The sequence below is a fragment of the Amycolatopsis sp. NPDC005003 genome (assembly GCF_053600695.1).
In genome coordinates, this window is sequence record NZ_JBSGAI010000001.1 from 280,280 (window position 1) to 392,280 (window position 112,001).

118 protein-coding genes and 1 tRNA gene (2 of these 119 running past the window's edge) are annotated in these 112,001 nt (G+C 71.3%); 49 read left to right on the plus strand and 70 right to left on the minus strand.

Going from position 1 to position 112,001, the window contains the following annotated elements; all coding sequences use genetic code 11:
• The 7 genes from dhaK to nucS all read right to left on the minus strand — a co-directional run.
• A protein-coding gene (gene dhaK, locus ACWED2_RS01355; RefSeq protein WP_449688433.1) for a dihydroxyacetone kinase subunit DhaK crosses the window boundary here: on the minus strand, positions 1-904 show its 5' portion. 98 nt of this gene lie to the left of the window's left edge; the window shows 904 of its 1,002 coding nt (coding positions 1-904); it begins with the start codon at positions 902-904; its stop codon lies off the left edge, out of view.
• A gap of 67 nt (positions 905-971) precedes the next feature.
• Positions 972-1,964, minus strand: coding sequence for a DUF3558 domain-containing protein (locus ACWED2_RS01360; protein WP_449688434.1), 993 nt, complete (start codon positions 1,962-1,964; stop codon positions 972-974).
• Positions 1,965-2,011: 47 nt separating this feature from the next.
• Positions 2,012-2,296, minus strand: a complete 285-nt coding sequence (locus tag ACWED2_RS01365; RefSeq protein ID WP_449688435.1) for a hypothetical protein — start codon at positions 2,294-2,296, stop codon at positions 2,012-2,014.
• 9 nt (positions 2,297-2,305) lie between these two features.
• A complete protein-coding gene (locus tag ACWED2_RS01370) occupies positions 2,306-4,003 on the minus strand; it encodes a sodium:solute symporter family protein (RefSeq protein ID WP_449688436.1) in 1,698 nt (565 codons plus the stop codon).
• Positions 4,004-4,201: 198 nt separating this feature from the next.
• On the minus strand, positions 4,202-4,978 hold the full coding sequence (locus ACWED2_RS01375; RefSeq protein WP_449688437.1) for a hypothetical protein: 777 nt from the start codon (positions 4,976-4,978) through the stop codon (positions 4,202-4,204).
• 384 nt (positions 4,979-5,362) lie between these two features.
• Positions 5,363-5,569: a DUF1653 domain-containing protein gene (locus tag ACWED2_RS01380; RefSeq protein WP_449688438.1), complete on the minus strand. Its 207-nt coding sequence runs from the start codon at positions 5,567-5,569 to the stop codon at positions 5,363-5,365.
• A 1-nt stretch (position 5,570) separates the two neighbouring features.
• Complete coding sequence (gene nucS, locus ACWED2_RS01385) at positions 5,571-6,230, minus strand: endonuclease NucS (RefSeq protein WP_167384890.1); 660 nt, start codon at positions 6,228-6,230, stop codon at positions 5,571-5,573.
• Between the two features lie 37 nt (positions 6,231-6,267).
• Between nucS and ACWED2_RS01390 the strand changes: the two genes are divergently transcribed.
• A complete protein-coding gene (locus ACWED2_RS01390; RefSeq protein WP_449688439.1) occupies positions 6,268-6,813 on the plus strand; it encodes an NUDIX domain-containing protein in 546 nt (181 codons plus the stop codon).
• Here the strand turns inward: ACWED2_RS01390 and ACWED2_RS01395 are convergent, their stop codons facing one another.
• Together ACWED2_RS01395 and ACWED2_RS01400 are read right to left on the minus strand one after the other, a co-directional pair.
• The gene (locus ACWED2_RS01395; protein WP_449688440.1) at positions 6,814-7,587 is read right to left on the minus strand and encodes an enoyl-CoA hydratase-related protein; all 774 of its coding nucleotides are present in this window, start codon (positions 7,585-7,587) and stop codon (positions 6,814-6,816) included.
• Positions 7,584-8,552 carry a GlxA family transcriptional regulator gene (locus ACWED2_RS01400; protein WP_449688441.1) on the minus strand — a complete coding sequence of 323 codons (969 nt, stop codon included), beginning with the start codon at positions 8,550-8,552 and terminating at the stop codon, positions 7,584-7,586. Before ACWED2_RS01400 ends, ACWED2_RS01395 begins: the two co-directional genes overlap by 4 nt.
• 72 nt (positions 8,553-8,624) lie before the next feature.
• Here ACWED2_RS01400 and ACWED2_RS01405 point away from each other — a divergent pair, with 72 nt between their 5' ends.
• Entirely contained in the window at positions 8,625-9,185 is a 561-nt protein-coding gene (locus tag ACWED2_RS01405; protein WP_449688442.1) for a cysteine hydrolase family protein, read from the plus strand.
• Here ACWED2_RS01405 and ACWED2_RS01410 read toward each other — a convergent pair.
• The 4 genes from ACWED2_RS01410 to ACWED2_RS01425 all read right to left on the minus strand — a co-directional run bounded on the left by ACWED2_RS01410 (position 9,178) and on the right by ACWED2_RS01425 (position 12,908).
• The gene (locus ACWED2_RS01410) at positions 9,178-11,193 is read right to left on the minus strand and encodes a protein meaA (RefSeq protein ID WP_449688443.1); all 2,016 of its coding nucleotides are present in this window, start codon (positions 11,191-11,193) and stop codon (positions 9,178-9,180) included. The genes ACWED2_RS01405 and ACWED2_RS01410 overlap by 8 nt on opposite strands.
• Before the next feature lie 85 nt (positions 11,194-11,278).
• Positions 11,279-11,806 (minus strand): hypothetical protein, encoded by a 528-nt coding sequence (locus tag ACWED2_RS01415; RefSeq protein WP_449688444.1) that lies wholly within the window; start codon positions 11,804-11,806, stop codon positions 11,279-11,281.
• Positions 11,807-11,864: 58 nt separating this feature from the next.
• Positions 11,865-12,368 (minus strand): PH domain-containing protein, encoded by a 504-nt coding sequence (locus tag ACWED2_RS01420; protein ID WP_449688445.1) that lies wholly within the window; start codon positions 12,366-12,368, stop codon positions 11,865-11,867.
• A 9-nt stretch (positions 12,369-12,377) separates the two neighbouring features.
• Positions 12,378-12,908 carry a hypothetical protein gene (locus ACWED2_RS01425; RefSeq protein ID WP_449688446.1) on the minus strand — a complete coding sequence of 177 codons (531 nt, stop codon included), beginning with the start codon at positions 12,906-12,908 and terminating at the stop codon, positions 12,378-12,380.
• 78 nt (positions 12,909-12,986) lie between these two features.
• Between ACWED2_RS01425 and ACWED2_RS01430 the strand changes: the two genes are divergently transcribed.
• Both ACWED2_RS01430 and ACWED2_RS01435 read left to right on the plus strand, forming a co-directional pair.
• Positions 12,987-13,613, plus strand: coding sequence for a LysE family translocator (locus ACWED2_RS01430; RefSeq protein WP_449688447.1), 627 nt, complete (start codon positions 12,987-12,989; stop codon positions 13,611-13,613).
• Entirely contained in the window at positions 13,613-14,236 is a 624-nt protein-coding gene (locus tag ACWED2_RS01435; RefSeq protein WP_449688448.1) for a LysE family translocator, read from the plus strand. Before ACWED2_RS01430 ends, ACWED2_RS01435 begins: the two co-directional genes overlap by 1 nt.
• On the opposite strand, the gene ACWED2_RS01440 is transcribed toward ACWED2_RS01435, so the two are convergent.
• The 3 genes from ACWED2_RS01440 to ACWED2_RS01450 are packed head-to-tail and all read right to left on the minus strand — an operon-like array spanning position 14,233 to position 16,665.
• The gene (locus ACWED2_RS01440) at positions 14,233-15,438 is read right to left on the minus strand and encodes an alpha/beta hydrolase family protein (protein WP_449688449.1); all 1,206 of its coding nucleotides are present in this window, start codon (positions 15,436-15,438) and stop codon (positions 14,233-14,235) included. The genes ACWED2_RS01435 and ACWED2_RS01440 overlap by 4 nt on opposite strands.
• Positions 15,435-16,253 carry an NAD(P)H-binding protein gene (locus tag ACWED2_RS01445; protein WP_449688450.1) on the minus strand — a complete coding sequence of 273 codons (819 nt, stop codon included), beginning with the start codon at positions 16,251-16,253 and terminating at the stop codon, positions 15,435-15,437. Before ACWED2_RS01445 ends, ACWED2_RS01440 begins: the two co-directional genes overlap by 4 nt.
• A complete protein-coding gene (locus ACWED2_RS01450) occupies positions 16,246-16,665 on the minus strand; it encodes a nuclear transport factor 2 family protein (RefSeq protein ID WP_449688451.1) in 420 nt (139 codons plus the stop codon). The genes ACWED2_RS01445 and ACWED2_RS01450 overlap by 8 nt, the downstream gene beginning before the upstream one ends.
• Positions 16,666-16,763: 98 nt before the next feature.
• Between ACWED2_RS01450 and ACWED2_RS01455 the strand changes: the two genes are divergently transcribed.
• A complete protein-coding gene (locus tag ACWED2_RS01455; protein ID WP_449688452.1) occupies positions 16,764-17,357 on the plus strand; it encodes a TetR/AcrR family transcriptional regulator in 594 nt (197 codons plus the stop codon).
• 1 nt (position 17,358) lies between these two features.
• On the opposite strand, the gene murA is transcribed toward ACWED2_RS01455, so the two are convergent.
• Positions 17,359-18,633, minus strand: a complete 1,275-nt coding sequence (gene murA, locus ACWED2_RS01460; protein ID WP_310967046.1) for a UDP-N-acetylglucosamine 1-carboxyvinyltransferase — start codon at positions 18,631-18,633, stop codon at positions 17,359-17,361.
• A 61-nt stretch (positions 18,634-18,694) separates the two neighbouring features.
• On the opposite strand from murA, the gene ACWED2_RS01465 reads away from it, so the two are divergent.
• Entirely contained in the window at positions 18,695-19,267 is a 573-nt protein-coding gene (locus tag ACWED2_RS01465) for a cob(I)yrinic acid a,c-diamide adenosyltransferase (protein ID WP_449688453.1), read from the plus strand.
• Here the strand turns inward: ACWED2_RS01465 and aroA are convergent.
• From aroA to ACWED2_RS01535, 14 genes are all read right to left on the minus strand, one after another.
• Positions 19,264-20,502, minus strand: coding sequence for a 3-phosphoshikimate 1-carboxyvinyltransferase (gene aroA, locus ACWED2_RS01470; RefSeq protein ID WP_449688454.1), 1,239 nt, complete (start codon positions 20,500-20,502; stop codon positions 19,264-19,266). The two genes, ACWED2_RS01465 and aroA, sit on opposite strands and share 4 nt — an antisense overlap.
• Positions 20,503-20,511: 9 nt before the next feature.
• Positions 20,512-20,832 carry a putative quinol monooxygenase gene (locus ACWED2_RS01475; RefSeq protein WP_449688455.1) on the minus strand — a complete coding sequence of 107 codons (321 nt, stop codon included), beginning with the start codon at positions 20,830-20,832 and terminating at the stop codon, positions 20,512-20,514.
• Between the two features lie 67 nt (positions 20,833-20,899).
• Positions 20,900-21,334, minus strand: a complete 435-nt coding sequence (locus ACWED2_RS01480; RefSeq protein WP_003102655.1) for a DUF2550 domain-containing protein — start codon at positions 21,332-21,334, stop codon at positions 20,900-20,902.
• A gap of 25 nt (positions 21,335-21,359) precedes the next feature.
• The gene (locus tag ACWED2_RS01485; protein ID WP_013229521.1) at positions 21,360-21,725 is read right to left on the minus strand and encodes a F0F1 ATP synthase subunit epsilon; all 366 of its coding nucleotides are present in this window, start codon (positions 21,723-21,725) and stop codon (positions 21,360-21,362) included.
• A gap of 113 nt (positions 21,726-21,838) precedes the next feature.
• The gene (gene atpD / locus ACWED2_RS01490; protein ID WP_086840690.1) at positions 21,839-23,266 is read right to left on the minus strand and encodes a F0F1 ATP synthase subunit beta; all 1,428 of its coding nucleotides are present in this window, start codon (positions 23,264-23,266) and stop codon (positions 21,839-21,841) included.
• Complete coding sequence (locus ACWED2_RS01495) at positions 23,266-24,204, minus strand: F0F1 ATP synthase subunit gamma (RefSeq protein ID WP_449688456.1); 939 nt, start codon at positions 24,202-24,204, stop codon at positions 23,266-23,268. Before ACWED2_RS01495 ends, atpD begins: the two co-directional genes overlap by 1 nt.
• An 11-nt stretch (positions 24,205-24,215) precedes the next feature.
• A complete protein-coding gene (gene atpA, locus ACWED2_RS01500) occupies positions 24,216-25,853 on the minus strand; it encodes a F0F1 ATP synthase subunit alpha (RefSeq protein ID WP_449688457.1) in 1,638 nt (545 codons plus the stop codon).
• Between the two features lie 59 nt (positions 25,854-25,912).
• Complete coding sequence (locus ACWED2_RS01505; RefSeq protein ID WP_449688458.1) at positions 25,913-26,740, minus strand: F0F1 ATP synthase subunit delta; 828 nt, start codon at positions 26,738-26,740, stop codon at positions 25,913-25,915.
• A gap of 25 nt (positions 26,741-26,765) precedes the next feature.
• Positions 26,766-27,317, minus strand: a complete 552-nt coding sequence (locus ACWED2_RS01510) for a F0F1 ATP synthase subunit B (protein WP_449688459.1) — start codon at positions 27,315-27,317, stop codon at positions 26,766-26,768.
• 29 nt (positions 27,318-27,346) lie between these two features.
• Positions 27,347-27,604, minus strand: coding sequence for an ATP F0F1 synthase subunit C (locus tag ACWED2_RS01515; RefSeq protein ID WP_449688460.1), 258 nt, complete (start codon positions 27,602-27,604; stop codon positions 27,347-27,349).
• A 55-nt stretch (positions 27,605-27,659) separates the two neighbouring features.
• Positions 27,660-28,445 carry a F0F1 ATP synthase subunit A gene (gene atpB, locus ACWED2_RS01520; protein WP_449688461.1) on the minus strand — a complete coding sequence of 262 codons (786 nt, stop codon included), beginning with the start codon at positions 28,443-28,445 and terminating at the stop codon, positions 27,660-27,662.
• 543 nt (positions 28,446-28,988) lie between these two features.
• Complete coding sequence (locus ACWED2_RS01525; protein ID WP_449688462.1) at positions 28,989-29,432, minus strand: hypothetical protein; 444 nt, start codon at positions 29,430-29,432, stop codon at positions 28,989-28,991.
• A 47-nt stretch (positions 29,433-29,479) separates the two neighbouring features.
• Positions 29,480-30,637, minus strand: coding sequence for a glycosyltransferase family 4 protein (locus ACWED2_RS01530; RefSeq protein ID WP_449688463.1), 1,158 nt, complete (start codon positions 30,635-30,637; stop codon positions 29,480-29,482).
• A gap of 74 nt (positions 30,638-30,711) precedes the next feature.
• Entirely contained in the window at positions 30,712-31,362 is a 651-nt protein-coding gene (locus tag ACWED2_RS01535; RefSeq protein ID WP_091317420.1) for an L-threonylcarbamoyladenylate synthase, read from the minus strand.
• A gap of 648 nt (positions 31,363-32,010) precedes the next feature.
• On the opposite strand from ACWED2_RS01535, the gene ACWED2_RS01540 reads away from it, so the two are divergent.
• The gene (locus tag ACWED2_RS01540; protein WP_449688464.1) at positions 32,011-33,984 is read left to right on the plus strand and encodes a M6 family metalloprotease domain-containing protein; all 1,974 of its coding nucleotides are present in this window, start codon (positions 32,011-32,013) and stop codon (positions 33,982-33,984) included.
• A 496-nt stretch (positions 33,985-34,480) separates the two neighbouring features.
• On the opposite strand, the gene prmC is transcribed toward ACWED2_RS01540, so the two are convergent.
• Positions 34,481-35,347 (minus strand): peptide chain release factor N(5)-glutamine methyltransferase, encoded by an 867-nt coding sequence (gene prmC / locus ACWED2_RS01545; RefSeq protein WP_191316922.1) that lies wholly within the window; start codon positions 35,345-35,347, stop codon positions 34,481-34,483.
• 204 nt (positions 35,348-35,551) lie between these two features.
• On the opposite strand from prmC, the gene ACWED2_RS01550 reads away from it, so the two are divergent.
• The 4 genes from ACWED2_RS01550 to ACWED2_RS01565 all read left to right on the plus strand — a co-directional run bounded on the left by ACWED2_RS01550 (position 35,552) and on the right by ACWED2_RS01565 (position 39,135).
• Complete coding sequence (locus tag ACWED2_RS01550) at positions 35,552-36,310, plus strand: LLM class flavin-dependent oxidoreductase (protein ID WP_449688465.1); 759 nt, start codon at positions 35,552-35,554, stop codon at positions 36,308-36,310.
• A gap of 119 nt (positions 36,311-36,429) precedes the next feature.
• Positions 36,430-37,434, plus strand: coding sequence for a glycosyltransferase family 2 protein (locus ACWED2_RS01555; RefSeq protein WP_449688466.1), 1,005 nt, complete (start codon positions 36,430-36,432; stop codon positions 37,432-37,434).
• Positions 37,431-37,877, plus strand: a complete 447-nt coding sequence (locus ACWED2_RS01560) for a GtrA family protein (protein ID WP_449688467.1) — start codon at positions 37,431-37,433, stop codon at positions 37,875-37,877. Before ACWED2_RS01555 ends, ACWED2_RS01560 begins: the two co-directional genes overlap by 4 nt.
• A complete protein-coding gene (locus ACWED2_RS01565) occupies positions 37,870-39,135 on the plus strand; it encodes a mannosyltransferase family protein (protein ID WP_449688468.1) in 1,266 nt (421 codons plus the stop codon). The genes ACWED2_RS01560 and ACWED2_RS01565 overlap by 8 nt, the downstream gene beginning before the upstream one ends.
• A gap of 16 nt (positions 39,136-39,151) precedes the next feature.
• Here the strand turns inward: ACWED2_RS01565 and prfA are convergent, their stop codons facing one another.
• The 8 genes from prfA to argS form a co-directional block, all read right to left on the minus strand.
• Positions 39,152-40,222: a peptide chain release factor 1 gene (gene prfA / locus ACWED2_RS01570; RefSeq protein ID WP_449688469.1), complete on the minus strand. Its 1,071-nt coding sequence runs from the start codon at positions 40,220-40,222 to the stop codon at positions 39,152-39,154.
• 78 nt (positions 40,223-40,300) lie between these two features.
• Positions 40,301-40,531 (minus strand): 50S ribosomal protein L31, encoded by a 231-nt coding sequence (gene rpmE / locus ACWED2_RS01575; RefSeq protein ID WP_086840656.1) that lies wholly within the window; start codon positions 40,529-40,531, stop codon positions 40,301-40,303.
• A gap of 182 nt (positions 40,532-40,713) precedes the next feature.
• The gene (rho, locus tag ACWED2_RS01580) at positions 40,714-42,693 is read right to left on the minus strand and encodes a transcription termination factor Rho (protein WP_449688470.1); all 1,980 of its coding nucleotides are present in this window, start codon (positions 42,691-42,693) and stop codon (positions 40,714-40,716) included.
• 410 nt (positions 42,694-43,103) lie between these two features.
• Entirely contained in the window at positions 43,104-43,988 is an 885-nt protein-coding gene (gene thrB, locus ACWED2_RS01585; RefSeq protein ID WP_449688471.1) for a homoserine kinase, read from the minus strand.
• Positions 43,985-45,046 (minus strand): threonine synthase, encoded by a 1,062-nt coding sequence (gene thrC / locus ACWED2_RS01590; protein ID WP_449688472.1) that lies wholly within the window; start codon positions 45,044-45,046, stop codon positions 43,985-43,987. Before thrC ends, thrB begins: the two co-directional genes overlap by 4 nt.
• A 76-nt stretch (positions 45,047-45,122) precedes the next feature.
• Positions 45,123-46,436 carry a homoserine dehydrogenase gene (locus ACWED2_RS01595; RefSeq protein WP_449688473.1) on the minus strand — a complete coding sequence of 438 codons (1,314 nt, stop codon included), beginning with the start codon at positions 46,434-46,436 and terminating at the stop codon, positions 45,123-45,125.
• A gap of 5 nt (positions 46,437-46,441) precedes the next feature.
• A complete protein-coding gene (lysA, locus tag ACWED2_RS01600; RefSeq protein ID WP_449688474.1) occupies positions 46,442-47,872 on the minus strand; it encodes a diaminopimelate decarboxylase in 1,431 nt (476 codons plus the stop codon).
• A 3-nt stretch (positions 47,873-47,875) separates the two neighbouring features.
• Entirely contained in the window at positions 47,876-49,540 is a 1,665-nt protein-coding gene (argS, locus tag ACWED2_RS01605; protein WP_449688475.1) for an arginine--tRNA ligase, read from the minus strand.
• Between the two features lie 196 nt (positions 49,541-49,736).
• On the opposite strand from argS, the gene ACWED2_RS01610 reads away from it, so the two are divergent.
• Together ACWED2_RS01610 and ACWED2_RS01615 are read left to right on the plus strand one after the other, a co-directional pair.
• Positions 49,737-50,546 carry a DUF3105 domain-containing protein gene (locus ACWED2_RS01610; RefSeq protein WP_449688476.1) on the plus strand — a complete coding sequence of 270 codons (810 nt, stop codon included), beginning with the start codon at positions 49,737-49,739 and terminating at the stop codon, positions 50,544-50,546.
• Entirely contained in the window at positions 50,546-51,265 is a 720-nt protein-coding gene (locus tag ACWED2_RS01615) for a DUF305 domain-containing protein (RefSeq protein WP_449688639.1), read from the plus strand. The genes ACWED2_RS01610 and ACWED2_RS01615 overlap by 1 nt, the downstream gene beginning before the upstream one ends.
• Here the strand turns inward: ACWED2_RS01615 and ACWED2_RS01620 are convergent.
• The 3 genes from ACWED2_RS01620 to ACWED2_RS01630 form a co-directional block, all read right to left on the minus strand.
• Positions 51,262-51,591, minus strand: a complete 330-nt coding sequence (locus tag ACWED2_RS01620; RefSeq protein ID WP_449688477.1) for an RIP homotypic interaction motif-containing protein — start codon at positions 51,589-51,591, stop codon at positions 51,262-51,264. The genes ACWED2_RS01615 and ACWED2_RS01620 overlap by 4 nt on opposite strands.
• Positions 51,588-52,508 carry a cation diffusion facilitator family transporter gene (locus tag ACWED2_RS01625; RefSeq protein ID WP_449688478.1) on the minus strand — a complete coding sequence of 307 codons (921 nt, stop codon included), beginning with the start codon at positions 52,506-52,508 and terminating at the stop codon, positions 51,588-51,590. Before ACWED2_RS01625 ends, ACWED2_RS01620 begins: the two co-directional genes overlap by 4 nt.
• Positions 52,509-52,661: 153 nt before the next feature.
• Complete coding sequence (locus ACWED2_RS01630; RefSeq protein WP_449688479.1) at positions 52,662-53,081, minus strand: MarR family winged helix-turn-helix transcriptional regulator; 420 nt, start codon at positions 53,079-53,081, stop codon at positions 52,662-52,664.
• 105 nt (positions 53,082-53,186) lie between these two features.
• On the opposite strand from ACWED2_RS01630, the gene ACWED2_RS01635 reads away from it, so the two are divergent.
• Positions 53,187-54,023, plus strand: a complete 837-nt coding sequence (locus ACWED2_RS01635; RefSeq protein WP_449688480.1) for an SDR family oxidoreductase — start codon at positions 53,187-53,189, stop codon at positions 54,021-54,023.
• Here the strand turns inward: ACWED2_RS01635 and ACWED2_RS01640 are convergent.
• Positions 54,020-55,120 (minus strand): epoxide hydrolase family protein, encoded by a 1,101-nt coding sequence (locus tag ACWED2_RS01640; RefSeq protein WP_449688481.1) that lies wholly within the window; start codon positions 55,118-55,120, stop codon positions 54,020-54,022. The two genes, ACWED2_RS01635 and ACWED2_RS01640, sit on opposite strands and share 4 nt — an antisense overlap.
• Positions 55,121-55,270: 150 nt before the next feature.
• Here ACWED2_RS01640 and ACWED2_RS01645 point away from each other — a divergent pair.
• Both ACWED2_RS01645 and ACWED2_RS01650 read left to right on the plus strand, forming a co-directional pair.
• Positions 55,271-55,343: transfer RNA gene (locus tag ACWED2_RS01645), tRNA-Arg, on the plus strand.
• Positions 55,344-55,539: 196 nt separating this feature from the next.
• On the plus strand, positions 55,540-55,854 hold the full coding sequence (locus ACWED2_RS01650; protein WP_449688482.1) for a hypothetical protein: 315 nt from the start codon (positions 55,540-55,542) through the stop codon (positions 55,852-55,854).
• 41 nt (positions 55,855-55,895) lie between these two features.
• On the opposite strand, the gene ACWED2_RS01655 is transcribed toward ACWED2_RS01650, so the two are convergent.
• From ACWED2_RS01655 to ACWED2_RS01695, 9 genes are all read right to left on the minus strand, one after another.
• Complete coding sequence (locus tag ACWED2_RS01655) at positions 55,896-56,315, minus strand: hypothetical protein (RefSeq protein WP_449688483.1); 420 nt, start codon at positions 56,313-56,315, stop codon at positions 55,896-55,898.
• Positions 56,312-56,602 (minus strand): hypothetical protein, encoded by a 291-nt coding sequence (locus ACWED2_RS01660; RefSeq protein ID WP_449688484.1) that lies wholly within the window; start codon positions 56,600-56,602, stop codon positions 56,312-56,314. Before ACWED2_RS01660 ends, ACWED2_RS01655 begins: the two co-directional genes overlap by 4 nt.
• Positions 56,603-57,288: 686 nt before the next feature.
• The gene (locus tag ACWED2_RS01665; RefSeq protein ID WP_449688485.1) at positions 57,289-57,486 is read right to left on the minus strand and encodes a ferredoxin; all 198 of its coding nucleotides are present in this window, start codon (positions 57,484-57,486) and stop codon (positions 57,289-57,291) included.
• A 13-nt stretch (positions 57,487-57,499) separates the two neighbouring features.
• Positions 57,500-58,684 carry a cytochrome P450 gene (locus ACWED2_RS01670; protein WP_449688486.1) on the minus strand — a complete coding sequence of 395 codons (1,185 nt, stop codon included), beginning with the start codon at positions 58,682-58,684 and terminating at the stop codon, positions 57,500-57,502.
• Between the two features lie 12 nt (positions 58,685-58,696).
• Complete coding sequence (gene mhpA / locus ACWED2_RS01675; RefSeq protein WP_449688640.1) at positions 58,697-60,148, minus strand: bifunctional 3-(3-hydroxy-phenyl)propionate/3-hydroxycinnamic acid hydroxylase MhpA; 1,452 nt, start codon at positions 60,146-60,148, stop codon at positions 58,697-58,699.
• 2 nt (positions 60,149-60,150) lie between these two features.
• On the minus strand, positions 60,151-60,495 hold the full coding sequence (locus ACWED2_RS01680) for a DoxX family protein (RefSeq protein ID WP_449688487.1): 345 nt from the start codon (positions 60,493-60,495) through the stop codon (positions 60,151-60,153).
• Positions 60,489-62,363, minus strand: coding sequence for an acyl-CoA synthetase (locus ACWED2_RS01685; protein WP_449688488.1), 1,875 nt, complete (start codon positions 62,361-62,363; stop codon positions 60,489-60,491). The genes ACWED2_RS01680 and ACWED2_RS01685 overlap by 7 nt, the downstream gene beginning before the upstream one ends.
• Complete coding sequence (locus tag ACWED2_RS01690) at positions 62,360-63,289, minus strand: fumarylacetoacetate hydrolase family protein (RefSeq protein WP_449688489.1); 930 nt, start codon at positions 63,287-63,289, stop codon at positions 62,360-62,362. The genes ACWED2_RS01685 and ACWED2_RS01690 overlap by 4 nt, the downstream gene beginning before the upstream one ends.
• Before the next feature lie 73 nt (positions 63,290-63,362).
• Positions 63,363-64,487 (minus strand): VOC family protein, encoded by a 1,125-nt coding sequence (locus ACWED2_RS01695; RefSeq protein WP_449688490.1) that lies wholly within the window; start codon positions 64,485-64,487, stop codon positions 63,363-63,365.
• 136 nt (positions 64,488-64,623) lie between these two features.
• Between ACWED2_RS01695 and ACWED2_RS01700 the strand changes: the two genes are divergently transcribed.
• The 20 genes from ACWED2_RS01700 (at position 64,624) to ACWED2_RS01795 (ending at position 82,844) form a co-directional block, all read left to right on the plus strand.
• Positions 64,624-65,280, plus strand: coding sequence for a TetR/AcrR family transcriptional regulator (locus ACWED2_RS01700; RefSeq protein WP_449688491.1), 657 nt, complete (start codon positions 64,624-64,626; stop codon positions 65,278-65,280).
• A 205-nt stretch (positions 65,281-65,485) separates the two neighbouring features.
• Entirely contained in the window at positions 65,486-65,827 is a 342-nt protein-coding gene (locus ACWED2_RS01705; protein ID WP_449688492.1) for an NADH-quinone oxidoreductase subunit A, read from the plus strand.
• On the plus strand, positions 65,818-66,855 hold the full coding sequence (locus ACWED2_RS01710; protein WP_449688493.1) for a hypothetical protein: 1,038 nt from the start codon (positions 65,818-65,820) through the stop codon (positions 66,853-66,855). The genes ACWED2_RS01705 and ACWED2_RS01710 overlap by 10 nt, the downstream gene beginning before the upstream one ends.
• Entirely contained in the window at positions 66,848-67,774 is a 927-nt protein-coding gene (locus ACWED2_RS01715) for a complex I subunit 1 family protein (protein WP_449688494.1), read from the plus strand. Before ACWED2_RS01710 ends, ACWED2_RS01715 begins: the two co-directional genes overlap by 8 nt.
• Positions 67,775-67,787: 13 nt before the next feature.
• The gene (locus tag ACWED2_RS01720) at positions 67,788-68,351 is read left to right on the plus strand and encodes an NADH-quinone oxidoreductase subunit J (protein ID WP_449688495.1); all 564 of its coding nucleotides are present in this window, start codon (positions 67,788-67,790) and stop codon (positions 68,349-68,351) included.
• On the plus strand, positions 68,348-68,653 hold the full coding sequence (gene nuoK / locus ACWED2_RS01725) for an NADH-quinone oxidoreductase subunit NuoK (protein ID WP_160695714.1): 306 nt from the start codon (positions 68,348-68,350) through the stop codon (positions 68,651-68,653). The genes ACWED2_RS01720 and nuoK overlap by 4 nt, the downstream gene beginning before the upstream one ends.
• A gap of 4 nt (positions 68,654-68,657) precedes the next feature.
• On the plus strand, positions 68,658-70,475 hold the full coding sequence (locus ACWED2_RS01730) for an NADH-quinone oxidoreductase subunit 5 family protein (protein WP_449688496.1): 1,818 nt from the start codon (positions 68,658-68,660) through the stop codon (positions 70,473-70,475).
• A gap of 17 nt (positions 70,476-70,492) precedes the next feature.
• Positions 70,493-71,971: a complex I subunit 4 family protein gene (locus tag ACWED2_RS01735; protein ID WP_449688497.1), complete on the plus strand. Its 1,479-nt coding sequence runs from the start codon at positions 70,493-70,495 to the stop codon at positions 71,969-71,971.
• A 16-nt stretch (positions 71,972-71,987) separates the two neighbouring features.
• Positions 71,988-73,400, plus strand: a complete 1,413-nt coding sequence (locus ACWED2_RS01740; protein ID WP_449688498.1) for an NADH-quinone oxidoreductase subunit N — start codon at positions 71,988-71,990, stop codon at positions 73,398-73,400.
• 56 nt (positions 73,401-73,456) lie between these two features.
• On the plus strand, positions 73,457-74,998 hold the full coding sequence (locus ACWED2_RS01745) for a multicopper oxidase family protein (RefSeq protein WP_449688499.1): 1,542 nt from the start codon (positions 73,457-73,459) through the stop codon (positions 74,996-74,998).
• 222 nt (positions 74,999-75,220) lie between these two features.
• Positions 75,221-75,580 carry a hypothetical protein gene (locus ACWED2_RS01750; RefSeq protein ID WP_449688500.1) on the plus strand — a complete coding sequence of 120 codons (360 nt, stop codon included), beginning with the start codon at positions 75,221-75,223 and terminating at the stop codon, positions 75,578-75,580.
• 70 nt (positions 75,581-75,650) lie between these two features.
• Positions 75,651-76,757 carry a PLP-dependent cysteine synthase family protein gene (locus tag ACWED2_RS01755; protein ID WP_449688501.1) on the plus strand — a complete coding sequence of 369 codons (1,107 nt, stop codon included), beginning with the start codon at positions 75,651-75,653 and terminating at the stop codon, positions 76,755-76,757.
• Entirely contained in the window at positions 76,754-77,998 is a 1,245-nt protein-coding gene (locus ACWED2_RS01760; protein ID WP_449688502.1) for an MFS transporter, read from the plus strand. The genes ACWED2_RS01755 and ACWED2_RS01760 overlap by 4 nt, the downstream gene beginning before the upstream one ends.
• 45 nt (positions 77,999-78,043) lie before the next feature.
• Positions 78,044-78,424 (plus strand): DUF6153 family protein, encoded by a 381-nt coding sequence (locus ACWED2_RS01765; protein ID WP_449688503.1) that lies wholly within the window; start codon positions 78,044-78,046, stop codon positions 78,422-78,424.
• 61 nt (positions 78,425-78,485) lie between these two features.
• Entirely contained in the window at positions 78,486-79,097 is a 612-nt protein-coding gene (locus ACWED2_RS01770; protein ID WP_449688504.1) for a DUF305 domain-containing protein, read from the plus strand.
• A 141-nt stretch (positions 79,098-79,238) separates the two neighbouring features.
• Positions 79,239-79,631 (plus strand): DUF6153 family protein, encoded by a 393-nt coding sequence (locus ACWED2_RS01775; RefSeq protein WP_449688505.1) that lies wholly within the window; start codon positions 79,239-79,241, stop codon positions 79,629-79,631.
• Between the two features lie 63 nt (positions 79,632-79,694).
• Positions 79,695-80,321, plus strand: a complete 627-nt coding sequence (locus tag ACWED2_RS01780) for a DUF305 domain-containing protein (protein WP_449688506.1) — start codon at positions 79,695-79,697, stop codon at positions 80,319-80,321.
• 135 nt (positions 80,322-80,456) lie between these two features.
• On the plus strand, positions 80,457-81,512 hold the full coding sequence (locus tag ACWED2_RS01785) for an NlpC/P60 family protein (protein ID WP_449688507.1): 1,056 nt from the start codon (positions 80,457-80,459) through the stop codon (positions 81,510-81,512).
• A 37-nt stretch (positions 81,513-81,549) separates the two neighbouring features.
• Positions 81,550-81,912, plus strand: coding sequence for a BlaI/MecI/CopY family transcriptional regulator (locus tag ACWED2_RS01790; protein ID WP_449688508.1), 363 nt, complete (start codon positions 81,550-81,552; stop codon positions 81,910-81,912).
• Positions 81,909-82,844 carry a M56 family metallopeptidase gene (locus ACWED2_RS01795; RefSeq protein WP_449688509.1) on the plus strand — a complete coding sequence of 312 codons (936 nt, stop codon included), beginning with the start codon at positions 81,909-81,911 and terminating at the stop codon, positions 82,842-82,844. Before ACWED2_RS01790 ends, ACWED2_RS01795 begins: the two co-directional genes overlap by 4 nt.
• A 39-nt stretch (positions 82,845-82,883) precedes the next feature.
• On the opposite strand, the gene ACWED2_RS01800 is transcribed toward ACWED2_RS01795, so the two are convergent.
• From ACWED2_RS01800 to ACWED2_RS01825, 6 genes are all read right to left on the minus strand, one after another.
• Positions 82,884-85,121: a heavy metal translocating P-type ATPase gene (locus ACWED2_RS01800; RefSeq protein ID WP_449688510.1), complete on the minus strand. Its 2,238-nt coding sequence runs from the start codon at positions 85,119-85,121 to the stop codon at positions 82,884-82,886.
• A complete protein-coding gene (locus ACWED2_RS01805; RefSeq protein WP_449688511.1) occupies positions 85,118-86,020 on the minus strand; it encodes a hypothetical protein in 903 nt (300 codons plus the stop codon). Before ACWED2_RS01805 ends, ACWED2_RS01800 begins: the two co-directional genes overlap by 4 nt.
• Positions 86,021-86,055: 35 nt before the next feature.
• The gene (locus ACWED2_RS01810) at positions 86,056-86,262 is read right to left on the minus strand and encodes a heavy-metal-associated domain-containing protein (protein ID WP_449688512.1); all 207 of its coding nucleotides are present in this window, start codon (positions 86,260-86,262) and stop codon (positions 86,056-86,058) included.
• 385 nt (positions 86,263-86,647) lie between these two features.
• On the minus strand, positions 86,648-87,667 hold the full coding sequence (locus tag ACWED2_RS01815; protein WP_449688513.1) for an alpha/beta hydrolase family protein: 1,020 nt from the start codon (positions 87,665-87,667) through the stop codon (positions 86,648-86,650).
• Between the two features lie 13 nt (positions 87,668-87,680).
• Positions 87,681-88,031, minus strand: a complete 351-nt coding sequence (locus tag ACWED2_RS01820) for a hypothetical protein (protein WP_449688514.1) — start codon at positions 88,029-88,031, stop codon at positions 87,681-87,683.
• 13 nt (positions 88,032-88,044) lie between these two features.
• The gene (locus ACWED2_RS01825) at positions 88,045-88,545 is read right to left on the minus strand and encodes a TetR/AcrR family transcriptional regulator (protein WP_449688515.1); all 501 of its coding nucleotides are present in this window, start codon (positions 88,543-88,545) and stop codon (positions 88,045-88,047) included.
• A gap of 224 nt (positions 88,546-88,769) precedes the next feature.
• On the opposite strand from ACWED2_RS01825, the gene ACWED2_RS01830 reads away from it, so the two are divergent.
• Both ACWED2_RS01830 and ACWED2_RS01835 read left to right on the plus strand, forming a co-directional pair.
• Positions 88,770-89,930: a right-handed parallel beta-helix repeat-containing protein gene (locus ACWED2_RS01830; protein ID WP_449688516.1), complete on the plus strand. Its 1,161-nt coding sequence runs from the start codon at positions 88,770-88,772 to the stop codon at positions 89,928-89,930.
• A gap of 123 nt (positions 89,931-90,053) precedes the next feature.
• The gene (locus ACWED2_RS01835) at positions 90,054-90,329 is read left to right on the plus strand and encodes a YggT family protein (RefSeq protein WP_449688517.1); all 276 of its coding nucleotides are present in this window, start codon (positions 90,054-90,056) and stop codon (positions 90,327-90,329) included.
• Here the strand turns inward: ACWED2_RS01835 and ACWED2_RS01840 are convergent.
• Positions 90,326-90,985, minus strand: a complete 660-nt coding sequence (locus tag ACWED2_RS01840; RefSeq protein ID WP_449688518.1) for a TetR/AcrR family transcriptional regulator — start codon at positions 90,983-90,985, stop codon at positions 90,326-90,328. The two genes, ACWED2_RS01835 and ACWED2_RS01840, sit on opposite strands and share 4 nt — an antisense overlap.
• A gap of 115 nt (positions 90,986-91,100) precedes the next feature.
• Here ACWED2_RS01840 and ACWED2_RS01845 point away from each other — a divergent pair, with 115 nt between their 5' ends.
• Both ACWED2_RS01845 and ACWED2_RS01850 read left to right on the plus strand, forming a co-directional pair.
• Positions 91,101-92,336 carry an FAD-dependent monooxygenase gene (locus ACWED2_RS01845; protein ID WP_449688519.1) on the plus strand — a complete coding sequence of 412 codons (1,236 nt, stop codon included), beginning with the start codon at positions 91,101-91,103 and terminating at the stop codon, positions 92,334-92,336.
• Positions 92,337-92,340: 4 nt separating this feature from the next.
• Entirely contained in the window at positions 92,341-93,312 is a 972-nt protein-coding gene (locus ACWED2_RS01850; RefSeq protein WP_449688520.1) for an MCE family protein, read from the plus strand.
• Here the strand turns inward: ACWED2_RS01850 and ACWED2_RS01855 are convergent, their stop codons facing one another.
• Both ACWED2_RS01855 and ACWED2_RS01860 read right to left on the minus strand, forming a co-directional pair.
• Entirely contained in the window at positions 93,313-94,044 is a 732-nt protein-coding gene (locus tag ACWED2_RS01855; protein ID WP_449688521.1) for a class I SAM-dependent methyltransferase, read from the minus strand.
• Positions 94,041-94,961 carry a proteasome assembly chaperone family protein gene (locus ACWED2_RS01860; protein WP_449688522.1) on the minus strand — a complete coding sequence of 307 codons (921 nt, stop codon included), beginning with the start codon at positions 94,959-94,961 and terminating at the stop codon, positions 94,041-94,043. Before ACWED2_RS01860 ends, ACWED2_RS01855 begins: the two co-directional genes overlap by 4 nt.
• A 175-nt stretch (positions 94,962-95,136) precedes the next feature.
• Here ACWED2_RS01860 and ACWED2_RS01865 point away from each other — a divergent pair, with 175 nt between their 5' ends.
• The 7 genes from ACWED2_RS01865 (at position 95,137) to ACWED2_RS01895 (ending at position 100,152) form a co-directional block, all read left to right on the plus strand.
• The gene (locus tag ACWED2_RS01865; protein ID WP_449688523.1) at positions 95,137-95,646 is read left to right on the plus strand and encodes a PH domain-containing protein; all 510 of its coding nucleotides are present in this window, start codon (positions 95,137-95,139) and stop codon (positions 95,644-95,646) included.
• 71 nt (positions 95,647-95,717) lie between these two features.
• Positions 95,718-97,181, plus strand: coding sequence for a PH domain-containing protein (locus ACWED2_RS01870; protein ID WP_449688641.1), 1,464 nt, complete (start codon positions 95,718-95,720; stop codon positions 97,179-97,181).
• A gap of 76 nt (positions 97,182-97,257) precedes the next feature.
• Positions 97,258-97,953, plus strand: a complete 696-nt coding sequence (locus ACWED2_RS01875) for a family 16 glycoside hydrolase (protein ID WP_449688524.1) — start codon at positions 97,258-97,260, stop codon at positions 97,951-97,953.
• Between the two features lie 132 nt (positions 97,954-98,085).
• The gene (locus ACWED2_RS01880; RefSeq protein ID WP_449688525.1) at positions 98,086-98,871 is read left to right on the plus strand and encodes an IclR family transcriptional regulator; all 786 of its coding nucleotides are present in this window, start codon (positions 98,086-98,088) and stop codon (positions 98,869-98,871) included.
• Between the two features lie 31 nt (positions 98,872-98,902).
• Positions 98,903-99,406, plus strand: coding sequence for a GNAT family N-acetyltransferase (locus ACWED2_RS01885; protein WP_449688526.1), 504 nt, complete (start codon positions 98,903-98,905; stop codon positions 99,404-99,406).
• Positions 99,407-99,538: 132 nt separating this feature from the next.
• Positions 99,539-99,736 carry a hypothetical protein gene (locus ACWED2_RS01890; RefSeq protein WP_004561810.1) on the plus strand — a complete coding sequence of 66 codons (198 nt, stop codon included), beginning with the start codon at positions 99,539-99,541 and terminating at the stop codon, positions 99,734-99,736.
• Entirely contained in the window at positions 99,736-100,152 is a 417-nt protein-coding gene (locus tag ACWED2_RS01895) for a VOC family protein (protein ID WP_449688642.1), read from the plus strand. The genes ACWED2_RS01890 and ACWED2_RS01895 overlap by 1 nt, the downstream gene beginning before the upstream one ends.
• A gap of 99 nt (positions 100,153-100,251) precedes the next feature.
• Here the strand turns inward: ACWED2_RS01895 and ACWED2_RS01900 are convergent, their stop codons facing one another.
• Positions 100,252-101,520, minus strand: a complete 1,269-nt coding sequence (locus ACWED2_RS01900; protein WP_449688527.1) for an aminotransferase family protein — start codon at positions 101,518-101,520, stop codon at positions 100,252-100,254.
• Between the two features lie 35 nt (positions 101,521-101,555).
• Positions 101,556-102,737: a CaiB/BaiF CoA transferase family protein gene (locus ACWED2_RS01905; protein WP_449688528.1), complete on the minus strand. Its 1,182-nt coding sequence runs from the start codon at positions 102,735-102,737 to the stop codon at positions 101,556-101,558.
• Between the two features lie 160 nt (positions 102,738-102,897).
• Between ACWED2_RS01905 and ACWED2_RS01910 the strand changes: the two genes are divergently transcribed.
• Complete coding sequence (locus ACWED2_RS01910) at positions 102,898-104,817, plus strand: NPCBM/NEW2 domain-containing protein (protein ID WP_449688529.1); 1,920 nt, start codon at positions 102,898-102,900, stop codon at positions 104,815-104,817.
• Here the strand turns inward: ACWED2_RS01910 and ACWED2_RS01915 are convergent.
• Positions 104,807-105,793 (minus strand): DUF5937 family protein, encoded by a 987-nt coding sequence (locus ACWED2_RS01915; RefSeq protein ID WP_449688530.1) that lies wholly within the window; start codon positions 105,791-105,793, stop codon positions 104,807-104,809. The two genes, ACWED2_RS01910 and ACWED2_RS01915, sit on opposite strands and share 11 nt — an antisense overlap.
• 85 nt (positions 105,794-105,878) lie before the next feature.
• On the opposite strand from ACWED2_RS01915, the gene ACWED2_RS01920 reads away from it, so the two are divergent.
• Positions 105,879-106,112 carry a hypothetical protein gene (locus ACWED2_RS01920; RefSeq protein WP_449688531.1) on the plus strand — a complete coding sequence of 78 codons (234 nt, stop codon included), beginning with the start codon at positions 105,879-105,881 and terminating at the stop codon, positions 106,110-106,112.
• On the opposite strand, the gene ACWED2_RS01925 is transcribed toward ACWED2_RS01920, so the two are convergent.
• The 5 genes in view from ACWED2_RS01925 to ACWED2_RS01945 are tightly spaced (at most 4 nt apart) and all read right to left on the minus strand, a layout consistent with a single transcriptional unit that may run on beyond the window.
• On the minus strand, positions 106,081-106,779 hold the full coding sequence (locus ACWED2_RS01925; RefSeq protein WP_449688532.1) for a GntR family transcriptional regulator: 699 nt from the start codon (positions 106,777-106,779) through the stop codon (positions 106,081-106,083). The two genes, ACWED2_RS01920 and ACWED2_RS01925, sit on opposite strands and share 32 nt — an antisense overlap.
• Positions 106,780-106,783: 4 nt before the next feature.
• Complete coding sequence (locus ACWED2_RS01930; protein WP_449688533.1) at positions 106,784-107,569, minus strand: SDR family NAD(P)-dependent oxidoreductase; 786 nt, start codon at positions 107,567-107,569, stop codon at positions 106,784-106,786.
• Between the two features lie 2 nt (positions 107,570-107,571).
• Complete coding sequence (locus tag ACWED2_RS01935) at positions 107,572-109,272, minus strand: hydantoinase B/oxoprolinase family protein (RefSeq protein ID WP_449688534.1); 1,701 nt, start codon at positions 109,270-109,272, stop codon at positions 107,572-107,574.
• Positions 109,269-111,287 (minus strand): hydantoinase/oxoprolinase family protein, encoded by a 2,019-nt coding sequence (locus ACWED2_RS01940; RefSeq protein ID WP_449688535.1) that lies wholly within the window; start codon positions 111,285-111,287, stop codon positions 109,269-109,271. Before ACWED2_RS01940 ends, ACWED2_RS01935 begins: the two co-directional genes overlap by 4 nt.
• Positions 111,284-112,001: the end of a thiamine pyrophosphate-binding protein gene (locus ACWED2_RS01945; protein ID WP_449688643.1), read on the minus strand. It continues 878 nt past the right edge of the window; 718 of the gene's 1,596 nt are visible here — the last part of the coding sequence; its start codon lies off the right edge, out of view; the stop codon is at positions 111,284-111,286. Before ACWED2_RS01945 ends, ACWED2_RS01940 begins: the two co-directional genes overlap by 4 nt.

Consider the following 112,001-nt stretch of genomic DNA (forward strand, 5'->3'; position numbering starts at 1 on the left):
TCTCGAGGCTGGTGATGTACGGCCCGACCAGCCGGCGCTCGACCAGGATCCCCCGGTCGGCCAGCAGCCGCTCGGCGATGCCGTGGGCCAGGTAGAGCTCGACGAGCGGGGTGCCGCCCATCGAGTTGGTGAACAGCAGCACGCGGTCGCCCGAGGCGAACGGCAGGTCCGAAACGACCGCCTCGACCATCCGCGCCACCAGCGCGTCGGCCGGCTCGGCCGGGATCCGCTCGCGGCCGGGCTCGCCGTGGATGCCGATGCCGAACTCGATCTCGTTGTCGTCGAGGTCGAAGCTGGGGGTGCCGGCGTGCGGCACGGTCGGCGCGGTGAGCGCGACGCCGATCGACCGGACCTGGCCGATCACCTTCTGCGCCAGCTCGGTCACGGCGTCGAGCGAGTCGCCGCGCTCGGCGGCGGCGCCGGTGATCTTCTCCAGCAGCACCGTGCCGCCGACCCCGCGCCGGCCCGCGGTGTACGTCGAGTCCTTGACCGCGACGTCGTCGTCGATCACGACGCTGCGCACCTCGAGGCCCTCGGCGGCGGCCAGCTCGGCGGCCGTCTCGAAGTTCAGCACGTCGCCGGTGTAGTTCTTCACGATGAGCAGCGCGCCCGCTTCGCCGGTGGTCGCGGTGACCGCCGCCTGCACCGCGTCCGGCGTCGGCGAGGTGAACACCGCGCCGGGCACCGCCGCGGCGAGCATGCCGTGGCCGACGAAGCCGCCGTGCAGCGGTTCGTGCCCGGACCCGCCGCCGGAGATGACGGCGACCTTGCCCGCGACCGGCGCGTCGGCTCTGATCACGACGTCCGGTTCGTACTGGACACGAAGGACGTCGGCGTGCGCGGCGGCGAGCCCCCGCAGCGACTCGGCGACCACGTTCGCCGGATCGTTGATGATCTTCTTCACGGCAGCCTCCGACACATCGGCGGGTGGGGTGCCCCCTTCCTACCTCTCCGCGCGGCCCGCCGCCAGATCAAGGTTTGGGGAGCTTGGTGACCACGTTCTTCGCGATGGTCACCGCCTTGCCGCACGGGTCGGTGTCGTTGTCGGCATAGCCCTCGTAGTCCACCTGGGCCAGTTCGACGTCGTCGCCCTGCCACGGCCGGTGCTGCCACTCGACCCGGCACCGCGCCGAACCGCCGGTCTGCTGCTTCTGGAAGCCGGTCACGCCGTTGCCGAGGTCCACCTTGGAGTTGCCGTCGCCGGCGAGCGGGGGCAGGCCCGGCCGGAACCCGACCGTCACCGACGGGCCCCGGTCCTTCCACTCGCACGCGTGCAGGCCCGAGGGCGCGGGTTTCCCGGACGGCACGGCGGCGGTCACCGCCGCGGTGTCGGCCATCGCGCACGGATCGGCGGTCAGCACGGTGCCGGACGGCGTCGAGTACTTCTCCGGCGAGTTGTGCAGTTTCTGGACGACGGCCTCGGCGAACGTCTGCCCGGGACGGCAGGGGTCACCCGCGTAGGTGACCGTCACCTCGAGGCCGGTGTCCGGGTTCAGCGCCGTCATCGCGGCGACCGTGCAGTCGGTGTCGCCGGTCTTGTTCACGCGCAGCGGCAGCCCGCCGGCCACCCCGGTCGTCTTGTCGGCCCGCGGCACCACCGTGCTGCCGATCTCGAGCTCGAGCCGGATCACCTTGCCGCCGGGGTCCTTCACCTTGTTGCTGCAGGTGTCGAAGGCGATCGACGACGGCGCCGGGTCGTCCTCGACCGTGCCGAGGCCGAGGGCGCCGAGGGCGGCCTTGGTCAGGAACTGGCACGGCTGGATCGTGCGGAGCACGCCGGCCGCGACGGCGGGGTCGGTGATCGGGCCGTCGGCGACCTGGCCGGAGCCGGCCGCCGCGGGCACCGTCGTCCGGGCGAAGTTGGACTTGCCGAGGTCCGGCCCGCACGCCGTCAGCGGCAGCGCGAGCGCGGTGACCAGCAGGAACAGCTTCGGAAGACGGCGGCGCCGAGCGTCTGGGAACACGCGATGCACGGTAGCGGCACCCTCGCGCCGCTGTCCGGACAACCCGGCTATTCGCCCGCCGTGGCCGGTGTGTCGTCGCTCTCGGTCCCGGCCGGCACGACGAGCGGGCGCACCTTGGCCCAGATGACGAACAGCGCGGCGACCACCAGCATGCCGATGCCGGCCCACAGGTTGATGTTCACGCCGGCGGCCTTCGCGATCTCCTCGTCGGTCGTGAAGCCGATGCCCATGACGGTGAGGATGACGCCGTAGACGCCGATCAGCAGGGCGATGATCAGCCGGATGTCGAAGGCGCCTGCCTTGTGTGCGCGCGGCTGCGACTCGGTAGCCATTCCGACCTCCTAGAAGATGGCGTTCAGGGCGATGGTCAGGACCAGCACGATGCCCGCGAGCAGGCCCGGCTTGCGGTACCAGCCCGCGTTCTCGCCGGTGTCGTCGTGCTTCAGCGAATCCCGCGGGGTCAGCGAGTAGACGAGCCCGACCAGTTCCTCGTCCGGCTTCGGCCTGGTCGCCAGCGACACCACCACGCTGGCGACGATGTCGACGACGAACGCGGTCCCGGCGGCGACGAAGCTGATGCCCTGCCCGGTGAGGCCCAGCACCCCGGCCTGGGAAAGGCCCCAGACGGTGATCGCGGACGCCGTACCGAGCACCAGGCCCACCCAGCCGGCGTGCGGGGTCATCCGCTTCCAGAACATGCCCAGGATGAACGTCGCGAACAGCGGCGCGTTGAAGAAGGAGAACAGGTCCTGCAGGTAGTTCAGGATGTTGCCGGAGTTCGACGCGATGAACGCGGTGCCGATCGCGAGGATCGTGCCGGCCGACGTCACGATACGGCCGAGGTTCAGGTAGTAGTGGTCCGGCTTGTCCTTCTTCACGTACGTCTGCCAGATGTCGTACGTGAAGACGGTGTTGAACGAGCTCAGGTTCGCGGCCATGCCGGCCATGAACGAGGCCAGCAGGCCCGCGATGGCGATGCCGAGCATGCCGTTGGGCAGCAGGTCGCGCATCAGCAGCAGGAGCGCGTTGTTGAAGGTGACGCCGCTCTCGGCCTTGCCGCCGTCGAGCAGCACCTGCTTGTCCTTGACGTACTCGGACACGGTGACCGCGGCGATCATGCCGGGGATGATCACGATGAACGGGACGAGCATCTTCGGGAAGGCGCCGATGATCGGCGTCCGCCGCGCGGCGGACATGCTCTTCGACGCCATCGCGCGCTGGACCTCGACGAAGTTCGTCGTCCAGTAACCGAAGGAGAGCACGAACCCGAGGCCGAACACGATGCCCAGCACCGAAAGCAGGCTGTTGCCGAAGCCGGTCAGGTTGTCACCGGGCCACGAGTGCAGCTGCGCGGTGCCGCCCGGGCTGTTGGTCACCTTGTCGACCAGGCCCTGCCAGCCGCCGACCTTGACCAGGCCGATGATCGTCAGCGGCACCAGCGCGATGACGATGACGAAGAACTGCAGGACCTCGTTGTAGATGGCGGCGGAGAGGCCGCCGAGCGCGGTGTAGGAGAGCACGATCGCGGCGGCGACGATGATCGACACCCACAGCGGCCAGCCCAGGAGCAGGTTCACCACGCTGGCCAGCAGGAAGAGGTTCGCGCCCGCGATGAGGATCTGGGCCGCGGCGAAGCTGATGCCGTTGACCAGGTGGGCCGGCTTGCCGAAGCGCCGCCGCATGAACTCCGGGACGCTGCGGACCTTGGAGCCGTAGTAGAAGGGCATCATCACGATGCCGAGGAACAGCATCGCCGGGATGGCGCCGATCCAGAAGTAGTGCACGGTCGGCAGGCCGTACTGGGCGCCGTTGGCCGACATGCCCATGACCTCGACGGCGCCGAGGTTCGCCGAGATGAACGCCAGGCCGGTGACCCAGGCGGGCAGCGACCGGCCGGACAGGAAGAAGTCGAGGCTGCTCGACACCTGCCGCCGCGCCAGGTACCCGATGCCGAGCACGAGCGCGAAGTAGAACGCCAATTCGATGTAGTCGATCGCGCTCGCGTCGAGACGCAGGTTCGCATCGGCCAGTACGAGCACCCGACCCACCTCCGGCAGTTCCTCTTTGAAACAGGACAAGATCCGACAGGAATCACCAGCATCCCGTCGGATCCGGACAGTACTGCATGGATTCAGGGTCGGCACGCCGACGTGTCCACAATGGCCGAAGGGCGCGCCTCCCCCGGTCACCACCAGGGGAAACGCGCCCTCGTACACGCGCCGCGGGAGCGGCTGGAATCAGCGGTCGGTCGGCACCGCGATCTCGCCGTCCTCCTCGATCAGCTTGGCGAGCACGGCGTCGGGCAGGTAGGTCCGGTGCGGGAAGCCCGGGCCCCAGGAGTTGAGGATCGGCACGGCGCCGAGCTCGTCGGCCCGCGGGTTGGCGAGCACGGAGTGCACGTCGTCGACCGACTTCGCCCAGCGGAACGCCTTGATGCCCTGCTTGGCCTCGGCGGTGTACTTCTCCCGCGCCTGCCACTCGTCGTTCGCGTAGGCGTCGTCCCACAGGACGTGCCCGGTGTCCTTGAGCACCTCGGCCGCGGCCCGGACCGACGTTCCGTTGTCGTCCCCGGGGTTGGTCTCGGGCCACTCGTCGCGCTTCTTGGCCGAGTCCCAGAGCCAGCGGGCCGCGTACTCGCTGCCGTTGAAGATCGACATGCACCGCGACCAGCCGAAGCCGACGCAGGCGCCTTCGTGGCCCTGGTCGTAGAACGCGTACCAGGCGTCGGTGTCCGGGGTGCCGCCCGGCTCGAGGCACACGCAGTGGCCGCCGCGGATGTGGCCGAGCTTCTTGACGCCGGCCTTCGCGATGAAGAACTCACCGGACTTCTCGTCCTGCTCGGGCTGGTCGAACGCCGAGTACCAGTTGACCCCGATCACGACCGGCGACCGGGTGGGCCGGTCTTCGTCGGCCAGCGCGCCGAGCGGATACCGTTCCACGTGCCGCCAGTCGTCCGGAATGAACCGGCCCAGGCGCGGGTCGACCGGATCGGAACCGAGTGGGCGATAACGCATGACTTCCTCCTTGCGTGCAGGCCAAAATGCGCGCACACCGGCCGGCTGACATGCGCACCCCGAGCTCGAAGGCGGACTGAAACGTTGGCACGACAAAGAAGAGACGGCCGAGCGCACCACCCTCCGGCACGCCGGACACACCGGCGGAACCCCTCGAATCGAGTGTCGCACGGCAACGGCGAATAGGATCCCGATCTCACCCGATTAGCGCAGGAATCGCAGTGAAAAAGTTTCCGCTGACCACACGGGCACCTATCGGGTCAAAGATTTCCTGGCGGAGTGATAATCACCGAATCAGATACATCGATTTCGGTATCGATTCGGTATCGCCCTGGATACCGCCCGTTCGGGCGGCCGCGGGGTCAATTTTTCAACGACCCGGGGTCAGTCCGCCACCCGCCGGAAGCGTGGCACGCGGCCGGCGGGCGTCTCGACCGCCTCCGCGAACATCGCCGCCGGGCGCACCCACAGCCCGCGCTCGCCGTAGAGGGCGCGGTACACCACCAGTTCCTCTTCGGTCTCGCTGTGCCGGGCCACCCCGATCACCTCGTACTCGCCGCCCTTGTAGTGGACGTAGCGACCGGGCTCCACGTCAGAACAGCCGGAACTCGTCGGACTCGATGCCGCGCAGCTCGTCGTAGTCGAGCGTCAGGCAGCGGATGCCGCGGTCCTCGGCCAGCGTGCGGGCCTGCGGCTTGATGATCTGGGCCGCGAACACGCCCTGCACCGGCGCCAGCAGCGGGTCGCGGTTGAGCAGTTCCAGGTAGCGCGTCAGCTGCTCGACGCCGTCGATTTCGCCGCGTCGCTTGATCTCGACCGCCACCGACCGGCCTTCGGCGTCACGGGCCATGATGTCGACCGGGCCGATCGCCGTCGGGAATTCGCGGCGGACCAGCGTGTAGCCGTCGCCGAGGGTCTTGATGTGCTCGGCCAGCAGTTCCTGCAGGTGCGCTTCGACGCCGTCCTTCTGCAGGCCCGGTTCCGCGCCCAGGGCCTGGGAGTAGTCGTGGAAGACCTCTTCGATCGAGATCACCAGCTTCTCGCCCTGCTTGTTTTCGACGATCCAGAGCTTGCCGTCCTCGATCAGCCAGCAGGGCGGGCTCATCCAGTTCAACGGCTTGTACGCACGGTCGTCGGAGTGCACCGACACCGAGCCGTCGGACTTGACGAGCAGCAGGCGGGTGGCCATCGGCAGGTGGGCGGTGAGCCGGCCGGCGTAGTCGACCTGGCACCGCGCGATCACGAGACGCACCCGAGGAGGGTAGGACAGGGTCGGTGATACTGGGCGGGTGGACCCCATTCAGCGTGTCGCGTCCCGCGAGGTGTACCGGAACAACTGGATGACGGTGCGGGAGGACGAAATCCGCCGCCCCGACGGCTCGCCGGGCATCTACGGCGTGATCGACAAACCGGCGTACGCGCTGGTCATCGCCCAGGACGGCGACCGGTTCCGGCTGGTCGAGCAGTTCCGCTACCCGCTCGGCGAGCGCCGCTGGGAGTTCCCGCAGGGCACCGCGCCGGACCTGGCGGACGTGCCGCCGGCCGAACTGGCGGTGCGGGAGCTGCGCGAGGAGACCGGGTTGCGCGCCGGCTCGATGGTCGCGCTCGGCAAGCTCGACGTCGCGGCCGGCATGAGCAGCCAGCGCGGCTGGGTGTTCCTCGCCACGGACGTCACCGAGGGCGAGCCGGAGCGCGAGCACGAGGAGCAGGACATGCGCAGCGCGTGGTTCGCGCGCGCGGACGTCGAGAAGATGATCCTCGCCGGCGAGATCACCGACGCGCAGTCGATCGCCGCATGGGCCCAGCTGATGCTGTTCGAGCGCACTCAGGGGTGATCAGTCGGGCCAGGAGGGCTTGCGCTTCTCCAGGAACGCCGCCATGCCTTCGCGGGCGCCGGGCAGCTGGGACGCCGCGGCCATGACCTCCAGCGCGATCGCGTACGCGTCGGCTTCGGGCCGGTCCAGCTGGGCGTAGAGCGTCACCTTGCCCATCGACTTGCTGGCGCGGCTGCCGCGCGTCGCCCGGGCCAGCAGCTCGGCCACGGCGTCGTCGAGCCGCTCGTCGGGGACGACCCGGTTGACCAGACCCCAGTCGAGCGCGGTCGCCGCGTCGATGACGTCGCCGGTCAGCGCCAGTTCCATCAGCCGCTTGCGGCCGATCGAGCGGGCCACCGGGACCGCCGGCGTGTGGCAGAACCAGCCGCCCTTGCCGCCGGGCAGCGCGAAGCCCGCCGACTCGGCCGCCACGGCGAGGTCGCACGACGCCACGAGCTGGCAGCCCGCCGCGGTGGCCAGTCCGTGCACCCGGGCGATGACGACCTGCGGGATCGACTCCATCGTCTTCATCAGGTCGGTGCACAGCGTCAGCAGCTCTCGCACGCCCACCAGGTCGCGCGCGGCGACGTCGGCGAAGTCGTGCCCGGCGGAGAACACCGGGCCGTCGGCGGCCAGCACGACGCCGGTCGCGTCGGACGTCCCCGCCTCGTGGAACGCGGCGAGCAGCTCGGCCAGGTGGTCGGCGGAGAGCGAGTTGCGCCGCGCTGCCCGGTTCATGGTGATCGTGACGGTGTCACCGTCGCGCTTGACCAGGATGTGCTGGTAGTCGGTCATGCCCCGACGGTAGTACGTCCCGAGCGGAATGTGCGCCGGTAGCTGTCCGGGCCGACGCCGGCTTCCGCGCGCATCCGCCGCCGCAGGTTCGCCGCCGTGCCCAGCCCGGACCGCTCGGCGACCCGCTCGACCGGCAGCGACGTCGTCTCCAGCAGCCGCTGCGCGTAGCGGACGCGCTGGACGCGCAGCCAGCGTCCGGGTGTCACGCCGGTGGCCGCGGCGAACTCGCGGTGGAACGTCCGCTCGCTCATCCGCGCGTGCCCGACCAGGTCCTCGACGCCGATGCCGTCCCCGAGCCGCGCCAGCGCCCAGTCCATTGTGGACGACAGGCCGGGCTGCGCAGCGGTACCGGGCAGCGGGTTGTCGACGTACTGGCGCTGCCCGCCTTCGCGCGCAGGCGGCATCACGAGCCGGCGCGCCAGCGTGGCGGCGACGTCGGCGCCGTGGTCGCGCCGGACGAGGTACAGGCAGAGGTCGAGGCCGCCGACGACGCCGGCGGAGGTCAGGACACCGCCGTCGTCGGTGTAGAGCACGTCACGCTGCAGCTCCGCCCGCGGCGCGACGCGGGCGAGGCCGTCGAGGTCGCGCCAGTGGGTGGTCGCCGGGCGGCCGTCGAGCAGGCCGGCGGCGGCCAGGGTGAACGCGCCGGAGCACAGCCCGGCGACCGTCCGGCCGTCCCGGTGCGCCCGCCGCAGCGCGCGCACCGCCGCCGGGGGCACCGCGGCGAGGGGGTCGTCGCGGCCCGGCGCCAGCACGAGGTCGCAACCGTCGAGCCCGGTGAGCCCGTGGGTCGCCGGGATGTCCCCGAACGGCGAAGCCGCGGTGCGCACCCGGCCGGGGCTGCACAGGCGGAGCGTGAACGGGCCGATCCCGCTGTCGGTCCGGTCCTGGCCCCAGACCTCGCCGATCACCGCCAGGTCGAACATCCGGGTGCCCGGGAGCAGCAGAACGCCGATGGTACGCATGGCAGAAAAGTATCGCATCGCGCATCTTCTGCCACTCCCCTCGCCCGGCGCGAACCCGCGAAACTCGGCGACATGACCGAAACGGCACTCATCCTGATCGACGTCCAGCGCGGGTTCGACGCCCCGGAGTTCTGGGGCCCCCGCAACAACCCGGGCGCCGAAGCGAACATCAAGGCTCTGCTCGACGCGTGGCAGGAGCGGCGGCTCCCGGTGGTGCTCGTGCGCCACGACTCGCCGAAGCCCGGCTCGCCGCTGCGGCCGGGGCAACCGGGCAACGACTTCAAGCCCGAACTCGACGGCGCCCGGCCGGACCTCGTGTTCGGCAAGAAGGTCAACTCGGCGTTCATCGGCGACGTCGACCTCGACGCGTGGCTGCGCAAGCGCGGCATCACGAGCTTCGTCGTGGCCGGCATCCAGACGAACTTCTGCTGCGAAACCACCGCGCGGATGGGCGGGAACCTCGGCTACGCAGTGACTTTCGCGCTCGACGCCACCTTCACGTTCGACCTCGAAGGGCCGGACGGCAGCGTCCTCGCCGCCGACGAGCTGTACCGCGCGACGGCGACCAACCTGCACGGCGGCGGGTTCGCCACCGTGCAGTCCACAAAGGACATCCTGGCCGGGCTCAGCTGAGGCCGTGCCGCTCGCGGATCAGGCTGACGATGCCGTCCATGATCCCGGTGAGCTCGTAGTCCTTGGGCGTGAACACCCGGGCGATGCCGCGTTCGGCGAGCAGCGCGGCGTCGTCCGGCGGGATGATCCCGCCGACGATCACCGGCACGTCGCCCGCGCCCGCGGCACGCAGGCCGTCGACGACGTGCGGGACGACCTCGAGGTGCGAGCCGGAGAGCACGGAAAGCCCGACGACGTGCACGCCTTCCTGCACCGCGGCCGCGACGATCTGCTCGGGCGTCAGCCGGATGCCCTGGTAGACGACCTCGAAGCCGGCGTCGCGCGCCCGGACGGCGACCTGCTCGGCGCCGTTGGAGTGCCCGTCCAGGCCCGGCTTGCCGACCAGGATCCGCAGCCGTTCGCCCAGCTCCGCCTCGGTCGCCCGGACCCGCTCGCGCACGCGCTCGAGCGCCGGGTCGCCACCGCCGGCGGCCGCCGCGGAAACCCCGGTGGGCGCCCGGTATTCGCCGAACACCTCGCGCAGCGCACCGGCCCACTCGCCGGTGGTCACCCCGGCCCGCGCACAGTCCACAGTGGCCTCGAAGAGGTTTTCCGCGGTCTGCGCCCGCTCCTTCAGCGTGGCCAGCGACCGCTCGACGGCGTCGTTGTCCCGCTGGGAGCGCCATTCCTCGATGGCGGTGACGGCGGCCTTCTCGACGGCGGGGTCGATCGTCTCGATCGCCTTCGCGCCTTCGGCCTGCAGCGGCGACGGCTCGGTCGTCTCGAACTTGTTGACCCCGACCAGGACCCGGTCGCCGTTCTCCATCTCGCGGCGGTACCCGGCCAGCGAGGCGACCAGCTGCGACTTCATGTAGCCGCTCTCGACCGCGGCGACCGCGCCGCCGAGGTCCTGCACGCGGGCGATCTCTTCACGGGCGCCGGCCATGATCTCGTCGACCTTGGCCTGGATGACGTGCGAGCCGTCGAAGATGTCCTCGTACTCCAGCAGGTCCGTCTCGAACGCGAGCACCTGCTGCATCCGCAGCGCCCACTGCTGGTCCCACGGCCGCGGCAGGCCGAGGGCCTCGTTCCACGCGGGCAGCTGGATCGCGCGGGCGCGGGCGCCGCGGGAGAGCGACACCGCGAGCATCTCCAGCACGATCCGCTGGACGTTGTTCTCCGGCTGGGCTTCGGTCAGCCCGAGCGAGTTGACCTGCACGCCGTAGCGCAGCCGGCGGGCCTTGGGATCCGTTACGCCGTAACGGTCGCGCGTGAGCTCGTCCCAGAGCGCGGTGAACGCGCGCATCTTGGACATCTCTTCGACGAACCGGACGCCGGCGTTGACGAAGAAGGAGATCCGCGCGACGACCTTCGCCATGTCGGCTTCGTCGACCTGCCCCGAGTCGCGCACGGCGTCGAGCACGGCGATCGCGGTGCACAGCGCGTACGCGACCTCCTGCGTCGGCGTCGCCCCGGCTTCCTGCAGGTGGTAGCTGCAGATGTTGATCGGGTTCCACTTGGGCACGTGGTGCACGGTCCAGGCGATCACGTCGGTGATCAGCCGCAGGCTCGGCCCCGGCGGGAAGATGTAGGTCCCGCGGGACAGGTACTCCTTGATGATGTCGTTCTGCGTGGTGCCGGCGAGCTTGGCGAGCACCTCGTCGACGTCCCGCCCCTCGGCCTCGGCCTGTTCCCGGGCCACGGAGACGTACAGCGCGAGCAGCCACATGGCCGGCGCGTTGATGGTCATCGACGTGTTGGCCTCGGCGAGCGGGATGCCGTCGAACAGGCGTCGCATGTCGCCGATGTGCGACACCGGGACGCCGACCTTGCCGACCTCGCCGCGGGAGAGCTGGTGGTCCGGGTCGTAGCCGGTCTGGGTGGGCAGGTCGAAGGCCACCGAGAGGCCGGTCTGGCCCTTCGCGAGGTTGCGCCGGTAGAGCTCGTTCGACGCGGCCGCGGAGGAGTGCCCCGCATAGGTCCGCATCACCCACGGTCGGTCTCGCTCGCGGTCCGTTGGGTACGGCACAGGACACCTCCGGCGGTGGACGTTTCGTCGAGTGTACCGACCGGTAACATACGGTGGCAGTGCTGTTGAACACGTCCGGGTGACGTCAGTCCGCCGCCTGTGCCGCCTCGACCAGCTCGCGGAGCCGCTCGGGTTCCGCCACGGCGACGAACTTGACCGGGCTCCGGCTGCCGAGGAACCGTACGGGCACGGAGTATCCGAGGATCTCGACGACCAGGTCGGGTTCGCCGAAGGTGAGCGTGCCGAGGCCGGCGCGGCCGAGCCAGGTGACCGACGGCGGGTGCGGACCGAGGTCCGCCGCGCCGAGGATGCGGCCCGACACGCGGTCGGCGATCAGGGCCCGCTGGTCGGTCACCGCGTACACCGTGCGACCCGCCACCCACATCCGCGTGAGCACCCTTCCCCAGACGCCCGCGAGAGTCAGGACCGCCACGATCAGGTTGACGAACGGGAATTCCTGGTCCGGAACGGGCTCCAGCCAGGCGAACAACCCCGCCGCCACCGTGCCGGCGGCGGGAAGGAACCATTCGATTCCGGTCGGGGCCACCCGCTGCGGCCGTCCCGACCACAGCAGTCCTTCCCCCGGCAGCAACGCGATGAACGGCTCGTACACGGCGACCTCCTGTTCGCAGGGGTGACGCCGGGGACGGCCGTTCCGGTTGCCCTGGAGTTCAGGCGGCTTCGGGCGTTTGGCGGGCCTTGGCTTCGTCGATCGCCTTGGTGAGCAGGTCGCGGACCCGCTTGGGCTCGCCGACGCCGATCAGGGTCACCGTGCCCGAGCCGAACGTGAGGGTGCCGGTGCGGGACGGGCCCGGCTTGAGGGACGGCGTGGGCAGGCCGGCCAGCTCGCTGGAGCGTTCCTTCTGCCGGAACAGGCCCGAGCGCGCGATGATCCGGCTGTCGGTGACCGCGTACGTCGTGCGTCCGAGCGCGAGGTACCGGACGATCGACCGGCCGATCGCGCCGTAGAGGCCGAGCGCGAGAACGACCACGGCCGCGACCATCGTGGGACCGCTCGGTTCGCGGGTGAGCAGGAACCACAGAGCGGCGGCAGCGAGGACGAGCCCGGCCGGGGCGATCACCCCGTCGGCCGCGACGTAGAGCGGGCGGTGGACCGGCTCCCCCGCCCAGAGCACGCGTTCACCGGGCAGAAGCTCGATTTCGCCAGCTGACATGGCCGAACACTACTCCGCCGAGGCATCTCCCGCCGAGTCCCGCGCGCGGCACACGTGGTCGTACACCCTCTGTGCGTGGTCGATCGCGCGGAGCACCAGATCGCGTTCGGCGTTCCGGTCGAAGTGGACCGTCCGGCGCAACCGCCGGTCTTCGGCGCCGGCGAAGGTGATCGTGCCGGTGCCGTCGGGGTGCGGTTCCCATGTCGGCTCGGGCAGCTCGGCCATCGGGTAGACGCGCTCCTCGAACTTGCCGTCCTCGTCGGTGTGGACGACGATCCGCCGGTCGGTCACGAAGTACTCGACCAGCTCGACGGCGTCCAGCCGCCGCCGGGCGGCGAACGCGCCGATGCCGCCCACGACGATCGAGAAGACGGCGCCCCCGACTTCGCCGTCGATCACGAACCAGCCGGTCACGCTCAACCACACGAGGAACAGCGCGACGAGCAGCTTCCGGTTCTTCTCCGCGGCCGGCACGGGCCGGGGCGAGCACTGCCAGAGCAGGTTTTCGCCGTCGGCCAGCCTGAGTTCCCCCCGGTTCATGCGTTCAAGCTACGCCGCGAACCGTGTGACCGAAATCCGCGAGACCGGGCCGGTACCGATCGGTTAGCGTGGGCAGCCGTGACGTGGAGTTCGTACGGAAGTTACCTGGTCATCGTGGTCCTGATCGTCCTCGCGCCGGGGCCGGACACGATGGTCATGCTCAAGAACGCGCTGTCCGGCGGGTTCCGGGGCGGGCTGCTCGCGTCGCTCGGCATCTTCGCCGGCAACGCCGTGCAGGGCAGTGCCGCCGCGCTCGGGCTCGGCGTCGTCATCGCCCGGTCGCAGCCGGTGTTCCTCGCGCTCAAGTGGGCCGGCGCCGCCTACCTCGTCTTCCTCGGCGTCCAGGCGCTGCGCGGCGCGTTCCGCGGCGACTACCACGCCGTCGAAGCGGCCCAGCGGCGCCGGGGCGGCGGCTTCCGGCGGTTCCGCGAGGGCTTCCTCTCCAACATCACCAACCCGAAGGTGCTGGTGCTGTACCTGTCCGTGCTGCCGCAGTTCCTCGACCCGGTGCGCACGACGACGTGGGACGCGCTCGCGCTGGCCTACACCGTCGCCGTGCTGGGCGTGTTGTGGCTGCTGGTGCTGCTGGTGTTCGTGCACCGCGTGCGCGCGTGGCTGGAACGCCGCCGGGTACGCCGTGCCCTGGACGGCGTCACCGGCACCGCGCTGCTCGGGTTCGGCGCCGCCCTGGCCTTGGAGTCCTGATGACCTGGAGCACGTACGCCGGCTTCGCCGGGATGATGGCCTTCCTGGCGATGATGCCGGGCCCGGACACGATGGTGGTGCTGAAGAACGCCCTGACCGGCGGCGCCCGCGGCGGCGGCTGGGCGTGCGCGGGGATCACCGTCGCGAACTTCCTCCAGGGCACCGCCGCCGCCCTCGGCCTGGGCGCGGTGATCACCCGCTACCGCCCGGTGTTCGAAACGGTGAAGTGGCTCGGCGCGGCCTACCTGGTCTTCCTCGGCATCCAGGCCCTCCGCGGCGCCTGGCGCGGGAACTACGAAGCCCTCGAAGACGTCCGGAGGGCCCGCGCGTCCCGCGGCAGGCGGTTCCGCGAAGGGTTCCTGTCCAACATCACCAACCCGAAGGTGATCGTGCTGTACCTGTCCGTGCTGCCGCAGTTCCTCACGCCGTCCTCGACACTCGAGGACTCGCTTCTGCTGGCGTACACGGTGGCCGCCCTGGGCGTGGTGTGGCAGGTGCTGCTGCTGTTCTTCGTGCACCGGGTGCGCGGCTGGCTGCAGCAGCGGAAGGTGCGGCGGGCGATGGACGGCGCGACGGGCGCGGCGCTGGTCGGCTTCGGCGCGGCACTCGCCCTCGAGGGTTAGCGCTTCGAAGGCCGGAGCGTCCGGTCCAGCCAGTCGTAGATCCGGCCCGCGGCCAACCGCTGGGCTCCGACGTGGCAGTGCGCGTCCGCGCCCTCCTCCGCCGTGAACGTCAGCAGCGTCTTCGGTGCCTCCAGGTGCGCGTACAGCCGCCGGGGTTCCGTCTCCCGGTCGCCACCGAAGAAGAGGTCGTCCGCCGCTTCGCAGACCAGGACCGGGCAGGTGATCTTCTCCGCGACGCCGTCCTCGAGCGTGTACTCCAGGTACTTCGCGATGAACTCGCGATCGGTCGCCGCGCCCAGGACGTACCGGCCGTGGTCGCACGCCCAGCGCAGCGTCGGGCTGGCCTGCCGGCCCGCCGCGAGCAGCGCGTCGAACTCGTCGTCGTGGTCCGCGCGGGCCCGGCGCACGACCTCCGCACGCGGCCAGGGCAGCATCGACGTCACCGCGGTACCCGCGTCGTACACGCCGTCCACCGCGACCACCGCCGCCAGGCGGGGCTCGAACGCCGCCGCGCGCGGGGCCAGCTCGCCGCCCAAACTCACGCCCAGCAGGGCGATCCGCGCTGGGTCGACGCCGTCGAGGGCCAGCGCGAAGTCCACCACCGGCGTCACCACGTGCTCCCAGTCCGGCCGGAACACGAGCTTCTCGTGCCGGATCGCGCTGGGCTGGCCCGGCCCGTCGAACGTCAGGACGTGGTAGCCGTGCGAAGCGCCCGCCGCCGCGCCCATGAAGTGACATTCCTCGGCGCTGCCGTCGAAGCCGTTGTGCATGATGAGCAACGGCTTCGGCCCGGAACCCGGCGCGCGGTAGAGGTAGCCGCGCAGAACCGTGCCCTCATAAGGGATTTCGACCGGTTCGGCGACCTCCGCCCGCCGGAAGCACTCGACACTCCGGTCGTACGCCGCCGCGATGCGCGGGTCCGCCGGGTCGCCGTGCAGGAAGAACTCCGACGAGAAGTAGTACGTCGACGCGCGCAGCAGCAGGTCGCGTGCGGTGACGGGCCCGGCCTCGGCCGCTTCGGCGTACAGCCGGTCGGCCAGCGCGCGGTAGGCGTCGTGCCAGCTGTCGTAGTCGCCCGGTGTCACCGTCGATGCCGCCGCGACGACCTCGCCGAAGTCCGAGCCGCCGTAAGCCGCGTGACCGAACAGGCGCAGGGTTTCGAACCAGAACTGCTGGTCCTCTTCGAACATCAGCTGCTTCATCGGATCTCCTCCTGCACAAATGTTTCGAACGCACGGGCCGGCCGCCCGGTGACCTGCTCGACGGCCGGGGTGACGCGGTCTTCGGCGCCGCGGCGGATGTCCTCGTCGAGGGCGGCCAGCACGCGGGCGAACTCGGCCGGGATCCCCGACGCCGTCACCCGCTCGGCGAACTCGGCGGTGCCCACGGCGCGGTGCCGCACCGGGCGGCCGAGGTGCGCGGCCACGACCGCCGCCGCTTCGGCGTAGCTCAGCGCGGCCGGGCCGGTCAGGATGTGTTCGGTGTTGTGCGGCACCGGATCGGTCAATGCGCGGACGGCGACCGCGGCGATGTCGGCGGCGTCGACGAACGCGACCCGGGCGTCGCCGGTGGCCGTGACGATCTCGCCGTCCCGCACACCCCGCGCGACCAGGTGCTCGCCGGTGAAGTTCTGCATGAACCAGGACGGCCGCAGCACGGCCCACTCCGGCATCGCGCGCACCAGCCGCGGCAGTTCGCCGAGCCCGGGGGTGTCGTCGGTGACGGCCGACGAGCTGAGCAGGACGACCCGCCGGACGCCCGCGGCCCGTGCGTCGTCCAGGAAGGGCGCCACCAGACCGGCGGGCGAGACTTCGCCGATCGGGGCCAGCAGGTACACCGCGGAGGCCCCGCGCAGCGCGTCGGCGTGGGTGGTGCGGTCGGCCCAGTCGAACCGGACCTGACCGGGCTCGGCCGGCTTGCGCGTGGCCGCGCGGGCCGTGACACCGTTCGCGCGCAGGCCCGCGACGACCCGCCGGCCGGTCGTGCCGGTGCCGCCGAGGACCAGGACGTCAGCCACTGAACGCCGCCGTCAGCTCTTCGACGCCGCCGAGGACCTCGGCCGCGGCCAAGGGGCTCCAGTAGTCGCGGTAGTGCCGGATTTCGCCGTCCTCGACGGTGATCACCGCGATGTACGACAGCTCGTACGGCTTCTGCGACGCCACCACGACCCCGGCGACGGTCAGCTCGACCACCACCACGGCCGGATCGGTGGTCTCGTGCACGGTCTTCGCCGTGATTTCGCGGATGTCCAGCAGATTCGGGTAGTCACGCAGGTATTCGCGGATCGCGTCGCGCCCCTCGACGCGCTTGGGGTAGCCCGGACCCGCGAACGGAAACTCGAGGACGCCGTCCTCGGCCCAGAGCCCGGCGAACCCGGCCATGTCGTGCTTGAGCAGCAGATCGAGCGCGTGCTCGACGAAGTCACGCATCACAGTCTCCCTCGACGTTCGGACGAGACGGTACCGTCCCGACGTCAGTCACCATAGACGGGACGGTACCGTCCCGTCCACCCGCTAGACTGCGATCCATGGCACGCACCCCGACCGGCGCCGCGGTCCTCCAGCCCGAGGTCACGCAGGCGATCACCGACGCCGTCCTGCAGGAACTCGCCGACCAGGGCTACGGCCGGCTGTCGATGGAGGCGGTGGCCAAGCGGGCCGGCGTCGGCAAGAGCGCGCTCTACCGGCGCTGGCGGTCGAAGGACGAAATGATCGCCGCGGTCGTCACGGAGTTCAGCGTGACGCGGGCCGCGGAGGCGGACACCGGCTCACTGCGCGGCGACCTGCGGGAGACCATGCAGGCCCTGATCGACTGGCTGACGCACCCGCTGTTCTCGCGGATCCTGCCGGACCTGGTCGCCGAGGACGCGCGGAACCCGGAGCGAAGCCGCAGCACGCGCGAGCAGATCGGAGGGCTGCGGCGCGAGGCCGGCGAGGCGACACTGCGCCGGGCCATCGCGCGCGGCGAGCTGCCCGCGGACCTCGACCTGGAAATGGCGCTGGACGTCCTGGCGGCGCCGATCTACTGGCGCCTGGTGGTCCGGCAGGCCGAAGCCGAACCGGACTACGTGGACCGGCTGGTGGCGTACGCCCTGCGCGCACTGGGCGCGCAGGGCGCCTGACTCAACTCCGGTCGGGCTCCCCCGCGACGCGCTTGATGTTCGCGCCCAGGCGGTTCAGGTTCTCGACGAAGTGCGGGTAGCCGCGGTCGATGTGGAAGACGTCCCAGACCTCGGTGACGCCGTCCGCGCACAGGCCCGCCAGCACCAGCCCGGCGCCCGCGCGGATGTCCGACGCCCAGACCGGCGCGCTCGAGAGCTTCTCGACGCCGCGGACCACCGCGTGGTGGCCGTCCGTGCGGGCGTCGCCCGACAACCGGACCATCTCCTCGATGAACCGGAACCGCGCCTCGTAGACGTTTTCCGTGATCATCGACGTGCCTTCGGACACCGCCGACAGCGCCACCGCGAACGGCTGCAGGTCGGTCGCGAAGCCGGGGTACGGCAGCGTCACCCAGTCGACCGCCTTCGGGCGCTCCGGCTGGACCACGCGGAAACCCTTGTCACCGAACGTTTCGACGTCCGCGCCGGCCAGCTGCAGCTTGTTCAGCACCAGGTCGAGGTGGTGCGGGTTGACTCCGCGCACGGTGATGTCGCCGCGGGTCATCGAGGCGGCGAACGCCCAGGTGGCACCCACGATCCGGTCGCCGATCACGCTGTGCGTCGTCGGGTGCAGCTGCTCCACGCCGTGCACGGTCAGCGTCGACGTCCCGGCGCCTTCGATCTTCGCGCCCATCTCGGTGAGCATCGTGCAGATGTCGACGATCTCCGGCTCGCGCGCGCAGTTGTCGATGACCGTGGTGCCTTCGGCCAGCACGGCCGCCATCAGGATGTTCTCGGTCGCGCCGACGCTCGGGAAATCCAGCCAGATCTGCGCGCCCACCAGCGTCTCCGCCTTCGCGACGACGCAGCCGTGCTCGATCGTGCTCGTCGCGCCCAGCTTGCGCAGGCCGTTCTGGTGCATGTCCAGCGGGCGCGAGCCGATCGCGTCACCGCCCGGCAACGCCACGACGGCCTGCTTCAGCCGGCCGACCAGCGGCCCCAGCACGCAGACGGACGCGCGCAGCTTGCCCATCGCCGCCGAGTCCGCGCGGTGCGACAGCTCGGCCGGCGTCGTGATGGTGGCGGTGTCGCCCTCGATGACGACCTCGCAGCCGACGCTCCGCAGCACGTCGCCCATCAGCGGGACGTCGAGGATCTGCGGGCAGTTCGTGATGGTCGTGGTGCCCTCCGCGAGGAGGGCGGCGGCCATCAGCTTCAGCACGCTGTTCTTGGCGCCGACCACGTCGACCTCGCCGACCAGCCGGGCACCACCATGCACGTCGAAGTGCTCGCTCATGGCCGCCAATCATGCCCTCTCACCCGGATTCGGCCCGGGCGGGGGCCGCTATGGTGGGTTCATGGTCGTTCGCATCAACCGCGTGTACACGAAGGTCGGCGACAACGGCACGACCGCGCTCGGCGACGGGTCCCGCGTGCCGAAGACGTCCCCGCGGCTGAGCGCGTACGCGGACACCGACGAGACGAACTCGGTGCTCGGCCTGGCGATCGCGGTCGGCGCACTGCCGTCCGAAGTGACGGACGTGCTGCGTACGGTCCAGAACGATCTTTTCGACGTCGGGGCCGACCTCTGCCTGCCGATCTCCGACGACCCGCCGTACCCGCCGCTGCGGATCACCGAGAAGTACGTCGAGCGCCTGGAAGGCTGGTGCGACGAGTTCAACGAGCGCCTGCCGAAGCTGACGTCGTTCATCCTGCCGGGCGGCACACCGGGGGCGGCTTTCCTGCACCAGGCGCGCACGGTGGCGCGGCGCGCGGAGCGGTCGGCCTGGGCCCTGCACGAGGCCGAGCCCGAGGCGACGAACCCGATCGCGGTGAAGTACCTGAACCGCCTGTCGGACCTGCTGTTCATCCTGGCCCGGCTGGCCAATCCGGACGGCGACGTGCTGTGGCAGCCGGGCGGGCAGCCCTAGATCCCCCAGCTCTCCCGCAGCGCGCCCAGCGCCTGGTGGAAGCCCGGGAACGTCTTCTTCACGCAGTCCGGGTCGTCCAGTGTGATGCCCTCGGTCAGCAAACCCGTGATGCTGAACGCCATCGCGATCCGGTGGTCGCGGCGGCAGGACACCAGCGTGCCCGTCGGCTCCCCCGGCTGGATCTCGATCCAGTCGCGGCCCGTCTCGACCTCGATGCCCATCGCTCGCAGGTTCTCCTCGCACGCGTCGAGCCGGTCGCACTCCTTGATGCGCGTGTTGTAGACGTCCTCGATGCGCACCGGGCCGGACGCGAACGGCGCGATCGCCGCCAGGGTCGGGACCGTGTCCGAGATGTCGCGCATGTTCACCGTGAGCCCGCGCAGGCCGTCCGACGGGCCCGCGACCGTCACCGAGTCCGGCGACAGCTCCACGTGCGCGCCCATCTCGCGCAGGACGTCGGCGAACTTCACGTCGCCCTGGAGGGCGTCCGAACCGAGGCCCGGGATGGTCACCGTGCGGCCGGTGACCGCCGCCGCGGCCAGGAAGTAGCTCGCCGTCGACGCGTCCGGCTCCACCGGGTATTCGCACGCCTGGTACGGCTGGGCCGGGACCACGAACGTCCGGCCCTCGCGGCGGACGTCGACGCCGAAGCGGCGCATCATCTCCAAGGTGATCTCGACGTACGGCACCGACACGAGATCGGTCACCGTGATCCGCAGGCCCTCCGCGGTGAGCGGCCCGACCAGCAGCAGCGCCGTCAGGAACTGCGACGACAGCCCGGCGTCCAGGGTCAGCTCACCACCCTTGATGCCGTTCGCGCGAACCGTCAGCGGGTGGTGGCCCGGCTCGCCGCCGAACTCGAGGTCGACACCCAGCTCCTGCAGGGCGTCGGTCAGCGGCCCGAGCGGGCGGCGGCGCATCTGGCCGGACGCGTCGAAGCGGAACGTGCCCGTGCCGGCCGCGGCCAGGGCAGGCAGGAACCGGGCCGTGGTGGCGCCGTCGCGGCAGAAGACGTCGGCCTCGGCCACCCCCGGGCCCGCCGGCCTGCCCTCGATGGCCCACGCGTCCGCCTGCCGGTCGACCCGGTAGCCGAGCTTGACCAAGCCCTCGGCGAAGCCCTCGGTGTCGTCCGAATGCAGTGGACGGCCGAGGGTGGTGGTGCCGTGCGCGGCGGCGGCCAGGAACAGGCCGCGGGCGGTGACGGACTTGGAGCCGGGGATCTCGACGAGGGTCACCAGGCAAGTTTAGTGCGGCGAGATCTCGGCCATCGGGCCCCAGTCGGAGGCGTCCTGGACGTTGATGATCCGCGGGTTGTCGGAGATGTACTCACCCAGCGTCGCGACGGCGGTCTTGAAGTGCTCCGAGCTGACGTGCGCGACGGCCGCGTCCTGGCCTTCGAAGCCCTCGACCAGCACGTACGTGTTCTTGTCGTCGACGCTGCGGGACCACTCGAAGAACTTGTTGCCCGCCTCGGCCCGCGTGCTGCGGGTGAAGTCCCCGACGATGTCGAGCCAGGAGTCCGCGTACTCGGGCTTCACCGGCCACTTGACCACGATGAGAATCATGCCCTCAACGGTAGGCCAAAGACCCTATGGCTAACTGCCTCAAACTTGGGACAGTTAGCCATAGGGTTCACGAGGCGCGCGGAAGACGCCGCCCGGGTGGGGCGGATTCGAGCCACGAAAGGAAGCCCGTCAGCGCCCCCGGCCCCATGGCGATCTCGATCGCTTCCTGAGTCTCCGACTCGCAGCGCAGGACCGTCGAGCCCTCGGGCACGGCGTAGGCCTCGGTGCCGGACGGGTCGCGGCGGTCGGCGATCTGCATGCTTTCCCGCTGGAAGACGCGGTCGGCGCCGGTGCGCAGGCTCCACACCCGGTACCAGACGAACTCGTCGCCCTCGTAGCGGCCCAGCCCCAGGTGCCAGCTGGACCGCGGGTTGTCCGGACGCCACCGCAGCGCGACGCTCACGCCGCCACCGCGGCGCATCCGGATCCAGCGCTGGCCGTACCAGGCGGCCAGCACCGCGAGCACGATCAGGAGCCCGACTACGACCACGGTGATCTTCACGGCCCGGCTCCTGCCCGTCTCGCGCTCAGGCCGTCTGGCCCGCTGCGCGGAGCTGGGCCGAGGCCCTCGCCCGCTCGGTCTCGTCGTCCCCGGTCAGGGCCGCCTTGGCCGCCTCGACGTCGATCTCGTCGGAGAGCTCGGCGCTCTCGGCGAGGATGCTCACCCCGGTGCCGGTCACGGAGAGGAAGCCGCCGTGCACGGCGGCGCACACCGTCTCACCGTCGGTGGTCGTCACCTTGACCACGCCACCCTCGACCAGCTGCCCGAGCACGGGTTCGTGACCGGCCATGATGCCGATCTCACCCTCGGTGGTCTGGGCCACCACGAAAGTGGCAGTACCCGACCAGAGACGGCGCTCGACGGCCACCAGCTCCACGGACATCTCAGCCACGTGCACTCCTTCGCTCGGGGTGTTACCACCGAGTGTAATAGGTCTGTCTCCCGCTATGAGAACGGCGGGGGCGCCGGTCCACATAGGACGCTGCCCCCGCCGTGCTCACGAGATCACTTCTTGGTGATTTCCTTGTACTTCTTCTCGAGGTCCTCGAGGCCACCGATACCCAGGAACGCCTGCTCCGGGTAGTGGTCGAAGTCACCCTTGGTGATGCGGTCGAACGACTCGATGGTCTCCGACAGCGGCACCGTCGAACCCGGGATCTGCGTGAACGCCTCGGCGACCAGCATGTTCTGCGACAGGAACCGCTCGATGCGGCGCGCGCGCTGAACGGTCAGCTTGTCCTCTTCCGACAGCTCGTCCATACCGAGGATCGCGATGATGTCCTGCAGCTCCTTGTACTTCTGCAGGATCCGGATGACCTCGGAGGCGACGCGGTAGTGGTCCTCACCGACGATGGCCGGGTCGAGGATCGTCGACGTCGACGCCAGCGGGTCCACCGCCGGGAAAATGCCCTTCTGGAACACCGACCGGGAGAGCTCGGTGGTGGCGTCCAGGTGGGCGAACGTCGCGGCCGGGGCCGGGTCGGTGTAGTCGTCCGCGGGGACGTAGATCGCCTGCATCGAGGTGATCGACCGGCCACGGGTCGAGGTGATCCGCTCCTGCAGCTGCCCCATCTCGTCGGCCAGCGTCGGCTGGTAACCCACGGCGGACGGCATGCGGCCCAGCAGGGTCGACACCTCCGAGCCGGCCTGGGTGAACCGGAAGATGTTGTCGATGAACAGCAGCACGTCCTGGTTCTGGACGTCGCGGAAGTACTCCGCCATGGTCAGCGCGGACAGCGCGACCCGCATGCGGGTGCCCGGCGGCTCGTCCATCTGGCCGAAGATGAGGGCGGTGTCGTTGATGACGCCGTCCTCGGACATCTCCAGGAAGAGGTCGTTGCCCTCACGGGTGCGCTCGCCGACGCCGGCGAACACCGAGGTACCACCGAAGTTCCGGGCGACGCGGGTGATCATCTCCTTGATGAGCACCGTCTTGCCGACGCCGGCACCGCCGAACAGGCCGATCTTGCCACCCTGGACGTACGGGGTGAGCAGGTCGACGACCTTGAGGCCGGTCTCCAGCATCTCGGTCTTGCCTTCGAGCTGGTCGAAGGACGGGGCGCTGCGGTGGATGCCCCAGCGCTCGAGGTCCTCGCCGTAGCCGGGCTCGTCGAGGCACTCGCCGAGGGCGTTGTAGACGTGGCCCTTGACCTTGTCGCCGACCGGGACCGTGATCGGGCCGCCGGTGTCGGTGACCTCGGCGCCCCGGACCAGGCCGTCCTGCGGCTGGAGGGAGATGGTGCGGACGAGGTTGTCGCCGAGGTGGCTGGCGACCTCGAGGGTCACCGTCTTGCGCAGCTGCTCGAACTCGATCTCGACCTTGAGCGCGTTGAACTGGTCGGGCACGGAACCGCGCGGGAACTCGACGTCGACGACCGGACCGGTCACCGACACGATGCGCCCCTTGGCGCGCGGGGCTTCAGTACTGGTCATCAATCATCACTTCCTGCTGCGGTGAGCGCGTTCGCGCCACCGACGATTTCGGAGATCTCCTGGGTGATCTGCGCCTGGCGGGCCTGGTTCATCTCCCGCGTCAGGTTGCCCACGAGTTCGTTCGCGTTGTCCGACGCGGCCTTCATCGCGGTCCGGCGGGCGGCCAGCTCGGACGCCGCGGACTCGAGGAGGGCCGCGTAGAGCCGCGTGTTGATGTACTTCGGCAGGAGCGCGTCCAGCAGCTTGTCGGCACTGGGCTCGAACTCGTAGCTGGGGAGCAGCCCGGCGGGCTTCTGCTCCTCGTCCTCGGAGTACTCGACCTCCAGCGGGGCGACGCGCTTGGCGGTCGGCCGCTGCGTCAGCATCGACACGAACTCGGTGTAGACGATGTGGATCTCGTCGACACCCGTGATGCCGTCGGCGTTGCCGTGGTCATCGTCGACGCCCCGCATGAACGACTCCACCAGGGCGTCACCCGCCGCGACCGCGTTGGCGTAGCCCGGCTGGTCGGAGAAGCCCGTCCAGCCGTCCACGACCTCGCGGCCCCGGAACCGGTAGTAGTTCAGCCCCTTGTTGCCGGTGACGTAGACCTGCGGCTCCTTGCCCTCCGAGCGGAGGAGGGCCAGCAGCTCTTCGGTCGCGCGCAGCACGTTGGAGTTGTACCCACCGCACTGGCCCTTGTCGCTGGTCACGACCAGCACCGCGGCCCGCTTCGGGTTCGGGCGCTCGACCAGCATGGGGTGGTCGAGCGTGGTGGCCGCGCCGGCCAGCGCCGAGAGCACCTTGGTGATCTCGTCCGCGTACGGCCGGGAAGCGGCGACCCGAGCCCGCGCCTTGGTGATGCGCGCGGTGGCGATGAGCTCCATCGCCTTGGTGATCTTGCCGATCGACTTGGTCGCCTTGATACGCGACCGGAGTTCCCGGAGTTGTGCGGCCATGAGCTACCAGCTCACTTCTTCGGCGCGGGCTTGTTGACCTTGACGGTCTCCTGCCCGACCTTGTCGGCTTCCATGGCGTCCGCGTTCTCCACGAGCGGCTTGCCCTCGGAGGTGGTGAACTCCTTCTTGAACTCGTTCACCGCGGCGACCAGCTTGTCGGCCGTCTCGTCCTCGAACTTCCCGGAGTCGCGGATCGCGCCCAGGACGTCCTGGTGCTTGCGGCGGGCCGAGTCGAGGAACTCGAGGTTGAAGCGGCGCACATCCTCGGTCGGGACCGAGTCGTAGTGGCCGTTCGTGCCGAGCCACACCGTGCAGACCTGCTCCTCGACCGGGATCGGCGAGTACTGCGGCTGCTTGAGCACCTCGTACAGGCGGGCACCGCGCTCGAGCTGCGCCTTCGACGCGTCGTCGAGGTCCGAGGCGAAGGCCGCGAAGGCCTCCAGCTCGCGGTACTGCGACAGGTCGATCCGGAGCGAGCCGGAGACCGACTTCATCGCCTTGACCTGCGCGGCACCACCCACGCGGGACACCGAGATACCCACGTCGATGGCCGGGCGCTGGCCGGCGTTGAACAGGTCCGACTGGAAGAAGCACTGGCCGTCGGTGATCGAGATGACGTTGGTCGGGATGTAGGCCGACACGTCGTTCGCCTTGGTCTCGATGATCGGGAGACCGGTCAGCGAGCCGGCGCCCAGCTCGTCCGACAGCTTCGCGCAGCGCTCCAGCAGGCGGGAGTGCAAGTAGAAGACGTCGCCGGGGAACGCCTCGCGGCCCGGCGGGCGGCGCAGCAGCAGCGAGATCGCGCGGTAGGCGTCGGCCTGCTTGGTCAGGTCGTCGAACACGATGAGGACGTGCTTGCCCTCGTACATCCAGTGCTGGCCGATGGCCGAGCCGGTGTACGGCGCGATCCACTTGAAGCCGGCCGAGTCGGACGCGGGGGCCGCGACGATGGTGGTGTACTCCAGCGCGCCGGCGTCCTCGAGGGACTTCTTCACGGCGGCGATCGTGGAGCCCTTCTGGCCGACCGCGACGTAGATGCAGCGGACCTGCTTCTTCGGGTCGCCGGTCTCCCAGTTGGCCTTCTGGTTGATGATCGTGTCCACGGCGACGGCGGTCTTGCCCGTCTTGCGGTCACCGATGATCAGCTGGCGCTGGCCGCGGCCGATCGGGGTCATCGCGTCGATGGCGGTGATGCCGGTCTGCAGCGGCTCCGACACCGGCTGGCGCTCGACCACCGAGGCGGCCTTCAGCTCCAGCGCGCGGCGCTCGGTGGTCTCGATGTCGCCGAGGCCGTCGATCGCCTGGCCCAGCGGGTTGACGACGCGGCCGAGGTAGCCGTCGCCGACCGGCACCGACAGGACCTGGCCGGTGCGCTTGACCTGCTGGCCCTCTTCGATGCTTTCGAAGTCACCGAGGATCGCGGCACCGATGGAGCGCGCGTCCAGGTTCAGTGCGACGCCCAGGACGCCGCCGGGGAACTCGAGCAGCTCGTTGGCCATGGCCGAGGGCAGGCCCTCGACGTGGGCGATGCCGTCGCCGGCGTCCACCACGGTGCCAACTTCTTCCCGGCTCACGTCCGGGGCGTAACTCGAGACGTAGTTCTCGATCGCGCTACGGATCTCATCCGAGGAGATCGTCAGCTCGGCCATGTCTTTCCCGCTCTCGCTTCGTTCTTGCCAGTATGCAAAGTCTTGTGTGAGCCTCGCGGCTATGCCCGGGCCAGCCGCCTGCGCAACGCCGCGAGCTGCCCCGCCGCGCTCCCGTCGATGACCTCGTCGCCGACGCGGACGACGAGCCCGCCGCCTAGCCGGGGGTCGATCTCGACGTGCAGCGCGATCGGCCGCCCGTAGATGGCGTCGAGCTTCGCGCCCAGCTGGGCGATCTGCTCGTCGCTCAGGGCGTTCGCGCTGGTCACGTAGGCCACCGAGCGCTGACGCCGCTCCGCGGCCAGCTTGACCAGCTTGTCGAGCCCGACGCCGACGCCGCGGCCCTTGGCCCGGCGGACGACCTGCTCGACGAGGGTCTCGGTGACCACGTCCACCTTGTCGGCGAACAGCCCGCGCACCAGGGTGCGCTTCGCGTCGGCGGAACCGGTCAGGTCCGACAGCGCCTTCTCGAGCTCCGGGTGGTTGGCCACGACTCGGGCGACCTGGAAGAGCTGGGATTCGACGGTGTCGACGTTCCCGGTCTTCTCCGCCGCGGTGAGCAGGGCCGAGCGGCCGAGCGACTCGAGCCCGTCGGTCAGCTCGCGGGGGCTGGACCAGCGGCTGCCCGCCACGGCGTCGAGCACCTTCAGGGCCGGTTCGGACAGCTTGCCGTCGAACAGCCGGCGCACCAGCGCGGTGCGCGACTCCGCCGTCGCCGAAGCATCGCTCACCGCCCGGCGCAGGCCGATTTCCCGGTCCAGCAGGTCGACGACCGAGAGCAGCTCGTCGCCGACCGAGGAGGACACTGTCGCGTCGGCGTCGGCCAGAACCTCGCCGAGGCGTTCCTCGGCGAGGCCGAGCGCTTCACGGCTCGCAGCATGCAGCGTCATTTCTGGTTACTTCCCCGCTTCCGAATCAGGCACGGTAGGCACCGGCGGTTTCGAGCTCCGCCAGGAACCGGTCGACGGTGCCGCGGCGGCGCGCCTCGTCCTCGAGCGACTCGCCGACGATGCGGCTCGCCAGCTCGACGGCGTTGCGGCCCATGTCGGCCCGCAGCTCCGCGATGATCTGCGCCTTCTGGGCCTGCAGCTGGGCCTGGCCCTGGGCGACGATGCGCTGGGACTCGGCCTCCGCCTCGGCCCGCAGCTCCGCCTTGATCTGCTCGGCTTCGAGCCGGGCGTCGTCGCGGATCTTCGCGGCTTCGGTGCGGGCTTCCTGCAGCTGGGCCTTGTACTTGGCCAGCGCCTCTTCGGCCTCGGCCTGGGCCCGCTCGGCCTTCTCGATGCCTCCCTCGATCTTCTGCGCACGCTCTTCGTACGCGGCCTCGAAGCGAGGGACGACGTACTTCTTGAGGATGAACAGCAGGATCAGGAAGGCGACGATGCCGAGGATCAGCTCCGAGATGTCGGGGATGATCGGGTTGTGCGTTTCGCCCTCTGCGGCGAGGACCAAGGCACTGTTCAGCACGGCGTCTCCTTAAGCGAGGTGAGGGTTACTCAGCCGGCGGAGGCGATGAAGTAGATGACGATGCCGATCAGGGCGAGCACCTCGGTCAGAACGAAGGTCGAGAAGCCGATGCCCTGCAGCTTGCCCTGCGCCTCCGGCTGGCGGGCGGTGCCGTTGATGGCGGCGGCGAAGATCAGACCCACACCGATGCCCGGGCCGATCGCACCCAGGCCGTAACCGATGGCGGCGAGGCCGGGGTTGATGTTGGCAGCCTGCTCCGCGGCCTGGGCCAGAACGATGTTGCTCACGTGCATTTCCCTTCACTTCGGTCCACGCGCTCGCGTGGATCGGGGGCTTGTGTTCTCAGTGCTCCGACGCCAGCGCGGCGCCGATGTACCCGGCCGACAGCAGGGCGAAGATGTAGGCCTGCAGCACCTGGATGAAGGCCTCGAGGAACGTCATCCCGATGGCGAAGATCCACGCCACCAGGGAAACCGGCTTCAGCGCCCAGCCCGAGGTCTCGGTCAGCAGGAAGGTGCCGCCGAGGGTGAACACCGCCAGGATCAGGTGACCCGCGAACATGGCGGCGAAAACACGGATGGCGAGCGTGAGCGGGTTGAGGAAGAACTTCTCCGCGAACTCGATCAGCGCGAAGAGCGGCAGCACCGGGCCCGGCACGCCCGGCGGCGCGAGTTCCTTCTTGAAGTAGCCCTTGAAGCCGTGCCGCTTGAACCCGACGTAGTGGTACACCGGGTAGACGACGAGGACCGCGAGCGCGGCCGGGAAGCCGAACCGCGCCATGGTCGGGAACTGCAGGAACGGGATGATCCCGTAGAGGTTGTTCACCAGTACGAAGGTGAACAGCGAGAAAACGAGCGGCACGAACGGCTTGAAATCCTTCGAACCGATCTGCTCGCGCGCGATGTTGTTGCGGGTGAAGTCGTAGATCGACTCCGCGACGAACTGCCCCTTGCCCGGCACGACCTGCAGCTTGCGGGTGGCCAGCAGGAAGTACGTCGCGATGATGACAACCGAAAGCACGACGAGCAGCATCGGCTTGGTGACATTGCCGAACAGCGCCGGCAACTCGAAGCTTTCGGCGCCGGGCGGCGCGAACGTCGCACCCTCGGCCAATACCAGCGCGCCCACTGGGCTCCTTCCGGTTCTCCCGGCCGGCGTTCACTCCGCCGGGGGAATCGTCACGATCTGGACTTAACGTACCCGATACGTATCGGGACGTCGGAGGCGGCTACCCCACCGTCCGCAGAACACACCTTCACGTTCCGCACACGGGGTTGTCTCGCTTGAACACTGCCCTGCGGTCTACTTCGGACCAGCGGCCGGAAGGCGGAACTACACGGTCGCCACACTGCTGATCGCGGTTCGTCTCGGGAAGCGCGCGGCCGAGGCCGCCACCCTTGACGCGGACCATACCAGCAGGTCAATCCGTGCCGGACAGCCGTACTCCTAACCAACCGATCAGCCCAGGACTTAGGTCCCGGGTCGTCCCGGGACCCAGGTCCGGTGCGGGCCGGGACCGCGTCCGGAACGTCGCAGGCACCGGCGTCGGCGCGGTCCCGGTCACCGTTCGCAGCCGCGCACGAAAGCGCACTTTTGTGGTCCCGGTCACACTCAAGCGGCCGCAGGTGGGTGCACGAAGAGTAATGGAAGCCCGCGACGAACCGGACGGCGTCAGGAGGGGATGATCGTCGGGATCTTCGTCTTGCGGAAGGCGGCGAACTCGGCCGCGGCGGCGAGCATGATGGCCACGATCATCGTGATGCCGAGCGACATCGGGTGCAGCGCGGTCACGCCCTTCAGCAGCGTCAGCGCCCCGAAGAGCAGGACGACCTTCACGACGTACCCGCCGAGCGCGATGACCATGACGAACATCGGGTCCTGGCCCGCGCTGAACTTCATCATGCCCAGTGTGGACAGCGACGCCAGCATCGCGAGCACGCCACCGACCAGCGAACCGAGGAATCCCGGCAGGCCGTTCAGGATGCTGAACAACGCGATGCAGACGAGCACCGCGGGCGGGGTCACCAGCAGCGAAGCCTTCGTCATCGCGCGGGCGGCCCGCAGCACCACCTCGGCGTGCGGGTTCTCCTGCTCGTGCGTTTCGGCTTCGCTCACACCTGGCTCCCTGCTCGGTTGCCCCCGAGTGTAGAGACCCCCGCGGGTCACGTTCCCGGCTGGTTGCGCGAGCGCAGCCGCGGGACGATCGAAACCACCACCGCGAACACCAGCCCGACGCCGATGATCCACAGCGCCGCGGCGTCGTCGAACAGCGTCACCGACACCGCGCCGAAGGCGAGGATGCCGGCCCACAAGTAGATCAGCAGGACCGCGCGGCGCTGGGAGTGGCCGATCTCCAGCAGGCGGTGGTGCAGGTGCATCTTGTCGGCCGCGAACGGGCTTTCGCCGCGGCGCGTGCGCCGGACGACGGCCATGATCAGGTCGAGCATCGGCACGAACAACACCGCCGCCACGACGACGAGCGGCGAGAGCAGCGCGATGGCGTCCTTGCCGCTGAACTGCGGGTACGGCACGCGCCCGGACGCCGACGTCGTCGCGCCGGCGAGCATCAGGCCGATCATCATCGAGCCGGAGTCGCCCATGAAGATCTTCGCGGGTTGGAAGTTGTACGGCAGGAACCCCAGACAGGCGCCGGCGAGCGTGGCCGCGATCAGCGCGGGCGGGTAGGTGCCGACGTCGCCGCCGGAGCTGTCGAGCAGCCCGAGCGAGAACGCGCAGGTGGCGGCGGCCGCGATGAAGCCGAGGCCGCCGGCCAGCCCGTCGAGGCCGTCGACGAAGTTCATCGCGTTGACCATGACCACGACCATCACGACGGTGAGCAGCGCGCCCTGGTTCTTGTCGAGCACCAGCACGGAGCCGAACGAGGCGCCGGTGCCGCCCCACGGCACCCAGAACGACACCCACTGCACACCGAAGATGACCAGGATCCCGGCGCACATGACCTGGCCGGCCAGCTTCGTCCAGGCGTCCAGTTCGAACCGGTCGTCGAGCGCGCCGATCAGGGAGATGACACCGGCCGCCAGCAGCACGCCGACCGAGTCGAAGGAGGCGTCGAAGCCGTGTGACAGCGCGGGCAGCTGGTGGGCCAGGCCCATCGCGCCGGCGACGCCGAGGTAGATGCCGACCCCGCCCATCCGCGGGATCGGGGCGACGTGCACGTCGCGGGCACGCGGGTTGGCGATCGCGCCGACCCGGATCGCGATCCGGCGCACGACACCGGTGAGCAGGTAGGTCACGGCCGTCGCGGTCAGCGCGACGAGGATGTATTCCCGGATGGGGAGGAGACCGGATGTGGGCGGCACGGGGACGTCACGCTCGCGGGGTCGGGGTCACCCGCGACACGCTATCGTGCCGCGGTTCCGCCCGTGATCCGGCTTCAGGCCAACGATTCCGCGGGCACACCGAGCACCTCCGCGATGGCTTCCTTGCCGACCGCGCCCTCGCGCAGCACGACCGGTTCGGTGCCGGTCAGGTCCACGATGCTCGAAGCGACGGGCGCACCGCTCGACCCGCCGTCGAGGTACACCGCGACCGAATCGCCGAGCTGTTCCTGAGCTTCCTGCGCGGTGCTGGCCGGCGGCCGCCCGGAGACGTTCGCGCTCGAGACGGCCATCGGGCCGACGTCACGCAGCAGCTCGAGGGCAACGGGGTGCAGCGGCATCCGCAGCATGACGGTGCCGCGGGCGTCGCCGAGGTTCCACTGCAGGCTCGGCGCGTGCGGCAGCACGATGGAGAGGTCGCCGGGCCAGAAGGCTTCGATGAGCGCCCGCGCCTGCGGCGGCACCCCGAGCACCAGGCCGTCCACAGTGGACCACGAGCCGACGAGCACACCGACGGGCATGTCCGGGCCGCGGTTCTTGGCACGCAGCAGCGCCTGCACGGCCCCGGCGTCGAAGGCGTCGGCACCGATCCCGTAGACCGTGTCGGTCGGCAGGACGACCAGCCTGCTGGACCGCACCGCCCCGGCCGCGGCGGCCAGCCCGTCGGCCCGGGTCTCCCGCTTGCTGCAGTCGTAGACCACGCTCATGGACGCCAAGCGTAGTCCGGCGCTTGGCGGGGACGTTCGCGGCGTCACACCGGAACGGCGGTGGGCGTCACACCCGGCCCGGCGGGGTGGCTGCCGTCGGGGACTCGGCGCGGTGGGATCGGCTCTTCGGGGCCACCCGAAACCCGAGTCGATGCCCACCACCCCGAAGCCGGAATTGTGACTACGGCCGGCAGCACCGCGTCAAGGCGGGAAAGCGTGCCTTGACCCGGCACTACCGGCCGCGTTCTGGCTTCGGATCGGGGCGGCGGGGGAAGTCTGGGCTGGTGCCAGCCAGACCAGCAGCCTGCCGCTGCCACTCACGCCGGTCAGCCAGCCGCTCACGCCGGTGAGTCACCTGAAAGGGTCCTCCGACCTTGCCGGGCCCCTGGGGGCGCCCCCGTCTTCCACGCTACCGGCGACCACCGACAGTTCCCGGCGATCCCGGTGCCCGGAGCCGGAGTTGTCCACAACGCTCAGGCGAGAACCGATCGCGCGTTCGCCGCAGGCGGGAGGTGCCGGACCGGCCAGACTTTCGTCGTGGGGCAAGCGGGTAAACCTCGCCGCGAGGCAGAACCGCGACAGCGGGGCTCAATACGGTCGATCTTCGGGAACCACCACCCCCGTGGGTTCCCAGTGAAGGAGCCGCAGATGCGCCCCAGAACCCCGAAAGCGCTCGCCCTGCTCGCCGCCGTCGCCGTGCTTGGCGGGCTCGGTGCCGGGACCGCCGCGGCCGAGCCGCTCACCCGTGGCTGGCCCGCCCCGATCGATGCCGCGCACTGGGAGAACCAGGACCACATGACCTGGTCCGACTACCGCAAGGTTCCCGGCACCAACTGGGCCGACCCGAGCCTCAAGCCCACCCAGCGCACCTTCAAGGGCGCGGTCGTCCTCGCCGACTACCCGGACCAGGACTTCGTCGTCACGAAGCCGGCGAAGTCGACCATCTTCGGCAATCCCGGCCCCGCCGCCGCGAACATCCCGCGGGCCGGCGTCGCGCAGTACTACCAGGACTTCCTCAACAAGCCCGAGGCCCTCAACAACGGCCACACCATCAACGAGTACTGGATGGAGGACTCCGGCGGCCGGTTCGGCGTGCAGCTGACCGCGTTCGGGCCGTACCGGATGCCCGGGAAGTCCTACGAGTACGGCATGGAGTTCCAGCCGAGCGCATGCCCGCCCGGCGCGAACTGCGCCCGTGACCTCCGCAAGGACGCCGGCGACGCCTGGCGCGCCGACGTCGGCGACACCGCGAAGCAGTTCGACTTCGTCTTCTACCTCTCCGCCGGCCAGGACGAGAGCTCGACCTGGCAGGAGTTCGGCGAGATGAAGTTCGGGACGAAGGAGAACGTGCCCGACAGCTTCGGCCCGCCGAACCACGACCTGCCCAACTACGCGGCCACCCGGTACGTGCCGTGGACGTCGTGGGCGTCGGCCGCCAGCATCTGGCCCAACGCCCAGAGCGGCAGCTCGGTGCAGGCCGAAAGCTCCGGCCAGTCGACCTACGCCCACGAGTTCAGCCACATCCTGGGCATCGGCGACAACTACAACAACCCGTTCGGCATCCCGCCGTGGCGTGACTACTCCGGCGCGTGGGAAATGCTTTCGCGCGGCACGTTCAACGGGCCGGGCGGGCCGCACACGCGCTGGCAGATCCCGGCGACGCAGGGCAGCTCGATGGGTGCCCAGCACATGCTGCGCAACAAGCTGAAGCTCGGCATCGTCGACCCCGCCGACGTCCTGCAGCTCGACCGGAACGCCTTGGCCACGTCCGGCCCGGTGTCGGCGCGCATCACGGCGCGTGAGGCCGAGGCGCAGCCCGGCGCGTTCACCGGGCTGAACATCAAGCTGACCGGCGGGGACAAGAGCCCGGCGTGCGACCGGGCGACAGACCCGTTCTGCGACGGCGGCGGCTACGACAACTACACCGTCGAGGTCGTCGACCGGATGGGCGCGGACTCGTTCGCCCCGGACTCCGGGGTGCTGATCGCCAAGACCAAGAACAAGGACAACGCGCCCTTCGAGTGGGTGATCGACGCGAACCCGCAGGACATCGGCATCACCGACTACACGAAGGCGGACGGCACGCCGGTGAAGATCACCATCGGCGACTACCGGCAGCTCAACGACGCCCTGTTCAAGGCGGGCACCGAGGCGGCGAGCCCGTACGAGTACACCGACCAGGCGAACCGGCTGCGGTTCCTGGTCACCGACCTGGCCAGGGACCGCCGGGGCATCCTGTCGTACACGGTGACGGTGGCCTCGCTGGACGGCGCGGGCAGCCAGGCCCGCGGCGCGGCGCTGACGCCGGCCCTGCCGTCGGTCGCCCGCGGAGGCCTGGCGACGTGCGACTTCGGCCTGCTCAACACGGGTTCGGCCCGCGGCGCGGCGGCCCCGTACGACACGGACACGTACCGGCTGAGCGCGTCGACGGACGCCCGCGGCTGGGAGGTTCGCCTGCCGAACGAGCTGACAACGGCGAAGTTCGGCGGCCACGTGAAGGTGCCGGCGTACGCCAAGCGCAGCCAGGGCGGCGACCTGGCGGCGCGGGTGAAGCTGACGGCGACGTCGGTGAGCGACCCGTCGAAGACCGCGACGGCGAGCTGCACGGCGTTCGGCTTCTAGCCTCCGCTCCGGAGGGGGTTGTGGATAAGCAGCCCCCTCCGGCGTCCGGCGGCACCAGAACTGTCGGTGCTGCCCGGTAGCGTGGAAAACGGGGGGCGCCCCCAAGGCGGCTCGGCGGCTCAGCGGCCCACCGGCTCACCGGCTCACGCAGGTTGAGCGGCTCAAGCGGCTCAGCGACTCAAGCGGCTCGCGCGGTCCGCGGCTCTTGGCGTCCTTGGAAATTCCCCGTCGATGCGGCTCAGGTCGAACAACTCAGCGGCGTCCGGCGCGACTTCCGCCTGCTCGACCATCGAGACCAGCTCGGCGTCCTCGACCGGCTTCGCTCGGCAGCCACGCCAGACCGAGCGGGACCGCCCGGGGTGAGGTCGCAAGCCGGCTTCGCCCGAGGTTTCCACAGGGCCGCGATGATGTGGACAGCGAGACCGGGACTGCCGATTTCCCCGGCTTTTCGTCGGACGGCGCCGATACGCTGGACCCGGGGGGCGCCCCCGCGGGCTCAGCCCAGCCGGCGCGCCGTGACGAAGCGAGCCCGGCCGGTCAGGTCCGCGTGGTCCTCGACGCCGGTCAGCACCCGCCGGGCCCGGACCAGCGCCGGCACCGCCGAGCCGTGGGTGTCGTCGTGCTCGATCGCCAGGCCGCCGCCGGGGCGCAGCAGGCGGGCGCCCGCCGCGATCGCGTGGCGGATCACCGCCAGGCCGCTCTCCTCCGCGAACACCGCGCGCGGCGGGTCGTGCTCCGCCACCTCCGGGGGCACCGGGGTGCCCTCCGGGACGTACGGCGGGTTGCACAGCACCAGGTCGACCAGGCCGTCGAGCTCGGCGAACATCGTCGGGTCGCCGATGTCGCCCGAGTACAGCCTGATCGGCGTGTTGCCCGCGTCGGCGTGGACGTCCGCGTTGTGGCGGGCCCAGGCCAGCGCCTGCGGGTCGATGTCCACCGCGTAGACCACCGCGTCGGGGCGGGCGTGGGCCACCGCCAGCGCCAGCGCTCCGGAGCCCGTGCACAGGTCCACCACCACCGGGAACTCCCGGCCCTGCAGGAACTTGACCCCCCACTCGAGCAGCAGCTCGGTCTCCGGCCGCGGGACGAACACCCCGGCGCCGACCGCGACCGTGATGTCCCCGAGGGCGGCCCAGCCGGTCAGGTACTGCAGGGGGATGCGCTTGGCGCGCTGCTGGACGAGCTGGCCGATGGCCTCGATGACCGGCGGGTCGACCAGCGGCACCATCGGCAGCCGGCCGCGTTCGACCCCGAGCACGTGCGCGGCGATCACCTCGGCGTCGAACCGCGGCGACGCGACGCCCGCGCGCTCGAGGATCCGGGTGGCCTCGATGATGGCCAAGCGCAGCGGCTGCCGATTCACTCGTCGTCCTTCACCTCGTCGAGCCTGGCACACCAGGCGGAACTCCCCCGTGAGGACACGCGCCGGTCCCACGCGGTCCAGCGTATCGAGGCACCCGCACGGATCGGCCGACAAGTACCCCGCCGGCGCGGTCCGGCGCCCCGATCCGCACGTGCCCCCGGCAAGTTGACCTTCACACTGATGTGAAGGCCTGACGTCGCCGGCATGACCGGACATTTCCTGGACGCCGTGCTGCCGAACGAGCAGCCGGACCTCGACCCCACCCGGCTCGCCGAGCCGGCCCGGCTCGCCGAAGACCTCGGCTACCGCACCGCCTGGCTGCCCGACCACCTGCTGCCGCCCGCCCCCTACGGCGAGGTGTCCGGTGGTGTCCACGAGCCGCTGGTCACCCTGGCCTACATCGCGGCGCGGACCAGCCGCATCCGGCTCGGGACGTCGGTGCTGATCGTGCCGCTGCGGGAGCCGTTCGCGCTGGCCAAGCAGGTCGCCACACTCGACCGGCTGTCCGGCCGGCGGTTCGGCCTCGGCGTCGGCACCGGCTGGAACGAGCCGGAGTTCGCCGAGGTCGGCGCGGACTTCGGCACCAGGGGCAGGCAGACCGACGCCACCCTCGACCTGCTCGCCGAGCTGTTCCGCACCGGCCGCGGGCCCGGCGGCGGGTACTTCGAGCCGCGTCCCGCGGGCCCGGTGCCGGTCACCGTCGGGGGCAACTCGACGGCCGCGTTGCGGCGCGCGGCCCGGATCGGCACGGCCTGGCAGAGCGCCGGCCTGTCCCCCGCCGAGTTCGGCGAGCGGGTCGCGGTCCTGCGGCAGCTGGACGGCGGGCGGGCCGTCCGGGCGGCGGCGCGGGCGCAGTGGCGGGTCGACGCCCGGACGACCGCCGCCGACGCGGTGGTCGTCCATTTCGGCGGCCACGAGGGCACCGAAAGCCGGATGATCGAACTGGCCGCGGCGGTGGGCTGACCCCGGGTCCCGGAATACGGGCCGGCCGGATCTTCTAGGATGCAGGGCACCGGGGGCGGGGATGCCTGCTCGATGACGTCGCCCGAGCCCTTCACACCGAAACTCCGGGGAGCCCAGCAGTGCCCACAGAGCCGATCACCCGCCGGGTGGCGTTCATCTTCCCGATCTACAACGAGGAAGAGAACATCGACCTGCTGCACCGGACAGTGGACGAGGTGACCGCCCCCCTCGCCGGGAAGTACGACTTCAGCTTCCTCTACGTCGACGACGGCAGCCGCGACGGCTCGCTGGCCAAGCTCACCGAGCTCAGCGCCCGCGACGAGCGCGTCACCGTGGTCGAGCTGTCCCGGAACTTCGGGCACCAGATGGCGGTCACCGCCGGGCTGGACCTGGTCGACGCGGACGCCGTCATCATCATGGACAGCGACATGCAGGACCCGCCGCGGGTGGCGCTCGAGCTGATCGAGAAGTGGGAAGAGGGCTTCGACGTCGTCTACGCGCAGCGGCGCTCGCGGCAGGACTCGGCGTTCAAGAAGCTCACCGCCGGCGGGTTCTACTGGTTCCTGCGGAAGATGGCCGCGGTCGACATCCCGAAGAACACCGGCGACTTCCGGCTGATCGACCGCAAGGTGGTCGACGAGCTGCGCAAGTACCGCGAGCGCGACCGCTTCCTGCGCGGGCTGGTCAGCTACATCGGGTTCAAGCAGACGGCCGTGCTGTTCGACCGCGACAAGCGGCACGCCGGCGTCACGGGCTACCCGCTGCGCAAGATGCTGCGCTTCGCCGCCGACGGCATCCTCGGCTTCTCGGTGACGCCGCTGCGGATGATCACGCGCATGGGGTACCTGATCTCGTTCCTGAGCTTCCTCGGGATCCTCTACGTCGGCGGCGTCAAGCTGTTCGCCCCGGCGACGGCGGTGCCCGGCTGGGCCTTCCTCGGGATCGCGATGTTCTTCCTCGGCGGCATCCAGATCATCATGCTCGGCGTGCTCGGCAGCTACATCGGCCGCACGTACTCGCAGGTGCAGAACCGGCCGCTCTACGGCGTCGCGTCGGTGCGCACCGGCCCCGGGAGGCCCGCCGAGGCCCGCGAAAGCGCCGAAGCGGGAAGAAGCGCCCGGTGAAGCTGATCTCGGCGACCCAGCTGCGCTTCGGGATCGTCGGCGTGGCGAACACCCTCGTCGACGCCCTCGGCTACGCGCTGCTGGTGACCCTGGGCGTCCCGCTGTTCGTGGCGAACTTCATCTCGACCACCTCCGGCATGCTGCTCAGCTTCACCCTGAACCGGAACTTCACGTTCCGCGCCAAGGACGGCGACGTCCGCCGCCAGGCGCTGCTGTTCTTCGCCGTCACCGCGTTCGGGCTGTGGGTGGTGCAGGCGGCGATCATCTTCGCCGTCACCGCGGCGTTCCCCGGCATCAACGTGCTGATCCCGAAGTTCGCCGGGATCGCGGTCGGCCTGGTCTGGAACTACGTCCTCTACCACAAGGTCGTCTTCCGGCAGCGCCCCGCGGCGGCCGAGCCGCCGGTCGCCGGGCCGCCGGTCGCCGAGGTCACGCATGACTAGCACGGCCGTGCCGTCCCGGGTCGCCGATCAGGTCGAGCCGGAACGCACGGAAGAGGCCCGCGTCAACCGCTGGGCCTGGGTGAACGGCGACTACGCCCGCGTCTTCGCCGTGGTGCTCGCCTGGAACGTGGTGCTGATCGCGCTGGCGTACCTGTTCGCCCCCTCCAGCCCGGTCGACGAGGGCATCCCGAAGACCGGCATCGGCTCCACCATGAGCCTGCTGGCGCACACCTACCGCTGGGACGCCGGCAACTACGGCGAAATCGCCATGCACGCCTACACCGGCAGCTACGCCCCGACACGGGCGTTCTACCCGGTGTTCCCGCTCCTGGTCTGGCTGGTGCAGACGGTCAGCTTCGGCACGCTCGGCCTGCTCGCCGCCGGGTTCGTGGTCAACCTGGTGGCCACCTGGCTCGCCGCGGTCGCGCTGCTGAAGATCGGCCGCCACTTCTTCGACGGCGAGCGGGCCCCGTGGCTGGTCGTCGCGGCGTTCCTCACCGCGCCCGCCGCGTTCTTCCTGCACTCGTTCTACAGCGAAGCGGTGTTCTGCGCGCTGGGCTTCTGGGCCTACCTGTTCGCGCTGCGCCGCCAATGGCTCTGGATGGGGCTGACGCTCATCCCGCTGACGGCCTCCCGCATCACGGCCGCGGTGTTCGTCGGCCTGTGCTTCCTGGAGTTCTGGCGGTCGAAGGGCTGGAAGGTGCGCGGCCTGCTGTCGTGGCACCTGCTGTGGTTCCCGGCGGCGTTCCTCGGCCTCGGCGGCGTGCTGGTCGCCATGAAGCTCCAGACCGGCGACTTCTTCGCCAGTTTCAACGCGCTCAAGGGCGTGCGGGAGTGGTCGTACCACCGGTTCAACCCGGACATCTTCGAAACGCTGTGGTTCGAAGCCAAGCTCACCGGCCACGCGCTCCTCGGCGACACCAAGATGGACGCGTGGACGCTGATGAGCCACGTGCTGCCGATGATCGGCCTGGCCCTGCTGTTCGCGTCCTCGGTGTACGTCCTGGTGGCGCTGCGCGCGAAGGGCGTCCCGCTGGCGCTGTTCGGGTTCGCGTCGATCGTGATGCTGACGATGAACAGCAACGTGGTGTCGGTGCACCGCTACCTGCTGCCGTGCCTGGTGATGTACGTGGCGCTGGTGCTGTTCGGCGAGCGCCGCCCGAAGCTGCGCGGCGCGGTGCACGTGGTCCTGTACGCGAACGCGCTGATCTGCGGAATGATCTACCTCCGCTTCATCACCGGCTTCTGGTCCGGCTGATCCCCGGCAGGGGCCGTCAGCCGGACTGGGCCGCCAGGCGCTCTTCGCGGTCCGCGGTCGCCAGCGCGTCCAGGACACCGTCCAGGTCGCCGTCCAGGACCTGGTCCAGGTTGTACGCCTTGTAGTTCACCCGGTGGTCCGAGATGCGGTTCTCCGGGAAGTTGTACGTGCGGATGCGCTCCGACCGGTCGACCGTGCGGACCTGGGACTTGCGGGCGTCCGACGCCTTCGCCGCCGCCTCCTCCTCCGCGATCGCCTGCAGCCGGGCCTGGAGCACCTGCAGGGCGCGGGCGCGGTTCTGGATCTGGGACTTCTCGTTCTGGCAGGACACCACGATGCCGGTCGGCAGGTGGGTGATCCGGACCGCCGAGTCGGTCGTGTTGACGCTCTGCCCGCCCGGGCCCGACGACCGGAACACGTCGATGCGCAGGTCGTTCGGGTCGATCTCGACCTCGACCTCCTCGGGTTCCGGGTAGATCAGCACGCCGGACGCCGACGTGTGGATGCGGCCCTGGGACTCCGTCGCCGGCACGCGCTGGACGCGGTGCACGCCACCTTCGAACTTCAGGCGGGACCACACGCCGTCGACGTCGGCCGCCTTGGTCTTGATCGACAGCGTGACGTCCTTGAAGCCGCCCAGGTCGGAGTCGACCGAGTCGAGGACCTCGGCCTTCCAGCCGTGGCGCTCGGCGTAGCGCAGGTACATGCGCAGGAGGTCGCCGGCGAACAGGGCCGACTCCTCGCCGCCCTCACCGGACTTGATCTCCATCACGACGTCGGAGCCGTCGTACGGGTCACGCGGCAGGAGCAGCTCGGTGAGCTTCGACTCGAGCTCGGGGATCTTCGCGGCCAGCTCGTCGGCCTCCGCGGCGAACTCCGCGTCCTCCGAAGCCATCTCCCGCGCCGCCGCGAGGTCGTCGCGGGCCGTGTCGAGCTCGTGGACCGCGCGCACCACGGGCGTCAGCTCGGCGTAGCGGCGGCCGAGCTTGCGGGCGCGCGCCTGGTCGGCGTGCACCGCCGGGTCCGCCAGCTGCTGCTCCAGCTCCGCGTGCTCGGCGAGCAGCCCCTTGAGCGAGCTCGAATCCACCTCTGCCACCTCTCAGCCCGGGGGAAAACAAAGCGACGGCGCCCACCCGGGAGTCCCGGATGGGCGCCGTGCGAAAAGCTACTTGGCGTCGGCGTCCTTCTTCTGCCGCTTGCCGTAGCGAGCCTCGAAGCGCGCGACCCGGCCACCGGTGTCCATGATCTTCTGCTTGCCCGTGTAGAACGGGTGGCAGTTCGAGCAGATCTCGACGTGGATGTTGCCGCTGGTCTTGGTGCTGCGCGTGGTGAAGCTGTTGCCGCAGTCGCAGTTCACGTTCGTGACCACGTACTCGGGGTGAATACCGCTCTTCATGGTGTCCTCTCTCGTTGGCTCCGGGTCCCCAGTCGTTCCACGGGGTGAACCGGCGCCGGACTTCAGCGGGTAATTCTGCCAGACGGGCAGACGCTCACTGGAACGCACCCCGCTGACCAGGTATTCCGAACGCGCCGGAGGCCTCCCCGCGGCGAAGCGGGGAGGCCTGGCGATGAGCGCGCTCAGTCGTCTTCGTTGCCGCCGAGGGCGGTCTTCGAGACCTGCATGAGGAACTCGACGTTCGTCTTCGTCTTGCGCAGCCGCGAGATCAGCAGGTCGATGGCCTGCTGCGAGTCGAGCGCGTGCAGCACCCGGCTCAGCTTCACGGTGACCGCGAGCTCGTCCGGCGAGAGCAGCAGCTCGTCCTTGCGGGTACCGGACGGGTTGACGTCGACCGCCGGGAACACGCGGCGCTCGGCGATCTTCCGGTCCAGCTTGAGCTCGGCGTTGCCGGTGCCCTTGAACTCCTCGAAGATGACCGTGTCCATCGTCGAGCCGGTCTCGACCATCGCCGTGGCGAAGATGGTCAGCGAGCCGCCGTTCTCGATGTTGCGGGCCGCACCCAGGAACCGCTTCGGCGGGTACAGCGCGGTCGAGTCGACACCACCGGACAGGATCCGGCCGGACGCCGGGGCCGCCAGGTTGTACGCGCGGCCGAGGCGGGTGATCGAGTCGAGCAGCACGACGACGTCGTGGCCCATCTCGACCAGGCGCTTGGCCCGCTCGATCGACAGCTCCGCGACCGAGGTGTGGTCGGACGGCGGCCGGTCGAAGGTCGAGGCGATGACCTCGCCCTTCACCGAGCGCTGCATGTCGGTGACCTCTTCCGGACGCTCGTCGACCAGGACGACCATCAGGTGGCACTCGGGGTTGTTCGTGGAGATCGCGTTCGCGATGTCCTGCATGATCGTGGTCTTGCCGGCCTTCGGCGGCGACACGATCAGGGCGCGCTGCCCCTTGCCGACCGGCATGATCAGGTCGATCACGCGGGTGGTGAGCTTGTGCGACTCGGTCTCCAGCCGCAGGCGCTCGTTGGGGTACAGCGGGGTCAGCTTGGTGAAGTCGGGACGCCGCTTGGCCTCGTCCGGCTCCAGGCCGTTGATCGAGTCGACGCGCACCAGCGGGTTGAACTTCTGCCGCTGCTGCTCGCCCTCGCGCGGCTGGCGCACGACACCGGTGATGGCGTCACCGCGGCGCAGGCCGTACTTGCGGACCAGCGAAAGCGAGACGTACACGTCGTTCGGGCCGGCGAGGTAGCCGGAAGTCCGCACGAACGCGTAGTTGTCCAGCACGTCCAGGATGCCCGCGACGGGCAGCAGGACGTCGTCCTCGCGGATCTCGGTGTCCGGCGAACCGCCTTCGCCCCGGCCGCCACCGCTGCCCCGGCGACGGCGGTCGCGGAAGCGACGGCCGCGACGGCCGCCTTCCTCGTCGTCGTCCGGCTGCTGGTTGCGGTTGTCACCGCGGTTACCGTCGCCGCGGTTGCCGTCCTGCTGCTGGTTGCGCTGGCGGTCGCCGCGGTTGCCGTCCTGGCGGTTGTCACCGCGGTTGCCGCCGCCCTGGCGCTGCTGGTCGCGGTTGCGGTCGCCCTGCTGGCGGTCGCCACCCTGACCCTGCTGCCGGTCGCCGCCCTGCTGGCGGTCGCCCTGGCCCTGCTGGCGGTCGCCGCCCTGCTGGCCGTCCGGGGCCCCGGCGGCGCGGTTGGAACCGCGGCGACGCCGGCTGCGGCCGCCCTCCTCGGGCTGGCCGTCCTGGCCGTCCTGCCGGTCCTGCTGCGGGCGCTCGGCCTGCGGCCGGTCGTCCGACGGCGCGGAGGCGGGCGCCTCGGCCTTCGGCTCCGGCTTGGTCTCCGCCGGGGCGGCGGGGGCTTCGGCCTTCGCCTCGGCCTTGGGGGCCTTCGGCGGCTCGCCGACGCCCTCCAGTGGCAGCGTCTCGGCCGCCGCACGCGGCTTGCGGGACTTGCCCTGGCGCTCGCGGATCGCGGCGATCAGGTCGCCCTTGCGCATGCCCGTCGTCTCGCCGACGCCGAGCTCCCCAGCCAGCGAACGCAGCTCCGCGACGGTCTTACCGGTCAGCCCGCCGACCGTCCGCTTGGGAGCGGGGGCGGTGCCGTTCGTCTCGGCCGTGCCGCTCACGTCGCTCAAAAGATCGGTGTTGCTCACACATGTCCTTCCTGACCGATCCACGCCTCCAGGTGGATCAGCGGACTGCCGCTCGCTTCTGATCGCGAACCGGCGTAGTTGCCCCCCGATACGCGAGATGAGCTCTTCGGCCGTGCGAAACACAGCTGGAGCGCCTCCACCACAGGGGTTTGCGTCCTCCAAACGGAGGACACGGAATTCGGCACCGCCGAGACCGGAAACCCGCCTGCGTCCTTCCGCGTTACCCCGCGTGCCAGGCGGTGCGGATTCGGCGGATCGACGAAGGATGCGATCCCCAGGATTTCCCGGGACCGGCATCGGGTGCGGAAACGCACGGTGATCGAACGCCCCCGAGGGTAGACCGCGGCGCTGCTGGGTGCAACAACCACCCCCCGCGTGGCGGGCCTGGCGGCAGGCACGTGACCCACCCTTTACTGAGCCGCAACCTGCACGCCCGTGAGATCCACGGGCAGCTCGAGGACGTCGAAACCATCAACGCGCACGTCAGGCGGAAGTATTCCCGCGGTCGTCAGCGCGAGCACCGTCGGACCGGCGCCGGAAACGGCGGCGGCTACTCCCTGTGCACGCAGCGTCGCCACCAGCTCCGCGCTGGCCGGGTACGCGGGGGCACGGTAGTGCTGGTGCAGCCGGTCCTCGGTGGCCGCGACCAGGAGCTCCGGCTTCGCCGTGAGCGCGTGGACGGCGAGCGCGGCGCGGCCGGCGTTGTGCGCGGCGTCGGCGTGCGGCACGGTCGCCGGCAGCAGGCCGCGCGTGGTCGCGGTGGCCGAGCGCACCGACGGCACCGCGACCACCGGCCGGATCGACGGGTGCGGCGTGAGCCGTTCGACGTGGAAGCGCCCGCCCTCGCACCAGGCCAGAACCAGCCCGCCGAGCAGGCTCGCGGCGGCGTTGTCGGCGTGTCCTTCGAACCCGGCGGCCAGCTGCAGCGCGTCGAACGCGTCGATTTCCCGGCCGGCGAGGGCGTACCCGGCGGCGACGCCGGACACCACCGCGGCCGCGGACGAGCCGAGGCCGCGCGCGTGCGGGATCGCGTTGAAGCAGCGCAGGTGCAGGCCGGGCAGCTCGACGCCGAGGTGCGCGCAGGTCGCGTGGATCGCCCGCACCACCAGGTGGGTCTCGTCGGTCGGGACGTCCTCGACCCCGCCCGCGCCGGCGTCGATCACCTCGACCTTGAGCCCGGTGTCGGTGGCCCGCACTTCGACGACGTCGTACAGGCTCAGCGCCATGCCGAAGGCGTCGAAACCCGGCCCGAGGTTCGCCGTGGACGCGGGAACGGTGACCTTGAAGGCGCTCACCGCAGGTCCAGCGCCGCCGCGACCGCCGAGGGGTCCACCGCGAGGGGTTCGACCTCGACGTTGCCCGCCAGGGCCGTCTGCGGGTCCTTCAGGCCGTGCCCGGTGACCGTGCAGACCACGCGCGACCCCTTCGGGAGCCGGCCGTCGGCGGCCGTGGCCAGCAGGCCCGCCACGCTGGTGGCCGACGCCGGCTCGACGAAGACGCCTTCGCGGCCGGCCAGCAGCCGGTAGGCCTCGAGGATCTTCTCGTCGGTGACGGCCTCGAAGAGCCCGTCGGACTCGTCCTTCGCCTTCACCGCGGCGGTCCACGACGCCGGGCTGCCGATCCGGATGGCGGTCGCGACCGTCTCCGGGTCCGCCACCGGCTCGCCGTGCACCAGCGGCGCCGCGCCGGCCGCCTGGAAGCCGAACATCCGCGGCGTGTTCTTCACCACACCGTCGGCCGCGTACTCCGAATACCCCGCCCAGTAGGCGGTGATGTTGCCGGCGTTGCCGACCGGCAGGCAGTGGATGTCCGGCGCCGTGCCGAGCACGTCGCAGATCTCGAACGCGGCGGTCTTCTGGCCGGCGATGCGCACCGGGTTGACCGAGTTGACCAGCGTGACCGGGTAGTCGGCCGCGGTCTTGCGGGCCAGCTCGAGGCAGTCGTCGAAGTTGCCGTCGACCTGCAGGATCCGCGCGCCGTGCAGCACGGCCTGGGCGAGCTTGCCCATCGCGATCTTGCCCTGGGGCACCAGCACCGCGCAGGTGAGCCCGGCGCGGGCGGCGTAGGCGGCGGCCGAGGCGGACGTGTTGCCGGTCGACGCGCAGATCACCGCCTTGAGGCCGCTGGCGAGCGCGTGCGTGATGGCCACGGTCATCCCGCGGTCCTTGAACGAGCCGGTCGGGTTGGCGCCCTCGACCTTGAGGTGGACCTCGCAGCCGGTCAGCTCGGACAGGTGGTGGGCGGGCAGCAGCGGCGTGTTGCCCTCCCCGAGCGTGACGACCCGAGCGCCGTCCGGCACCGGGACGCGGTCCCGATAAGCCTCGATGAGTCCCGGCCAGGGCTGCCTGATCATGCGATCGCCTCGCTTCGCGAGACAGTGTTTGATCCCTTTTGGCGCATGATGTCTATGGTTCGCTCGCAAGCGTCGCTCACTGGTCTTCGCCTTCCACCCGCATCACGCTGACAACTTCGTGCACGACGTCGAGCCGCGCGATCTCGTCCACAGTGGACTGCAAGGCCGCATCGGGCGCCTGGTGCGTCACCACGACCAGGCTCGCGCGGTCGCCGACGTCGCTCTGCCGCACCGCCGCGATGCTGACCCCGTGGTCGGCGAACGCCTGCGCCACCTGGGCGAGCACACCGGCGCGGTCGGCCACGGAAAGACTTACGTGGTACCGGGTCGGCGTCTGGCCCATCGGCCGCACCGGCAGGGCCGCGTGCGCGGATTCGCGCGGGCCGCGGCCGCCGACGACCCGGTTGCGGGCCACCGCGACGAGGTCGCCGAGCACCGCGCTGGCGGTGGGCGCGCCGCCCGCGCCCTGGCCGTAGAACATCAGCTCGCCCGCGGCGTCGGCCTCGACGTAGACGGCGTTGAACGCGCCGCCGACACCCGCGAGCTGGTGGCTGCGCGGGATCATCACCGGGTGCACGCGGGCGGACACCGACTCGACGCCGTCGTCGTCGGTGACGCGCTCGCAGATGGCCAGCAGCTTCACCGTGCGCCCGAGCCCCCTGGCCGCCGCGAGGTCGGAGGCGGTGACGTCGGCGATGCCCTCGCGGTGCACGTCCGACGCCGTCACACGGGTGTGGAAGGCCAGCGAAGCCAGGATCGCGGCCTTCGACGCGGCGTCGTAGCCGTCGACGTCGGCGGTCGGGTCGGCCTCGGCGTACCCGAGGCGGCTGGCCTCGTCGAGCGTCTCGGCGTAGCCGGCGCCGGTGGAGTCCATCGCGGACAGGATGTAGTTCGTGGTGCCGTTGACGATGCCCATCACGCGGGTGATCCGGTCGCCGGCCAGTGACTCCCGCAGCGGGCGCAGCAGCGGGATGGCCCCGGCGACCGCGGCCTCGAAGTACAGGTCGGCGCCCGCGGCGTCGGCCGCCTCGAACAGGTCCGCGGAGTGCTCGGCCAGCAGCGCTTTGTTCGCCGTGACGACGGACTTGCCCGCCTTCAGCGCGGCGAGCAGCCAGCCGCGCACCGGCTCGATGCCGCCGACCAGCTCGACGACGACGTCGACGTCGTCACTGGTCACCAGCTTCTCGGCGTCGGCGGTCAGCAGCTCCGGCGGCAGCTCGGGGTGCTTGTCCGGGCGGCGGACGGCGATGCCGGCCAGCTCGACCGGCGCGCCCGCCCGCGCGGCCAGCTCTCCGGCCTGCTCGGTGAGCAGCCGGGCGACCTCGCCGCCGACGGTCCCGCAGCCGAGCAGGGCGACGCGGATGGCCGGGCGTTCCTCAGGGGCAGCCACTGTGTTCAGACCTCCAGGCGCAGCATGTCGTCGGTCGTCTCCCGCCGCAGCAGCAGCCGCGAACTGCCGTTGCGCACGGCGACCACGGCCGGGCGGGGCATCCGGTTGTACGTGCTCGCCATCGAGTAGCAGTACGCGCCGGTCGCCGCGACCGCCAGCAGGTCGCCGGGAGCCAGCGTGTCGGGCAGCCAGCAGTCTCGTACGACGATGTCGCCGGACTCACAGTGTTTTCCCACGACCCGGGACAACACGGCCTGCACCGGCTGATCATTGTCGCCCGCGGAGCGGGAAACCACCCGGACGTCGTACACGGCGTCGTAGAGCGCGGTCCGGATGTTGTCGCTCATCCCGCCGTCGACGCTGACGTACCGCCGCGCGGACTCGTCGCCGAGCGAGACGTCCTTGATGGTGCCGACCTCGTACAGCGTGATCGTGCCGGGACCGGCGATCGCGCGGCCCGGCTCACCGGCGATCCGCGGCACCGGCAGGCCCGCGTACGCGCACTCCTTGCGGACGATCTCGCGGATCTGCGTGATCATCTGCGCGGGCGGCGGCGGGTTGTCCTTCTCGGTGTAGGCGATGCCGAAGCCGCCGCCGAGGTCGACCAGGCTCAGCTGGTCGAGCAGTTCGGTGCCGTGTTCCTTGGCCAGGTCGGCGAGCAGCCCGACGACGCGGCGGGCGGCGACCTCGAAGCCGTCGGCGTCGAAGATCTGCGAGCCGATGTGGCTGTGCAGGCCGACGAGCTTGAGGGAACGCGCGTTGAGCACCCGGCGCACCGCCTCGGCGGCGTCGCCACTCGCGAGGGAGAAGCCGAACTTCTGGTCCTCGTGCGCGGTGGCGATGAATTCGTGCGTGTGCGCCTCGACGCCGACGGTGACCCGGATCAGCACCGGCTGCACGACGTCGTGGCGCGCGGCGATGTCGGCCAGCCGGGCGATCTCGAAGTAGGAGTCGAGCACGACCGTGCCGACGCCGGCGACGACCGCGGCTTCGAGCTCCGCGGGCGACTTGTTGTTGCCGTGGAAGGTGATCCGCTCGGCCGGGAAGTCCGCGCGCTGCGCCACGGCGAGCTCGCCGCCGCTGCAGACATCCAGGCTCAGCCCCTGCTCGGCCACCCAGCGGGCGACCTCGATCGACAGGAACGCCTTGGACGCGTAGTGCACCAGCGACGGGTCGTCGAAGGCCTCGGCGTAGTCCGCGCAGCGGGACTTGAAGTCCGCTTCGTCGACGACGAACAGCGGCGTGCCGTGCTGCTCGGCGAGCTCGCGGACGTCGACGCCGGCGATCCGGACGACACCGTCGGCGGCGCGGAAGGTGTTGCGCGGCCACACTTTCGCGGGCAGCTTGTCGAGCTCCTCGGCCCCGGACGGCTGGAGCCCGGAGGTGTCGGCGTGGGGGTAGACGTCGGCGTGCCGTGGGCCCGCGGGGTGCGCCATTTCTTACATCCGTTCCGGAGCGGAGACACCGAGGAGGGCGAGGCCGTTCGCCAGCACCTGGCGGGCGGCCTCGCACAGCGCGAGCCGGGCGTACGTCAGAGGGGTCGCCTCTTCGTCGCCCATGGGCAGCACGCGGCCCACGGTGTAGAACTTGTGGTAGGCGCCCGCGAGTTCTTCGAGGTAGCGCGCGATCCGGTGCGGCTCCCGCATTTCGGCGGCGCGGCGCACGGTTTCCGGGAACTCGCCGATGGTGCGGATCAGGTCGCCCTCGGCGGGCAGGGTCAAGAGTCCGAAGTCGACGTCCGAAGTGGACTCAGTGGACTTCAGGCCGAGATCGGCCGCGTTGCGCTGCAAGGAAGCCAGCCGCGCGTGGGCGTACTGGACGTAGTAGACGGGGTTGTCGTTGGAGTGCTTGCGCAGCAGGTCCAGGTCGACGTCCAAAGTGGAGTCGACGGAGTAGCGGATCAGCTCGTAGCGGGCCGGGTCGACGCCGACGGCCTCGACGAGGTCCTCCATGGTGATCACGGTGCCCGCGCGCTTGGACATCCGCACCGGCTTGCCGTCGCTGACCAGGTTGACCATCTGGCCGATCAGCACCTCGACGGTGGCCGGGTCGTCGCCGAACGCGGCGGCGGCGGCCTTGAGCCGGGCGATGTAGCCGTGGTGGTCCGCGCCCAGCATGTAGATGCACAGGTCGAAGCCGCGGTTGCGCTTGTCCTTGAAGTAGGCCAGGTCGCCGGCGATGTAGGCCGGGTTGCCGTCCTGCTTGATGACGACGCGGTCCTTGTCGTCGCCGTACTCCGACGACTTCAGCCACCAGGCGCCCTCGTCGAAGTACAGGTTTCCGGAGTCCTTCAGCTGCTGCACGGCGGCGTCGACCGCGCCGGACTCGTGCAGCGAGTTCTCGTGGAAGTAGACGTCGAAGTCGGTGCCGAACTCGTGCAGGCTCTGCTTGATCTCGGAGAACATCAGCTCGATGCCGATCCGGCGGAACGTCTCGTGCCGCTCGGCCTCCGGCAGCGACAGCGCGCTCGGCTCGGCCTTGATGACCTCGGCGGCGATGTCGTTGATGTAGCCGCCCGCGTAGCCGTCCTCCGGGGCGGGCTCGCCCTTCGCGGCGGCGATCAGCGACCGGACGAACCGGTCGATCTGGGCACCGGCGTCGTTGAAGTAGTACTCGCGCGTGACGTCGCCGCCCTGGGCGGCCAGCACGCGGCCCAGCGCGTCGCCGACCGCGGCCCAGCGGGTGCCGCCGAGGTGGATCGGGCCGGTCGGGTTCGCCGAGACGAACTCGAGGTTGATCCGGGTGCCGGCCAGCGCGTCTCCGCGGCCGTACGCGGCGCCGGCGTCGAGGACCTGGCGCACGATGTCGCCCTGCGCGGCCGCCGCGAGCCGGAAGTTGAGGAAGCCGGGGCCGGCGACCTCGGCCGAGGCGACGCCGTCGTCCGCCGAAACCGCCTCGGCGAGCGCCTCGGCGAAGTCGCGCGGCTTGAGGCCGGCCTTCTTGGCCACCTGGAGGGCGAGGTTCGTCGCGTAATCGCCGTGTTCGGGGTTGCGCGGGCGTTCGATGGTCACCTGCTCCGGCAGCACGGCGTCGTCGATGCCGCGTGCGGCGAGCACCTGCACGGCGGAGCTGCGGACCAGGTCGGCGAGAGCGGCGGGAGTCACTCGTCGAATTCTAGGTGTGTCCTGGTCGAGGGCTTTCATCGGTCTCGAACACGTCACGGACGGCTGTCGTGTGAGGTGTTAACGGTGATCAGACGGGTGGCCCCTAGACTGGCCCGGGCGGGAATCCGTCCGCAGCCACCAGAGGGAGAACGCGGGAGCCATGGCGAACGGGACAACTCGGAAAAAGGGGTCGGCGGTGAAGGCGGCCCGTGGTTCCGTGGTGAGCAAGAAGGGGACGCCGTGGGGCACGATCATCGCCGTCGTCGCCGTCGTGGCGCTGGCCGCCTCGGTGATCATCTACTACATGGTGCAGTCCGCGCCGAAGCGGGCGCAGGCCGACCGTGAGGCCGCCGCCGCGTCCTTCGCGCCGTCCGCGCAGGACCCGGACCCCTCGAAGCGCATCCCCGGCGTGGTGACCGCGACCTACACGGGCAGCGTCCACGTGCTCCCGACCGAGCGCGTCGCCTACGACAAGACCCCGCCCTTCGGCGGCCCGCACGACCAGACGTGGGCCACCTGCACCGGCACCGTGTACCCGACCGCCGTCCGCACCGAGAACATGGTGCACGCGCTGGAGCACGGCGCCGTCTGGATCGCCTACAACCCGCAGCAGATCTCGGGTGACGCGCTGAACCTGCTGAGCGTGCGCGCCAAGGGCAAGCCGTACACGATGCTGTCGCCGTACCCGGGCCTCGACAAGCCGATCTCGCTGCAGTCGTGGGGCCACCAGCTGAAGCTGGACGACGCCAACGACGCCCGGATCGACGAGTTCATCGCGGCGCTGCGGAGCAACCCGAACGGCGTGTACCCCGAGGTCGGCGCGTCCTGCGACGCGGTCCCGGGCCAGTTCGACCCGGACAACCCGCCGCCGTTCGACCCGTCGAAGCCGGGTCCGGACGCGAAGCCGATGGACTACAAGGGCAGCACGGCCGCGCAGGGTGAGAACGGCATGCCGGCGTCGTCCGCTCCGGCGTCCACCCCCGCTTCCCCCACGCCGACCAAGTGATGTCCGAAGCCGGCCTCGACACCGAAGAGGTCACCGAACAGCCGACCTGGTCGCGCTGGGTGATCATCGGCGGGACGCTCCTCGCGGTCCTGCTGATCGGCGCGACGGCGGGGATGTTCCTCACCCGCGCCATCGACGAAGACCCGGCGGCCGCGGTGCCGGCGGCCGGGTCGGTCGAGGTCGGCTTCGCCCAGGACATGTCGACGCACCACCTCCAGGCGGTGACGATGGCGGGCATCGCCCGCGACCGCACGACCGACCCGGAGATCAAGCAGCTGTCGTTCGACATCGAGCGCACGCAGCTGGAGCAGGTCGGCCGCATGAAGGGCTGGCTCATGCTGTGGGACCAGCCCGAGCAGCCGATCGGCGCCCCGATGCAGTGGATGACGGAACCGATGCCGGGTCACGGTGGCATGCCGGGAATGTCGGCCCCGGGCTCGGTCGACCCGGCGGGCGGCCCGCTGATGCCGGGCATGGCGACGGACGCGGACCTGAAGAAGCTGCGCTCGCTGTCGGGCCGCGAGTTCGACGTGTTCTTCCTGCAGCTGATGCTCCGCCACCACGAGGGCGGGACGTCGATGGCCCAGTACGCGGCCGCGCATTCGACGCTGCCGGCGTTGAAGGCGCTGGTGAACAGCATCCTGACGTCGCAGGGCGCGGAGATGGACCAGATCAAGCTGATGCTTTCGGGCCGGGGCGCCCAGCCGCTGCCCGCTTAGCCGACGTTCATCGTGTTGCCGTCGCCGATCTGGACGCCCTTTGAGTCCGTCACCGTGACGTGGTACTTCCCGTGCGGTTCCGTCTCGCGCAGCACGGCCCGCGCGGCTTCGAGCACCTCGGCGTCGTCACCGACGTTCGCCTCGGTCAGCTCCGCCGCCAGCTCCTCGGGATCGTCCGGTAGTTCGTCGCGGCCGAGGAGACGCCGTACGCCGGACTTCAAGCCTGCGTAAGCGTCTTTCACCGCGGTCGTCGCCGTGTCCTTCGCCCCGGCGGCCGCGCCCGCCGCCAGCGCCGTCACCACCAGTTCCACCGCCTCGATCGTCACCAGGACAGCTCCTGACAGCGGCGGGCGCACTGCGGCGCCTCCACCTGCAGCGTGGCGTGCTCGATCGCGTACCGCGACGACAGCAGGTTCTGCGCCTCGGTGAGCACGTCCGACTGCTTCGCCGGGGGCGCCAGCGTCAGGTGCGCCGAAGCCACCTCCATGCCGGAGGTCAGCGTCCACACGTGCAGGTCGTGCACGTCCGCCACGCCCGGCAGCGCCGAGAGCTCGGCGTTGATCGCCCCGACGTCGACCCCCTGGGGCGCGTGCTGGAAGAGGATGCGCAGCGCCCGGCGCGCCAGCGTCCACGTGCGGGGCAGCACCCACAGCCCGATCGCGACACCGATGATCGGGTCGGCGTAGCGCCAGCCCGTCAGCAGCGTCACCGCGCCGCTGACCAGGACGCCGACCGAGCCGATCAGGTCGGCCAGGACCTCCAGGTACGCGCCGCGGACGTTGAGGCTCTCCTTCGCACCCGCGCGCAGCACCGCGAACGACACCAGGTTGGCCACCAGGCCGGCCGCCGCGGCGAGCAGCACCGGCAGGCCCGGGACCGCCGGCGGGTCGCCGATGCGACCGATCGCCTCGATCAGGACGTACCCCGCGACGCCGAACAGCAGCACCGCGTTCGCCAGCGCGGCCAGCACCTCCGCGCGGTAGAGCCCGAACGTGCGGCCGACCGTCGGGGCGCTTCGGCGCGCCAGCATGATCGCGGCCAGTGCCATGCCGACGCCGAGGACGTCGGTGAACATGTGCGCCGCGTCCGACATCAGGGCCAGCGAGCCGGTCGTCAGGCTGACGACGAACTCGAGCACCATGAAGCCGGCGCCGATGCCCAGGGCGATGGCCAGGCCCCGCACGTGGCGCCCCGACGCGCTCGCCGGCGCGATCGCGTGCCCGTGCCCGTGTCCCTGACCCATTCCGCCTCCGTTCCCGGTTCGCCGTCGGGTCAAACATATAGTCAGATGCGCATATGTACAACAGAGGTCAGCCTAAGATCACTCCCCGGCAAGCTACCGCGCGCGGCAAAGCCGCCCAATCCACCAGGCGGGGTGTCCCGCCAGGCGGACCTGTCACGCTTCGGCGTCGACCATGCGCTCCAGCAGGCCACGCAGCCGGACGCGCTCCTCCGGCGTGAGCGCGGCCAGCGGTTCGGCCGCGAAACCCAGCGCACCCTGGAAGTTGCGCGCCAGCTCGGCACCCGCGGGCGTGGCGACGATGTTCTTGATCCGCCGGTCACGTTCACCCGGACGGCGTTCCACCAGGCCGCGGGCTTCGAGCCGGTCGATGATCCCGGTCACGTTGGACCGCTCGGACTTCAGCTTCTCGGCGATCCGGTGCATGGGCAGCGGTTCGTCGAGCGCGGCGAGCACCTTCGCCTGCACTGTCGTCAGCCCCTGCGCCGCCGCCGCGGACTCGTACGACCCGACGAACCGGTCGACGATCCGGCCCAGCAGGGCGACGACGTCTTCGGTGACCGGGTCAGCGCTCATCCGCCGAGTGTATGCCGATAGTTGACTACGTGAACCATCCATGCCTATAGTCATTTTAGTTCACTACATTAACCATCATTCTCCTGAACGGATCGAGGTTCCCCGATGAGCAACGAGCGCGTCGCCCTGATCACCGGCACGTCCACCGGGATCGGCCTGGCCACGGCGGTGCTGGCGGCCCGGCGCGGCTTCCGCACGGTCGCCACGCTGCGCGACACCGGCCGCGCGGACCGCCTGCGCAAGGCCGCCGCCGACGCCGGGGTCGAACTGGACGTCCGCCAGCTCGACGTCACCGACGCCCGCTCGGTCGGCGCGGCGCTCGAAGGCGTGCTCGCCGACTACGGCCGCCTCGACGTCCTGGTCAACAATGCCGGCGCCGGTCACCTCGGCACCCTCGAGCAGGAGCCGCTCTCGGCGGTCCGCGAGACCATGGAGGTCAACTTCTTCGGCGTCGCCGAGACCACCCGGGCCGCGATGCCGGCCCTGCGCGCGAGCGGCGGCCGCGTGATCACGGTGAGCAGCGTCGGCGGCGTGGTCGGCCAGCCCTTCAACGAGGCCTACTGCGCGGCGAAGTTCGCCGTCGAAGGCATGCTGGAGTCGCTGGCGCCGGTCGCCGCGGCCCAGGGCGTCACGGTGTGCGTCGTCGAGCCGGGCGCGGTCGCCACGGAGTTCGTCAACAACGTCGGGGTCGACGAGCGGCTCTTCGCCCAGGCCGGCCCGTACGCCGAGTCCCTGCGGAAGTACATCGCCAACGTCACGCAGTCGTTCCAGGGCGCGCAGACGGCCGACGAGGTCGCCGAGGTGATCCTGGACGCGATGACCGCCGAGGCGCCGGCCTTCCGGATCCAGACGTCGAAGTGGGCCGAGGACTTCACCGCCACCAAGCTCGCCGACCGCGACGGCGCGGCCGTGCAGCGGATGACGCGCGGCTGGCTCGCCTAGCGCACCAGCCGGAAGAACCCGCGCACCTGCTCGACGAACAGCTCCGGCTGCTCCAGCGCGGCGAAGTGCCCGCCGACGGGCAGCTCCTCGAACCAGCGCAGATCGGTGTAGCGCTGCTCGGCCTGCCGCCGCGACGGCCGCACGATCTCCTTCGGGAACACCGAAACCCCGGCCGGAACGTCCACAGTGGACATATCGCGGTCGTTGTTCTCCCAGTACATCCGCGCGGAAGAGACGGCGGTCGCGGTGAACCAGTAGACGGAGATCGCGTCCAGGATGCGCCGCCGGTCGACGGCGTCCTCCGGACGGCCCTTGTGGTCGGTCCAGGCCCAGAACTTCTCGGCGATCCAGGCGGCCTGGCCGGCGGGCGAGTCGGTGAGGCCGTAGCCGAGCGTCTGCGGCCGGGTGCCCTGCTGGGCGGAGTAACCACTGCCGCTCCGCCGGAACTCCTCGAGATCGGCGAGCGCCCGGCGCTCCCCGGGCGTCGGATCGGCGGCGTGCATCGGCACGGGAGCGAAGTTGACGTGCACGCCGGCGACGTGGCCGGACCGCGCCAGTGCGTTCGTGACGGCGGCACCCCAGTCGCCACCCTGGGCGCCGTAGCGGTCGTAGCCGAGCGACGTCATCAGCTCGTCCCACAGCTCGGCAACCCGCCCGATCTTCAGCGCGGGCTTGTCACTCCACCCGAACCCGGGCAGCGACGGCGCGACGACGTGGAAGGCATCGGCGGGGTCGCCCCCGTGCTTCGCGGGATCGGTGAGCGGCCCGAGAACGTCGAGGAATTCGAGAACGGACCCGGGCCACCCGTGGGTGAGAACGAGCGGCAGCGCCTCGGCCTCGGGCGACCGGACGTGCAGGAAGTGCAGCCCCACCCCATCGACGGTGGCCCGGAACTGCGGAAAGGCATTGAGCCGGCGCGCGAACCCGAAGTCGTACTCCTCGCCCCAGTCACGGCAGATCTCGCGCACGTAGGCGAGCGGGACACCCTGCGACCAGTCATCGACGGTCTCGGCCTCCGGCCACCGGGTACGCCGCAACCGCTCCCGCAGATCGGCGACATCGCCCTCATCGAGGACTACCTGGAACGGCTCGGCCATCTCGGCTCCTTCAGGTGGGCTTCCCACGCTAGCGACGTTCGCCCGAATCGATCAACTTCATGACCCTGACCAGGCGGAACGTTCATGGGACCACCTGCGGGAGGCGGGTCGCGGGGCATGCGCTAAGCTTTCGGAGTCGCCCAGCGATGGGCCCTCGTAGCTCAGGGGATAGAGCACTGCCCTCCGGAGGCAGGTGTCGCAGGTTCGAATCCTGCCGAGGGCACCCCTTTTGATCACGCAAAACCGGCCCCTACCAGCGAGAACGCGGTAGGGGCCGATTCGCGTCTTACCCGGCCAACCACGGCGGGCCATTGACCGACACAGAGCTGCATAGGGCATTCGCGGGATATTTAGATCCGCTTAAGCGATGATGCGGGTCGGGTCGGCGAACGACATCGTCGCCGGTCCCCGGCCGCGAGATGATCGGCACCGCCGCCGAGCAGCTGCGCCGCAAGTCTGCTTCCGACCGTGCACGCGTCGTCGTGCTCATCGCGCACCTGCTCGACCACATGTATGCCGAAGTCCTCGCTACCTTCGTTGCGCACCACCTCGAGCCGCTCACTGCTGCTTATACCGGCCCACCTGGTCGTCTGGTCCGTGGCGGAGAACCGCTGACCAACCTGCTCTACAACGGCGACGGCACCCCCGACCAACCGCCATCGCCCGGCGCCGGGGACAGGCTGGAGTTCCTCACCGCTGTGGATATCGAGTTCCGCCCCGGTCGGCACCCTTAGGACCTGTGAACGGTTCGCGGGGCCAGGGCGGGTGTGCCCGGTCAGTCGCCGACGTGGCGGTGGCCGGGATCGCGCGCGGTCCGCGGCCGGATCCCGGGCTGGGTGCTGGCCGGGTCGAGTGTGTTGAGGACCAAGTCGTCCCAGTCGGTGCCGGCGAGCCAGCCCTTGCCCATCAGGTGCGCGGTCCAGTGCAGGTAGGCCGGCCAGGTCCGGATCCGCTCCACCGCGATCCGGTAGCCCTGACCGGGCTCGCAGCTGTCGTGGGTAACCCGCCAGTGGGTGCGGGTGTCGGGCGCGGCGAGCAATTCGTCCAGCAGGAACTGCCCTTCGTCCGGCGGCGGCGCCGGCACGGCGGTGTCCGGTCGGCACCACACGGCGCCGTCGCCGTCGGCGATCAGCTGCAGGCACACGTCGCACACGGCCAGCAGATCCGGCTGGATCTCCGGTTCCTGCCCGGTCACGGCTGGGGCTGCAGCAGGTGGTCGAAGTTGTGGACGACGTCGACGGCCTGGCCGTGCTCAAGCGCCGCGGCGAACATCGCGTCGAACTCATCGTCAGGCGCCCCGGTGGCCGGCGCCGCACTGAGGTCCTCCAGCCGCGCGAGCGCCTCGGCCTCGCGGCGGGCGGCCGGTTCGTCGGTGAGGCGTTCGATCGCGCGGCGGCCGGCGCGGTCCTCGCCACGGTCGACGATCAGCCAGCTGCCGTCGGTGCCCGGCTCGACCACGTACCTCGGCGTCGTCTGCGTCATCCCGCCCCCCCTTCGGCCGCGCCGTCCGGCACCACCGATCCTGTTCTACACCGGCACGCCCCGCCGACCGCAGGGCGGACACGCCGAGTGCGTCCGGCAACGACGCCGGGCAGGAACCAGATCGCCGGGCCGTTCGATCACCATCACGCTTCGACGCAGCAGGATATGCAACAGCGATGTCGCCGCGGATCTTTACACCCGCGTCGTCGAGGAGACAGACACAGGCCCTGGGTCGTTTCAGGAAAAGCCAAAAGCAGCCAGCCAGTCGTCACAGCAGTCCGGCGTTGTGCAGTTGCAGGACCACCAGAGATCGACCGCCGGTGCGACGAGCGGCGCCACCCAGACTGGCACTCCCAGGGAACGGGAGAGATGTCGGACACGACATCATCCCTTTTCTTGTTTTCACGGCTGCGCCGTTCGAACCGCCCGTCCCGGTCGAACGGCAAGCTGGACCTTCGTGAGCAGCATGGCGCGCCGCCCGGATGGTGGGCCCAAGCGGAGTGACCGTGCCGGTACTCGGCCTCGGTCGGCCGCGATGTGCCGGGCGGCCGGGAGTTCGGCGATGCTCCGGTCGCAGCCGGGCGTCGGCGGACCCGGTCAGCCGGTGACGACGACGATCGCCTCGGACACGAGCGGGCCGAGGAAGCCGGCGGCGAGAGCGGCGACGACGATCGAGCCCGGTGGTGTCACGGGAGTTCCCGCAGCGCGGCGACCGGGCACGAGGTGACGGCCGCCCGCGCTGCGGCGAGTTGCTCCGGCGGGATGTCGGTGCCTTCGAAGTGGTGGACGAGTTCGGCGTCGTCGTCGAGTTCGAAGATCGCGGGCGCCTGTTCGGTGCACAGGCCGTGGCCTTCGCAGCGGTTGTGATCGGCGAAGATCTTCACCGGGTGTCCCCTTTCAGGCCGGGATGAGTTCGATCGGGAGCCGCCCGAGGCGGTGGATGATGTTGTTGCGGGCCCACTCCGGCGGGCCGGCCGGCTCTATCCGGTCGACGCGGGCCACCAGTGCGCGCAGCATCGACTGGGTTTCCAGGCGGGCGAGGCCTTGCCCGGCGCAGCCGTGCGTGCCGTGGCCGAAGCCCAGCTGGCGGGCGGCGTCCCGGCGGATGTCGAACGTGTCCGGGTCGTCCCACGCCAGCGCGTCGCGGTTGGCGGAGGCGTAGAGGACCAGGACCCGGGAGCCCGCGGGCAGCGCGGTGCCGGCCACCTCGGTGTCGCGCGCGACCTTGCGGCTGAACGCGCGCAGCGGGGATTCGAACCGGACGACCTCGTTGACCGCGTTGGGGATCAGGCCCGGGTCCTCCTTGAGGAGCTGCCACTGGGCGGGGTGGGTGGCGAACAGGTGCAGGGCGCTCGCGATCGCGCTGAGGGTGGTGTCCAGGGACGGCGCCAGGTAGTCGATCATCAGCGCCGGGCACTCGGCGTGAGCGAGTTCGCCCGCGTCGGCCGCGCGCAGCAGGTCGTCACCCATGCTGCCGGGCAGGACCTTCCGCTGCTTCGCGACGGTGTGCGCGAAGCGCATCATGCCCAGGCCGGCGGGGACCGCCTGCACCGCCTGGCCGTTCAAGGGCCCCAGGACGTCGAAGGTGGCCGCGCCCCACCGCAGCAGGTGCTCCCGCCCCTCCGCCGGCCACCCGACGAGGTCGGGGACCACCGCGGCGGGCAGTGCGCCCGCGACTTCGACGCCGTCGACGGTGCGCCGGGCGAGTGCGGCCTCGACGATCTCGGCCGCCTGGCGTTCCACCACCTCCCGCATCGCGCGCAGCGCCCGGGGGGTCAGCCGGTGCGCGACCAGGGCCCGGCGGCGGGCGTGGTCTTCGCCGTCGCTGTTGAGGGTCGTGCCCCGGGAGAGCCGGTTGGCGATGAGGTTGAGCGCCACGCCAGAGCCGGAGACGAAGGTCTTGTCGTCCAGCAGCACGGCCTTGCATTCGGCGTAGCGGGGCAGCGCGTGGACCTTCTGCTCGGGCAGCCACACGACCGGACCGAGTTCGCGCAGGTTCGCGTAGTGCGGGTAGGGGTCCAGGATCGCCTGCGGCGAATAGATGTCCGGCCGGTAGACCGGCACGTCGTGGCGTCGGGGCATCGTTGCTCCTTGTCAGAAATACCGGCACCGGGAGAGGCGGCGACCGGCGCTCAGCACCGTCCCGTCCGGACGGACGACGGCCGTGCCGGTACGCAGCCAGCGGTGCAGCTCACCGGAACGCCGCGTGCTGACGAGGACCGCGCCGGACTCCCGGATGGCGGCTCGCTCGGTCTCCGACGGCGTGATCGTGGTGACGACGGCGAAACGGCCGCCGGCGACGTCGTCGAAGCGGGTTCCGTCGTCGAGGAGGGCGTTGGGGCACAGCCGTCCCGCCAAGGACCGCCCGAAGCGGGGCCGCACGACCAGGTCCGAGCGGTGCAGTCCCGGCGTCGCGCTGTCGAGGACGCGCCCGCTCAGGCGCGGCGCCACCACCCGGCGGATCAGGTCGCCGAACCGCCCGCCTTCGGTCATGGCCTTGCCGACCAGCACGGCCCGCCGGATCATGGCCCGCGCGTGCGGCTTGCGTTCCGCCTCATAGCTGTCGAGTGCGCTGACGGACAGGGTCCCGTCGAGGACACCGGCGAGTTTCCAGGCGAGGTTGACGGCGTCGCGCAACCCGGCGCCCATGCCCTGCCCGATGAACGGCGGGGTGAGGTGGGCGGCGTCGCCGAGCAGGAACACACGGCGGTCACGCCACCGGTCCGCGACCCGTGCACGGAAGGTGTACTCGGCGACGCGGACGATCTCCAGCTCCGCGGCCGGAACGTCCCTGGTCCACGGCGCGATCAGCGGGAACAGCCGGTCCGGGCGGTGGAAGTCGTCGGCGGTCTCCCCCGGCAGCAGCCGGAATTCCCAGCGGTAGCGGGTCTTCCCGATGCGCATGTAGGTCGCGGCGCGGGCCGGGTCGCAGACCTGGTGCACGCCTTCCCAGTGGCCGAGGTCGGCGGTGGTGGCGATGTCGACCACGAGCCAGCGCTGGTCGAACTTCAGGTCCGCCGTCGTCGCGCCGATCGCCGTCCGGGTGAGGCTGTTGGCGCCGTCGCAGCCCAGGACGTAGTCCGCGTGGATCGTCTCGCGCGCACCGGTGCCGCGGTCGGTCACGTCGACCCGCACGCCGGTCCCGTCCTGCCGGACACCGGTGACCTCGGTGTTGCCGCGCAGGGTGACCGCGCCGATCGTCGCCAGGTGGGCGCGGAGCAGGTGCTCCAGGTCGGGTTGGTCGAACATGTTCGCCTCCGGGTAGCCGTGGCGGCCGCCGCCCGGCGAACGGCGGAACTCCGCCAGCACGCGCAGGTCCGGATCGAGCAGCCGCAGTCCGTGGCAGGGCCGGGAGATGGCGGCGAACTCCCCGGCCAGCCCGAGCCGGCCGAGGATGCGGTGCACCTCGTCGTCCAGGTGCACCGCGCGCGGCTGCGGGTAGACCGACTCCCACCGCTCCAGCACCAGGCATCCGACGCCGTACCGGCCGAGCAGCGCCGCGGCGGTCAGCCCGGTCGGGCCCGCCCCGACGATGACGACGGGCACCCTCACGGCGACACCCCGAGGGCCACCAGGTAGCCGGCGACGAGCACTGCGCAGACCAGCGCCGGCACGACGTCGCGGCCCCGGTCGTGGTTGCGCACGTGCGTGATGACGGCTCCGCCGAGCAGGAGGAGCAGGCCGGCGCCGGCCAGGGCGCCGAGCACCGGCACGGTCAAGCCGAGCAGGAGACCGGCGGCGCCGGCGATCTCCAGCGCGCCGATGCCGCGGTAGGCCATGACGGAGAATCCGGCCTGCGTGGCGCGTTCCCGCATGGGCGCGAGCGCGAACACCTTGGCCGCGCCGAAAACGAGGAAGATGACCGCCGCCAGGACGGACAGTGTGCTCAACATGAGTTTCCTTGGCAGGTCAGCCGGGTGGGCACGGTGTAGCGGGCGAGAGTCGCGGCCACCTTCGGTTCGTCCACTTCGGACGGAATGGTGACGGCGGCGACCACGGTGCCGTCCTCGATCACCGCGTCGACGGTCACGCCGTCGAACGCCGCCAGTGCCTCGGTGATCGCGCGGCGGGTGGCGTCGGCGCGCAGGGCGAGCTTGTAGGGCTTGCCGACGTCGGTCACGGGCAGCGCGTCGAGCACCGTGACCGCCTTCGGCGCGGCGGCGCGCTCGGGTACTCGCTCGGCGGCCCACGCGAGCAGGCCGGCCTCGGTCGCCGTGGTTCCGGGAGCAAGGGTGACATACGCGACGGGGACCTCTCCGGAATGCTCGTCCGGACGGCCGACCGCCCCGGCCGCGGTCACTTGCGGGTGGGCCAGCAAGGCGTCCTCGATCATGGCCGGGTCGATGTTGTGCCCGCCGCGGATGATGAGGTCCTTGGCCCGGCCGGCCAGGTGCACGAATCCGCCGGCGTCCAGCCGGGCCAGGTCACCGGTGTTCAGCCAGCCGTCGTGGAGTTTGCCGAGGCCGTCCAGGACGTAGCCGTTCTCGTCGTGTCCGACGACGTAGCCGGGGAACACCGTGGGGCCGCTGATGGCCAGCACCCCGGTCTCGCCGCTGGGCAGTTCCTCCCCGGTTTCCGGGTGGACGACCTTCATCCGCTGGTACGGCAGGCGCTGCCCGACGGTGCCGGGGCGCGGGACGTCGGGGAAGCTGCGCGCGCTGGCGCAGGTGGCTTCGGTCAGCCCGTAGCCTTCGACCAGGGTGACGCCGGTGTGGGCCTGGAACCCCTCCCGCACGGCGGCGGGTAGCGGCGACGCGCCGACCATGGCGAACCGCAGGCTCGAGATGTCGGCGTCGACCGGGCACTGCGCGAGCACCGCGTACACGGTCGGCACCGCGCTCATCGCGGCGACCCGGTGGTGCTCGACGATCTGCCAGAACTGCCCGTACAGCGCGGGTTCGCGGTAGCCGAGCGGGCCCGCCCACACCGCGTGCTGGCCCTTGAACAGCGGCGCGAGCAGCGTGACCACCAGCGCGTTGACGTGGAACAGCGGCAGCGCGGCGAACACGACCGAGCCGACGTCGAGCAGCGAGTTGGCCGCGATCATCCACGCGTCGGCGACCTCGTTGGCGTGCGTGTGCGCGGCCAGCTTCGGTGCCCCGGTGGTGCCGCCGGTGTGGAACAACGCGGCCAGGTCCGATGCCACCGGGGGTGCACCGGCGAACCCGGAAGCGTCCATTGTGGAGGACAGCTCGGCGAGGTAGCCGACACGCACCCCCTCGATGGCGGGCAACGCGGCCGGTTCGCCGCCGGTCGGGCGCAGCACGAGGACGACGTCCAGCTCGGCGGCCAGCGTCCGGGCGGTGTCCCAGACTTCCGGCGCGAGGTCCGGCCCGGCGGTGATCAGCACGCGCGCGCCGGACAGGCGAAGGAGTTCGCCGAGGTGGCCGCGGGACAGGCCGCCGTTCAGCGGGGCCGCGACCCCGGCGAGCTGCGCGGCCAGGGTCGCCGGAACCAGGTCGGCGCAGTTCGGCGACATCAACGCCACCGCGTCGCCCCGCCGGACCCCGAGCTCGCGCAGCAGGTTCGCGTAGCGGTGGACATCGGCGAGCAGCTCGGCGAAGGTGCGCCGGACCGGCTCGCGCCACCGCGCGGCCCCGGGCAGCACGGTGGTCGCCGGGTGCTCCGGCCACCATCCGGCAGCCCGCCGCAGCAGGGCGTACGTCGACTCCGGCAGGCCCCGGTCGGCGAGCGGGACGGCTTCGATCGCGGCCAGGTCGGCGGGCTCGGCGTAACGCGGCCAGAGCGAAGCGCCGCTCATCGCCGGTACCGCACGATCGTGCGCTGGGTGCCCAGGTCGAGCGCGCCGTCGTCGGTGGCGACGGACGCCTCGACCACGTCTCCGTCGGCGAGGTACTTCGGGTTTTTCGCCTGGCCCTTGAAGAACAGCTTCCACTTCAGGGCCGGGGGCAGCAGCGCGGCGATCTTTTCCACGGCTTTCGGCGGTGCGGACAACGCGGTGCCGACCGGGGTCCCGGTCAGCACCAGATCGCCGGGATCCAGCCGCTGGAACCGGGCCAAGGCCCGCAGGGCCTCGAGCGGGCGGTAGATCATGTCCTCCCCGACGACCGCGTTCTGGCGGACCACGCCGTTGACCGACAGCCGCAATCGCAGGTCGGCGAACCGCTTCAGCTCGCCGGCCGCCAAGAGCACGAGGGCAGGCCCGGCCGGGGTGAACGTCGGGTACGACTTGGCCTCGTAGAACTGGGTCTGCGGCAGCTGGATGTCCCGGGCGGAGACGTCGTTGGTCACGACCAGGCCCGCCACGTATCCGTCCGCGGCGGTGATCTCGCTGCCGACCGGGATCTCCCGGCCGATGACGAGCCCGATCTCCACTTCGTAGTCGAGCAGGTTCACGTGGGCCGGCTTGACGACGTCGTCGAACGGGCCGCTGATCGAGCCGGACGCCTTGCGGAAGAACGTCAACGGCACGGTCTTCGGGTCCATCCCGGCATCGGTGACGTGCGAGGTGAAGTTGGTCATCTGGGCGACCACGCGGCAGGGCGCGGTGACCGGGGAGACCAGGTCGAGCGAGGCCACCGGCACGGTGTCCGCAGCCGCGGCCGTGATCGCCGGGCGGTCGGCGAGCAGTTCGGCGGTGGTCTTCGCGGCCGTCGGGATCTTCGCCGCACCGGACGGCGTGGCGAGGTACCAGGCGTCGGCGGTGCGCAGGACGGTGAGGCTCATGCGCACACCTCGCCGGCGCTCGGTGCCGCCTGAGCCGGAAGCGCGGTGTTGAATGATTCACTCGCAAGCTCGTTCATGAGCGGGCCACCTTCAGCAGGCCCAGCAAGCGCCGGGCGCCGAATTCGTTGTCTTCGCGGAGTGCGGAGAACACCGCGCGCAGTTCGCGCAGGGATTCCTTGCCGGGTTTGACGCCGAGGAAGTCGGCGGTGGCGGGCGGCCCCCACTGGGCCAGCCCGGAGGCGGTCATGGGGGCCCAGCCGGGCTCGAGGGTGTTGTCGAACAGGTCGCCGTCGCTGAAGTGCTCGACCATGAACCCGTCCGGGTCACGCCAGTAGTCGAAGAGCTGGCTGCCCTCGACGTGCCTGCCGATGCCCCACGAATGGTGATAGCCGTGCTCGCGCAGGTACTCGCCGCCCGCGGCCAGCGCGTCGAGGTCGGCGACCTGGTAGGCCGAGTGCACGTAGCGGTCGGCCGGGCCGAGCACCATGGCCAGCGTGTGGTGGTCGGCCGGGGTGGCACCCCGGTCGCACCGGATGAAGCTCATCACCGGCCCGCGCTCGCGCTGCCCCGGGTAGTACAGGAAGTCGCTGACGATCAGGCCCAGGTGTTCCAGGTACCAGTCCAGGGCCTCGCGGTAGCGGGTCGTCTGCAGCACCACGTGCCCGAGCCGCTGCGCCGGCGCCGGCGCCCGGGGCGGGCGTTGCGTGGCGTTGACCCGCCGGACTTCGTGCCCGAAGTTGAACAGGTGCGGCTCCCGCGGCGGCAGCGCGGGCAGCTCGTGGGTGTCCGAGACGACCCGGACCCGCAGGCCGCTCGGGTCGGGCAGGTCCACGACGACGCCGCCCAGCGTCTCCGGCAGCCTGGCGACCGGCCGGCCGGTGGCTTCGGCCAGCCGCAGGACATCGCCCGGGGTCGCGGCCAGGAACGCCGGTCCGAGGAACTTCGACCGGGCGCCCTTGCGGATGAGCACGCACGGCGCGCCGGCGTCGGTGCCCCGCAGGTGCAGCTCGCGGCCGGTGCTGAGCACGGTGGTGAACCCGAAGGCCCGGGCGAACACCTCCGCGCGCCGCAGATCCGGCTTCTCGAACTCCAGCCACGCCAGGTCGTGCACCTTGATCACCGGGTTCGCCGCCCGGCCGGGGTGCTCACCCGCGAGTGCGCCGCGCTCGCTGTGCAGCCCGCTGTGCGGATCTCCCACGGCGGCTCCCTCCATCCACGATGATGACGACATCGTCAGTTACGAACATGTCATCAGTCAAGAGTTTCTGACGATTTCCTCACCAGTGACGCCATGGGCTACGATGCGGCGACGACCGGCGAAGAGGGGAGCGCAGATGCCGGAGCACGCTCCGAGCCGCCTGGAACGGCGCAAGGCGCGCACCCGCGCGGCCCTGGTCCGGGCGGCCCAGGTACTCATCGCCGAGGGCAGGACGGCGGTGCCGATCCTGGAGATCACCCAGGCCGCGGACGTCGGAATGGGGTCGTTCTACAACCACTTCGAAACGAAGGAGCAGCTCTACCAGGCGGCGATCGAGGACGCCCTCGACGTCCACGGCACCCTGCTGGACGAGCTGACCACCGACCTCGACGACCCGGCACAGGTCTTCGCGCAGAGCTTCCGGCTGACCGGGCGCCTGCACCGGATGCACCCCGAACTCAGCAAGGTCCTCCTGCACCACGGTCTCGAACTCGCCACCGCGAAGACCGGACTGGCTCCCCGCGCCCGCCGCGACATCGAGGCCGCCGTACGAGCCGGCCGCTTCACCGTCCAGGACACCGAACTCGCCATGGTCACGGTGGCCGGGACCGCACTCGGCCTCGGCCACCTGCTGCACTGCCGGCCCGAGCGCGACGACGCCGCGACGACCGACCAGGTGACCGAGGACTTGCTGCGGATGCTCGGCCTCAGCGCCGCCGAAGCCCACGAGATCTGCAGCCGGCCGCTACCCGACCTCGTCACCACCGCGACCGGGCCGGACACCGCCGCCTGAAACACAGCGTCCCGCCGGGTGAATGTGCTGATCCGCCAACGAAAAACGGCACCGCTTCAAGCCGGACCAGGCCACGCCGCCCGGTCCGGCTCGGCACACATATAGCGTTACCCCCTACCCGTATGTATGATCCGATTTCGAGCTGCCTCGCCGATTCCGGTCCGCTAGGCTGCTTAGTAGGTCGACGTGGCCGACGGGAGGCGCGGTGCTGGGTGCGCTCGTGGTGCTCGCCGGAGTCCTCGTGCTCGCCGCGGCGGTCTACGGCGTCGCGCGGCTGGTGCGGCTGACGTCGACGGCCCGGGACGTTCCGCCGTACCTCTCGGGCGGCTCCCCGGCCGAACACGCGGTCTCCCGCTACCACGTCCGGTGGTACACCGTCACCATGGTCTTCCTGGCCTTCGACATGGAGATGGTGTTCATGTACCCGTGGACGCTCGTCGTCGCGGAGGTCGGGACCCCGGCCGTGGTCGAGATGTTCGCCTTCCTGGCCGTGCTGTTCGCCGGCGTCTGGTACGCGTGGCGAGAAGGCGCCTTCCGATGGACCTGACGGCCTGGCTGCTCGGCCGGACGCCCGTCCGGCCGCTGGTCGCCACCGCGGTCGGCGGGACCGGTGTCCGCCTGGCCGTCGAGCGGGAGATGCGCCTGCGCGGCTGGCGGCCCGCGCTGAACCCCGCGGAGGCGAACCTCCTGGTGGCCGCGGGGCCGGACGACCCGGCGACGGCACCGTTCGTCGACGCGGTGTGGCGGCTGGTCCCCGTGCCGCGCGTGCGGCTCCAGCTCGCGGACGCCGCCGACGTCGCGGCCGCCCTTTCCGAGGCCGAGCGGCGGCTGCGCTCGCCGGCCCACCACAACCTGCCCCCGGCGAGCAGCGAGCACGAAGGGCATGCGCCGCACCATGAGCACGTCGCACCGGACCATTCCGGACACGGCGAGCACGATCACCACCACGGCCACGACATGAGCGGCATGGCGATGCCCGGCGGCATTCCGATGGCCGACCGGACCGAAGACCGCGACGGCCTGAAACTCGACCGCCTGACCGTCCCGCTCGGCCCGATACTCCCGGCTTGGCCGGCCGGCCTGCTCGTCCGCACTTTGCTGCAGGGCGACGTCGTGCAGGAGGCGACCGTCGAAACCGTCCTGACCCCGCGGCCCGCGACGCGCGCGTTCTGGGACAACGAGGCCCGGCTCCCCGCACGCCGGCTCGACAGCTGCGTGCGGCTGCTGACCGTCGCGGGCTGGGAGCACGCCGCCGTCGTCGCCGCGCGGCTGCGGGACGACCTGCTCGCCGGGCAGGACCCGGGCCCGCGGTTCACGCGCTGGGCGAACCGGGTCCGCCGCTCGCGGGTCCTGCGCTGGTCGCTGACCGGCATCGGCGCCCAGGCCGGCTCCGGTGACGCGTGGGACCGGCTGATCCGCTGGATCGACGAGGCCGCGAGCCCGGCCGTCGAGGACCCCGCCGAGATCCTCGACGCCCTGCCGGCACTGCTGGCCGGCACCGAGCTCGCGACGGCCCGGCTGGTCGTGGCGAGCTTCGATCCCGACCTCGAACGCCTGCGGGTCTCCCATGGTTGACGTACTCCCGTGGTGGGGCGGTCTGCTGCTGCCCGTGGTGCTCGCGGTCCTGGCGACGGCGACCGCCTCGGGGGACGCGGTCCTGCGGGCACGCGCGAGCGGCGGTCCCATCCGGCCGGCGGTGACACTGCCCCTGCGCCAGGCCGGTGGGCTGCTCGTCCAGCAACGCCGCCGCACGATCGCGGCCGACGTCCTGCTCGGGCGCGGCGGGGCACTCGCGCTGCTGCCGGCCGCGGTGCTCGCCTCGCTCGTGACGCCGCTCGGCCGGTGGGCGGTGGCGGACCTGTCGATCGGGATCGTCTGGTTCAACGCGATGGAGGCCGTGGCCTGGGCCGCCGTCTGGCTGGTCGGCTGGGGCGCGAACTCGGCGTACGGCCTGGTGGGGGGCTACCGCTTCATCGCGCAGGGCTTGGCCTACGAGCTGCCGCACATGTTCGCACTGATCACGGCCGCGCTCGGTGCCGGTTCGCTGCGGGTGGCCGACGTCGTGGCCGCGCAGGACTCGCTGTGGTTCGTGGTGTGGATGCCCGTCGCCTTCGTCGTCCACCTGCTTTCGGTGCTCGCGATGGCGTTCTGGGGTCCGTTCGGCCACCCGGTCGGCGCCGACACGGCGGGCGGCGCGGCCGCCGAGCTGTCCGGTGCCGACCGGCTCGTCTTCCAGGGCGCCCGGTGGCTGCTGCTGACGTCGGGCGCGGCGTTCGCGGTGCCGCTGTTCCTCGGCGGCGGTTCCGGGCCGCTGCTGCCCGCGTGGCTGTGGTCGGTGGTGAAGACCCTGGCCGTGCTCGCGGTGCTGGTGTGGGCCAAGAGCCGGCTCCCGACGCTGCGGATGGAGCGTTACCAGGAGATCGCCTGGGTCGTGCTCATCCCGCTGACGCTGGTGCAGGCCCTCGTCGTCGCCGTCATCGTGCTCGCCCGTTAGGAGGATCAGTCGCATGTGGACGCAAGTGGCCTTCTGGGTGTGCGCGGCCGGTGCGGTGGCGACCGGCATCGCGGTGTTCCGGGTCGACTCGATGGCGCGCGCGACCTTTGCGCTGCTCGCTTCGTTCGTCTTCGCCGCGGGTACCGTTCTCCTGCTGAACCTCGCCTACCTGGGCGTGCTCGTGATCCTGATGATGATCATGGAGATGGTCGTCATGGTCGTCTTCATGATCATGTACATGATGAACCCGGCCGGCCTGATGCCGATGACCATGGTGCACAACCAGAAGGGCTCCTTGGCGATCGCGGGCGGGGTGTTCGCCGCGCTCGCCGCCGGGATCTTCCTCGTGCACTGGCCGACGTCGAACGCGCCGCGCCCGGCCGATCCGACGCGGGCGCTGGGTGAAGCCCTGATGGGCTCGAAAATGCTGGTGATGATGGTGCTCGGGCTATGCCTGTTCGCCACGATCGTCGCCACCGTCGTGCTGGCCACGCACCGCGGCCGCTACGACCGCTACGGCGACCGGCTCCGCGAGAAGCGGCCCACGGACCCGATCCGGGGAGGGCTGGACCGGTGACCCTGCAGGCGTTTCTGCTCCTGGCCGCGGCGCTGTTCAGCGTCGGGCTCTACGGCGCGCTCTCCCAGCAGTCCATCGTGATGATCATGATGGGCCTGGAGCTGATGGCCAACGCGGTGATCGTCGCCGGGGCCGCGTTCTGGTACTTCGCCTCGCCGACGCGGCCGGACGGCCAGGTCGTCGTGCTGGTCGCGGTGACGCTGATGGCGGTCGACATGGCGATCGGGTTCGCGGTGGTCACGGCGATCTTCCGGCGCCGTGACGTCGACCTGACCGACTCCGCCGCGGACCTCAAGGGCTGAGCCGATGACCCTCTGGCTGCTGATCGCCCTCCCCGTCGTCGCCGGTGCCGGGCTGCTGCTCGCCGGTCGCGCCGCCGACCGCGTCGCACCGGTGGCCGGGGTCGGAACGGCCGTCGGCACGCTCGCCCTGGCGGTCGCCGCCGCGGTCGTCCGGCCCGAGGTGTCGGCTCCGCTGCTGGCCCGGCTGCCGGTCGCGCTCGCCGTGGACGGGCTGTCCGCGGTCATGGTCGTCACGGTCGCGGTGGTCCTGGTGGCGGTGCTGGTCTTCGCCGCCGGGGAGTTCGGGGCGGCGGAGTCACGGGCCCGGTTCCACGGCCTGATGCTCGTCTTCGCGGGGGCCATGCTGGTCACCGTCACCGCCCGGGACCTCGTGGTGCTGCTGATGGCCTGGGAGGTCATGGGCGCCTGCTCGTACGCCCTCATCGGGTTCTGGTGGCGCGAGGACCACCGCGTCGGCTCGGGCGCGATCGCGTTCCTCACCACGCGTTCGGCCGACCTCGGCCTGTACCTCGCGGCCGGGGCCGCGCTCGCGGGCGGCGTCGCGGGGCTGAGCCTGGCCGGGTTGCCGTCGGCGGCCGGTGGCTGGCGGGACGCCGTGGCGGCCGGGATCGTGCTGGCCGCGCTCGGGAAGTCCGCGCAGCTGCCGTTCAGCTTCTGGCTCTCCCGCGCGATGGACGGCCCGAGCCCGGTCTCGGCGCTGCTGCACTCGGCGACCATGGTCGCGGCGGGGGCGTACCTGCTGATCCGCGTCGAGCCGCTGCTGGCCGCGACCGGGTGGGCCGCGGACACCGTGGCCTGGGCCGGGGTGCTGACCGCGCTGGTGCTCGGCGCGGTCGCCGTGGTGCAGCGGGACCTCAAGCAGGTGCTGGCCGCGTCGACGTGTTCGCAGCTCGGGTTCATGGTGCTGGCCGCGGGCGTCGGCGGCGGGACCGCCGGGACGGGCCAGCTCGTGGCCCACGCGGCGACCAAGAGCCTGCTGTTCCTCGGCGCCGGAGCGTGGCTGGTCGCCCTCGGCACCAAGGATCTCGACCGGCTTCGCGGTGCCGCGCGCCGGTATCCGCTGCTCGGCGTGCTGTTCACGATCGGGGCGCTCACCCTGGCCGGGGTGCCGCCGCTGTCGATCTGGGTGACCAAGGACGCCGTGCTCGCCGCGGCACTGGCCGGCTCCCCCGCGCTGTACGTGGCCGGGCTGGCGGCCGCGCTGGTCAGCGGCGCGTACGTCGGCCGGGTGCTGGCGATCCTGTGGCAGCCCGCCGAGGTGGCCGAGCGACGGCTGAGCCCGCTGCTGCTCGGGCCGCTGCCGGTGCTCGCCGCGGCGGCCGCGCTGCTCGGGATCGGCGGCCTGCCGGACTTCGCGCACCGGTTCGCCGGGCTCGTCGGCGCCCCGGAAGTCACGCCCGGCTGGGCCGAGCTGCTCGGGTCCGGACTGCTCGCGATCGCCGGTGTCGCCGGGGCCGCGCTCTGGGTCCGACGACGAGCGCTGCCGGAGGCGGGAGTTCTCGCCGGCTGGCTGCGGCTGGAGCGGATCGCCCACGTGGCGGTGGCGACGCCGGCGATGCGGCTCGCCCGAGGGCTGGCCCGGTTCGACGACCAGGTCGTGGACGGCGGCGTGCGCGCGGCCGCCGCGACCGGAGCGGCGCTCGGGAAGCTGGCCGACGTCCGCGTGGAGGTGTCGATCGACGCCCTCGTCCGCGGGGTGTCCCGGGGAGCTCGCGCGCTCGGGCGGCTGGCGCCGCGGCCGCAGACCGGGCAGCTGCACCACTACTACGCCCAGGCCGCGGTCGCGCTGGGCGTCCTGGCCGTGTTGTTGATCATCCTGTGAGGAACGAGAGGTAGCGCGTGCTCAGCGTCGTGGTGTTCCTGCCCCTGGTGGCCGCGGTGGTGCCGCTCGCGCTGCCGCGCGCCGGCGCCCGGTTCGTCCGCTGGTGGTGGATCGCCGTCGCCGCGGCGGACCTGGCCCTGGTCATCGCGCTCTGGATCGGCCACCCCGGCGGCGACGGCTACGCCTACGAGGTCAACCTGCGCTGGATTCCCAGCATCAGCTCGGGTTACCACCTCGGCGTCGACGGCCTCAGCCTGCCGCTGCTGGCCCTGACGGCGGTGCTGTTCCTCGCCTGCGCGGTGTACTCGCTGCGGCAGGACCACCGCGTCCGGTCCTTCGCCGTGCTGTTCCTGTTCCTCGAGTCCGTCTGCCTCGGGTTGTTCGTCTCGCTCGACCTGATCCTGTTCTTCGTCTTCTTCGACCTGTCCATCGTCGGCATGTACTTCGTGATCGCCGGCTGGGGCCACCGCGACGCCGCGCGCGCCGCGCTGAAGTTCTTCCTCTACACGTTCGTCGGTTCGCTGGCGCTGCTGGTCGGGTTCATCGCGCTGTACGTCACGGCGTCGCCGCACACCTTCGACATCGTGGAGCTGACCCGCCGGACGCCCCTGGCCGGCGGCGGGTGGGCCGCCGGGCTGGTGCTGCTCGCGCTCGGCGTCGGGTTCGCGATCAAGACCCCGACCGTGCCGTTCCACACCTGGCTGCCGCCCGCGCACACCGAAGCACCCGCGGCCGGGTCGGCCATCCTGGCCGGCGTGCTGCTGAAGATGGGCACCTACGGCTTCGTGCGGATCGCGATGCCGATCCTGCCGGACACCTGGCGCCGCTACGCGGTCGTGTTCGTCGTCGTGGGCGTCGTGAGTGTCCTTTATGGAGCGCTGGTCGCGCTGGGACAACGGGACTTCAAGCGGATGATCGCCTACACGTCGGTCAACCACATGGGATACATCGTCCTGGCCGTCGGCGCGGCCGGGCTCTTCGCGAATTCGGACGCCGAAGCGCGTCAGCTCGCCGTCACCGGTGCCGTGACGCAGATGGTCAGCCATGGGCTGATCACCGGAGCGCTGTTCCTCCTCGCCGGAGTGCTCTACGAGCGCGGCGGCACCTACGACCTGGACCGCTACGGCGGCCTGGCGGCCAGCGCGCCCCGGTTCGCCGGGCTGACGGCCGCGGCGGCGTTCGCTTCGCTCGGGCTGCCCGGGTTCTCCGGGTTCATCGCGGAGTTCCAGATCTTCACCGGCTCGCTCGGCGCGGCACCGGTCGCCACTGTGCTGGCCTTCCTCGGCATCCTGGTGACGGCCGCGTTGTTCCTCCGCGCGTTCCAAAAGGTGTTCCTCGGCAAGGCGAACACGCCTGCGACCGACCTCACCGTTGCCGAGGGCGCCTCGATCGCGCCGCTGCTGGTGCTGGCCGTCGTCGTCGGCGTCTTCCCGCGGTTCCTGCTCGACCTGATCGAACCCGCATCGCGGTCGGTCCTGAACCTGCTGGCCCGGTGACCGCGCCGTGGAGATGATGAACGAGGACCCCCTGGCGCTGCTGCCCGAGATCATCCTCGCCGTGGCCGCGGTCGCCGGGCTGCTCCTCGGGTCCTACCTGCCCCGGCAGCGCCAATGGCCGGTCCGGCTCCTCACCGCCCTCGCCTGCGCGGCCTCCTTGGTCGCCACCGTGGTGTTCTGGAACGACCCGGCCCGCACGGTGTTCGGGGACAGCTACGCCATCGACGTCGCCACGAACGCCGGACGCGTCATCGTTCTGGTCGCCGTGCTGCTCACGCTCGGGGTCAGCGCCGGCGAGTTCCGGTCGTCGCCGCGCGAAAGCGAACTGTACGTCCTGGTGCTGCTCGCGGCCCTCGGCACGATCGTGCTCACCGGCGCGAACGACCTGCTCCTGCTCGTGGCCGCGTACCTGCTGGCCAGCATCCCGCTGTACGCGATCGCCGGGTTCGCCAAGGACGACCTCGGCACGGAGGGCGCGCTGAAGTTCTACCTCCTCGGCGCGCTGCTCGGCATCACGATGCTGGCCGGCGCCACCGTCCTCTTCGGCGTGGGCGGCGCGACCACCTACGCCGAACTGCAGAAGCCGCTCGGTGCCGCACCCTCCGCCGCGGTCGCGGCCGGGTTCGTCGGCGTGCTCGCCGGGCTGCTGTTCAAGATGGGGGCCGTCCCGGCGCACTTCTGGATCCCGGACGTCACCGAAGGCACCCGGCCCCCGGCGGCGGCGTTCCTCACGACCGTCCCGAAAATCGGCGGCGTCGTCGCCGCGTACCGGCTGGCCGCGACGGCGATGTCCGGCTCGGCCGTCGACTGGCCGCTGCTGCTCGCGCTGATCGCCGCGGTCACCATGACGCTGGGCAACCTGGCCGCGTTCTTCCAGCGCGATGTGCGCCGGCTGCTCGGTTATTCGACGATCAGCCAGGTCGGCTACCTGCTGATGGCCGTCGTCGTGGCCGGCCGCAGCCCGCTGGCCCTCCCGAGCACGCTGCTCTACCTCGCGGCCTACGCGGTGACGAACCTCGGCGCCTTCGCGGTCGTCTGCGCCCTGCCGAAACGCAGGCTGATCGACGAGTACCGCGGGCTGCTGCGCCACCGGCCGTGGCTCGCCGTCAGCCTGGTGGTCTGCCTGCTCGGGCTCGTCGGCACCCCGCCGACCGCCGTCTTCGCCGGGAAGCTGACCGTCTTCACCGCGGCTCTCGACGGCGGATACGGCTGGCTCGTCGTCGTGGCCGCCGTCAACACCGTGGCCAGCCTCTTCTACTACCTCCGCTGGATCGCCCCCGCCATGCGCTCCGCCGACGCGCCGGAAGCCGCCGTCGCCGACCGCTGGGCCGCCACCACCGCGTACGCGGCCACGGTGGGATCGCTGGCACTCGGGCCGCTGTCCGGCCTCCTGCTCGCCGCGTTCCGGAGTGACTTCACGACGATGTGACCCCGGACTGTCTACTATTTACAATAGTAGACATCCATCGTCCGCAGAGGGACACCATGACGCCTGCCGACCGATCACCGGCTCCCGGCCACCTGCTCGGCCGGCGCCGTTTCCTCACCCTGGGCGCCGGCGCGGCCACCGCGCTCGGGCTGGCGGCGTGCTCGCCCGGCACCTCACCGGCGTCGCAGACCAAGGTCGGGCCGACGTCACCGCTGGTCGCCCGCGCCGAAGCCGCGCGGCGGCCGGCCGGCGCCGTCGTCCGCACGGTCGACCTGACCGCCCAGGTCGGCGACCTGGACCTCGGCGGCGTTCCGGTGCGGACATGGAGCTTCGGCAGCCTGCCCGGCAAGGAGATCCGGCTCAAGCGCGGCGAGGTGCTCCAGGCCAAGCTGAGCAACCGGCTGCCCCAGCCGACCACGATCCACTGGCACGGCCTGGCCCTGCGCAACGACATGGACGGCGTACCGGACCTCACCCAGCCCGCGATCGCCGCGGGCGGCGACTTCACCTACGAGTTCACCGTCCCCGAAGCGGGCACCTTCTGGTTCCACCCGCACGTCGGCGTGCAGCTCGACCGCGGCCTCTACGCCCCGCTCGTCGTGGAGGACCCGGCCGAGGGCGGCGACTACGACACCGAACTCGTGATCGTCCTCGACGACTGGCTCGACGGCACCGGCACCGATCCCGACGCCGTGCTGGCGAACCTCAAGCAGAACGGCATGAACATGGGTGGCATGCCGGACATGCCCGGCATGGGCCACATGAGCGGGATGCCGAAGTCCGACCTCCTCGGCGGCGACGCCGGTGACGTCACCTACCCGCACTTCCTCGCCAACGGCAGGACCGCCACCGCCCCGGCGTCGTTCGCGGCCAAGCCGGGGCAGCGCATCCGGCTGCGCCTGATCAACGCGGGCGCCGACACCGCGTTCCGGATCGGCGTGCCCGGCGTCCCGCTGCGCGTCACCCACACCGACGGGTTCCCCGCCACAGCGTCCGGCGACGCCGAGGCCGTGCTGCTCGGCATGGGCGAGCGGATCGACGCCGTGATCACCGTGCCGGCCGGCGGCGTCCCGGTCCTCGCCCTCGCCGAGGGCAAGGGCGGCTACGCCCAGGTCCTCGTGCACGCCGGGAACAGCCGGGCCGGCACGGCGAACGACAGCGCCGCCGAACTGCTCAAGAAGGCGAAAGCGCAAACGGCGGCGGACTTCTCGGCAGCGCCGCAGGTCGACCTCGAGAACCGCGTACCCGACGTCACGCACGACCTGAGACTGGCCGGACCGGGCGCGAAGTACGACTGGACCATCAACGGAAAGCCGTACGACCCGGCCGACGGCCTCCCGGTCCGGCAGGGCCAGCGGGTCCGGCTCCGGTTCGTCAACGACTCCGACATGTACCACCCGATGCACCTGCACGGCCACACCTTCCAGGTGCGCGGGCAGCACGCACCCGGACCACGCAAGGACACCGTGCTCGTCCTCCCCCGGCGGACGGTCGAGGTGGACTTCGACGCCGACAACCCCGGACAGTGGCTCACCCACTGCCACAACGCCTACCACGGCGAGTCGACCATGATGACAGTCGTGTCCTATGTGGAATGAGGCAGCCGTCGTGCCGTCCGGAACTCGCCGGGACGGCTTCACACCGGATTGAACTACCTGAAGTAGTAGCTGCTCGAAACGGGTGAATTCCCGGCAAACTCCCGAAGATCGCCCGCCAGGAAGTGGCAAGCCGGAGAGCGTCGCTGCTACGGTCGGGTAACTGTGAGGGGTCTTCCGGCTACGAGCTGTCGCAACACCGGTCACGCGCGTTGGCTCCTGGTCGTGCTGTTCGGCTTCCTTGCGCTGCACCTCGCGCCGCACTGTCCGACGGGACACCCGGAACACGCCCCGGCTTCCGGCCGGGTCGCCACGGTCGTCGTCCAGCACGCGCAACCGTTGCCGGAGCACGACGACGGCTGCGACCCGGCGCACGGTCACCACCCCTCCCCCAGCACCGGCGACGCCGTGTACCGCGGATTCCGGCTCCACACGGACAGTTCCTGGCTGCCCGCCCCCACGATGGCCGCGGCTTGGCCGCTCCGCGGGGCGGTGCCGGCCCGGCACCTGCGCCCCACCGCCGACCCACCGGTGGCCGGATCGGGAAAGCGCCATCTCCTCGAGCTCTGCGTTTCGCGGACGTGATCTGCCCGGCGAACCCGGCCTGTTCACGTCCCCCGCCGCCCCGTGCGGCGCACACGCGAAAGAGAGCTCGATGCGGATCACCCTGCCCAGCCTCGAAACGCCACCCCGGCTGCTCACCACCGCGGCACGCTGCCAGAACCCGGCCAGCGCCGTCGGCAACACCCCGGTGCTCTGGATCGACGAGCCCGGGGCGGCCACGGGCCGCGGCTACTGGGCGAAACTCGAAGGCTTCAACCCCGGCGGCATGAAGGACCGGCCGGCCCTGCACATGATCGAGCAGGCCCGGCTCCGGGGCGAACTCGCGCCCGGCGCCCCGATCGTCGAATCGACCAGCGGCACCCTCGGCTTGGGGCTCGCGCTGGCGGGCATCGTGCACGGCCATCCGCTGACCGTGGTCACCGATCCCGGCCTGGAGCCGATCGTGCACCGGATGCTCACCGCGCACGGTGCCCGGGTGGACCTCGTCACCCGGCCGCATCCCACCGGCGGGTGGCAGCAGGCCCGGCGCGAGCGCGTGCAGGAACTCCTCGCGGACCAGCCCGGTGCGTACTGCCCGGACCAGTACCACAACCCCGACAACATCGCGGCCTACGCGCCCTTGGCGCTGGAGCTCGTCGCCCAGCTCGGCCGCGTCGACGTGCTCGTCTGCTCCGTCGGCACCGGAGGCCATTCCGCGGGCGTTTCCCGCGTGCTGCGCCAGTACTTCCCGCACCTGAAGGTGGTGGGGGTCGACACCGTCGGTTCGACCATCTTCGGCCAGCCCGCGCGGACGCGGCTGATGCGCGGGCTCGGTTCGAGCATCCACCCGCGCAACGTCGACTACGCCGTGTTCGACGAAGTCCACTGGGTCTCCCCGGCGGAATCGGTGTGGACCTGCCGCCGGCTCGCCGCGTCGCAGCACGCGACCGGCGGCTGGAGCGTCGGTGCGGTCGCGCTCGTCGCCGGCTGGCTGGCCCGCACCGAGCCGGCCGACGCCCGGATCGCCGCGGTGTTCCCCGACGGACCGCACCGCTACTTCGACACCGTGTACAACGACGAGTACTGCGCCCGCCACGGCCTCCTCGACAGCCCGCCGGGCGAAGAACCGGAGGTGCTCGCCCACCCGGCCGAGCGGGTCGTCGACCGCTGGACCCGCTGCACCCGGGTCGTCGCGCCGGCCGAGGCGGTGCGCCGGTGACGTCGCTGCTGTCCCGGTACCGGTCCTTCGACCGGCCGGCCCGCCTGCTGATGCTGAACCAGCTCACCATCAACCTCGGCTTCTACATGCTGATGCCCTACCTGGCCACCCACCTCTCCGGCGACCTGGCGCTGGCCGGCTGGGTCGTCGGGCTCGTCATGGGCGTCCGCAACTTCTCCCAGCAGGGCATGTTCCTCATCGGCGGCACGCTCGCCGACCGGCTCGGCTACAAGCCGCTGATCATCGCCGGCTGCGCCCTGCGCACCGGCGGGTTCGCCCTGCTCGGGCTGGTCGGCTCGGTGCCCGCGCTGATCGTCGCGTCGGCCGCGACCGGGTTCGCCGGCGCCCTGTTCAACCCGGCCGTCCGCGCGTACCTCGCCGACGACGCGGGTGACCGGCGGGTCGAGGCCTTCGCCCTGTTCAACGTCTTCTACCAGACCGGGATCCTGCTCGGGCCGGTCGTCGGCCTGGCCCTCACCAGCGTGGACTTCAAGCTGACGTGCCTCACCGCGGCCGCCGTCTTCGCCGTGCTCACCGTGCTCCAGATCCGGGCTCTGCCCGCGCGGTCCGGCGCCGGGGCACCGGGGGCCCGGTCGGTCCGCCGGGACTGGGGCGTCGTGATCGGGAACCGTTCGTTCGTGCTGTTCTCCCTCGCGATGATCGGCTCGTACGTGCTCTCGTTCCAGATCTACCTCGCCCTGCCCCTGGAGGCGGGGCGGCTCGCCGGCCCCGGGTTCGGCGGCACCGCGCTCACCACCGTCCTTTTCGGACTCTCCGGCGCGCTGGCCATCGCCGGGCAGCTCCGGATCACGGCCTGGTGCCGAAGCCGGTGGAGCGCGGGCCGGTGCCTGGCCACCGGTCTGGTGCTGATGGCCGCCGCGTTCCTGCCGCCCGCGCTCACCGCGGGCTCCGCCGGCTCCGGTGTGCTGACCTGGATTCCGCTGATCGTGTCCGCCGTCCTGCTCTCGCTCGGAACCATCGTGGTGTTCCCGTTCGAGATGGACACGATCGTCGCGCTCTCCGGCGGCCGGCTCGTCGCCACGCACTACGGGCTCTACAACACCGTGGTGGGCGTGGGAATCCTGCTGGGCAACCTCTTCACCGGCAGTGTGCTCGACCTCGCGCGGGACGCCGGATTTCCCGCCGCACCATGGCTTGCCCTCGCCGCGCTCGGCGCGGGCTGCGCGTGGTGCCTTCGCGCGCTGGGCGCGATGAACCGGCTCGCCCCGGCACCCGTGTAGGAGGCGTGTCCCGGGACCGGCCCGGGGTCGTCGTTCGGAGATGCCATGCCGGCGGGCGCGCTCAGCAGGACACAGCGGCTGTTCCTGCTGTGCGCGCTCGCTTTCGGCGTCCTCCTCATGCACCACGTCGATGGCCCCGGTGCGATGCCCGGCGCGGTGGAAACAGTCGCCGGGGAACCGAGTCCGGCCGCCGCGTTCCAGGCCGCCGAGCCGCACCACGCCTGCGACCACTGCGATATCCACGAGATGACGCACGTGTGCCTGGCCGTCCTGGACGGAACGCTGCTGGCCCTGCTGGCGTTCGCCGCGTTCTCCGCGGTCGGCGCGCCGGCGGCGCCGAACCCCCGCGGCGCTCCCCGGCCCGGCCGTCCGCCGGACCTGCACGGGCGAGCGGCCCTCACTTCTCTTTGCGTACTGCGAGTGTGATCGATCCGGTCCTCCGCGAGACCTCGATCGGCTCCCTTGACGCAGCAGAGAAGGAATTGACGTGCGCAAAACCATCCTCATCAGTGGCATCACCCTGGCCTCGGCCCTGTTCCTCGGCGCCTGCGGCACCGACTCCGGCAGCTCTTCCATGCCGGGGATGCAGTCCTCCGCACCGGCCGCGGCGGCCGGTCAGCAGGCCGGGCACAACCCGGACGACGTGACGTTCGTCCAGCAGATGATCCCCCACCACACCGACGCCGTGACCATGGCGAAACTGGCGCCGAGCCGCAGCAAGAACCCGAAGGTGCTCGAGCTGGCGAGCCGGATCGAGCAGGGCCAGGCCCCCGAGATCCAGCAGATGCAGGGCTGGCTTTCGGCCTGGAACGCGTCGATGCCCGGCATGGGCGACGGCTCGATGCCCGGCATGTCCGGCGGTTCGATGCCCGGGATGATGTCCGCCGACGAGACGAAGCAGCTCGAGCAGGCCAAGGGCAGCGAGTTCGACAAGATGTGGCTCGACATGATGATCCGGCACCACCAGGGCGCGATCGACATGGCGAAGACCGAGCTGGGCAAGGGCGCGAGCCCGGAGGCGAAGACACTGGCCCAGAAGATCATCGACGCCCAGCAGGCCGAGATCACCGAGATGCAGGGCATGGTCTCCAAGAGCTGACGGAACGGGCGACGGCGCGTTGTGAACGGCCGACGTTCACAACGCGCCGGTTCGCCGTGCGCCGTCCACTACCCCGCTTCGTACTACCGCGGTCAGCAGACCGGTTCTCCACGACCGATGCGGGTTGAGTACCGTAGGGGCATGGCAACGCCCCGGCTCGGCAAGGCGCGGCAGGTCCTCCTGCTGTGCGCGCTCGCGCTGTGCGTTGTCGCCATGCACCACGTCAGCACGGCGATGAATCTTCAGGGCACCTCCGCGATGCCGGCCATGCCGGCCGCCCAGGCCGCGGTCGTCGACGCGGGCTCCGGTGAGCAGCATCCCGGCACGCCGGACGGCGCCCACGACCTCCTCCACCTCTGCCTGGCCGTCGTCTCCGCCGTGGTGGCCCTTTTCCTCGCGCTCGCGGCATTCGCCCGGTCGCGACCGGCGGCGGTCGCCGCACCGGCGAGTCCTCGAGGCTCCCCACGTCCCGAGCGGCCACCCGACAGACGTGGCCGGCTGATCCTCACTTCTCTCTGCGTCCTGCGGACCTGACCGGCCGCGTTCTCCGCGGTCCTCATCGGTCTTACAGCAGCAACTCACAGAGAAGGATTTGTCATGCCCAAAAACCTGCTCGCCGGCGGCATCGCCGTCGTGTCCGCGCTCGTGCTGAGCGCGTGCAGCAGCAGCGACCACGCGTCCATGCCGGAGATGAGCTCCAGCTCGTCCGCGCCGGCTCCGGCCCCGAGCGGGCAGGCCGCCGGCCACAACGCCGACGACATCGCGTTCGCCCAGCAGATGGTTCCGCACCACAGCCAGGCCCTCGACATGGCGAAGCTGGTGCCTTCCCGCAGCACCAACCCCAAGGTCGTCGACCTGGCGAGCCGGATCGAGAAGGCCCAGGACCCGGAGATCCGGCAGATGCAGGGCTGGCTGACCACCTGGGGCGCGCCCCCGGCGTCGTCGATGCCCGGCATGGACCACGGGTCGATGCCGGGCATGAGCGGGTCGATGCCGGGCATGATGTCCGGCGCCGACATGCAGAAGCTCGAGCAGGCCAAGGGCGCCGAGTTCGACAAGATGTGGCTCGACATGATGATCCGGCACCACCAGGGTGCGGTCGAGATGGCCAAGACCGAGATCACCAAGGGCGGCGACGCCGACGCCAAGGCGCTCGCCCACAAGATCATCGACGCCCAGCAGGCGGAGATCACCGAGATGCAGGGCCTGCTTTCGCAGAACTGAGTTCCGGGTTCCGCGACGGCCACCCCGGGCTTCCCCGGGGTGGCCGTCACATTCCTTCACAGAGCGCTGACAACTACCTCGCTAGTACTAAGCAAATTAGTGGTCCCCACCCCCACGTCAGGAGAGTCAGCACCCGTGACACCGCACCGGCGATCCCTGCGACATCCGCTCGCCGCCACCACCGCGCTGCTGCTCATCGGTTTGGGAACGCTGCCCGCGAGCGCGCAGCCGGCACCGCCACCCACCAGCAGCCAGGACCCGATGCAGCGCTACCAGGAACTGGGCGCGCAGGCCGCCAAGGCCGACGAAGACCTGCTGAGCGCCCAGGACCAGCTGAACGCGCGGCAGGCCGACCGCGACAAGGCGAACGCGGACGCGACCAGGGCCGACGAAGACCTCGGCAAGGCGCAGGCGGCCATCGCGCAGTTCCGCCCGCAGGTCGGCACCATCGCGCTGTCCGCGCTCGACGGCGGACAGCTCAACGACGCCGCGATGCTGCTGGACAGCGGCAACCGCCAAGAGTTCCTCGACCGCGCTTCGGCGTTGTCGATGCTGGCCGACCAGAAGACCGTCGTGCTCGGCGGTCTGCGCACTGCCGTCGACCGAGCCGAGAACGCGAAGACGGCCGCCGCGAACGCGCAGAAGACGGCCCAGCTGGCCGCCGACGACGCGGCCGCGGCGCTGGACGAGGTCCGCAAGCGCCAAGAGGACCTGAAGGGGCAGATCGCCGAAGTCCGCAAGGCACTCGGCAAGCTCCCCTCCGCCGACCGCAAGAAGCTCGGCACGGTCCAGGACAACGGCTCCTACCTCGGGCCGCCCGGAGCCGCGAACGACGCGCTGCAGGCCGCGCTGTCCAAGCGTGGCTCGGAGTACGAGTGGGGCGCCACCGGGCCGGACGAGTTCGACTGCTCCGGGTTGACGTCCTGGGCGTACAAGCAGGCCGGCGTCACGATCCCGCGCACCAGCCGCCAGCAGTTCACCGCCGGCAAGGCGGTGCCGCTCAGCCAGCTCGTCCCGGGCGACCTCCTGTTCTACGACGACGGCACCGGCAACGCGGGCGCGATCCACCACGTCGCGATGTACGTCGGCGACGGCAAGATGGTCGACGCCCCCACCGAAGGGCAGCTGGTCGACGTGCGCCCCCAGCGCGGCGACGGCCACCTGCTGGGCGCCCGGCGCATCGTCGGGTGATCCCGGCGGCAACGGTATTCTTCGGCGCGGAGGTGCCATGCTGAAGTTGGGTGAGCTCGAGGCGTCGGTCATGGACGTGCTCTGGAGCGCGACGGAACCGATGCGGGTCCGCGAGGTGCTCGACGAACTCAACCAGCACCGCGACCTGGCCTACACGACCGTGATGACGGTGCTGGACAACCTGCACCGCAAGGGCTGGGTCGTCCGGGAGATGGCGAACCGCGCCTACCACTACACCGCGGTCACCTCCCGTGAAGAGGCCACCGCGCAGACGCTGCGCGAGCTGCTCGACGCCGGTGGTGACCGGGAGTCGGTGCTGCTGCACTTCGTGCGGTCGGCATCGGAGGAGGAGTCGGAGTTCCTCCGCAAGGCGCTGCGCCGGAAGCCGCGCAAGCGGTGATCACCGCGGCGGCGCTCCTGCTCGGGGTCCTCGTGGTCGGCTGGTGGTCACCGCGGCCGCTGAGCAGGCTCTCCGCCTTGGTGGGCCCCGGTACGGCCCTCGCCTGGTGGTTGCTGACCGCGGCCGGGCTCATCGCCGGAACCATCGCCGGCGTGCTTTTGCTGGTGCTGCCCGGACACGGCCCGGCTGCTGCCGTCCTGGCCGTGCTGCACGACTGCTGGGCCGCGGTCGGGCACGGCGATCTGCCCGCCCTGGACCCGATAGCCGGGGGCGTGGCGGCCCTCGTCGTGCTGGCCGCGGCCACCCGGCTCGCGCTGGCTTCGGCCGGCCGCCGCCGGCGTCGCAACGTCCTGCACCGCCGCCACCTGGTGGCACTGCAGCTGTCCGGCTCGGCCGACGGCCGGCGGCTGCCGACCCTCTGGCTGCCGCAGGACGAGCCGGTCGCCTACAGCCTCGGCGGCCGCCGGGCCCTGATCGTCGCCAGCACGGGGTTGAAGGACCGGCTGTCGGACCGGGAGCTGCACGCGGTCCTGGCCCACGAACGCGCCCACGTCCGCAGCCGGCACCACCTGCTCACCGCGGTGGCGGACGTCCTGGGCCGCACGCTGGGGTTCGTCCCGCTGCTGCGCGAGCTGCCCGGCGCGGTCCAGCTGCTGGTCGAACTGGCAGCCGACCAGGCAGCGGCAACGCAGTGCGGCGCCGAACCCCTGCGGTCGGCGTTGCTGTCGATCCGCGCGGTCGAAGGCCCCCGCCGATCGCTGGCCATGGCGGGCGGCGACACGGCAATCCGGCTGCAGCGGCTCACCGTCCACACCGGCCCGCGCCTCGCGACCCGGGCGGCGGGTATCGCGGGCGGGTTCGCCGCGCTGGTCGCGCCCGCCGCGGTCGCGGTGGCACTGGTGATCGCGACCAGCCTCATCTCCTGCCCGTGAGGGCCGCCCACCGCACGTGGGCGGCCCGCACGGGAACAGTCAGCTCGCCGCGCGGAAGCCGCGCAGGCGGAGGCTGTTGGCGACCACGAACACCGAACTGAACGCCATCGCCGCGCCCGCGATCATCGGGTTCAGCAGGCCGGCCGCGGCCAGCGGCAACGCCGCGACGTTGTAGGCGAACGCCCAGAACAGGTTGCCCTTGATCGTCCGCAGCGTCCGCCGCGACAGGCGGATCGCGTCCACCGCCGCCCGCAGGTCGCCGCGCACCAGCGTCAGGTCGGCGGCCTCGATCGCCACGTCCGTGCCGGTGCCCATCGCCAGGCCCAGGTCCGCCTGGGCCAGCGCGGCGGCGTCGTTGACGCCGTCCCCGGCCATCGCCACGACCTTGCCTCCCTCCTGCAGCCGCCGGACGACGTCGACCTTGTCCTTCGGCAGCACCTCGGCGACCACCCGCTCGATCCCGACCTCGGCGGCCACCGCCTTCGCCACCGCCTCGTTGTCCCCGGTCAGCAGCACCGGGGTCAGCCCGAGCGCCCGCAGCTTCGCGATCGCCTCGGCCGACGTCGGCTTCACCGTGTCCGCCACCACCAGCACCGCGCGGGCCTGCCCGTCCCAGCCGACCGCGACCACCGTCCGGCCGAGCCGCTCGGCTTCGGCCTTGACCGAGGCCAGCTCGTCAGGCAGGTGCAGGCTCCACTGCGCCAGCAGCGCCGTCCGGCCGACGAGCACCGCCGCGCCGTCCACGACGCCCTGGACACCGAGCCCTTCGAGGTTCGTGAAGCCTTCGACGCCGGGCAGGTCGCCGACCTTGTCCCGGGCGCCGCGGGCGATCGCCTGGGCGATCGGGTGCTCGGAGGCGTTCTCGACCGCCCCGGCCAGCCGCAGCACCTCGTCCGCCTCGACGCCGTCCGCGGTGTGGACCTCGACCAGCGCCATCTGACCGGTGGTGACGGTGCCGGTCTTGTCCAGCACCACGGTGTCCACCCGGCGGGTCGACTCCAGCACCTCCGGGCCCTTGATCAGGATGCCCAGCTGCGCACCGCGCCCGGTGCCGACCAGCAACGCGGTCGGCGTGGCCAGCCCGAGTGCGCAGGGGCAGGCGATGATCAGCACGGCCACCGCGGCGGTGAAGGCCGCCGACGCCGTGCCGCCCGCGCCGAGCCAGAAGGCCAGCGTGCCCGCGGCGAGCGCGATCACGATCGGGACGAACACCGCCGACACGCGGTCGGCGAGCCGCTGGACCTGGGCTTTCCCGGTCTGCGCGTCCTCCACCAGCTTCGCCATCTGCGCGAGCTGCGTGTCCGCCCCGATCCGGGTCGCCCGCACGACCAGGCGGCCACCCGCGTTGACGGTCGCGCCGACCACGGAGTCGCCGGGACCGACCTCGACCGGCACGCTTTCGCCGGTGAGCATGCCGGCGTCGACCGCCGAGCTGCCGTCCTCGATCACGCCGTCGGTGGCGATCTTCTCGCCGGGCCGCACGACGAACCGGTCCCCGGCCTGCAGCCGGTCGACCGGGATGCGCTCCTCGCGGCCGTCCCGCAGGACGGCGACGTCCTTCGCGCCCAGCTCGAGCAGCGCCCGCAGGGCGGCGCCGGCGCGGCGCTTGGAGCGCGCCTCGAAGTAGCGGCCGGCCAGGATGAACGTCGTGACGCCGGCCGCGACCTCGAGGTAGATGTTGCCGTCGCCGGCCATCCGCTCGATGGTCAGCTCGAACGGGTGCTTCATGCCCGGCATGCCGGCGCTGCCCCACAGCAGCGCGTACAGCGACCAGAGGAACGCGGCCAGCGTTCCGAGCGAGATCAGCGTGTCCATCGTCGCCGCGCCGTGCCGCAGGTTCGCCCACGCGGCGCGGTGGAACGGCCACGCGCCCCACACCAGCACCGGCGCGGCCAGCGCCAGCGAGATCCACTGCCAGTAGGTGAACTGCAGCGCCGGAACCATCGCCAGCAGCACGACGGGCAGCGACAGCAACGCCGACACGACCAGCCGGTGCCGCAGCGCGCGGGTCGGATCCTCTTCCTCGCCGACGTCGGGCGTCTCCGTCTTCGGGGTGGGCAGCGTGGCGCCGTAGCCCGCGGCCTCGACCTGCTCCACCAGCCGCCGCGGCTCGACGTCGCCAGAGTAGACGACCTTCGCCTTCTCGGTGGCGTAGTTGACCGTCGCGGTCACGCCGTCCAGCTTGTTCAGCTTCCGCTCGATCCGCATCGCGCACGACGCGCACGTCATCCCGGTGATGGCCAGCTCGACCTCGCCGGTCGCCACTTCGGTGCTCATGCCCCGGCCCCCGCTCGCGTGTCGACGGTGAACTCGGCCGTGCGGACCTGCCCGGCGTGCTGGAAGTCCAGGAACAGCCGGTAGGTGCCGGCCGAGGGGACTTCGGCGTGGAACGTCACCGCGGGCCCCGCGGGAGTCTTGCCGTCGCCGGGTTCGCCGTCCGGGTGGACGTGCAGGTAGGCGAGGTCGCCGCCGCGCAGCGCCACGAGGTGGCCGTACGCGCCGAGGTAGGGCTGCAGGTCGGTGACGGGCCTACCGTCCTTGGTCACCGTGACGGTGACCTTCGACGTGCTGCCGGGCACCAGGTCGCCGTCGAGCCGGACCCGGTATCCGTCCACAGTGGACGTCTTCGACGGCGCGTGGTCCACGGGCCGGAAGTCGCCCGGCGCCACGAGGTCGACGCCCAGCGTCGTGGCCTCCCCCTCGGCCGGCTTGAAGTCGGCGAACGCGCGGTAGCTGCCGGCGTCCGCGACGGACAGGGGCACGCTCCACGTGCCGTCGGCCGCGAGCTCGGGGTGCACGTGCTGGAACCCGGCGGTGTCCCGCCGGACGACGATGAGGTGCAGCCGCTTCTCGTGCTCGACGTCGAACTCGGTCACCGCGCGCCCGTCCGGGCCGGTGATGCGGAAGGTGAAGGGGGTCTTCGTCCCGGGAGTGAGCGTCGTGCTGGTGGGCGTGAGGGTGTAGCCGCCCCTGGACGACGCGAGCCCGCCGGGCTCGTGGGTGTTCGCGGCCTCCGCGACGGTGCCGCTGTGGGCGTCCCCGTGCCCGGCGTCCTCGCCACCGGGCACCCCAGCCGCGCTGGAGAAGGGACCGACAGCGGTGCCGGTCGCCCAGGCGCCACCGGCGACCAGGGCGAGCGCCGCACCGTAGGCGGAGAGCTTCGCTGCTGTGTTCATTTCCGTGTCCTCGCAGATCGAGGAGCGACCGCGGTTCAGGCGGTCAGCTCGTACCCGGCTTCCTTGACGGCGCCGCGCACGTCCGCGACGTCGAGGTCCTGGCTGCTGGTCACGGTCACCTTCCCGGTCGGCAGGTCCACGACGACGCCGGTGACGCCGTCGAGCTCGCCGATCTCCTCGGTGACCGAGCGCACGCAGTGCTCGCAGGTCATGCCGGTCACGGTGTAGGTCTGCTCGGTCATGTTCTTCCCCTTCGGTTCTTCGGGAACGGACGCTTCAGGCAGCCCCTCTTCGCCGGCGCCGAAGGCCGTCCCACTCGTGACTCCTTTATACCCTAGGGGGGTAGGGTAGGCAACACGTCGGCAGGACCACCGGCCCTCACAGCGAGACTACTAAGCCATCTAGTAGCTTGGTGGGTGCGCGCGGCACCTTGCACGGGGTCTTCGCGCGACGCGACAGCGTCTGCCGTCGCGACAACGGACGGGTCTCTTGCGCATGGACTCGAACCGCTGTGGGTGCGGTGGCCGCCGGCCTGGGAACCGACCGGCCGCCGCACCGTCGGCGGTCACCGCCTTGAAGGTGTCTTCCGATGGCGAAAGAAGTACGCCCAGCAGGCCGCCGGCGACCTCACCGCGCCGCGAACCGGTGCAAGGCGTCGAGCACCGCCGGAGCGAGCACATCCGAGTGGCCGGCGTCGTGCAGCAGGTGGTCCACTCCCGGCAGCGGCACCCGGCCCGGCCCGCCGGTGTGCGCGCGGCGCAGGGCGGCGGCCAGGGCGTCCGTGGTGGCGCACGGGACTTGGGCGTCGTTCGTGCCGCAGGTCAGCAGCACCCTCGTCCCCGGCCGCAGCGCCGCCGCGGTCGCCGGCGGGTAGACGGCGTCGTCGCTGTCCACGAACCGGGCGCTCGGTCCCTGGAAAGCCGCGAAGAGCTGGGCGACGGCGGACGGCAGGCCGGTGGTGTCGACCGGCCGGTGTTCACGCAGGGCGGTGACGGCGTCGTCGATCGCCGCGTCGATCGCGTGCTGCTGCTCCAGGGTGAGCTGCCCCTGCCGGACCGCCTCGGCGGTCTGGGCGTGCAGTTGCAGCGCGACCAGGTCCAGCAGGCGGATCGCCTGCGGCTGCAACAGCGCCAGGCCGGCCGGGCGCGGGTGGACGGCGCCGCCGAGCAGCAGCGCCGTCATCGCGCCCTCGCTGTGCCCGGCGACCATCAGCGCGCGCGGGTCGGTCTCCGGCTGGTCGCGCAACCATTCGTAGCCAGCCGCCGCCTGGCGGACGAACGCCGGGTAGTCGAGTGCTTCGGGGTGGTCGCGGTAGGCGCCGAGCCCGGTGCGGCCGGTGCCGTACTTGTCGAACCGCAGCGTCGCGACCCGATCGGTGCCGAGCGCGGCGGCCACCTGCGCCAGGGTGTCCGGAGCCGCGTGCGGTGGCTGGTTGCCGTCGCGGTCGGTGGGCCCGCTGCCGGGCAGCAGCAGTGCGGCGCGCAACCGTTGCCCGGCGGGGTGTGCGGGCACGTGCAGGGTGCCGTACGTCGGCGTCCCGTCGACGGTGAAGACGACTTCGCGGTCGGCGGCGGGCACGAGACCGGGAGCCGGGGTGGTGGTCGCGACGGCCAGCGACAGCGCGGCCGCGGTGAGGTGGGAGAACATCGGGTGGCCTCGGTCAGCGCAGCGCGTTCTCGACCAGCGTGACGGTCTCGCGTGGGTCGTCGACTTGGAGGACCAGGCGGGTGTAGCGCTCGTCGGCGAGTTCGATCACGACGGCCTTCGACGGGTCTTTGACGTCCCAGAAGACCTTTTCCCCGTCGAGGTGGAACGTGCCGGCCGTGATCAGGCCGGGCACGTGGGCACCCGGCGCGCGGATTCCCTTGGGATCGGCGGCGATGCCGGGATCGGCGGTGGCGCCGCGGACGTTGGCCAGCGGGATGGTCAGGCTGCTCTTGAAGGCCCAGAGCTTGTCGAGACCCTTGATCTCGACGACGAGGGTGTCGCCGTCGATGTGGACCAGTGCCATGTCGTTTTCCTTGTCAGTCAAGAGGATCCAGGCGTTGGGACAGCGCGGCGGCGGCACCCTCGGGGTTGCCGCGCAGGAGGATGCCCAGTGCGGTGGCCGTGAGGGCGGCGGCCAGGTCGGCGGGAACGGCGAGCGCGCCGGCGATCGCCTGGTCGACGGCGAGCAACGCGGCCGCCACTTCGGCGGCCACCTCCTCGTCGGCCGGTGCCCGTTCGACCGCCGCGAGCAACAGCAGGCCGAGGTCGGCGGACGTGACGAGCCGCAGCGCGGTCGCGGCGTCCGGCGCCCCGGCGAGCGCGTCACACAGGGGACGGACGTCGTCGGCGAGATGGCGGCGCAAGGCGACCAGGTAGAGGCCGCGCTTGCTGCCGAACGTCTTGTACAGGCTGTTGCGGTGCACGCCGAGGTGGGTGACGAGGTCGTCGACGGACACCCCGTCGTACGCGCGGCCACCGAACAACTCCACGGCGGCGCGCACCACCTCGTCCTCGTCGAACCCCCGCGACCTTCCCATGCCCTGACCGTAGCGCTTTGAGGAACGATCAGTCAAGAACGATCGTTCCTCAACTTTCCGCCACCGGCCCGGAGCTACTGAAAGCGTTTTCAGTGCAGACGACCCGCTTGGCCCACTCGGGCCGCCGCCACCCGGTGCTACCGTCGGCTCACCGGAGATCCCGCCCCGACTGGGAGCGCTCTCGGATCCGGCTTCGGCACGTTCTTGCCCGCAAGGAGGCGCGCATGACTTCGTCCGCCAGCATCAAGAAAGCGCTTACCGCAGCTGCCGCACTGGTCACGGTGGCCGCGCTCGCGCCGCCGTCCGCCGCCGCGGCCACCACCCTGTACGTGGCGCCCAACGGGAAGGACTCCGCCGCCGGCACGCAGGCGGATCCGACCACCCTGCCGGCCGCGCTCACGCGGATCGGTTCCGGGGGAACCATTTCGCTGCGCGGCGGCACCTACTCCTACGCACAGACCGTCACCATCGCGCCCGGCAACAGCGGCAGCTCCGGCGCGCGCAAGACGCTGTCCGCCTACCCCGGCGAGACACCCGTGCTGAACTTCTCGGCCATGCAGGAAGACCCGGCCAACCGCGGGCTCGCCGTCAACGGCTCCTACTGGCGCGTGGCCGGCATCGTCGTCGAGCGGGCGGGAGACAACGGGATCTTCGTCGGTGGGAGCAACAACGTCATCGAGCGCGTGGTGACCCGGTTCAACCGCGATTCCGGGCTGCAGATCTCCCGGATCGCCTCGAGCACGCCGAAGGACCAGTGGCCGTCGAACAACCTCGTCGTGAGCTCCGAATCCCACGACAACGCCGACTCCGACGGCGAAGACGCCGACGGGTTCGCCGCGAAGCTCACCGCCGGCCCCGGGAACGTCTTCCGCTACGACGTCTCCCACCACAACATCGACGACGGCTGGGACCTCTACACCAAGACCGACACCGGTCCCATCGGGCCGGTGACCATCGAGGACTCCCTCGCCTACGCCAACGGCACCCTCAGCAACGGCACGGTCAACAAGAACGGCGACCGCAACGGCTACAAGCTCGGCGGCGACAAGATCGCGGTCAACCACGTCGTCCGGCGCGACATCGCCTACCGCAACGGCCACCACGGGTTCACCTACAACAGCAACCCCGGCTCGATGTCCGTTTCGGACAACGTCTCGATCGACAACGCCGAACGCAACTTCTCCTTCGACACCGGGACTTCGGTGTTCCGCAACGACACGTCGTGCCGCTTCGCCGGTGGCGGCTCGAACGACAAGACCGTCGGCAACGTCGACAGCTCGGACCAGTTCTGGACCGGCAAGAACGGATCGCGCTGCTCGTCGTACGCCGGCACGATGAAGTGGTCGTTCGCCTCCGACGGCCGGCTGGTGGTCACCTTCGGCTGACCTCCGAGCCGGCTACGCGCGGTGACTGTCGTCACCCGATCCTGTTGAAATGCTGTGAACCGGACAGAACTGGCACTCCCCGCGCCGCCCGCGCGTTCTCCGGGTAGCGGAAACGGAGGGACCATGGGTGCACTAGGGACGTTGCTCGGCTTCTTGCTGAGCCTGTACCTGCTCGTACTGATCGCGCGGATGGTGCTGGACTGGGTCGCGGTCGTGGCGAACACCCCGCCGTGGGCGCGGCGCGCCCGCGGGCTGGCCTACGCCGCGACCGAGCCGGTGATCGGGCCCGTCCGGCGGGTCGTGCGGCCGGTGCGGATCGGCGGGCTCTCGCTCGATCTGGCGTTCACGCTGGTCTTCATCGGCGTGATCGTGCTGCGGGGAATCGTGTACGCCCTCTAAAGCGTGCCGCGGAAACCCGCGGAGAGCCGGTCGACGCCGCGCTCGAGCTCGGCGCGAAGCCCGCGCAGGTCGACGCCGTCGGGGTCGATCAGGGCCTGCATCGAAATCCCCCGCAGCTGGGCCAGCAGCGCCGAAGCGTACGAATCGGGGTCGCGGACACCGGTGATGGACCCGTCCGCGACCCCGCTGGCCACGGTTTGCGCGATGGCGAACCGGAACCGGCGATCGGCCTCCGTCAGCGCGCCGCGCAGGGCCGAGTACTCCGCCGCCGCGTCGCCCCACAGGGCCAGGAACGCCTGGTTGAGCGTCGGCATCGTGCGGATCAGCTCGAAGATGATGTCCAGCAGCGCGCGCAACATGTCCATCGGCGTCGCGTTCGCCGACCCGGTGCGGGCCGCGACGGCTTCGCTGTAGGCGTCGGTGAACGCCTCGACGGCGTGCTCGACGAGCCGCCGCCCGAGCCCGTCCTTGTCGCCGAAGTGCTGGAAGACCACCGACCGCGCGTAGCCGGAGCGGGCGCAGACGCCACCGATCTTCAGCCTGCCGAAGCCCTCTTCGGCGATCAGGTGTGCAGCGGCATCCAGGATGCGTGCCTCGACGATGCCCTCGCCGTCCTCCTGGATCCGGCCGTCGGTGGCGCGGTCCACCCGGGCCATGTTAGCGACTGCAACTGCGCCGCACTGGCCGAGCCGTCAGCGGACCGTGCGAAAACGGTAAGCGGTCGCCCGCAGTCTCGGCGTCGGAGACCACCGACCCGAGAGGAACCCTTCGATGACCAGCAAGACCGTGCTCGTTTCCGGGGCAGGCATCGCCGGCCCGTCCGCCGCACACTGGCTGCACCGCGCCGGCCACCGCGTGACCGTCGTCGAGTCCGCGCCCGCGCCGCGGCCCGGCGGCCAGGCCGTCGATTTCCGCGGCGAGCAGGTGAAACTGCTGGACGCGATGGGCGTGCTCGACGAAATCCGCCGTCACGAGACGGCGATGGGCGACCAGACCGTGCTCGGCCTCGACGGCCGCCCCGCGCTGACCGTGCCCGGCGCCGCGTGGAGCGGCGAGGTCGAGATCCTGCGCGGCGACCTCGCGCGGATCCTCTACGAAAACACCGCGGAGCACACCGAATACGTCTTCGGTGACCGCGTCACGAGCCTCACCGAGACCGCGGACGGCGTCGAAGTCACCTTCCGGCACGGCGCACCGCGCAAGTTCGACCTGGTCGTCGGCGCCGACGGCGTGCACTCCGGCGTGCGGGCCGCCGCCTTCGGGCCGGAGCGGGACTTCCGCCGCGACCTCGGCTTCGGCATCGCCGGCTACACCGCGCCCAACCACCTCGGGCTCGACCACACCAGCATCATGTACAACGAGCCCGGCCGCGGCCTGATGGTGGGCAGCCACCGGCTGCCGGACAAGCTGCACGTCGGCCTGGTCTTCGCCGCCGACGGCGTCGAATTCCACCGCCGCACGCCGGAGGAACAGCGCGCCCTGATCGCGCAGCTGTTCGCGGACACCGGCTGGGAGACGGCGAAGCTGCTCGAGGCGCTCCCCGCGGCCGATGACCTGTACGTCGATTCGATCAGCCAGATCCACCTCGACCGCTGGTCGAAGGGCCGCGTCGTGCTGCTCGGCGACGCCGCCTGGTGCGCCGGACCGGGCGGGTCCGGCACCGGGCTCGCGATGATGGGCGCCCAGGTGCTGGCCGGCGAACTCGCGGCGGCCGGCGACGACCACGCGACGGCGTTCGCGAAGTACGAGCAGCGGCTGCGCAAGCCGGCCGCGATGGGGCAGAAGAACGGCAAGGGTTCCGGCAACTTCCTCGCCCCGCGCACGGCCGCGAAGATCCGCAGCCGCAACCGCGGCTACCGGATGCTGAGCACGCGGCTGTTCGGCAGCATTTTCATCTGGATGACGGACCGGGCGGCCAACGCGCTGGAATACCGTGCCTATCCCGCGCTCGATTCCTCTCATCGGGGGACCCGGCTGGCGGTCCGGCGTGAGCGGGGTCACTCTTGACGCCATGTCAACGCCTCGGGCTCCGGTCCGGACCGCGCTCGCCGGCCTGACCGTGCTGGCGCTCGGGGTGATCACGGCGCTGAACGTCCGTTCCCTGCCGATCATCGGCGACGGGACGACGTACTCGGCCGAGTTCACCGAAGCGGCCGGGCTGAGCGCCGGCAACGACGTCCGCATCGCCGGCGTCGAGGTCGGCCGCGTGTCGGACGTCCGGCTGCGCGGCGACCACGTGCTGGTTTCGTTCAAGGCGAGGGGGGCCTGGCTGGGCGACGCGACGGGCGCGGCGATCCGGCTGAAGACGGTGCTGGGCCAGAAGTACCTCGCCCTCGACCCGCAGGGCGAGGGCGCGCTCGACCCGGACCGGCCCATCCCGCGCTCCCGCACGACGGTGCCGTACGACATCCTCGCGGCGTTCGGCGAACTTTCGTCCACAGTGGACGGAATCGACGTCACGCGGCTGGCGAAGAGCTTCGACACGCTGTCGGCGACGCTGGCGAACACACCGCAGAGTGTGCGAGCCGCGCTCACCGGTCTCTCGCGGCTGTCGGACTCGCTCGCTTCGCGCGACAACCAGCTCGCTGCGTTGCTGGGCAACACGCGCGTGGTTTCGCAGACGCTGGTCGACCGCGACGCGGCGGTGCGCCGGCTCCTCGACGACGGCAACGAGCTGCTCGCCTCGGTGAGCAGCCGCGAGGCGGCGATCAGCACCCTGCTCGACGGCTCCCGGCGGTTGTCCTCGGAGCTGTCCGGGCTGATCGGCGAGTCCCGCGTCGAGCCGTTGCTCTCCCAGCTGGATCAGCTGACCTCGATGCTGCAGCGCAACCAGGACGCGCTGGCGGCGGGGATCCGGGGGTTCGCGCCGTTCGTGCGGCTGGGGACGAATCTCGCCGGGAACGGGCGGTGGATCGACGGGTACCTGTGCGGGCTGGTGCTGCCTTCGTTCGGGCCGCTGAACGAAGAAGGCTGCCACGGCTAGCTAAGCGACGATCAGCCGGAACCCCGCGTCCCACTCCGGGAGGTCCAGCAGCTCCGCGTGGTCCGCGTGCCAGCGACCCGACTCCAGGTCCGCCCGTAGCCGGTCGATCCCACGGGTGACCGCCGCCGGCGAGGTCTGGGCCAGTGCCGAACACGAGCGCCGGACCGCCGGGTCGAGGTAGGCCTCCGGGCGGCGCCAGTACGCCGGGAACACTCCGTCCGTGAAGTCCCACGGCACCGGCAGCGGAACCACCGAAGCCGCCCCGAGGTACTCCGCGATCTCCGGTGCCGAAGGCCGCGACCGCTCCAGGGCGGCCACCTCCGGGACGTACTCCCGCACGAACCAGAAGTCACTGTGCCGAGCCGTGTCGTACGCCAGCACCACCTGGCGGGACGCCACCCGGCGCAGCTCCGCAAGGCCGGCGCGCCAGTCGGGCCAGTGGTGCACCGTCAGCACCGCCAGCGCCGCGTCGAACGTGCCGGAAGCGAACGGCAGCGCCTCCGCCACCGCCCGCACGACCGGCGCGGCCTCGGGCGAACGTTGCCGGATCATCTCCGCCGACGGCTCGACCGCCACCACCCTCCGCGAGGGCGGCTCGTACGACCCCGTGCCGGAGCCGACGTCCAGCACCGAAGCCGCGGGACCCAGCGCGGACAGCAACGGTGCCAGCCAGCGCGGGTCGGTCCGCCGCCCCAGCGCGTAGCCGACGCCGATCTCGTCGTAGCGCGTCATCCGCGCTCGGTGCCGTCGCCGCCGTTCTGCTCCGCCAGGAACCGCTCGAACTGGTTGCCGAGCTCCTCCGCCGTCGGCATGTGCTCCACCGACTCCGCCAGGAGGCTGCCGCGGTCGGACGCCTCGATGAACGTGTCGTACTGCCGCTCCAGTGCGCGGACGACGTCGGCGATCTCGTCGGACTCCGCGACCTGGCGGTTGATCTCCGCGTCGGCCAGGTCCGCCGCCGCGCGCAGCTCGCCCTCGGGCAGGCTCAGGCCGGTCGCCCGGCTCAGCGCGTCCAGCACGATCAGCGACGCCGCCGGGTACGTCGACTGCGCCAGGTAGTGCGGCACGTGCGCCGCGAAGCCCATCGCGTCGTGGCCCCACTCGCCGAGGCGGTACTCCAGCAGCGCCGCGAGGCTGCCCGGCACCTGCAGCCGGTTCGGCAGCGGCTGGTTGGCGCCGACCAGGTCCTTGCGGGTCGCGTGCGCGGTGACGCCGAGCGGGCGGGTGTGCGGCGCGCCCATCGGGATGCCGTGGAAGCCGGCCGTCAGCCGGACGCCCCAGCGCTCGACCAGGTTGCGGACCGCGGCGCTGAACCGCTCCCAGTCGTGGTCCGGCTCCGGGCCGGACAGCAGCAGGAACGGCGTGCCGTCGGCGTCGTGCAGCAGGTGCACCACCAGCTCGGGGGCGTCGTAGTCCTCCCAGTGGTCGACGGCGAAGGTCATCGTCGGCCGCCGCGAGCGGTAGTCGATGAGCCGGTCGACGTCGAAGCGGGCGATCACCCGGTGCTCGCCGCCCAGCAGGTGTTCCGCCAGCAGCCGGCCCGCCGAACCGGCGTCCATGAAACCTTCGAAGTGGTGCAGCAGCACCGCCCCGGTCAGGTCGGGGACGTCCGAGTCCACCTCGTACAGGTCGTCGGGATCGAATCCCACCGGGTCCTCCTGCTGCTCTTCACATGGCTATCCGTCAAGCACAACACACCCCGAGTGGGATTCCATTCCGCCGACGGTGTTGCTGATCGTAACGGCAAGCGACCTGAACCGGATCGGATCGGCATCGTGACACATGTCGTGGGCGCGCAAGGCCCCGATCGGGCACGCTTGAGCGGTGAGCGAACACACCACGAACACGGCGCTTCGGCTGCGGCCGCCGGCGCACCGGGTCAGCCGCCGGGCCATCGGCTACTGGACGGTGACCGCCTCGATCCTGTGGATCATCCTGATCGGCGTGCAGACGCTCATCGTGGTGACCAGCGACGACGCACCGTCGTTCCTGACCGTGACGCTGGTGCTCTCCTGCGTGCTCGGCCCGCTGCACCTGATCGTGATGCCGCAGTGGCGTTACCGCGTGCACCGCTGGGAGGTCACCGACGAGGCCGTCTACACGCAGTCCGGCTGGCTGAAGCAGGAGTGGCGGATCGCGCCGGTCTCGCGGATCCAGACCGTCGACATCGAGCGCGACCCCTTCGAGCAGCTGTTCGGGCTGGCGAAGATCACCGTGACGACGGCGTCCGCGGCGGGCCCGCTGCGCATCGCGGGTCTGGCGCACGACCGCGCGCTGGAGCTGGCCGACGAGCTCACGAAGACGACCCAGGCCGTGCGAGGGGACGCGACGTGACGACCGAAGCTGTCGTGACCCCGCCCGCCGAGGGCACGCAGGACGCGCCGTGGCACCACCTCGACCGGCGCATGCTGCTCATCCGGCCGGTGCTGGACCTGGTGAAGTCGCTGCCGGTGCTGCTGGGCGCGCTGCTGTTCGGCCACGGCGAGCCGTGGCAGTGGATCGGCCTCGTGTTCACCGCGATCGCCGTGTTCACCGGTGTCTCGCACGTGCTGACCTCGCGCTACCGGATCACCGAGACGCAGGTCGAGTGGCGCACCGGGCTGCTGCAGCGCAAGCACCGGGCCGTCCCGCGCGACCGGATCCGGACGGTCGACGTCACCTCCGAGCCCAAGCACCGGCTGTTCTCGCTGGCCGCCGCGCGGATCGGCACCGGGCGGCACTCGCACGGGAAGGGGCCGGGCAAGGACGAGCTCGTCCTCGACGCCGTCACCATCGCCGAGGCTCAACGGCTGCGGACGCTCCTGCTGCACCGCAAGGCCGAGACCGTCTCCGAGCAAACCGCCGCCGCCCCGCCGGAGCAGCTGATCGCCGCGGTCGACAAGCGGTGGCTGCGGTACGCGCCCTTCACGCTGTCCGGGCTGGCCGTGGTCGGCGCGGCGGTCGGCACCGTCTACCACTTCGCGCACGAGCTGCACTTCGACCCGATCCAGTTCTCGCTGGTCCAGGCCGTCGTCGGGCACTTCGCCGACACCCCGGTGTGGGTGAGCCTGGTGCTCGCCGCCGTCGGGCTGCTGGTGCTCGTCGCGCTGCTGTCGGTCGGCGGGTACGTGCTGTCGTTCTGGAACTTCCGGCTCACCCGCGAGCCCGCCGGCACGCTGCACATCCGGCGCGGGCTGATCACCACGCGGTCGGTGTCGATCGAGGAGGACCGGCTGCGCGGCGCCGAAATCCGCGAGCCGCTGCCGCTGCGGCTGGCCGGGGGCGCCCGCTGCGTCGCCATCGCCGCCGGCTTGCGGGAGGGCAAGAGCGCCGACAAGGGCGGCGGCCTGCTGCTGCCGCCGGCGCCGCTGGCGCGCGCGCACGAAGTCGTCGCCGACGTGCTGGGCGAAGACCCGGCCGCGACGCCGCTGGTGCGGCACCCGCGCCGGGCGCTGCACCGGCGGCTGACCCGGGCCGTCCTCGGCGTGCTGTTGCTCGCCGCGGCGCTCTACGGACTGGCGTGGCTCGGCGCGCTGCCGGACTGGCCGTGGCAGGTCGCGCTCGTGCTGGTGCCGTTCGCCGCGGTCGTCGGCTGGGACCGCTACCGCGGCCTCGGCCACGCGCTCACCGGCCGCTACCTGGTGACGCGGTCGGGGTCGCTGGACCGCGGCACGGCGGCCGTCCGCTGCGACGGGATGACCGGGATCGTCGTCGAGCGCTCGTACTTCCAGCGCCGGGCCGGGCTGGTCACGCTGATCGCGCCGGTCGCCGCGGGCAAGGGCAAGTACCGGGTGCTCGACGTCGGCGAGGCCGACGGGCTGGCACTCGCCGACCGGGCGCTCCCCGGTCTGCTGACGCCGTTCCTCACCGGTGACCGGGACCGCGGTTGACGTCCCACCCGCGCCGCTCCTAACGTGAAATCCGCCGTCCGAACCCTCGATCCGCATTCGACGAGAGGACGGCAGGATGTTCCGGAAACTCTTCGGCGTGCTGGCCGCGGCGGTCGTCGTGACGTCGGCGTTCGCGCCGGTCGCGGCCGCCGCGGAAAACCCCTACGGCGACCCGAATCTGGTCCCGATGTTCGACGGCACGGACCTCGGCCCGTGGACGTCGTCGAAAGCGGGGCTCTGGTCGGCGAAAAACGGCGTCATCCACGGCAATGGCACCGCGCGCGGCTGGTTGTACTACAACAAACAGCAGGTCGGCACGTTTCGGTGGATATTCAATGTCCGGCAGGTCAAGGGCAACCACAAACCGACCGTGCTGATCTGGGGCACCACCGACCCGATCCGCGACGCGCTGAGCGCCATCCAGTTCCAGCCGCCGAACGGCGGGCACTGGGACTACCGGCCGGGGCACAACAACGGCGGCGGGAAACTGTTCCAGCAGCTGTCGCACACGACCATCGACATCAAGAAGTGGGCCCAGTGCGAGCTGATCGGCGACGCCGCCACCGGTGTCGCGCGGATGGCGTGCTGCCCGCTCACCGGCACGGCGATCACCTGCAAGGGCGTCGAAGTGCTGCGGTTCACCGACAAGACCGCCGGGCGCGTCGGGCCGCTGGCGCTGCAGGTGCACAACTCCGGGATCCAGGACGAGTACCGCGGCCTCTACGTCGAGTCACCCGTGGTGACGAAACCGGGCGAGTTCCTCACGATGTGACGCCGGTTCCGGCGGCGGCTTTCCCGAAAGGTGAGCCGCCGCCGGGAATGCTGGCCTTCCTTTCACACTACGTGCTAATTTATTCACCCCGTGTGATAGCGAAGGTCGTTTTTGTCTCACCGAGAGGTCACGATGACGCCTGCCGTCAGTACCGTCGACGGTTCCGCCACCACTTCACCCCGGCGCACCCCCGGTGCCAGCAGTTCCCGCAAGGTTCTCCAGCTGCTGCTGGCCTTTTCGGAGCGCCGGTGGGAGGCGAGCGTCGCCGAGCTGGCCGCGACGATCGGCACCCCGGTGGCGACGACCTACCGGTACGTGGCGCTGCTCAAGGAGCTGCAGCTGCTCGAGGAGGGCCGGGCCGGGTACTACCACCTGACCAGCCAGGTGATGCCGCTGGCGCGGGCCGCGCAGCTGGCGAACGACATGGTGCGGCTGGCGCGGCCGGCCATGGAGGAAGCCGCGCACGAGCTCGGCGAGACCGTGATGCTGTTCCAGCAGTTCGGCGACTCCGCCGTCTGCGCGGACCGCGTCGAGTGCGATCGCGCCATGCGCTTCACCTTCGAGCCGGGGCATTCGCTGCCGCTCGGCGTCGGCGCGTCGGGCAAGATGCTGCTGGCGCTGCTGCCGGAGATCGAACGCGACCGGCGGTTGCCGTCGATCGTCGAGCAACGCGGCACCGCCGTGCGCGACGAGCTGAAGCAGGCGCTGGAGAACCGCTACTCGGTCAGCTCCGGCGAGCTCGACGAAGGCGTCTGGGCCTGTTCGGTGCCGGTGCAGACGATCGGCAGGCGGCCCACCGTGCTGAGCCTGGCCGGGCCGGCCGCGCGGATCACCGAAGAAGCCCGGCACACGGCGATCACCGCCCTGCAGGGGTACGCGATCCGGATCCAGCGGGCGATCTCGTCTTATTCGGTGTGACGATCCCGCGCGGGGGCGTAGAACTGGCCGGGTGATCCGGCTCGCGCGTCCCGACGACCTGCCCGCGCTGATCGACGTCGAGCGCGAGGCGGGCGCGCTGTTCCGCGACGTCGGCATGGCGGCGATCGCCGACGACGACCCGGGCTCGGTCCCCGAACTGGCGGCGTACCAGTCCGCCGGACGCGCGTGGGTGAGCGTCGACGCCGCGGACCGGCCGGTGGCCTACCTGGTCGCGGAGGTCGTCGACGGGCACGCGCACATCGAGCAGGTGTCGGTCCGGCCGTCGCACGCGCGGCGGGGAATCGGCAGCGCGCTGATCGAGACGCTCGCCGACTGGGCCCGCACCCGCGGGATGGCGGCGCTGACGCTCACGACGTTCGAAACCGTGCCGTGGAACGCGCCGTACTACGAACGGCTGCGGTTCCGCGTCGCCCCGGACGCGGAAATCGGCGACGGCCTGCGCTCGATCCGCCGCGCGGAGATCGCCCGCGGCCTGGACGCCTGGCCGCGTGTCGCCATGATCCGACCGCTCTGACCTGCTCTTTTGCCCGCGGCTCCCCTACTTGAGGGAGAGAGTGGCGCGGTCGGTCGAACATGTGTTCTACTGTGCCTGCCGGTCCCGGAGGGGGAAGCTCCGCGGGCCGGCCCACATACTCGGGAGGTAGTCGTGGCGGTCAAGATCACCCACCTGACGAACGGCCAGCAGGTCCGGTTCGCCAACGCCGACGGTGCTCGTCGGTACGCCGAGATCATGGGTGGCGGCGTGGACAAGTGGCGCTTCACGGTGGTGCCCGAGGACCCGATGCTCCGGAAAATGTCGGACTCGGTCGTTAACGTGCCGGTATGGCGCATGACTTCCAGGTAGTGGTCGATTCGGCCGATCCGCACGTGCTCGCCGACTGGTGGGCCGAGACGCTCGGCTGGTCCGTGGAACCGACGGACGAGGAGTTCGTCCGCGAGATGATCGCGAAGGGGTACGCCAAGGAGGAGGAGACCCGGACCCACCGGGGATCGCTGGTGTGGAAAGCGGGGGCGGGGATCCGGCATCCGGACTCGCCACCGGAGGGCCCACCGCGGCGGATCCTGTTCCAGGAAGTACCGGAGAAGAAGACGGTGAAGAACCGGGTCCACGTCGATGTCTGGGTGGGCGCGGACAACGTCGAAGCGACGGTCGAGAAGCTGAAGGAGCGGGGTGCGGAGTTCCTGTGGCGGGGACAGCAGGGGCCGCACAGCTGGGTGACCATGGCCGACCCGGAAGGGAACGAGTTCTGCGTTTCCTGAGCCGGGCGGTCCGGGTCGGCGGCGGGCTGGGGGGCCGCCGCCGACCCGAGCTTCGCGAGTGACTCGATTCAGGATCTTCGAAGTGAGTCACTCGCGACCTCACACCTGTGCGGCCAGGCGGTCCAAGGCCTTCGGGAGCGCCGCCGCCAGCAGGTCCAGCTCCGGTTCCGCCGCCACCAGCGGTGGCGACACCGCCACGCCCCGGCCCAAGTTGCGCACGATCACGCCCTCGTCGCGGCAGGCTCGCTGCAGCTTCACCGGGGCTCCCGGGTCCGCGTCCACGACCTCCGCCGCCAGCTCCACCGCCGCCAGGAAACCCAGGCCGGCCCGGATCTCCTTCACCAGCGGGTGCCCGCCGACCGAGGACACCGCGTCCGCCAGGGGCTTCTCCAGCTCGCGGCCGCGCGGGATCAACCCCTCGCGCTCGTAGATGTCCAACGTCGCCAGGCCGGCCGCGCACGCCACCGGGTGCCCGGCGTACGTCGGGCCGTGGCGGAAGATCGGCGCTCCCGGCGCCCCCGTGAAGAACGGCTCCGCCACCCGCGGGGCCACCACCAGCGCTCCCAGCGGGATCGTTCCGCCGGTGATGCCCTTCGCCGTCGTGATCAGGTCCGGCCGCACCGGCCAGCGGTCGATCCCGAACCACGTTCCCAGCCTGCCCCAGGCCGCGATCACGCAGTCCGCCACGAACAGCACCTCGTGCCGGCGGCAGATCGCCGCCACCTCCTCGAGGTAGCCCTCCGGCGGCAGCAGCACGCCGCCCGCGCCGATCACCGGCTCGCAGAAGAACGCCGCGACACGAGCGGCGCCCACGCGCGCGATCTCCGCCTCCAGCGCCGCCGCGTCGTCGAACGGGACGTGCGAGAACTCCGGTGGCTGGGGGCCGACGCCCGCCGCGTTCGCCGGGATGCCGCCCACCGCCGTGCCGAAACCGTGCGTTCCGTGGTAGCCCTGCGCCCGGCCGATCACGTGGACCTTCTCCGGACGGCCCGTCTGCGCGAAGTACGCCCGGGCCAGCTTCACCGCCGTGTCGATCACGTCGCCGCCGCCCGAGCCGAAGAACACCTTCGAGCCCGGCTCCGGGGCCAGGGCCGCCACGCGGTCCGCCAGCTCGATCGCCGGGCGGTTCGCGTTGTAGCCGAACAGGTTCCACGAGTCGAGCTCCCCCAGCTGGCGGGAGACGGCTTCGGTGATCTCGGGACGGCCGTGGCCGAAGTTCGCGTACCAGAGCGACGCCGTCGCGTCGAAGTACCGGCGGCCCGCGTCGTCCCAGACGTACGAGCCCTCGCCGCGCGTGATGACCATCCGGTCGCCGTCGACCGCGCCCATGTCGGCGAACGGGTGCCACAGGGCGTGCTGTGCTGACATCGGGTCCTCCTCCGGTCCTGCCCCCATCCCTACCATCAGTCCAGGAACTCCGCGATCTCCGCCGTCGAGTACCCCAGCTCGGCCAGCACTTCCGCGGTGTGCTGGCCGAGGGTCGGCGGCGCGGAGGTGGGCCGGGCCGGGGTGTCCGACGCCTTCACCGGGAAGCCGGTGCCGACGTACGTCCCCACCGTCGGGTGCGGCAGGCGCACCACCTGCTCGCGCGCGGCCGCCCACGGGTCCGCGTAGACGTCGTCGATCTCGTTGACCGGGGCCGCCGGGATGCCCGCCGCGTCGAACGCCTTCATCCACTCCGCCGCCGTGCGCTTCAGGAGCACCGGCTCCAAAAGCGAGTTGAGCAGGTCGCGATGAGCCGAGCGCGCGGCGTTCGACGAGAACCGCGGGTCGGTGGCGATGTCCAGGCCGAGCACCCCGCAGAACGCGTGCCACAGCTTCTCGCTGCCGACCGCGATGACCAGCCAGCCGTCGGCGACGTGGTAGCCCTGGTACGGGACGATGCTCGGGTGCGCCGAGCCCATCCGGCGTGGGCGTGGCGCGTCGTAGAACACAGCGCCCGCCGCATACACGTGCCAGGCCAGCTGGCTGTCCAAAAGGGACACATCGAGGTACTGGCCGCGGCCGGTCGCGTGCCGGGCCTGCAGCGCCATCAGCACACCGATGATCGCCCACGTCCCCGCGTTCAGGTCGGCCACCGGCAGCCCGGCCTTCGCCGGCGCGCCGTCCGGCTCGCCGGTCAGCGACATCACGCCGCCGAGGGCCTGCGCCACCAGGTCGTAGCCCGCGCGGTCGCGGTACGGGCCGGTCTGCCCGAACCCGGTGATCGACACGTGGATCAGCCGCGGGTTCAGCGCGGACAGCTCCTCGTACCCGATGCCCCACTTCTCGAGCGTGCCCGGCCGGAAGTTCTCGACCAGCACGTCGGCGTCCGCGACCAGCCGCCGCAGCGCCTCGCGGCCGCGGTCGCTCTTGAGGTCGAGCACGATCCCGCGCTTGTTCCGGTTCGCCGCCAGGTAGTAGACGGCCTCGTCGCCGACGAACGGCGGGCCCCAGCCGCGGGTGTCGTCGCCGTGGCCCGGCGGCTCGACCTTCACCACGTCCGCACCCATCTCGCCGAGGTACTGCGTGCAGTACGGCCCGGCGAGGATGCGGGAGAGGTCGACGACCTTGATCCCGTCCAGCGGGCGGACATCAGCGGTCATCGACGGCTCCTCGGGTGGCTCGGCGTCTGGTCCCCCTTTCTACCCCGGGCATCCGGCGGACTCGGGAAGCCGCCGTCCGGAGGCGGGCATTTCTCCCCTCATGCCCGGTTCGCCCCCACGCCACCCTGGAGATCTTGTCCGCAGTCCCGGGGAGGGAACCATGCGACGGTTCGGGGTCCTGCTGCTCACGCTCCTCACCTTCGGCACGGTGATCGCCGCACCGGCGGCCGCCGACGAGCCGGTCGTCGCCGCGAAGCCGCCCATGGGCATCTCGTGGTCGCGCGGCTGGAACCAGTGCCCGCGGATCGACGACGCGAAGGTCCGCGCCGCGGTCGACATGCTGGTCACCAGCGGCCTGAAGGACGCCGGCTACACCTACGTCGACATCGCGGGGTGCTGGGCGGCCAAGACACGCGCCGCCGACGGCAGGCTCGTGCCCGATCCCGCCAAGTACCCGGACCTGCCGGGGCTCATCGCCTACGTGCACGCCAACGGCCTGAAGTTCGGGCTGTACAGCGGCACCGGCGCGATGGTCTGCGGCAGCGCGATGCCCGGCTCCCGCGACCACGAGGAACTGGACGCGCAAACGTTCGCGGCCTGGGGCGTCGACTACCTGGACTACGACACGTGCGGCGGCGAGAACGGCGTCGCGGCGGCGGTCAAGAAGATGAGCGACGCGCTCAAGGCCACCGGGCGGCCGATCACCCTCGCCGTGATCAACACCTTTTCGGGGAGCTACCGCCCGTGGGAGTGGGCGCCCGGCGCGGGCGCGCACACGTGGCAGCTCAACACCGACCTCACGGACAACTTCACGGCCATGATGCAGGCGATGGACAAGCAGATCCCGCTCGCCGGGCACACCGGCCCCGGCGGCTGGAGCGACCCCGGCTACGTCAACTTCAGCATCGTCGACCCCTGGGTGCAGCGCGCGCAGTTCTCGTTGTGGGCGCTGATGAACGCGCCGCTGATGCCGAACGAGGCGTTCCCGCCGGCCACGATCGGCAACCGGGACGTGATCGCGGTCGACCAGGACTGGTCGGGCACCCCGGGCCGCAAGATCCGCGATCTCGGCGACGCCGAGATCTGGGCGAAGCCGATGTCCGACGGCTCGGTCGCCGTGCTCCTGCTGAACCGCGGCTGGACCGCCCGGACGATCGCGTTCGACCTCGCGGAATCCGGTGTCGCGCCGGCGTCCGCCTACCGGGTCCGCGACCTGTGGACCGGTGCGGAGCTCACCAGCACCGGCACGCTGCGGACGTCCGCACGCGGGAATTCCGGGACGTTCCTCCGCGTGTGGCCGGGTCAGCCGTCCCCCGCCGAGCCGCTGGTGACGCTGGGCGTGGAGCTGCCCGAGGGCTTCCTGGCCGGCCAGGAGGTGCCGGGCACGGTGACGCTGACCAACGACGGCGACACCCCGATCACCGACGCGCGGTACACGATCACCGTGCCGTCCGGCTGGGAGCTGGACGGCCCCGCGCAGGTCGACGTCCCGCGGGTCTCGCCGGGCAGCACGGTCACGCACGACATCACGCTGCGGCCGACGGCGGCACCGGCCGCGAAGGTGCTGGTCGGGGTGAGCGGCGGGTACACGAGCGAGTCCGGCCCGCGGTCCGCGGCGGGCTCCGCCGAGGCACCGCTGGTGACCGCGCCGAGCCCCGGGACGACGTACCTGGACATGCGGCCGTGGCTGTACTCCGAGAACGGGCTCGGCCCGGTCGAACGCGGCAGCGTGGCCAACGGGCGCGCGATGGCGATCGGCGGCGTCGGTTACCAGCCGAACAGCGGGATCGGCGTGCACGCGCCTTCGGTGATCCGCCTGTACCTGGGCGGGGCGTGCAAGACGTTCTCGACCCAGTACGGCGTCGACGACGTGTCGGGCCCGCAGGCCACGGTGACGTTCCGGGTCCTGGGCGACGGCCGGGAGCTGTTCTCGACCGGCGTCGTCGGGCGCGGCGCGGCGACGCAGAAGCTGACCATCCCGGTCACGGGCGTGCAGCAGCTGGCCATCGCCGTCGACGACGGCGGTGACGGTTCGGCGGACGAGTACGCGGACTGGATCGGGCCGAACGTCAAGTGCTGAAGGCCCCTTCGAGGAGCGCGACGGCCTGGGCGGTGCGCCGGTAGAGCACGTACCGCCCGTCGCGGACCTTGCTGACCAGGCCCGCCCGGTGCAACGCGCTCAGGTGGTAGGAGACGGTGCCCGGGCTGTACCCGGTCCGGGTGGCGAGCTCCGCGGTCGACCGCGGCGGTTCGAGGTCGGCCAGCAGCGCCGCCCGGGCCGCGCCGACCACCGGCGCGATCCGGCCCGGCCGCTGGTCGGCGCCCGTGCCGACCCCGTGCGCCGGGTAGCCGAGGACGACCTGGCCGGGGACGTCGATCTGGATGCTGATGACCGGCCAGCTGAGCACGCCGGGCGCGAGGACCAGCTCGCGGCCGGAGACGTCGGCCTCGCCGTCGAACGGCTTCACGACCGTGATCGCGTCGCCGGCCCAGCCGATCGTGTGGTGCAGGCTGCCGAGCACCCCGCCGACGCCGTGGCGGGCGATGGCCTGCGCGCGGTGGGTGATGTCCCGGTCGAGCACCGCCTGCAGGCCGGCCCAGTCGTCGGCCAGCGCGTCCCGCCAGAACCGGGCGAGGCCGTTGGCCAAGCGCCGGGGCATCGTCCCCGACTCCACGCTCCGCCGGACCGCCACCGGCACCGGTCTGGTCCAGTGGACCTGCGTGTGGGCCAGCACCTGGGTCTCGACGTCGTCCTGGGTGGTCGCCTCGATCCGCGCGATCTGCTCGTCGAGCAGGTCGCGGGGCCGGGTGGCCGTGCCCGGCTGCGGGGTGAGCAGGTCCGGCGTGTAGACCTCGCCGGGGCGCGGCAGCAGGTCCAGGAGCAGGGCGACGTCGGGGTGGGCGAGCGCCCCGCGGGCGAGCGGGCCGGGATCGCCGAACACCGGGTGCCGTCCCGCGTCGGCGGCGAGCTTCAGCCAGGCGAGGGACTCCGCGGCCAGCGATGGGGAAAACCGTGTCCTGGCCACTGTCTCGGCGTCGACCCGCAGCTTGAACACTCACCGACCGTAGCAGCGGAGCCGCCGGATTTGAACCGGCTCGAATCCTTTCCGGTCGGAGGTTCCCGCGGGGTTGAGTGGGGTGGTGTGCTTCCGACGTGCGACGACCATCGCCGCCGTGGCCGCCGTGCTGCTCACCTCGGCACCGGCCGCCACGGCCCGCGCCGCCGGTCCGGCCGCCGTCGGCTACCGCGCGTGTTCCCTCGTCCGCACGATCGCCTGGCACACCTGGGTGGCCGGTGCCGACGGGCGGTACCACCCCGGCACCGTCCGCCGGCCGTACCCGTTCAGCGTGGTGTTCCCGGTGGCTGCGCACTGAGTTCGAGCAACCGGGCCTGGGCGTCACGCAGGTAGCGGTCCAGCGCGGCCTCCGCGGCCTCGAACCGGCCGCGGCGCAGGTCGCGCAGGATCTGTTCGTGGCAGTCCAGGAACGGCTCGTAGAACGCGCGGGTGTTCTCGTTGAGCACGAAGAACAACCGGGTCTCGGCGAGCACCTGGCGCATCGTCGCGGACAGGCGCTCGCTGCCGGCCAGGTCCGCGAGGGCCTGGTGGAAGTGGATGCTGGCGGTGCCGACCGACGGCCAGTCCTCGGCCGCCGCCGCCGTCCGGCCGTCCTGAAGCGCTTGCTCGACCATCGAAAGATCCACTGTGGACAGTTCGGCCGCGCGGCGCAGGGCCCCGCATTCGGTGGCGCGGCGCACGACGTAGAGGTCCTCGATGTCCTCAGTGGTCAGTTCGCGCACGAACACGCCGCGGTTCAGCTCGTGCACGGCCAGCCGCTCGTGGGCGAGCAGCTGGAACGACTCGCGCAGCGTGTTGCGCGAGACGCCGAGCGCCGAGCTGATCACCGGCTCGGACAGCCGTTCACCGGGGGCGAAGACGCCGTCGGTGATGTACTGGCGCAGGATCGCCGCCACCCGCTCGGCCGTGCCGCTGCGCTCGAGCAGGTGCCGCGCGCTCTCCAGCCCCGAGGCATCGACGGTCACGGCACTACCTGACGCCGAGTTCGAAGTCGAGGCTGTACCGGTTGCCCGGCATCGCCCCCGCGGCCTTCGCGCCGTCGATCGGCAGCACGACGCCGTTGACGAACCGGGACTCGTCGCTCGCCAGGAACACCACGGCCTTCGCGACCTCCCAGGCCTCGCCGACGCGTGCCGCGGGCGTGCTCGCGACCAGCTGGTGCTGCTTGGTCTCGAACTCCTCCGGCGACGCGAGCACGCCGCGCAGCATGTCGGTGTCGATCGCGCCCGGGTTCACCGTGTTGGCCCGGATGCCCTGGTGCGCGTGGGCGACGGCGATGGACTTCGTCAGCCCGACCAGCGCGTGCTTGGTGGCGTTGTACACCGGGTCGCCGGGGCGGCCCATCACGCCGCCGTTGGACGACGTGGTGATGATGCTGCCCGCCTTCCGCTCGATCATGTGCGGGAGGACGGCACGGGTGCCGAGGAAGGCGGCGCGCACGTTCAGCGCGAAGATGTGGTCGAACTCGGCCACCGTCGTGTCCACAAGGGACTTGCCGAGGTGGATCCCCACGTTGTTGAACAGCACGTCGATGCGACCGGCCTCGGCCATGACGCCGGCCACGAACGCCGCCACGGCGTCCTCGTCGGTGGCGTCCGCTATGGCGTGGCGGCAGCCGTCGATCGCCTCCGCGGGCTCACGGATGTCGGCGGCGAAGACCGTCGCGCCTTCGGCGACGAACTCCTTCACCGTGGCGAGGCCGATGCCCCGCGCGCCGCCGAAGACCACCGCAACCTTGCCGGCCAACCGACCCATGTTCACTGCCCTGCTCTCAGTCGTGCTGTCTGCTCTTCGTCCACCGCGTAGTCCCCGGGGAGCCGGACGAGCGCGTCCGGCTCCCCGAGGTACCGCACTTCGACGCCGTACACCTCGCGCGCCGCCGCCACCGAGACGTACCCCTCGACGACGTCGGCGAGCACCGCCGCCACCGGCCGCTCGCGCGGTGGCCCGTACCCGCCGCCGCCCGGCAGCGTGACGTCCACAACGGACTCGGACGACAGCGGCACGCGGCTCTTCACGGCCAGGTCCGACCCGGTGCGCAGGCCGAACCGGCCGGGAGCGCCCGGTTCCCCACCGGCCACCCCGGACGCCGCGGCCCGCACCCGGTCGACGTTCCCGTTGACGCTCCAGGAAGGCACGCCGAGTGCGCCCATCGTGGTCACCTGTCCGAGTCCGCCGCGGAACCGGCCGGCGCCGCCGGAGTCCACGCGCAGCTCGCGTGCGTGCTGGACCAGCGGCGCCATGGTTTCGATGACCTCGGTGGGCGTCGAACGCAGACCGCTCGGGAAGCCGGTGGTGGACAAGCCGTCCTTGTCCGCCCGGGCGCCCATCCCGCCGGTCTGGAAGACGTTCAGCATGAAGCCGGGCCCGCGCCAGATGGTCATCCACAGCGCGTCCGCGCTCGGCGCGATCGCCGTGGCCGGCAGCGCGCCGATCAGCAGCGACGGCAGGAAGTGCCCGATCAGGTGCCGGGAGGCGACCGGGGCCGGCGGCAGGCAGTTCAGCACCGAGCCCTCGGGCGCGGTGACGTGCACCGGCCGGAACGACCCGGCGTTGTGCGGCACCTCCGGCGAGATCGCCGCCTTGACGGCGAACGACGCATACGCCCGCGTGTAGTTGAGCACCACGTTGATCCCGCGGCGGCTCTGCGGCGAGGAGCCCGCGAAGTCGAGGTGGATCTCGTCGCCGGCCACCGTGGCCGTGACGCGCAGGACGATCTCTTCGTCCTCGAAGCCGTCGGTGGCGATCTCGTTGGTGTACGTGCCGTCGGGCAGCTGCCGCAGCGCGTCGCGCAACGCCCGCTCCGAGCGGTCCATGATCTCGGCGGCGACGTCGTCGAGGCTGTCGAGGCCGAGTTCGTCCAGCAGCCGCAGCAGGCTCGTCGAGCCGACCTCGTTGCCGGTGACCTGCGCGTACAGGTCGCCGATGGTCTCTTCGGGGGTGCGGACGTTCGCCCGGATCAGCCGCTCCAGATCGGTGTTGACCTCGCCCGCGCGGAGGAACTTCAGGATCGGCAGGCGCAGGCCCTCTTCGAAGACTTCGTGGGCTTCGGCGGAGACCAGCCGTCCACCGATGTCCGGCGCGTGGCAGCACGACGCGAACCACGCGACCAGCCGGCCGCCGCGGAACACCGGGGTCGCCACCGTGATGTCGTTGATCTGGCCCGCGGTCTGCCAGGGGTCGTTGGTGAGCAGCACGTCACCGGGTTCGAGGGTCTCCGGCGGGTACTGCGCGACGAAGTGGTGCATGCCGGTCGCCATCGCGTTGATGTGCCCCGGCGTGCCGCCGACGGACTGGCCGATCATCTCGCCGCGCGAGTCGAACACCGCGCAGGCCAGGTCGAGCGACTCGCGCACGACGGCGGAGAAGGCCGTGTTGACCAGCGCGTTCTGCTGTTCGGCCAGGATCGAGTGCAGGCGGTTGCCGAACAACCCGACGACGATGGGGTCGACGCTCACACCGTCACCTCCAGCGCGCCGTCCTCCCGGACGACGCAGTGTGCGCCGGGTGGGACGACCACAGTGGACTCGCGCTCCTCCACGATGGCCGGTCCGTCGACGCGGGCGCCGGGTTCGAGCCGGTACCGGTCGAACACCGCCGTGTCGACAAATCCACCAGTCGATGGGAAGTAGGCCTGGCGGGTGCCCTTGCGCGCATTGCCCGTGGGCTGCACGGGAGGCCGCAGGGTCACGGCCGGTTTCGGCCCGCTCGACACGACCCGCCAGTTCAGCACCTCGACGCCGACTTCGGGCCCGGTGCGCCGGTAGAGCGCGCGGTAGGTGCGGGTGAACTCGTCGATCAGCGTTTCCGGCCAGGGGCCGTCGTGGACCGGGACGCGGATCTCGTAGCCCTGCCCGGCGTACCGCATCTCGGCGACGCGGTGGTGCGTCACGTCGTCCACTCCCGACTTGGCCAACAGCGCTTCACCCTCGGCCTCCATCTCGGCGAACAGCGCGTCGACCTGCTCCCAGGCCAGGTCGTGGACGGCCGCGCGCGCGGACCGCACGAAGTCGAACGCCAGCGGTGCGGTCAGGAACCCGGCCGCGCTGAGCACCCCGGCGGCGGGCGGCGCGACGACCGACGGCGCCCCGAGCGCCCGCGCGACGCCGACACCGTGCACCGGACCCGCGCCACCGAAGGTGTACATCGGGAGGTTCGCCGGATCGTGCCCGCGCTCGACGGCGTGCACCCGGGCGGCGTTGGCCATGTCCTCGTTGACGCTGGTGTGGATGCCCCAGGCGGCCTCTTCGACACTCACCCCGAGCGGAGCAGCAATCTTTTCGGAGAGCACTGCTCTCGCGGCCTCGGCGTCCAGGCGCATGCCACCGCCGAGGAAGTAGCCCGGGTCGAGGTAGCCGAGGACGAGGTCGGCGTCGGTGACCGTGGGCTCGGTGCCGCCGCGGCCGTAGCAGACCGGGCCGGGCTCGGACCCGGCCGAATCGGGGCCGACGGTGAGCAGGCCCAGCGCGTCGATGCGGGCGATCGAGCCGCCGCCGACGCCGATCTCGATCATGTCGGTGACCGGCACCCGCACCGGCAGCCCGGAGCCGGGCAGCAGCCGGTACTTGCGGTCCACTTCGAACTCGTGCGTCACCAGCGGTGCGCCGCCGGCGATCAGGCACAGCTTCGCCGTCGTGCCGCCCATGTCGAAGGCCAGCAGGTCCGGCGGCCCCAGCTCCGCGGCCGCCAGCGCCCCGCCCGCGGGGCCGGATTCGAGGATCCGGATCGGGTGCCGGGCGGCGGTGTCCACGGTGGCCAGACCGCCGTTGGACAGCATGATGTGCGGCGCCCGGGCGATGCCCAGCCGGTGCAGCCGCTGTTCGAGGTCGCGCAGGTAGCGCTCGGTGAGGTCCTGGACGTAGACGTTGGCGACCGTGGTCGACGCCCGCTCGAACTCGCGGATCTCGGGCACGACGTCGGAGGAGAGCGCCACCCGCAGCGAGGGCGCGACCTCGGCGAGGATCTCGGCCACGCGCCGCTCGTGCGCCGGGTTGGTGAACGCGTGCAGGAAGCAGACCGCGACGGCCTCGATCCCGCGGTCCGCCAGCTCCCGGCCGAGCCGGGCCACGTGCTCCTCGTCGAGTCCGGTGTGGACGGACCCGTCGGCGAGGATCCGCTCCGGGACGTCGAACCGCAGGTGCCGGGGCACGAGCGGCGCGGGCAGTTCCAGGTGCAGGTCGTACAGCTCGTACCGGTGCTCGCGGCGCATCTCCAGCACGTCGCGGAAGCCCGCGGTGGCCAGCAGCGCCGTCCGCGAGCCCGTGCGCTCGATCAGTGCGTTCGTGACCAGCGTCGTCCCGTGCACCACCTGCTCGACGGCCGAGAGGTCCGGGAGCAGGGCCGCCAAGCCCTCCTCGACCGCCCGGGCCGGTTCGTCGTGCGTGGTCAGGACCTTGCCGACGGCGACGATCCCGGTCGCGTCCACCGCGCAGAGGTCGGTGAACGTGCCACCGATGTCGACGCCGATCCTCATGTCCGGTACCACCGCGGCGAGGTGTTCAGCGGCGGCTTGAGCTTCGCCTTCACGACCAGCACGTTCGGCTCGTCGGACTCGACGAACTCGCCGAGCAGCCGCCGGAAGGCCCGCCCGAAGCCGGAGACGCGGTCGGCGTGCACCCCGAACGACCGGGCCAGGCCGACGAAGTCCGGGCTGTCCCAGTCGACGCCGCGGTGCGGCAGGCCCTCGCGGTCCTGGTCGTAGCGCAGCATCCCGTACCCGCCGTCGTCGACCAGGACGACGGTGACCGGCAGCTGTTCCTGCGCGAGCGTCGCCAGGTCGCCGCAGTTGTAGAGGAACCCGCCGTCACCGGTGATGCAGATGGCCCGCCCGGTGCCGGCCGCGGCCGCGCCGAGCGACGCCGGGAAGCCGTAGCCGAGGGTGCCCCAGCCCATCGGGTAGGCGAGCTTGCGTGGTGCCCGCACCCGGTGGAAGCCGCCGACCCAGTACCCGGCGACGCACATGTCCGACACCAGCACGGCGTCCGTCGGCAGCACCTCGTCCAAAGTGGACAGGAAGTCGTAGGCCTGCGGCTCTTCGTCGCGGATGCGCTGGCGCACGCGCCGTCCGATGCCGGCCAGCCGCAGCGTGATGTCGTCGAGCCCGTCGCGCTGCTTCGGCAGCAGCCGCTCGACGATCGAGCGCGCGTCCCCGACCAGCGTGAGGTCGGGCTGGTAGTTCTTGGCGGCG

Coding starts and splice junctions, on each gene's coding strand:
- ACWED2_RS01365 (WP_449688435.1), bottom strand. CDS start 2,296: ATGGCTACCGAGTCGCAGCCGCGCGCACACAAGGCAGGCGCCTTCGAC.
- ACWED2_RS01375 (WP_449688437.1), bottom strand. CDS start 4,978: ATGCGTTATCGCCCACTCGGTTCCGATCCGGTCGACCCGCGCCTGGGC.
- ACWED2_RS01395 (WP_449688440.1), bottom strand. CDS start 7,587: ATGACCGACTACCAGCACATCCTGGTCAAGCGCGACGGTGACACCGTC.
- ACWED2_RS01400 (WP_449688441.1), bottom strand. CDS start 8,552: ATGCGTACCATCGGCGTTCTGCTGCTCCCGGGCACCCGGATGTTCGAC.
- ACWED2_RS01405 (WP_449688442.1), top strand. CDS start 8,625: ATGACCGAAACGGCACTCATCCTGATCGACGTCCAGCGCGGGTTCGAC.
- ACWED2_RS01420 (WP_449688445.1), bottom strand. CDS start 12,368: ATGTCAGCTGGCGAAATCGAGCTTCTGCCCGGTGAACGCGTGCTCTGG.
- ACWED2_RS01425 (WP_449688446.1), bottom strand. CDS start 12,908: ATGAACCGGGGGGAACTCAGGCTGGCCGACGGCGAAAACCTGCTCTGG.
- ACWED2_RS01435 (WP_449688448.1), top strand. CDS start 13,613: ATGACCTGGAGCACGTACGCCGGCTTCGCCGGGATGATGGCCTTCCTG.
- ACWED2_RS01440 (WP_449688449.1), bottom strand. CDS start 15,438: ATGAAGCAGCTGATGTTCGAAGAGGACCAGCAGTTCTGGTTCGAAACC.
- ACWED2_RS01450 (WP_449688451.1), bottom strand. CDS start 16,665: ATGCGTGACTTCGTCGAGCACGCGCTCGATCTGCTGCTCAAGCACGAC.
- ACWED2_RS01455 (WP_449688452.1), top strand. CDS start 16,764: ATGGCACGCACCCCGACCGGCGCCGCGGTCCTCCAGCCCGAGGTCACG.
- murA (WP_310967046.1), bottom strand. CDS start 18,633: ATGAGCGAGCACTTCGACGTGCATGGTGGTGCCCGGCTGGTCGGCGAG.
- ACWED2_RS01465 (WP_449688453.1), top strand. CDS start 18,695: ATGGTCGTTCGCATCAACCGCGTGTACACGAAGGTCGGCGACAACGGC.
- ACWED2_RS01475 (WP_449688455.1), bottom strand. CDS start 20,832: ATGATTCTCATCGTGGTCAAGTGGCCGGTGAAGCCCGAGTACGCGGAC.
- atpD (WP_086840690.1), bottom strand. CDS start 23,266: ATGACCAGTACTGAAGCCCCGCGCGCCAAGGGGCGCATCGTGTCGGTG.
- ACWED2_RS01495 (WP_449688456.1), bottom strand. CDS start 24,204: ATGGCCGCACAACTCCGGGAACTCCGGTCGCGTATCAAGGCGACCAAG.
- atpA (WP_449688457.1), bottom strand. CDS start 25,853: ATGGCCGAGCTGACGATCTCCTCGGATGAGATCCGTAGCGCGATCGAG.
- ACWED2_RS01505 (WP_449688458.1), bottom strand. CDS start 26,740: ATGACGCTGCATGCTGCGAGCCGTGAAGCGCTCGGCCTCGCCGAGGAA.
- ACWED2_RS01535 (WP_091317420.1), bottom strand. CDS start 31,362: ATGAGCGTGGTCTACGACTGCAGCAAGCGGGAGACCCGGGCCGACGGG.
- ACWED2_RS01540 (WP_449688464.1), top strand. CDS start 32,011: ATGCGCCCCAGAACCCCGAAAGCGCTCGCCCTGCTCGCCGCCGTCGCC.
- ACWED2_RS01550 (WP_449688465.1), top strand. CDS start 35,552: ATGACCGGACATTTCCTGGACGCCGTGCTGCCGAACGAGCAGCCGGAC.
- ACWED2_RS01565 (WP_449688468.1), top strand. CDS start 37,870: ATGACTAGCACGGCCGTGCCGTCCCGGGTCGCCGATCAGGTCGAGCCG.
- rpmE (WP_086840656.1), bottom strand. CDS start 40,531: ATGAAGAGCGGTATTCACCCCGAGTACGTGGTCACGAACGTGAACTGC.
- thrC (WP_449688472.1), bottom strand. CDS start 45,046: ATGATCAGGCAGCCCTGGCCGGGACTCATCGAGGCTTATCGGGACCGC.
- lysA (WP_449688474.1), bottom strand. CDS start 47,872: ATGGCGCACCCCGCGGGCCCACGGCACGCCGACGTCTACCCCCACGCC.
- ACWED2_RS01615 (WP_449688639.1), top strand. CDS start 50,546: ATGTCCGAAGCCGGCCTCGACACCGAAGAGGTCACCGAACAGCCGACC.
- ACWED2_RS01625 (WP_449688478.1), bottom strand. CDS start 52,508: ATGGGTCAGGGACACGGGCACGGGCACGCGATCGCGCCGGCGAGCGCG.
- ACWED2_RS01630 (WP_449688479.1), bottom strand. CDS start 53,081: ATGAGCGCTGACCCGGTCACCGAAGACGTCGTCGCCCTGCTGGGCCGG.
- ACWED2_RS01635 (WP_449688480.1), top strand. CDS start 53,187: ATGAGCAACGAGCGCGTCGCCCTGATCACCGGCACGTCCACCGGGATC.
- ACWED2_RS01640 (WP_449688481.1), bottom strand. CDS start 55,120: ATGGCCGAGCCGTTCCAGGTAGTCCTCGATGAGGGCGATGTCGCCGAT.
- ACWED2_RS01650 (WP_449688482.1), top strand. CDS start 55,540: ATGATCGGCACCGCCGCCGAGCAGCTGCGCCGCAAGTCTGCTTCCGAC.
- ACWED2_RS01660 (WP_449688484.1), bottom strand. CDS start 56,602: ATGACGCAGACGACGCCGAGGTACGTGGTCGAGCCGGGCACCGACGGC.
- ACWED2_RS01670 (WP_449688486.1), bottom strand. CDS start 58,684: ATGCCCCGACGCCACGACGTGCCGGTCTACCGGCCGGACATCTATTCG.
- ACWED2_RS01680 (WP_449688487.1), bottom strand. CDS start 60,495: ATGTTGAGCACACTGTCCGTCCTGGCGGCGGTCATCTTCCTCGTTTTC.
- ACWED2_RS01685 (WP_449688488.1), bottom strand. CDS start 62,363: ATGAGCGGCGCTTCGCTCTGGCCGCGTTACGCCGAGCCCGCCGACCTG.
- ACWED2_RS01690 (WP_449688489.1), bottom strand. CDS start 63,289: ATGAGCCTCACCGTCCTGCGCACCGCCGACGCCTGGTACCTCGCCACG.
- ACWED2_RS01700 (WP_449688491.1), top strand. CDS start 64,624: ATGCCGGAGCACGCTCCGAGCCGCCTGGAACGGCGCAAGGCGCGCACC.
- ACWED2_RS01710 (WP_449688493.1), top strand. CDS start 65,818: ATGGACCTGACGGCCTGGCTGCTCGGCCGGACGCCCGTCCGGCCGCTG.
- ACWED2_RS01715 (WP_449688494.1), top strand. CDS start 66,848: ATGGTTGACGTACTCCCGTGGTGGGGCGGTCTGCTGCTGCCCGTGGTG.
- ACWED2_RS01720 (WP_449688495.1), top strand. CDS start 67,788: ATGTGGACGCAAGTGGCCTTCTGGGTGTGCGCGGCCGGTGCGGTGGCG.
- ACWED2_RS01730 (WP_449688496.1), top strand. CDS start 68,658: ATGACCCTCTGGCTGCTGATCGCCCTCCCCGTCGTCGCCGGTGCCGGG.
- ACWED2_RS01740 (WP_449688498.1), top strand. CDS start 71,988: ATGAACGAGGACCCCCTGGCGCTGCTGCCCGAGATCATCCTCGCCGTG.
- ACWED2_RS01745 (WP_449688499.1), top strand. CDS start 73,457: ATGACGCCTGCCGACCGATCACCGGCTCCCGGCCACCTGCTCGGCCGG.
- ACWED2_RS01755 (WP_449688501.1), top strand. CDS start 75,651: ATGCGGATCACCCTGCCCAGCCTCGAAACGCCACCCCGGCTGCTCACC.
- ACWED2_RS01765 (WP_449688503.1), top strand. CDS start 78,044: ATGCCGGCGGGCGCGCTCAGCAGGACACAGCGGCTGTTCCTGCTGTGC.
- ACWED2_RS01775 (WP_449688505.1), top strand. CDS start 79,239: ATGGCAACGCCCCGGCTCGGCAAGGCGCGGCAGGTCCTCCTGCTGTGC.
- ACWED2_RS01780 (WP_449688506.1), top strand. CDS start 79,695: ATGCCCAAAAACCTGCTCGCCGGCGGCATCGCCGTCGTGTCCGCGCTC.
- ACWED2_RS01790 (WP_449688508.1), top strand. CDS start 81,550: ATGCTGAAGTTGGGTGAGCTCGAGGCGTCGGTCATGGACGTGCTCTGG.
- ACWED2_RS01800 (WP_449688510.1), bottom strand. CDS start 85,121: ATGAGCACCGAAGTGGCGACCGGCGAGGTCGAGCTGGCCATCACCGGG.
- ACWED2_RS01805 (WP_449688511.1), bottom strand. CDS start 86,020: ATGAACACAGCAGCGAAGCTCTCCGCCTACGGTGCGGCGCTCGCCCTG.
- ACWED2_RS01810 (WP_449688512.1), bottom strand. CDS start 86,262: ATGACCGAGCAGACCTACACCGTGACCGGCATGACCTGCGAGCACTGC.
- ACWED2_RS01815 (WP_449688513.1), bottom strand. CDS start 87,667: ATGTTCTCCCACCTCACCGCGGCCGCGCTGTCGCTGGCCGTCGCGACC.
- ACWED2_RS01820 (WP_449688514.1), bottom strand. CDS start 88,031: ATGGCACTGGTCCACATCGACGGCGACACCCTCGTCGTCGAGATCAAG.
- ACWED2_RS01825 (WP_449688515.1), bottom strand. CDS start 88,545: ATGGGAAGGTCGCGGGGGTTCGACGAGGACGAGGTGGTGCGCGCCGCC.
- ACWED2_RS01830 (WP_449688516.1), top strand. CDS start 88,770: ATGACTTCGTCCGCCAGCATCAAGAAAGCGCTTACCGCAGCTGCCGCA.
- ACWED2_RS01835 (WP_449688517.1), top strand. CDS start 90,054: ATGGGTGCACTAGGGACGTTGCTCGGCTTCTTGCTGAGCCTGTACCTG.
- ACWED2_RS01840 (WP_449688518.1), bottom strand. CDS start 90,985: ATGGCCCGGGTGGACCGCGCCACCGACGGCCGGATCCAGGAGGACGGC.
- ACWED2_RS01845 (WP_449688519.1), top strand. CDS start 91,101: ATGACCAGCAAGACCGTGCTCGTTTCCGGGGCAGGCATCGCCGGCCCG.
- ACWED2_RS01850 (WP_449688520.1), top strand. CDS start 92,341: ATGTCAACGCCTCGGGCTCCGGTCCGGACCGCGCTCGCCGGCCTGACC.
- ACWED2_RS01855 (WP_449688521.1), bottom strand. CDS start 94,044: ATGACGCGCTACGACGAGATCGGCGTCGGCTACGCGCTGGGGCGGCGG.
- ACWED2_RS01870 (WP_449688641.1), top strand. CDS start 95,718: ATGCTGCTCATCCGGCCGGTGCTGGACCTGGTGAAGTCGCTGCCGGTG.
- ACWED2_RS01875 (WP_449688524.1), top strand. CDS start 97,258: ATGTTCCGGAAACTCTTCGGCGTGCTGGCCGCGGCGGTCGTCGTGACG.
- ACWED2_RS01880 (WP_449688525.1), top strand. CDS start 98,086: ATGACGCCTGCCGTCAGTACCGTCGACGGTTCCGCCACCACTTCACCC.
- ACWED2_RS01900 (WP_449688527.1), bottom strand. CDS start 101,520: ATGTCAGCACAGCACGCCCTGTGGCACCCGTTCGCCGACATGGGCGCG.
- ACWED2_RS01905 (WP_449688528.1), bottom strand. CDS start 102,737: ATGACCGCTGATGTCCGCCCGCTGGACGGGATCAAGGTCGTCGACCTC.
- ACWED2_RS01910 (WP_449688529.1), top strand. CDS start 102,898: ATGCGACGGTTCGGGGTCCTGCTGCTCACGCTCCTCACCTTCGGCACG.
- ACWED2_RS01930 (WP_449688533.1), bottom strand. CDS start 107,569: ATGGGTCGGTTGGCCGGCAAGGTTGCGGTGGTCTTCGGCGGCGCGCGG.
- ACWED2_RS01940 (WP_449688535.1), bottom strand. CDS start 111,287: ATGAGGATCGGCGTCGACATCGGTGGCACGTTCACCGACCTCTGCGCG.